The sequence below is a fragment of the Pseudomonas sp. SM4 genome, assembly GCF_051913165.1.
GTDB lineage: Bacteria > Pseudomonadota > Gammaproteobacteria > Pseudomonadales > Pseudomonadaceae > Aquipseudomonas.
This window is the reverse complement of the sequence record NZ_JBODOE010000004.1, coordinates 1-113,201: the sequence shown is the minus strand read 5'-3', so window position 1 is coordinate 113,201 and position 113,201 is coordinate 1. Positions and strand designations below refer to the sequence as shown.

Annotated in this window: 106 protein-coding genes, 2 tRNA genes and 4 pseudogenes (1 of these 112 running past the window's edge); 66 read left to right on the top strand and 46 right to left on the bottom strand. The window is 59.5% G+C overall.

Annotated features, from left to right (window positions below; all coding sequences use genetic code 11):
- On the top strand, positions 1-241 hold the 3' portion of the coding sequence (locus ACQ4MY_RS08915; protein ID WP_008080563.1) for a tRNA (cytidine(34)-2'-O)-methyltransferase. The gene continues 215 nt to the left of window position 1, outside the view; the window shows 241 of its 456 coding nt (coding positions 216-456); its start codon lies off the left edge, out of view; its stop codon occupies positions 239-241.
- Positions 242-422: 181 nt separating this feature from the next.
- Here ACQ4MY_RS08915 and secB read toward each other — a convergent pair whose 3' ends face one another.
- Genes secB through ACQ4MY_RS08900 form a run of 3 tightly spaced genes read right to left on the bottom strand, consistent with a single transcriptional unit; the run spans position 423 to position 1,635 of the window.
- Positions 423-908, bottom strand: coding sequence for a protein-export chaperone SecB (gene secB, locus ACQ4MY_RS08910; RefSeq protein WP_440094825.1), 486 nt, complete (start codon positions 906-908; stop codon positions 423-425).
- 57 nt (positions 909-965) lie between these two features.
- Positions 966-1,220 (bottom strand): glutaredoxin 3, encoded by a 255-nt coding sequence (gene grxC / locus ACQ4MY_RS08905; protein WP_440094824.1) that lies wholly within the window; start codon positions 1,218-1,220, stop codon positions 966-968.
- A gap of 1 nt (position 1,221) precedes the next feature.
- Entirely contained in the window at positions 1,222-1,635 is a 414-nt protein-coding gene (locus ACQ4MY_RS08900; protein ID WP_077570333.1) for a rhodanese-like domain-containing protein, read from the bottom strand.
- Positions 1,636-1,788: 153 nt separating this feature from the next.
- Between ACQ4MY_RS08900 and gpmI the strand changes: the two genes are divergently transcribed.
- The 4 genes from gpmI to ACQ4MY_RS08880 all read left to right on the top strand — a co-directional run bounded on the left by gpmI (position 1,789) and on the right by ACQ4MY_RS08880 (position 6,988).
- Positions 1,789-3,318 carry a 2,3-bisphosphoglycerate-independent phosphoglycerate mutase gene (gene gpmI / locus ACQ4MY_RS08895; protein WP_440094823.1) on the top strand — a complete coding sequence of 510 codons (1,530 nt, stop codon included), beginning with the start codon at positions 1,789-1,791 and terminating at the stop codon, positions 3,316-3,318.
- A gap of 253 nt (positions 3,319-3,571) precedes the next feature.
- Positions 3,572-4,858 carry a murein hydrolase activator EnvC family protein gene (locus ACQ4MY_RS08890; RefSeq protein WP_440094822.1) on the top strand — a complete coding sequence of 429 codons (1,287 nt, stop codon included), beginning with the start codon at positions 3,572-3,574 and terminating at the stop codon, positions 4,856-4,858.
- 31 nt (positions 4,859-4,889) lie between these two features.
- Complete coding sequence (locus ACQ4MY_RS08885; RefSeq protein ID WP_016986344.1) at positions 4,890-6,209, top strand: S41 family peptidase; 1,320 nt, start codon at positions 4,890-4,892, stop codon at positions 6,207-6,209.
- Between the two features lie 2 nt (positions 6,210-6,211).
- Positions 6,212-6,988 carry a divergent polysaccharide deacetylase family protein gene (locus tag ACQ4MY_RS08880; RefSeq protein WP_440094821.1) on the top strand — a complete coding sequence of 259 codons (777 nt, stop codon included), beginning with the start codon at positions 6,212-6,214 and terminating at the stop codon, positions 6,986-6,988.
- Between the two features lie 84 nt (positions 6,989-7,072).
- On the opposite strand, the gene ACQ4MY_RS08875 is transcribed toward ACQ4MY_RS08880, so the two are convergent.
- From ACQ4MY_RS08875 to ACQ4MY_RS08845, 7 genes are all read right to left on the bottom strand, one after another.
- Positions 7,073-7,828 carry a substrate-binding periplasmic protein gene (locus ACQ4MY_RS08875; protein ID WP_008080555.1) on the bottom strand — a complete coding sequence of 252 codons (756 nt, stop codon included), beginning with the start codon at positions 7,826-7,828 and terminating at the stop codon, positions 7,073-7,075.
- 82 nt (positions 7,829-7,910) lie between these two features.
- Entirely contained in the window at positions 7,911-8,681 is a 771-nt protein-coding gene (gene hisF / locus ACQ4MY_RS08870) for an imidazole glycerol phosphate synthase subunit HisF (protein ID WP_053116590.1), read from the bottom strand.
- A gap of 9 nt (positions 8,682-8,690) precedes the next feature.
- Complete coding sequence (hisA, locus tag ACQ4MY_RS08865) at positions 8,691-9,428, bottom strand: 1-(5-phosphoribosyl)-5-[(5-phosphoribosylamino)methylideneamino]imidazole-4-carboxamide isomerase (RefSeq protein WP_440094820.1); 738 nt, start codon at positions 9,426-9,428, stop codon at positions 8,691-8,693.
- Between the two features lie 42 nt (positions 9,429-9,470).
- Positions 9,471-9,731, bottom strand: a complete 261-nt coding sequence (locus ACQ4MY_RS08860) for a DUF2164 domain-containing protein (protein WP_064117035.1) — start codon at positions 9,729-9,731, stop codon at positions 9,471-9,473.
- Positions 9,732-10,370 carry an imidazole glycerol phosphate synthase subunit HisH gene (gene hisH, locus ACQ4MY_RS08855; protein ID WP_008080553.1) on the bottom strand — a complete coding sequence of 213 codons (639 nt, stop codon included), beginning with the start codon at positions 10,368-10,370 and terminating at the stop codon, positions 9,732-9,734.
- Complete coding sequence (gene hisB, locus ACQ4MY_RS08850) at positions 10,370-10,963, bottom strand: imidazoleglycerol-phosphate dehydratase HisB (RefSeq protein ID WP_007909204.1); 594 nt, start codon at positions 10,961-10,963, stop codon at positions 10,370-10,372. The genes hisH and hisB overlap by 1 nt, the downstream gene beginning before the upstream one ends.
- 270 nt (positions 10,964-11,233) lie before the next feature.
- Positions 11,234-12,898, bottom strand: a complete 1,665-nt coding sequence (locus tag ACQ4MY_RS08845; RefSeq protein ID WP_008080552.1) for an OFA family MFS transporter — start codon at positions 12,896-12,898, stop codon at positions 11,234-11,236.
- 306 nt (positions 12,899-13,204) lie between these two features.
- Here ACQ4MY_RS08845 and ACQ4MY_RS08840 point away from each other — a divergent pair.
- The 6 genes and pseudogenes from ACQ4MY_RS08840 to ACQ4MY_RS08815 form a co-directional block, all read left to right on the top strand.
- A pseudogene (locus tag ACQ4MY_RS08840) lies at positions 13,205-13,345 on the top strand (aspartate 1-decarboxylase autocleavage activator PanM); the annotation flags it as partial.
- A 78-nt stretch (positions 13,346-13,423) separates the two neighbouring features.
- Positions 13,424-15,649 (top strand): AsmA family protein, encoded by a 2,226-nt coding sequence (locus ACQ4MY_RS08835; RefSeq protein ID WP_440094819.1) that lies wholly within the window; start codon positions 13,424-13,426, stop codon positions 15,647-15,649.
- Positions 15,646-16,713: an A/G-specific adenine glycosylase gene (gene mutY / locus ACQ4MY_RS08830; RefSeq protein WP_008080550.1), complete on the top strand. Its 1,068-nt coding sequence runs from the start codon at positions 15,646-15,648 to the stop codon at positions 16,711-16,713. The genes ACQ4MY_RS08835 and mutY overlap by 4 nt, the downstream gene beginning before the upstream one ends.
- Complete coding sequence (locus ACQ4MY_RS08825; protein WP_008080549.1) at positions 16,710-16,982, top strand: oxidative damage protection protein; 273 nt, start codon at positions 16,710-16,712, stop codon at positions 16,980-16,982. The genes mutY and ACQ4MY_RS08825 overlap by 4 nt, the downstream gene beginning before the upstream one ends.
- 103 nt (positions 16,983-17,085) lie before the next feature.
- Positions 17,086-17,161: transfer RNA gene (locus ACQ4MY_RS08820), tRNA-Phe, on the top strand.
- A gap of 112 nt (positions 17,162-17,273) precedes the next feature.
- Positions 17,274-17,627, top strand: a complete 354-nt coding sequence (locus tag ACQ4MY_RS08815) for a hypothetical protein (protein WP_440094818.1) — start codon at positions 17,274-17,276, stop codon at positions 17,625-17,627.
- On the opposite strand, the gene ACQ4MY_RS08810 is transcribed toward ACQ4MY_RS08815, so the two are convergent.
- Both ACQ4MY_RS08810 and ACQ4MY_RS08805 read right to left on the bottom strand, forming a co-directional pair.
- A complete protein-coding gene (locus tag ACQ4MY_RS08810; protein ID WP_158830477.1) occupies positions 17,624-17,914 on the bottom strand; it encodes a YceK/YidQ family lipoprotein in 291 nt (96 codons plus the stop codon). The genes ACQ4MY_RS08815 and ACQ4MY_RS08810 overlap by 4 nt on opposite strands.
- A gap of 74 nt (positions 17,915-17,988) precedes the next feature.
- Positions 17,989-18,437 (bottom strand): annotated as a pseudogene (locus ACQ4MY_RS08805) (carboxypeptidase regulatory-like domain-containing protein).
- Between the two features lie 258 nt (positions 18,438-18,695).
- Here ACQ4MY_RS08805 and ACQ4MY_RS08800 point away from each other — a divergent pair.
- The 4 genes from ACQ4MY_RS08800 (at position 18,696) to ACQ4MY_RS08785 (ending at position 21,697) form a co-directional block, all read left to right on the top strand.
- The gene (locus ACQ4MY_RS08800) at positions 18,696-19,754 is read left to right on the top strand and encodes a PDDEXK nuclease domain-containing protein (protein ID WP_158830479.1); all 1,059 of its coding nucleotides are present in this window, start codon (positions 18,696-18,698) and stop codon (positions 19,752-19,754) included.
- 67 nt (positions 19,755-19,821) lie between these two features.
- The gene (locus ACQ4MY_RS08795) at positions 19,822-20,796 is read left to right on the top strand and encodes an alpha/beta hydrolase family protein (RefSeq protein WP_440094817.1); all 975 of its coding nucleotides are present in this window, start codon (positions 19,822-19,824) and stop codon (positions 20,794-20,796) included.
- 28 nt (positions 20,797-20,824) lie between these two features.
- Entirely contained in the window at positions 20,825-21,238 is a 414-nt protein-coding gene (locus ACQ4MY_RS08790) for a hypothetical protein (RefSeq protein ID WP_008080543.1), read from the top strand.
- 6 nt (positions 21,239-21,244) lie between these two features.
- Entirely contained in the window at positions 21,245-21,697 is a 453-nt protein-coding gene (locus ACQ4MY_RS08785; RefSeq protein WP_158830481.1) for a hypothetical protein, read from the top strand.
- Between the two features lie 70 nt (positions 21,698-21,767).
- Here ACQ4MY_RS08785 and gabP read toward each other — a convergent pair whose 3' ends face one another.
- Positions 21,768-23,159, bottom strand: coding sequence for a GABA permease (gene gabP, locus ACQ4MY_RS08780; protein WP_008080541.1), 1,392 nt, complete (start codon positions 23,157-23,159; stop codon positions 21,768-21,770).
- Between the two features lie 554 nt (positions 23,160-23,713).
- On the opposite strand from gabP, the gene ACQ4MY_RS08775 reads away from it, so the two are divergent.
- The 7 genes and pseudogenes from ACQ4MY_RS08775 to ACQ4MY_RS08745 all read left to right on the top strand — a co-directional run bounded on the left by ACQ4MY_RS08775 (position 23,714) and on the right by ACQ4MY_RS08745 (position 29,152).
- Complete coding sequence (locus ACQ4MY_RS08775) at positions 23,714-24,487, top strand: ABC transporter ATP-binding protein (RefSeq protein WP_201149401.1); 774 nt, start codon at positions 23,714-23,716, stop codon at positions 24,485-24,487.
- A gap of 13 nt (positions 24,488-24,500) precedes the next feature.
- On the top strand, positions 24,501-25,250 hold the full coding sequence (locus tag ACQ4MY_RS08770) for an ABC transporter substrate-binding protein (RefSeq protein ID WP_008080539.1): 750 nt from the start codon (positions 24,501-24,503) through the stop codon (positions 25,248-25,250).
- Between the two features lie 78 nt (positions 25,251-25,328).
- Positions 25,329-26,021: an ABC transporter permease gene (locus tag ACQ4MY_RS08765; protein ID WP_007909165.1), complete on the top strand. Its 693-nt coding sequence runs from the start codon at positions 25,329-25,331 to the stop codon at positions 26,019-26,021.
- Positions 26,022-26,711: an ABC transporter permease gene (locus ACQ4MY_RS08760; protein ID WP_440094816.1), complete on the top strand. Its 690-nt coding sequence runs from the start codon at positions 26,022-26,024 to the stop codon at positions 26,709-26,711.
- A complete protein-coding gene (locus ACQ4MY_RS08755) occupies positions 26,692-27,927 on the top strand; it encodes a methyltransferase (protein ID WP_440094815.1) in 1,236 nt (411 codons plus the stop codon). The genes ACQ4MY_RS08760 and ACQ4MY_RS08755 overlap by 20 nt, the downstream gene beginning before the upstream one ends.
- Before the next feature lie 254 nt (positions 27,928-28,181).
- Positions 28,182-29,001 (top strand): annotated as a pseudogene (locus ACQ4MY_RS08750) (FkbM family methyltransferase).
- 75 nt (positions 29,002-29,076) lie between these two features.
- Positions 29,077-29,152, top strand: a tRNA-Thr gene (locus ACQ4MY_RS08745).
- Positions 29,153-29,483: 331 nt separating this feature from the next.
- On the opposite strand, the pseudogene ACQ4MY_RS08740 reads toward ACQ4MY_RS08745, so the two are convergent.
- A pseudogene (locus ACQ4MY_RS08740) lies at positions 29,484-29,588 on the bottom strand (helix-turn-helix domain-containing protein); the annotation flags it as partial.
- 474 nt (positions 29,589-30,062) lie between these two features.
- On the opposite strand from ACQ4MY_RS08740, the gene ACQ4MY_RS08735 reads away from it, so the two are divergent.
- On the top strand, positions 30,063-30,344 hold the full coding sequence (locus tag ACQ4MY_RS08735; protein WP_053116564.1) for a DUF3077 domain-containing protein: 282 nt from the start codon (positions 30,063-30,065) through the stop codon (positions 30,342-30,344).
- Between the two features lie 42 nt (positions 30,345-30,386).
- On the opposite strand, the gene ACQ4MY_RS08730 is transcribed toward ACQ4MY_RS08735, so the two are convergent.
- Together ACQ4MY_RS08730 and ACQ4MY_RS08725 are read right to left on the bottom strand one after the other, a co-directional pair.
- Positions 30,387-31,052 (bottom strand): RES family NAD+ phosphorylase, encoded by a 666-nt coding sequence (locus ACQ4MY_RS08730; protein ID WP_008080522.1) that lies wholly within the window; start codon positions 31,050-31,052, stop codon positions 30,387-30,389.
- Positions 31,053-31,063: 11 nt separating this feature from the next.
- Positions 31,064-31,471 (bottom strand): MbcA/ParS/Xre antitoxin family protein, encoded by a 408-nt coding sequence (locus ACQ4MY_RS08725; RefSeq protein ID WP_440094814.1) that lies wholly within the window; start codon positions 31,469-31,471, stop codon positions 31,064-31,066.
- A 333-nt stretch (positions 31,472-31,804) separates the two neighbouring features.
- On the opposite strand from ACQ4MY_RS08725, the gene ACQ4MY_RS08720 reads away from it, so the two are divergent.
- On the top strand, positions 31,805-32,731 hold the full coding sequence (locus ACQ4MY_RS08720) for a LysR family transcriptional regulator (RefSeq protein WP_008080520.1): 927 nt from the start codon (positions 31,805-31,807) through the stop codon (positions 32,729-32,731).
- Here the strand turns inward: ACQ4MY_RS08720 and ACQ4MY_RS08715 are convergent.
- The 6 genes from ACQ4MY_RS08715 to ACQ4MY_RS08690 all read right to left on the bottom strand — a co-directional run bounded on the left by ACQ4MY_RS08715 (position 32,648) and on the right by ACQ4MY_RS08690 (position 37,360).
- Positions 32,648-32,965, bottom strand: coding sequence for an AzlD domain-containing protein (locus ACQ4MY_RS08715; RefSeq protein ID WP_007952614.1), 318 nt, complete (start codon positions 32,963-32,965; stop codon positions 32,648-32,650). The genes ACQ4MY_RS08720 and ACQ4MY_RS08715 overlap by 84 nt on opposite strands.
- Positions 32,944-33,660, bottom strand: coding sequence for an AzlC family ABC transporter permease (locus ACQ4MY_RS08710; RefSeq protein WP_053116559.1), 717 nt, complete (start codon positions 33,658-33,660; stop codon positions 32,944-32,946). The genes ACQ4MY_RS08715 and ACQ4MY_RS08710 overlap by 22 nt, the downstream gene beginning before the upstream one ends.
- On the bottom strand, positions 33,657-34,034 hold the full coding sequence (locus tag ACQ4MY_RS08705) for a GNAT family N-acetyltransferase (protein WP_008080517.1): 378 nt from the start codon (positions 34,032-34,034) through the stop codon (positions 33,657-33,659). The genes ACQ4MY_RS08710 and ACQ4MY_RS08705 overlap by 4 nt, the downstream gene beginning before the upstream one ends.
- 79 nt (positions 34,035-34,113) lie before the next feature.
- Entirely contained in the window at positions 34,114-34,860 is a 747-nt protein-coding gene (locus tag ACQ4MY_RS08700; RefSeq protein WP_008080516.1) for a 2OG-Fe dioxygenase family protein, read from the bottom strand.
- Between the two features lie 231 nt (positions 34,861-35,091).
- Complete coding sequence (locus ACQ4MY_RS08695; RefSeq protein WP_008080515.1) at positions 35,092-36,396, bottom strand: OprD family porin; 1,305 nt, start codon at positions 36,394-36,396, stop codon at positions 35,092-35,094.
- Between the two features lie 295 nt (positions 36,397-36,691).
- A complete protein-coding gene (locus tag ACQ4MY_RS08690) occupies positions 36,692-37,360 on the bottom strand; it encodes a DsbA family protein (RefSeq protein ID WP_440094813.1) in 669 nt (222 codons plus the stop codon).
- A 263-nt stretch (positions 37,361-37,623) separates the two neighbouring features.
- Here ACQ4MY_RS08690 and ACQ4MY_RS08685 point away from each other — a divergent pair, with 263 nt between their 5' ends.
- Positions 37,624-39,723, top strand: a complete 2,100-nt coding sequence (locus tag ACQ4MY_RS08685; protein ID WP_440094812.1) for a TonB-dependent receptor — start codon at positions 37,624-37,626, stop codon at positions 39,721-39,723.
- 151 nt (positions 39,724-39,874) lie between these two features.
- On the opposite strand, the gene ACQ4MY_RS08680 is transcribed toward ACQ4MY_RS08685, so the two are convergent.
- From ACQ4MY_RS08680 to ACQ4MY_RS08665, 4 genes are all read right to left on the bottom strand, one after another.
- Positions 39,875-40,087: a hypothetical protein gene (locus ACQ4MY_RS08680; protein ID WP_008080512.1), complete on the bottom strand. Its 213-nt coding sequence runs from the start codon at positions 40,085-40,087 to the stop codon at positions 39,875-39,877.
- Positions 40,088-40,333: 246 nt separating this feature from the next.
- Positions 40,334-41,440, bottom strand: coding sequence for an agmatine deiminase (gene aguA, locus ACQ4MY_RS08675; RefSeq protein WP_440094811.1), 1,107 nt, complete (start codon positions 41,438-41,440; stop codon positions 40,334-40,336).
- 5 nt (positions 41,441-41,445) lie between these two features.
- Positions 41,446-42,324: an N-carbamoylputrescine amidase gene (gene aguB, locus ACQ4MY_RS08670; protein WP_008080510.1), complete on the bottom strand. Its 879-nt coding sequence runs from the start codon at positions 42,322-42,324 to the stop codon at positions 41,446-41,448.
- A gap of 293 nt (positions 42,325-42,617) precedes the next feature.
- Positions 42,618-45,530 carry an aminotransferase gene (locus ACQ4MY_RS08665; RefSeq protein WP_440094810.1) on the bottom strand — a complete coding sequence of 971 codons (2,913 nt, stop codon included), beginning with the start codon at positions 45,528-45,530 and terminating at the stop codon, positions 42,618-42,620.
- 168 nt (positions 45,531-45,698) lie between these two features.
- Here ACQ4MY_RS08665 and rfbC point away from each other — a divergent pair, with 168 nt between their 5' ends.
- The 4 genes from rfbC to ACQ4MY_RS08645 are packed head-to-tail and all read left to right on the top strand — an operon-like array spanning position 45,699 to position 49,929.
- The gene (rfbC, locus tag ACQ4MY_RS08660; RefSeq protein ID WP_008080508.1) at positions 45,699-46,244 is read left to right on the top strand and encodes a dTDP-4-dehydrorhamnose 3,5-epimerase; all 546 of its coding nucleotides are present in this window, start codon (positions 45,699-45,701) and stop codon (positions 46,242-46,244) included.
- A gap of 42 nt (positions 46,245-46,286) precedes the next feature.
- Positions 46,287-48,095: a sensor histidine kinase gene (locus tag ACQ4MY_RS08655; RefSeq protein WP_008080507.1), complete on the top strand. Its 1,809-nt coding sequence runs from the start codon at positions 46,287-46,289 to the stop codon at positions 48,093-48,095.
- Entirely contained in the window at positions 48,092-49,477 is a 1,386-nt protein-coding gene (locus tag ACQ4MY_RS08650; protein WP_158830498.1) for a sigma-54-dependent transcriptional regulator, read from the top strand. Before ACQ4MY_RS08655 ends, ACQ4MY_RS08650 begins: the two co-directional genes overlap by 4 nt.
- Positions 49,474-49,929, top strand: coding sequence for a thioesterase domain-containing protein (locus ACQ4MY_RS08645; RefSeq protein WP_440094809.1), 456 nt, complete (start codon positions 49,474-49,476; stop codon positions 49,927-49,929). Before ACQ4MY_RS08650 ends, ACQ4MY_RS08645 begins: the two co-directional genes overlap by 4 nt.
- 63 nt (positions 49,930-49,992) lie before the next feature.
- Here the strand turns inward: ACQ4MY_RS08645 and cysQ are convergent, their stop codons facing one another.
- The gene (gene cysQ / locus ACQ4MY_RS08640) at positions 49,993-50,820 is read right to left on the bottom strand and encodes a 3'(2'),5'-bisphosphate nucleotidase CysQ (RefSeq protein ID WP_440094808.1); all 828 of its coding nucleotides are present in this window, start codon (positions 50,818-50,820) and stop codon (positions 49,993-49,995) included.
- An 11-nt stretch (positions 50,821-50,831) separates the two neighbouring features.
- Positions 50,832-51,398, bottom strand: coding sequence for an ADP compounds hydrolase NudE (gene nudE, locus ACQ4MY_RS08635; RefSeq protein WP_008080503.1), 567 nt, complete (start codon positions 51,396-51,398; stop codon positions 50,832-50,834).
- 88 nt (positions 51,399-51,486) lie between these two features.
- On the opposite strand from nudE, the gene yrfG reads away from it, so the two are divergent.
- The gene (yrfG, locus tag ACQ4MY_RS08630; RefSeq protein WP_440094807.1) at positions 51,487-52,149 is read left to right on the top strand and encodes a GMP/IMP nucleotidase; all 663 of its coding nucleotides are present in this window, start codon (positions 51,487-51,489) and stop codon (positions 52,147-52,149) included.
- Positions 52,150-52,245: 96 nt separating this feature from the next.
- Here yrfG and lysM read toward each other — a convergent pair whose 3' ends face one another.
- Positions 52,246-52,686, bottom strand: a complete 441-nt coding sequence (gene lysM / locus ACQ4MY_RS08625; protein WP_008080501.1) for a peptidoglycan-binding protein LysM — start codon at positions 52,684-52,686, stop codon at positions 52,246-52,248.
- Between the two features lie 137 nt (positions 52,687-52,823).
- Here lysM and ACQ4MY_RS08620 point away from each other — a divergent pair, with 137 nt between their 5' ends.
- The 4 genes from ACQ4MY_RS08620 (at position 52,824) to ACQ4MY_RS08605 (ending at position 57,761) form a co-directional block, all read left to right on the top strand.
- Positions 52,824-53,711, top strand: a complete 888-nt coding sequence (locus ACQ4MY_RS08620) for a LysR family transcriptional regulator (protein WP_158830015.1) — start codon at positions 52,824-52,826, stop codon at positions 53,709-53,711.
- A 92-nt stretch (positions 53,712-53,803) separates the two neighbouring features.
- Positions 53,804-54,643, top strand: coding sequence for a formate dehydrogenase accessory sulfurtransferase FdhD (fdhD, locus tag ACQ4MY_RS08615; RefSeq protein ID WP_440094806.1), 840 nt, complete (start codon positions 53,804-53,806; stop codon positions 54,641-54,643).
- The gene (locus ACQ4MY_RS08610; protein ID WP_440094805.1) at positions 54,640-56,988 is read left to right on the top strand and encodes an FdhF/YdeP family oxidoreductase; all 2,349 of its coding nucleotides are present in this window, start codon (positions 54,640-54,642) and stop codon (positions 56,986-56,988) included. The genes fdhD and ACQ4MY_RS08610 overlap by 4 nt, the downstream gene beginning before the upstream one ends.
- Positions 56,989-57,278: 290 nt before the next feature.
- A complete protein-coding gene (locus ACQ4MY_RS08605) occupies positions 57,279-57,761 on the top strand; it encodes a glycine zipper domain-containing protein (protein ID WP_008080497.1) in 483 nt (160 codons plus the stop codon).
- A gap of 96 nt (positions 57,762-57,857) precedes the next feature.
- Here the strand turns inward: ACQ4MY_RS08605 and ACQ4MY_RS08600 are convergent, their stop codons facing one another.
- The 4 genes from ACQ4MY_RS08600 to ACQ4MY_RS08585 all read right to left on the bottom strand — a co-directional run bounded on the left by ACQ4MY_RS08600 (position 57,858) and on the right by ACQ4MY_RS08585 (position 62,462).
- The gene (locus ACQ4MY_RS08600; RefSeq protein ID WP_440094804.1) at positions 57,858-58,292 is read right to left on the bottom strand and encodes an acyl-CoA thioesterase; all 435 of its coding nucleotides are present in this window, start codon (positions 58,290-58,292) and stop codon (positions 57,858-57,860) included.
- Positions 58,293-58,436: 144 nt separating this feature from the next.
- Entirely contained in the window at positions 58,437-59,663 is a 1,227-nt protein-coding gene (locus ACQ4MY_RS08595) for a 3-hydroxyacyl-CoA dehydrogenase NAD-binding domain-containing protein (RefSeq protein WP_440094803.1), read from the bottom strand.
- 210 nt (positions 59,664-59,873) lie between these two features.
- Positions 59,874-61,802, bottom strand: a complete 1,929-nt coding sequence (locus ACQ4MY_RS08590; protein ID WP_440094802.1) for a RecQ family ATP-dependent DNA helicase — start codon at positions 61,800-61,802, stop codon at positions 59,874-59,876.
- Between the two features lie 156 nt (positions 61,803-61,958).
- Positions 61,959-62,462: a polysaccharide deacetylase gene (locus ACQ4MY_RS08585; RefSeq protein WP_440094801.1), complete on the bottom strand. Its 504-nt coding sequence runs from the start codon at positions 62,460-62,462 to the stop codon at positions 61,959-61,961.
- Between the two features lie 303 nt (positions 62,463-62,765).
- On the opposite strand from ACQ4MY_RS08585, the gene ACQ4MY_RS08580 reads away from it, so the two are divergent.
- The 6 genes from ACQ4MY_RS08580 (at position 62,766) to ACQ4MY_RS08555 (ending at position 66,331) form a co-directional block, all read left to right on the top strand.
- On the top strand, positions 62,766-63,026 hold the full coding sequence (locus ACQ4MY_RS08580) for a hypothetical protein (RefSeq protein ID WP_440094800.1): 261 nt from the start codon (positions 62,766-62,768) through the stop codon (positions 63,024-63,026).
- A gap of 106 nt (positions 63,027-63,132) precedes the next feature.
- The gene (locus ACQ4MY_RS08575) at positions 63,133-64,275 is read left to right on the top strand and encodes a hypothetical protein (protein ID WP_440094799.1); all 1,143 of its coding nucleotides are present in this window, start codon (positions 63,133-63,135) and stop codon (positions 64,273-64,275) included.
- 340 nt (positions 64,276-64,615) lie between these two features.
- Complete coding sequence (locus ACQ4MY_RS08570; RefSeq protein ID WP_440094798.1) at positions 64,616-64,915, top strand: hypothetical protein; 300 nt, start codon at positions 64,616-64,618, stop codon at positions 64,913-64,915.
- 122 nt (positions 64,916-65,037) lie between these two features.
- The gene (locus tag ACQ4MY_RS08565) at positions 65,038-65,481 is read left to right on the top strand and encodes a hypothetical protein (protein ID WP_440094797.1); all 444 of its coding nucleotides are present in this window, start codon (positions 65,038-65,040) and stop codon (positions 65,479-65,481) included.
- Positions 65,481-65,753: a type II toxin-antitoxin system RelE/ParE family toxin gene (locus ACQ4MY_RS08560; protein WP_440094796.1), complete on the top strand. Its 273-nt coding sequence runs from the start codon at positions 65,481-65,483 to the stop codon at positions 65,751-65,753. The genes ACQ4MY_RS08565 and ACQ4MY_RS08560 overlap by 1 nt, the downstream gene beginning before the upstream one ends.
- 98 nt (positions 65,754-65,851) lie before the next feature.
- Positions 65,852-66,331, top strand: coding sequence for a helix-turn-helix domain-containing protein (locus ACQ4MY_RS08555; RefSeq protein ID WP_440094795.1), 480 nt, complete (start codon positions 65,852-65,854; stop codon positions 66,329-66,331).
- Positions 66,332-66,396: 65 nt separating this feature from the next.
- On the opposite strand, the gene ACQ4MY_RS08550 is transcribed toward ACQ4MY_RS08555, so the two are convergent.
- Both ACQ4MY_RS08550 and hslO read right to left on the bottom strand, forming a co-directional pair.
- Positions 66,397-67,938 (bottom strand): phosphoenolpyruvate carboxykinase, encoded by a 1,542-nt coding sequence (locus ACQ4MY_RS08550; RefSeq protein ID WP_008080486.1) that lies wholly within the window; start codon positions 67,936-67,938, stop codon positions 66,397-66,399.
- A gap of 182 nt (positions 67,939-68,120) precedes the next feature.
- A complete protein-coding gene (hslO, locus tag ACQ4MY_RS08545; protein ID WP_440094794.1) occupies positions 68,121-69,023 on the bottom strand; it encodes an Hsp33 family molecular chaperone HslO in 903 nt (300 codons plus the stop codon).
- A gap of 104 nt (positions 69,024-69,127) precedes the next feature.
- Between hslO and ACQ4MY_RS08540 the strand changes: the two genes are divergently transcribed.
- Positions 69,128-69,928, top strand: a complete 801-nt coding sequence (locus ACQ4MY_RS08540; RefSeq protein WP_440094793.1) for a phosphatase PAP2 family protein — start codon at positions 69,128-69,130, stop codon at positions 69,926-69,928.
- A 159-nt stretch (positions 69,929-70,087) separates the two neighbouring features.
- Here the strand turns inward: ACQ4MY_RS08540 and ACQ4MY_RS08535 are convergent, their stop codons facing one another.
- Complete coding sequence (locus ACQ4MY_RS08535; RefSeq protein ID WP_440094792.1) at positions 70,088-70,495, bottom strand: RNA-binding S4 domain-containing protein; 408 nt, start codon at positions 70,493-70,495, stop codon at positions 70,088-70,090.
- 116 nt (positions 70,496-70,611) lie between these two features.
- Here ACQ4MY_RS08535 and rimA point away from each other — a divergent pair, with 116 nt between their 5' ends.
- The 3 genes from rimA to rimK are packed head-to-tail and all read left to right on the top strand — an operon-like array spanning position 70,612 to position 72,789.
- Positions 70,612-71,391, top strand: a complete 780-nt coding sequence (rimA, locus tag ACQ4MY_RS08530; RefSeq protein WP_440094791.1) for a S6 modification regulatory phosphodiesterase RimA — start codon at positions 70,612-70,614, stop codon at positions 71,389-71,391.
- A gap of 16 nt (positions 71,392-71,407) precedes the next feature.
- Positions 71,408-71,887, top strand: coding sequence for a retropepsin-like aspartic endopeptidase RimB (gene rimB / locus ACQ4MY_RS08525; protein ID WP_045123093.1), 480 nt, complete (start codon positions 71,408-71,410; stop codon positions 71,885-71,887).
- Positions 71,884-72,789, top strand: a complete 906-nt coding sequence (rimK, locus tag ACQ4MY_RS08520; RefSeq protein WP_007952690.1) for a 30S ribosomal protein S6--L-glutamate ligase — start codon at positions 71,884-71,886, stop codon at positions 72,787-72,789. The genes rimB and rimK overlap by 4 nt, the downstream gene beginning before the upstream one ends.
- An 88-nt stretch (positions 72,790-72,877) precedes the next feature.
- On the opposite strand, the gene ACQ4MY_RS08515 is transcribed toward rimK, so the two are convergent.
- Both ACQ4MY_RS08515 and ompR read right to left on the bottom strand, forming a co-directional pair.
- Positions 72,878-74,191 carry an ATP-binding protein gene (locus ACQ4MY_RS08515; RefSeq protein WP_008080480.1) on the bottom strand — a complete coding sequence of 438 codons (1,314 nt, stop codon included), beginning with the start codon at positions 74,189-74,191 and terminating at the stop codon, positions 72,878-72,880.
- Between the two features lie 112 nt (positions 74,192-74,303).
- A complete protein-coding gene (gene ompR / locus ACQ4MY_RS08510; protein ID WP_008080479.1) occupies positions 74,304-75,044 on the bottom strand; it encodes an osmolarity response regulator transcription factor OmpR in 741 nt (246 codons plus the stop codon).
- Positions 75,045-75,404: 360 nt separating this feature from the next.
- On the opposite strand from ompR, the gene ACQ4MY_RS08505 reads away from it, so the two are divergent.
- The 7 genes from ACQ4MY_RS08505 to tauD all read left to right on the top strand — a co-directional run bounded on the left by ACQ4MY_RS08505 (position 75,405) and on the right by tauD (position 83,852).
- A complete protein-coding gene (locus ACQ4MY_RS08505; RefSeq protein WP_282358868.1) occupies positions 75,405-77,729 on the top strand; it encodes a Tex family protein in 2,325 nt (774 codons plus the stop codon).
- Positions 77,729-78,112: a PaaI family thioesterase gene (locus ACQ4MY_RS08500; protein ID WP_053116527.1), complete on the top strand. Its 384-nt coding sequence runs from the start codon at positions 77,729-77,731 to the stop codon at positions 78,110-78,112. The genes ACQ4MY_RS08505 and ACQ4MY_RS08500 overlap by 1 nt, the downstream gene beginning before the upstream one ends.
- 246 nt (positions 78,113-78,358) lie before the next feature.
- Positions 78,359-79,942 (top strand): glutamate--cysteine ligase, encoded by a 1,584-nt coding sequence (gshA, locus tag ACQ4MY_RS08495; protein ID WP_440094790.1) that lies wholly within the window; start codon positions 78,359-78,361, stop codon positions 79,940-79,942.
- Between the two features lie 302 nt (positions 79,943-80,244).
- Positions 80,245-81,222 carry a taurine ABC transporter substrate-binding protein gene (gene tauA, locus ACQ4MY_RS08490; RefSeq protein ID WP_008086822.1) on the top strand — a complete coding sequence of 326 codons (978 nt, stop codon included), beginning with the start codon at positions 80,245-80,247 and terminating at the stop codon, positions 81,220-81,222.
- Between the two features lie 16 nt (positions 81,223-81,238).
- A complete protein-coding gene (gene tauB / locus ACQ4MY_RS08485; RefSeq protein ID WP_007917917.1) occupies positions 81,239-82,033 on the top strand; it encodes a taurine ABC transporter ATP-binding subunit in 795 nt (264 codons plus the stop codon).
- Positions 82,030-82,869 (top strand): taurine ABC transporter permease TauC, encoded by an 840-nt coding sequence (tauC, locus tag ACQ4MY_RS08480; RefSeq protein WP_008086818.1) that lies wholly within the window; start codon positions 82,030-82,032, stop codon positions 82,867-82,869. The genes tauB and tauC overlap by 4 nt, the downstream gene beginning before the upstream one ends.
- A 143-nt stretch (positions 82,870-83,012) precedes the next feature.
- A complete protein-coding gene (tauD, locus tag ACQ4MY_RS08475) occupies positions 83,013-83,852 on the top strand; it encodes a taurine dioxygenase (protein WP_440094789.1) in 840 nt (279 codons plus the stop codon).
- 160 nt (positions 83,853-84,012) lie between these two features.
- On the opposite strand, the gene mgrA is transcribed toward tauD, so the two are convergent.
- The 3 genes from mgrA to ACQ4MY_RS08460 all read right to left on the bottom strand — a co-directional run bounded on the left by mgrA (position 84,013) and on the right by ACQ4MY_RS08460 (position 88,790).
- On the bottom strand, positions 84,013-85,050 hold the full coding sequence (gene mgrA / locus ACQ4MY_RS08470) for an L-glyceraldehyde 3-phosphate reductase (protein ID WP_440094788.1): 1,038 nt from the start codon (positions 85,048-85,050) through the stop codon (positions 84,013-84,015).
- Between the two features lie 193 nt (positions 85,051-85,243).
- Positions 85,244-86,563 carry an LLM class flavin-dependent oxidoreductase gene (locus ACQ4MY_RS08465; protein WP_440094787.1) on the bottom strand — a complete coding sequence of 440 codons (1,320 nt, stop codon included), beginning with the start codon at positions 86,561-86,563 and terminating at the stop codon, positions 85,244-85,246.
- Position 86,564: 1 nt separating this feature from the next.
- Entirely contained in the window at positions 86,565-88,790 is a 2,226-nt protein-coding gene (locus ACQ4MY_RS08460; protein ID WP_440095018.1) for a TonB-dependent receptor, read from the bottom strand.
- A 206-nt stretch (positions 88,791-88,996) separates the two neighbouring features.
- Between ACQ4MY_RS08460 and ACQ4MY_RS08455 the strand changes: the two genes are divergently transcribed.
- Entirely contained in the window at positions 88,997-90,034 is a 1,038-nt protein-coding gene (locus tag ACQ4MY_RS08455; protein ID WP_440094786.1) for a LacI family DNA-binding transcriptional regulator, read from the top strand.
- Between the two features lie 184 nt (positions 90,035-90,218).
- Positions 90,219-90,479 (top strand): hypothetical protein, encoded by a 261-nt coding sequence (locus ACQ4MY_RS08450; RefSeq protein WP_008083624.1) that lies wholly within the window; start codon positions 90,219-90,221, stop codon positions 90,477-90,479.
- Between the two features lie 24 nt (positions 90,480-90,503).
- Here ACQ4MY_RS08450 and betT read toward each other — a convergent pair whose 3' ends face one another.
- The gene (gene betT / locus ACQ4MY_RS08445) at positions 90,504-92,465 is read right to left on the bottom strand and encodes a choline transporter BetT (protein WP_172828122.1); all 1,962 of its coding nucleotides are present in this window, start codon (positions 92,463-92,465) and stop codon (positions 90,504-90,506) included.
- 370 nt (positions 92,466-92,835) lie between these two features.
- On the bottom strand, positions 92,836-93,762 hold the full coding sequence (epsC, locus tag ACQ4MY_RS08440) for a serine O-acetyltransferase EpsC (protein WP_016983653.1): 927 nt from the start codon (positions 93,760-93,762) through the stop codon (positions 92,836-92,838).
- A 190-nt stretch (positions 93,763-93,952) separates the two neighbouring features.
- Here epsC and ACQ4MY_RS08435 point away from each other — a divergent pair, with 190 nt between their 5' ends.
- The 12 genes from ACQ4MY_RS08435 (at position 93,953) to ACQ4MY_RS08380 (ending at position 106,420) form a co-directional block, all read left to right on the top strand.
- Entirely contained in the window at positions 93,953-94,945 is a 993-nt protein-coding gene (locus tag ACQ4MY_RS08435; protein ID WP_440094785.1) for a D-cysteine desulfhydrase, read from the top strand.
- A gap of 309 nt (positions 94,946-95,254) precedes the next feature.
- Positions 95,255-96,055, top strand: coding sequence for a cystine ABC transporter substrate-binding protein (tcyJ, locus tag ACQ4MY_RS08430; protein WP_008083615.1), 801 nt, complete (start codon positions 95,255-95,257; stop codon positions 96,053-96,055).
- On the top strand, positions 96,055-96,771 hold the full coding sequence (tcyL, locus tag ACQ4MY_RS08425) for a cystine ABC transporter permease (protein ID WP_008083614.1): 717 nt from the start codon (positions 96,055-96,057) through the stop codon (positions 96,769-96,771). The genes tcyJ and tcyL overlap by 1 nt, the downstream gene beginning before the upstream one ends.
- A gap of 2 nt (positions 96,772-96,773) precedes the next feature.
- Positions 96,774-97,523 (top strand): L-cystine ABC transporter ATP-binding protein TcyN, encoded by a 750-nt coding sequence (gene tcyN / locus ACQ4MY_RS08420; protein ID WP_008083612.1) that lies wholly within the window; start codon positions 96,774-96,776, stop codon positions 97,521-97,523.
- A gap of 469 nt (positions 97,524-97,992) precedes the next feature.
- Positions 97,993-98,757: a hypothetical protein gene (locus ACQ4MY_RS08415; protein ID WP_440094784.1), complete on the top strand. Its 765-nt coding sequence runs from the start codon at positions 97,993-97,995 to the stop codon at positions 98,755-98,757.
- A gap of 394 nt (positions 98,758-99,151) precedes the next feature.
- On the top strand, positions 99,152-100,393 hold the full coding sequence (locus ACQ4MY_RS08410) for an SfnB family sulfur acquisition oxidoreductase (protein WP_440094783.1): 1,242 nt from the start codon (positions 99,152-99,154) through the stop codon (positions 100,391-100,393).
- 25 nt (positions 100,394-100,418) lie between these two features.
- On the top strand, positions 100,419-101,612 hold the full coding sequence (locus tag ACQ4MY_RS08405) for an SfnB family sulfur acquisition oxidoreductase (RefSeq protein WP_440094782.1): 1,194 nt from the start codon (positions 100,419-100,421) through the stop codon (positions 101,610-101,612).
- Positions 101,612-102,970, top strand: coding sequence for an LLM class flavin-dependent oxidoreductase (locus ACQ4MY_RS08400; protein WP_440094781.1), 1,359 nt, complete (start codon positions 101,612-101,614; stop codon positions 102,968-102,970). The genes ACQ4MY_RS08405 and ACQ4MY_RS08400 overlap by 1 nt, the downstream gene beginning before the upstream one ends.
- 124 nt (positions 102,971-103,094) lie before the next feature.
- A complete protein-coding gene (locus tag ACQ4MY_RS08395) occupies positions 103,095-103,904 on the top strand; it encodes a MetQ/NlpA family ABC transporter substrate-binding protein (RefSeq protein WP_440094780.1) in 810 nt (269 codons plus the stop codon).
- 2 nt (positions 103,905-103,906) lie between these two features.
- The gene (locus ACQ4MY_RS08390) at positions 103,907-105,028 is read left to right on the top strand and encodes a methionine ABC transporter ATP-binding protein (protein ID WP_440094779.1); all 1,122 of its coding nucleotides are present in this window, start codon (positions 103,907-103,909) and stop codon (positions 105,026-105,028) included.
- Complete coding sequence (locus tag ACQ4MY_RS08385) at positions 105,018-105,662, top strand: methionine ABC transporter permease (protein WP_008083598.1); 645 nt, start codon at positions 105,018-105,020, stop codon at positions 105,660-105,662. The genes ACQ4MY_RS08390 and ACQ4MY_RS08385 overlap by 11 nt, the downstream gene beginning before the upstream one ends.
- Before the next feature lie 128 nt (positions 105,663-105,790).
- Positions 105,791-106,420, top strand: coding sequence for a class I SAM-dependent methyltransferase (locus tag ACQ4MY_RS08380; protein ID WP_440094778.1), 630 nt, complete (start codon positions 105,791-105,793; stop codon positions 106,418-106,420).
- Positions 106,421-106,504: 84 nt separating this feature from the next.
- On the opposite strand, the gene ACQ4MY_RS08375 is transcribed toward ACQ4MY_RS08380, so the two are convergent.
- From ACQ4MY_RS08375 to ACQ4MY_RS08365, 3 genes are read right to left on the bottom strand one after another with little or no spacing between them, the layout of a single operon-like run.
- Complete coding sequence (locus tag ACQ4MY_RS08375) at positions 106,505-109,558, bottom strand: efflux RND transporter permease subunit (RefSeq protein ID WP_440094777.1); 3,054 nt, start codon at positions 109,556-109,558, stop codon at positions 106,505-106,507.
- Positions 109,555-110,619, bottom strand: a complete 1,065-nt coding sequence (locus ACQ4MY_RS08370; protein ID WP_008083593.1) for an efflux RND transporter periplasmic adaptor subunit — start codon at positions 110,617-110,619, stop codon at positions 109,555-109,557. The genes ACQ4MY_RS08375 and ACQ4MY_RS08370 overlap by 4 nt, the downstream gene beginning before the upstream one ends.
- Positions 110,616-111,719 carry an efflux RND transporter periplasmic adaptor subunit gene (locus ACQ4MY_RS08365; RefSeq protein ID WP_008083590.1) on the bottom strand — a complete coding sequence of 368 codons (1,104 nt, stop codon included), beginning with the start codon at positions 111,717-111,719 and terminating at the stop codon, positions 110,616-110,618. Before ACQ4MY_RS08365 ends, ACQ4MY_RS08370 begins: the two co-directional genes overlap by 4 nt.
- A gap of 200 nt (positions 111,720-111,919) precedes the next feature.
- On the opposite strand from ACQ4MY_RS08365, the gene ACQ4MY_RS08360 reads away from it, so the two are divergent.
- Entirely contained in the window at positions 111,920-113,080 is a 1,161-nt protein-coding gene (locus ACQ4MY_RS08360) for an AAA family ATPase (protein ID WP_440094776.1), read from the top strand.
- Positions 113,081-113,201: the final 121 nt, after the last annotated feature.

Sequence of the window (113,201 nt, the reverse complement as noted above, 5' to 3'; positions counted from 1 at the left end):
CCCCCGGGTGTTTGCGTTCACCACCAAGGGCTCGCGACCGTTTCATGATGCGGCGTTTGTCCCGGGCGATGCGTTCATTTTCGGCCCGGAAAGCCGTGGCTTACCGCCGGAAGTACTCGACGCCCTGCCCGCTGAACAGCGCCTGCGCCTGCCCATGCGTGAAGGCTGCCGCAGCCTGAACTTGTCCAACACCGTGGCCGTCGCTGTATACGAAGCCTGGCGCCAGAACGACTTCAAGTAACACCGCAAATCCGCACTTCCCGACTCCCATGTAGGAGCTGCCGCAGGCTGCGATCTTTTGATCCTGCTATTAAAAACAGGATCAAAAGATCGCAGCCTTCGGCAGCTCCTACATGAGGCTTGTTTCAGCCCAAGAAAAAAGCGCCTGTTACGGCGCTTTTTTCTTTGTAGCCCAGACCGTCTTACTGAACGGTTGGCGTCTCGCCGCTTTCCTGCATGCGCTGCAATTCTTGCGCGTACAGAGCGTCGAAGTTCACCGGGGCCAGCATCAGCGCCGGGAACGAACCACGGGTCACCAGGCTGTCCAGAGTTTCGCGCGCGTACGGGAACAGGATGTTCGGGCAGAACGCACCCAGGGTGTGGCTCATCGAAGCCGCATCGAGGTTCTTGATCAGGAAGATACCGGCCTGTTGCACTTCAGCGATGAAGGCGACTTCTTCACCGTTTTTCACGGTAACCGACAGGGTCAGTACGACCTCGTAGAAATCACCTTCCAGCTCTTTCTGGCGAGTGTTCAGATCCAGCGCGACAGCCGGATCCCACTGCTGGCGGAAGATCGCCGGGCTTTTCGGGGCTTCAAAGGACAGGTCGCGTACGTAGATGCGCTGCAAGGAGAATTGCGGTGCGGTTTCTTCTTCGCTGGCTGCAGTGTTCTGTTGGTCAGTCATCTCAGATCCTTTCTGATCTTGGGTCTTTTAGGGAGTGCTGTACGTGGGTGCAGCCGTTCAGGCCTTGAGCAGCGCGTCGAGTGTGCCCGCGCGCTCCAAAGCATACAAATCGTCACAACCGCCAATGTGTTTGCTGCCGATCCAGATCTGCGGCACGGACGTGCGCCCCGCTTTCTGGGCCATTTCGGCGCGCACCTGCGGCTTGCCATCGACCTTGATCTCTTTGAAGGCCACGCCTTTGTTCTCGAGCAGGTACTTGGCTCGCGAGCAATAAGGGCAGTAATCGCTGGAGTAGACGATGACTTCGCTCATATCACTTCACCAGCGGCAGGTTGTCGCCTTTCCAGCTGGAGATCCCGCCGGACAGCTTGGCGGCGGTGAAGCCGGATTTCATCAGTTCGCGGGCGTGGGTGCCGGCGGTCTGGCCCAGGGCGTCGACCAGAATGATGGTCTTGGCCTTGTGTTTTTCCAGCTCGGCGACGCGCGCGGCCAGTTTGTCCTGGGGAATGTTGATCGCGCCAACGATGTGGCCGGCAGCGAAATCCTTGGCCGGACGGATGTCCACCACCACGCCTGCATCTTTATTGACCAGCGCGGTCAGTTCGCCGGTGCTCAGGCTTTTACCGCCGCCCTGCATCGTGTGCGCCAGCAGCAGAGCCAGCAGTACGACGAAGATACCGACAAGAATGTAGTGGTTAGTGGCAAATTCAATCAGGTGAGCAACCATCGAAGGAGGTTCCAGGGCGTTAAAATGTCGGCCAGTATACACAGCCACTATGGTCGGCCAAACCCCGTCCGGCGGTGACGCGGTCGGAACTTAGCTTTAAACTCCAACTCCCTTTTCCATCGCCCTCTTCTTTATTAGCCACGAGTGGATTCCATGACTACCACGCCTAAACCTTTGGTCCTGATGATTCTCGACGGCTTCGGTCACAGCGAAAGCCCCGAATCCAACGCCGTTTTTGCGGCGAAGAAGCCCGTCCTTGATCGCCTGTGGGCCACCGTGCCGAACGGCTTGATCTCGGGCAGCGGCATGGACGTCGGTCTGCCGGACGGCCAGATGGGCAACTCCGAAGTCGGCCACATGAACCTCGGCGCCGGCCGCGTGGTGTATCAGGACTTCACTCGCGTGACTAAGTCGATCCGCGACGGCGAATTCTTCGAGAACCCGACGATCTGCGCCGCTGTGGATAAAGCCGTGGCCGCCGGTAAAGCCGTGCACTTCATGGGTCTGCTCTCCGATGGCGGCGTGCACAGCCACCAGGATCACCTGATCGCCATGGCCGAACTGGCCTTCAAGCGCGGCGCTGAAAAAATCTACCTGCACGCTTTCCTTGATGGCCGCGATACGCCGCCGAAAAGCGCCGCCTCGTCGATCGAACTACTCGACACGACCTTCCAGGCACTCGGCAAGGGCCGTATCGCCAGCATTATCGGCCGTTACTTCGCCATGGACCGTGACAACCGTTGGGACCGCGTCGCTCAGGCCTACAACCTGATTGTCGACGGCAACAGCGAATTCAACGCCGCCACCGCGCAGGAAGGTCTGGAGGCTGCTTACGCTCGCGGCGAGAGCGACGAATTCGTTAAAGCCACGACCATCGGTGAACCGGTAAAAGTCGAAGATGGCGACGCCGTGGTGTTCATGAACTTCCGCGCCGACCGTGCCCGCGAGCTGACTCGCGTATTCGTCGAAGACGACTTCAAGGATTTCGAACGTGCACGTCAGCCGAAACTGGCTGGTTTCGTCATGCTGACCCAATACGCGGCAAGCATTCCGGCACCGTCGGCATTCGCCGCCGGCAGCCTGGAAAACGTGCTGGGCGACTATCTGGCGAAGAACGGCAAAACCCAACTGCGTATCGCTGAAACCGAGAAATACGCGCACGTGACCTTCTTCTTCTCCGGCGGTCGTGAAGAACCGTTCCCGGGCGAAGAACGCATCCTGATCCCGTCGCCGAAAGTCGCTACCTATGACTTGCAGCCGGAAATGAGCGCGCCGGAGGTCACCGACCGTATCGTCGAGGCCATCGAAAACCAGCGTTTCGACGTGATCGTGGTCAACTACGCCAACGGCGACATGGTCGGCCACAGCGGCGTATTCGACGCAGCAGTGAAAGCGGTTGAATGCCTCGACACTTGCGTCGGTCGCATCGTTGAAGCACTGGAAAAGGTTGGCGGTGAAGCACTGATCACGGCGGATCACGGCAACGTCGAAAAAATGGCCGATGAAGAAACCCACCAGGCACACACCGCGCACACCACCGAGCCGGTGCCGTTCATTTATGTCGGCAAGCGTGATCTGAAAGTGCGTGAAGGTGGCGTGCTGGCGGATGTGGCGCCGACCATGCTCAAGCTGTTGGGCCTGGAAAAACCTGCGGAAATGACCGGCACCTCTATTCTGGTCTGACCCCAATCGCCAAAACACCGCAAAACCCTGTGGGAGCTGGCTTGCCAGCGATAGCAATCTGACAGCCAACATCTATGTTGAATGTGCAGACGCCATCGCTGGCAAGCCAGCTCCCACAGTGGTTTATGGAGTTTTCGAAATGGAATTCGGTGTATTGCTTGGTCCAGTTATCACACAGCCCCAATTGGGCGTTTTTTTTGCAGCCTCGGGCGGGCATACTAGGCCGTCCCTTACCCTGGTGCCGCCCGCCTCTATGCTCCGCGTCCTGATCGCCCTCGCTCTGACCTGCCTGCTCCAACCGGCCTTCGCTGACGAGCGCGCGCAAACCCAACAGCAGTTGGACGCCACGCGTCAGGACATTGCCGAGCTGAAAAAGCTGCTGGGCAAAGTCCAGGAAGAAAAATCCGGCGTGCAGAAAGAGCTCAAGGGCACCGAAACCGAGCTGGGCAAGCTGCAGAAGCAGGTCGACGCACTGCAGAAAGAACTGCAGAAAAGCGAATCCGAGCTGCAGCGACTCGATGCAGAGAAAAAAAAACTCCAGAGCGCGCGCACTGAACAGCAACGACTGATCGCCATTCAGGCCCGAGCGGCCTATCAGAACGGTCGGCAGGAATACCTCAAGCTGCTGCTCAACCAGCAGAATCCCGAGAAATTCGCCCGCACCCTCACCTATTACGATTACCTGAGCCAGGCCCGCCTGGAGCAGTTGAAGAACTTCAACGAAACCCTGCGCCAACTGGCCAATGTCGAACAGGACATCGCCGCGCAACAGGCGCAATTGCTGGTGCAGAAAAGCAGCCTCGACACCCAGCGCGACGAACTGGAAAAAGTCCGCAAGGAACGTCAGCAGGTGCTCGCCAAGCTCAATGACGACGTAAAGGCCCGCGATCAGAAACTCGCCGCCCGCGAGCAGGATCAGGCAGACCTGTCTAAAGTCCTTAAAACCATTGAAGAAACCCTGGCCCGCCAGGCACGTGAGGCAGAAGAAGCGCGGCAGAAAGCGCTGATCGCCCAGCAGGAAGCGGAAAAAAAGCGTTTGCGTGAGGCGCAGGCTGAAAACAGCGACGCCCCACGAAAACCCGCCAGATCCACTCCCGGCGCGCTGGTCTCCAGCAGCGGCGAGACCTTCGGTGGTCCTTTTGCTGCAACCCGGGGAAAACTTCCATGGCCGGTTGATGGTCGACTGCTGGCACGCTTCGGCGAAAGCCGTGGCGACGACGCCCGGACCAAGTGGGACGGCGTGATGATCAGCGCCTCCGCCGGCAGCCAGGTGCATGCCGTGCACGGTGGTCGCGTGGTGTTCGCCGACTGGCTGCGCGGTGCCGGGCTGCTGGTGATCCTTGATCACGGCAACGGTTTTCTGAGTCTTTACGGTCACAACCAGACGCTGCTCAAGTCGGCCGGTGACGTGGTAAAAGCCGGTGAGTCCATCTCCACTGTCGGTAACAGTGGCGGCCAGGATACATCAGCGCTGTATTTCGCAATTCGTCAGCAGGGTCACCCGAGTGATCCGGCGCAATGGTGTCGTGCGCAAGGATAAGCGCACCATCTAATTCAGGAGTTCGTTCGACATGCTGCATTTGTCCCGCCTTACCTCGCTGGCCCTGACGATCGCCCTGGTGATCGGCGCGCCTCTGGCGTTCGCCGCGCAACCGGCCCCGGCCGTCGCTCCGGCAGGCACTGCCGCGACCTCCAAGGCGCCGTTGCCGCTGGAAGAGTTGCGCACCTTTGCCGAGGTCATGGACCGGATCAAAGCTGCCTACGTCGAGCCGGTGGACGACAAGACCCTGCTGGAAAACGCGATCAAAGGCATGCTCAGCAACCTTGATCCGCACTCGGCCTACCTTGGCCCTGAAGATTTCACCGAGCTGCAGGAAAGCACCAGCGGTGAATTCGGCGGTCTGGGTATCGAAGTCGGCGCCGAAGACGGCTTCATCAAAGTGGTCTCGCCAATCGATGACACCCCGGCGTCGAAGGCCGGTATTCAGGCCGGCGACTTCATCGTCAAGATCAACGGCGCGCCAACGCGCGGCCAGACCATGACCGAAGCCGTCGACAAGATGCGCGGCAAGATCGGCCAGAAAATCACCCTGACCCTGGTGCGCGACGGCGGAACGCCGTTTGACGTGACCCTGGCGCGTGCGGTGATTCAGGTGAAGAGCGTCAAGGCGCAGCTGCTGGAAACCGGCTACGCGTACATCCGCATCACCCAGTTCCAGGTCAAGACCGGCGAAGAGGTCTCCAAGGCCCTTGCCAAGCTGCGCAAGGACAACGGCAAGAAGCTCAACGGCATCATTCTCGACCTGCGCAACAACCCGGGCGGCGTATTGCAGGCAGCGGTGGAAGTGGTCGACCACTTCATCACCAAAGGCCTGATCGTCTACACCAAAGGCCGAATCGCCAACTCCGAACTGCGCTTCTCTGCCACCGGCAAAGACGAAAGCGAAGCGGTGCCGATGGTTGTGCTGATCAACGGTGGCAGCGCCTCGGCCTCGGAAATCGTTGCCGGCGCCCTGCAGGATCAGAAACGCGCCGTGGTCATGGGCACCACCAGTTTCGGTAAAGGCTCGGTGCAAACCGTGCTGCCGCTGAACAACGACCGCGCACTGAAAATCACCACAGCGCTGTACTTCACACCGAACGGCCGCTCGATCCAGGCACAGGGCATCGTTCCGGATATCGAAGTACGCAAGGCCAAGATCACCAACGAGGCCGATGGCGATTACTTCAAGGAAGCCGACTTGCAAGGTCACTTGGGCAACGGCAACGGCGGCGCGGACAAACCGACCGGCTCCGGTGCCAAGCCCAAAGCCATGCCGCAGGATGATGACTACCAACTGGCCCAGGCCCTGAGCCTGCTCAAAGGGCTGAGCATCACATCCGGCCGCTGAGGATGTCTTTGCGTTTCGTCTTCGTTCTGTTGTGCTGTCTGGCGGGTGCTGCTCATTCGCAGCCCGCCAGTTCAACATCGCACAAAGCCTACCTGACACTGATCATCGATGACCTGGGGCAGAGTCTGCCCCGGGATCGCCGCGTGCTGGCCCTGCCCGGCCCGGTGACCACGGCGATCATGCCTGATACCCCCCACGCCACCGAGTTCGCCCGCGAGGCCCATCGCGCCGGCAAGATTGTCATCCTGCACATGCCCATGGATCCGGCTACCGGGCCGTTCGCCTGGCACCCCGAACTGCCCATCGAAGAACTGGAAAAACGCCTCAACGCCGCGTTCAAAATGGTCCCCTACACTGCTGGCATCAATAACCACATGGGCAGTCGCATGACTGCGCAACCGGTGGCGATGGCGTGGCTGATGGCCGAGTTGCAGCGCCGGCACAAGTTCTTCGTCGACAGCCGCACCAGTGCGCAGACCGTTGCTGCGCAGCAGGCGCAGAAGATCGATCTGGCCAGTGTTTCGCGAGATGTGTTTCTTGATGATGAGCGAACTGAGGCGGCGATTTCCACGCAGTTGCAGACGGCGATCAGCCTGGCGCACAAACAGGGTTCGGCGGTGATGATCGGCCATCCGTATCCGCAGACGCTGGCGGTGCTGGAGCGCGAATTGCCGAAGCTGAAGGCTCAGGGGATTGAGTGGATTGATATTCGGCAGATGATCAGCGTGCGCAGTAACAAGGCCACGGCGGCTCACGGCAAGGATGGCGTTTACCGCTGAAAAGATCGCAGCCTTCGGCAGCTCCTACATCGGCAATGCATTCCCCTGTAGGAGCTGCCGAAGGCTGCGATCTTTTAACAAGCGCTACAAATACCGCCCCATAATCTCGTCCACCACGCCATCCTTGCGCATCTGATCCAGCGCAGCCTGAAGCTTCTTCACCGTCTCTTCCGGCACGTCCTTGTTCAGCGCCAGATACAGCTCGGCGCTGTTGAAGCGCAGCACCGTCTTCAACCCCGTCACCCCATCCTGCCGCGCCAGATAGCGCCCGGCCGGGTCGCCCGTGGCCCACAAATCAATCTGCCCGTTGACCAGCTTCTTGGCGTTGTCCTGATCGCGCAACACCACCACCGGCTTCAAGCCCTGCTTGGTCAGCGTCTCGGCAATTGCATCGCCCTTGTAGGCGCCAATCTTGTATTTGCGCGCGTCATTGAGGGTTTCGAGGGTGATCTTGCTGTCAGCCTTGGCCAACAGGATCCAGTCGTCCGGGCCGATCGGTCCGACCCATTTGAAGAGCTTTTCGCGATCCGGCAGGCGCGCCATCACAAAAGCACCGTAGCCAGGATTTTCCAGAGCGAGCTTGTACACGCGCTCCCAAGGGAAACGCAGGGTCAGGCTGTAAGTAACGCCGGCACGCTGGAACATTTCCCGAACGATGTCGGTGGCGATGCCGTTGATGTTTTCGCCTTGGGCGAAATTTTTGCCGTTCTTCGCCATGTTGTACGGCGGGAAGTTTTCGGTGAGGAGCACCAGATCGGTGTCGGGACTGGTTTCGGCGCGGGCCGTGTTGATGAGCAACATCGAGGCGCTGGCGAGAACTAGAAGCAGGCGTTTGATCATGTCGGGCTACCGAAATCCATGGCGTGCCCAAGAGTGCCTTGGGTGCGCCATGGTGTCCACTGGCCTGTATCGATTTTGACGCTTAACGCATGGTGATGCCGCGTTTGGCCATGTAGGCCTTGGCTTCCTGCACGGTGTATTCACCGAAGTGGAAAATACTCGCCGCCAATACAGCACTGGCGTGGCCTTCGAGAATGCCATCAGCCAAGTGCTGCAGATTGCCAACGCCGCCGGAAGCGATCACCGGAATACCCAGCGCATCGCTGATCGCGCGGGTCACGCCGAGGTCGAAGCCGTTTTTCATGCCGTCCTGATCCATGCTGGTCAGCAGGATCTCGCCGGCACCGAGGCCTTCCATTTTCTTCGCCCACTCGACCGCATCGAGGCCGGTTGGCTTGCGCCCGCCGTGGGTGAAGATTTCCCAACGCGGGGTTTCGCCCGGGCCGGAAACTTTCTTCGCGTCGATGGCGACGACAATGCACTGCGAGCCGAAATGCTGCGCCGCTTCACCGACGAATTCCGGATTGAACACGGCAGCGGTGTTGATCGATACCTTGTCCGCGCCGGCATTCAGCAGGTTGCGGATGTCCTGCACGGTACGCACGCCACCGCCGACGGTCAGCGGAATAAACACCTGGCTGGCCATGCGCTCGACGGTATGCAGCGTAGTGTCGCGGCCATCGACGCTGGCGGTGATGTCGAGAAAAGTAATCTCGTCGGCACCCTGCTCGTCATAGCGACGGGCGATTTCCACCGGGTCACCGGCGTCGCGGATGTTCTCGAACTTCACACCTTTAACGACCCGGCCGTTGTCCACGTCCAGGCAAGGGATGATGCGTTTGGCCAGCGCCATGGTCAGTCCTCAGCCTTGGTACGAATCGCAGAAAGCTTGCGCTTCGGCGACGTCGAGGGTGCCTTCGTAAATCGCCCGGCCAGTGATGGCGCCGATGATGCCCGGCGCCTTGGCGTCGAGCAGCGACTTGATGTCACCCAGATTGTGGATGCCACCAGAAGCGATCACGGGGATCTTGGTAGCGGCAGCCAGCGCAGCGGTGAACGGCACGTTGCAGCCCTGCATCATGCCGTCTTTGGCGATGTCGGTATAAACGATCGAAGAGACGCCGTCGGCTTCAAACTGCTTGGCCAGGTCGATGACCTGCACGGTGCTGATTTCCGCCCAGCCATCGGTGGCGACGAAGCCGTCTTTGGCGTCCAGACCAACAATGATCTTGCCCGGGAACGCGCGGCAGGCTTCAGCGACGAATGCAGGATCTTTCACGGCTTTGGTGCCGATGATCACGTAGCTGACGCCAGCCTTGACGTAATGCTCGATGGTTTCCAGCGAACGGATGCCGCCACCGATCTGGATCGGCAGGGACGGGTAGCGCTTGGCGATCGCGGTGACCACTTCGCCGTTGACTGGCTGGCCTTCGAACGCGCCGTTCAGATCGACCAGATGCAGACGGCGGCAACCGCCCTCCACCCACTTGGCAGCCATGCTCACCGGGTCATCGGAGAACACTGTGGAATCTTCCATGCGGCCCTGGCGCAGACGTACGCAGGCACCGTCTTTAAGATCGATAGCGGGAATAATCAGCATCTGGCAAACCTTCAAATTTGAATGTTCAGCTTGGCTCGGAAATCAGTTTTTCTCGAGCGCCCACAGGTCGCTTTCGATGCTTTCAAACCGCTCTTTGAGGTGGGTCTGCACATCGAAAATCGCCCTGTTGTAATAGTGCGGAGCAATTTCGCGGGTAAACAGCTCAAGAATTTCCGCCGCTTCGAACGACCCCAGGTCCAATTCGAAACGGTCTTCCATGAACCGCTGAATCTTGCGATTGGCGTCGCTCTCCTGCTCGGCAGTGAGGGTCAGGATCGGCGGTTTGGATTTCTTGGCAGCCATTTACCAGCGACCGTCCCACGCGGCGAAGTTCTGCAGCAACTGCAGGCCATGGGTATGACTTTTCTCCGGGTGGAATTGCACGGCGAAGCGCGAGCCATCGGCCAGCGCCGCAGCGAAATCGACACCGTAATGACCGCCACCGACCACTTGCCGCGCATTGGCGGCAGCGATGTAGTAGCTGTGCACGAAGTAGAAGCGCGCCATGTCCGGAATGTCATGCCACAGCGGGTGGCTGACCTTCTGCTTCACCTCGTTCCAGCCCATGTGCGGGACTTTCAGGTGCTCGCCGTCTTCATGCAGGTCTTTGCCGAAGAACTTCACCGCGCCCGGGAAAAGGCCGATGCAGTCGACGCCATCGTTCTCTTCGCTGGTGTCGAGCAAGGCTTGCATGCCGACACAGATACCGAGGAACGGACGATCCTGGCTGACTTCGCGCACCAGCGAGTCGAAACCGAGGCGACGGATTTCAGCCATGCAATCGCGAATCGCACCAACACCCGGGAACACCACGCGGTCAGCTTCGCGAATCACGTTGGCATCGCTGGTGATCAACACCTTGCCGGCGCCGACGTGCTCGAGGGCCTTGGCCACCGAGTGCAGGTTGCCCATGCCGTAATCGATTACTGCAACCGTCTGCATTACAGAACGCCTTTGGTCGATGGCATTTGCCCGGCCATGCGCTCATCCAGCTCGACGGCCATGCGCAATGCGCGGCCGAATGCCTTGAACACGGTTTCGATCTGGTGGTGGGTGTTGGTGCCGCGCAGGTTGTCGATGTGCAGGCTGACCAGCGCGTGGTTGACGAAGCCCTGGAAGAATTCCTGGAACAGGTCAACGTCGAAACCGCCCACGGTGGCGCGAGTGTACGGCACGTGCATCTGCAGGCCTGGACGACCGGAGAAGTCGATCACCACGCGTGACAGCGCTTCATCGAGCGGCACGTAGGCATGACCGTAGCGACGGATGCCTTTTTTATCGCCAATGGCTTTGGCAAATGCCTGGCCGAGGGTTATACCGACGTCTTCCACCGTATGGTGGTCGTCGATATGCAGATCGCCCTTGCATTCAATATCCAGGTCGATCAACCCGTGACGGGCGATCTGATCCAGCATGTGCTCAAGAAAAGGAACACCGATATCGAATCGGGCCTTTCCGGTGCCATCAAGGTTGATCGAGGCTTTGATCTGGGTTTCCAGAGTGTCGCGCTCGACAGAAGCCTTACGTTCGGCCATCACCAGCTCCGCAAAATCATTGGGCGAAAAAGGCAGCCATTATAGGCACGCGGGGCCGAAACAGAAACACGAGAGGTGAGATGGCTGACGGATAGAACCCCCGGCTGTCGCGGGTAGACATGTCCATACAAGCCATTACAGGTAGCGCAAAAACAACTGTAGGAGTGAGCCTGCTCGCGATGAGGGCCTCACAGTCAACATTTCTGTGACTGTCAGACCGCTATCGCGAGCAGGCTCACTCCTACAGGGGTACTGCGTTTTACCCATTACTTAGTGAAACAGTACCGCCGTTTTCTGCAGGGTCACCCACACACCCCACGCCAACGGAATACCCACCGCCAGCCACGCAGCAATCGCCAACGGCTTGCTGCCCGGCGCGGCTTTCCACTCCAGAACGGTGCTGGCGTCAGCACCTTTGTCGTGGCCCAGCGCCTGTTCGGCCGCCAGTTCAGCGTCGGTCATGAAGTATTTGTCGGCCACCGGACGTACCAGCAGGTTGCACAGGAAGCCCAGCACCAGCAGGCCGGCGAGGATGTACAAGGTGATGTCGTAAGCCGCCGCGCGTTCAACGCCGATGCTCAACTGATATTCACGCAGGTAGTTCACCAACACCGGACCGAGCACGCCCGCCGCTGCCCAGGCCGTCAGCAGACGACCATGAATCGCGCCAACCATCTGCGTACCGAACAGGTCGGCCAGATACGCCGGAACCGTGGCGAAACCGCCGCCGTACATCGACAGAATGATGCAGAACGCCGCCACGAACAGCGCAACGTTGCCCAAGTGACCGAGGTTCGGGATCAGCGCGTACAGGGCAAAACCCAGGGCGAAGAACACGAAGTAGGTGTTTTTGCGGCCCAGGTAGTCCGAGAACGAGGCCCAGAAGAATCGCCCACCGATGTTGAACAGGCTGAGCAGACCGGTGAAACCGGCAGCGATCGCCGCAATCGAAGCCAGCTGACCGGCATCAAGCTGACCAAACGGCACATCAACACCCAGCAGTTTGCCGCCGAACACTTCCTGCAGCAGTGGCGAAGCCATGCCGAGGATGCCGATACCGGCAGAAACGTTCAGGCACAGCACCAGCCAAACGAGACGGAATTGCGGGGTTTTCCACGCCACATTCACGTGCACGTGACGGTGCGTGATCATCGAGTTGGAGGCTTTTTTCGCCGGAGCGGTCCAGCCTTCAGGTTTCCAGCCGGTTGGCGGCACGCGGTAAGCGAGGGCGCCACCGATCATGAACACGAAGTAGATCGCCGCCATGGCCACGAAGCTCTGCCAGACGCCAACGCCTTCAGCCGAGCCGAAGTGGCTCATCAGCGCGGTCGCCAACGGTGCACCGACCATCGCGCCGCCACCGAAACCCATGATCGCCATGCCGGTCGCCATGCCGCGCTTGTCCGGGAACCACTTGATCAGGGTCGACACCGGCGAAATGTAGCCCAGACCGAGACCGATACCGCCGATCACGCCCGAGCCAATCCACATCAGCCAGATCTGGTGGGTATAAATACCCAGTGCCGAGATCAGCAGACCGCCGCACCAGCACAGTGCCGATACAACGCCAGCCTTGCGTGGCCCTGCGTGTTCCAGCCAGCCACCCCAGATCGCTGCCGAGCAGCCGAGGAAGATGAAGAACAGCGTGTAGATCCAGCCAAGCATGGAGATCGGCCAGTCGCATTGCGACGAAAACACTTGGGCGATGAAGCTCATGTCCGGCGCGCAAGCCACCGGAGCGGTTACGCCCAGCGCCTTGGACAGCGGCAACCAGAACACCGAGAAGCCATAGGCCATGCCGATGCAAAGGTGGATGGCCAGAGCGGCCGGTGGTACCAGCCAACGGTTGAAACCGGGCTTGGCGATGATGCGTTCCTTGGACAGGAACGCAGGCTGGGCGGCGCTGAGGCCGTCCGCCGTGATGCTCGTGCTCATTGTGTATCCCCCAATTATTAGTATGGTTCGCCAGCCACTGTTCACCCTCGGCCTTATGCACGCAGGCATGACCGTTTTTTAAGGTGAAGCTCCTTGAAGGCGCGACGTTAAGTCGCAGAAGGGCAGACGAACGGGCGAAGGTTACCATTTGCAGGTGACAGAAAAACCAAACTGATATCACCTTTTTCATGTCATCTGATCTCTACACCCGTGTAGGAGCTGCCGAAGGCTGCGATCTTTTGATCCTTTTTTTGAAAAACATCAAAAGATCGCAGCCTTCGGCAGCTCCTACACGGGGCGATTTTTGCTGAACGACGGGTGAACCAAGCGCAGAAAATGGCGTCGCAAGCGGGGGCCGAACTGCGCCTGTTGGCGCCTGCCGGGCCTCTCGAAGCTCAGGCCGTCGCGGCGAAGCCAAGCGTGCCGCTGGAGGTACTGGCAACATGACGCCACACCGAACCGGGCATTTGCAGCGCTATACTCCCTGGCTAAATTACGAATTCGACTAATTACAAGGACTCGCCCATGAAAGCGTTCGGCAAAATCCTGGGTCTGGTACTTCTCGGGCTGTTGCTGATCATTGTGGCGGCAGGTTTTGCCCTGACCCACCTCTTCGATCCCAACGATTACAAAGACGAGATCCGCCAGATAGCCCGCGACAAGGCCCACATCGAGCTGACGCTCAATGGCGATATCGGCTGGAGCCTGTTCCCGTGGCTCGGCCTGGAATTGCACGAGGCCAGCGTCGCGACGCTGGTCAAACCGACCGAACCGTTTGCCGATTTGCAGATGCTCGGCCTTTCCGTGCGCGTGCTGCCGCTGCTGCGCCGCGAAGTGCAGATGAGCGACGTGCGCGTCGAAGGCCTGAACCTGCGCCTGAACCGCGACAAGGACGGCCATGGCAACTGGGAAGACATCGGCAAGGTGCCCGCTCCGGCCGGCACGACGCCGCCCGCCGCTACTGCGGGCCAACCGGCGAGCGAAACCACCGCCGCCGTGGAAAAACCGCCACAGCCAATCCGCCTCGACATCGACAGCCTGACCGTCAACAACGCCCGCGTTGAATACAACGATGAGAAGACCGGCAAGCAGTTCAGCGCTGAGAGCATTCAGTTGAGTACCGGCCCGGTGCACGATTCGACCAATATCCCGGTGAAAGCCACGGCGTTCCTCGGCACCAATCAGCCGGTGCTGCGCGTGCGCACCGAGCTCACTGGCGAGCTGCGCATCGAGCGCGCCCTGCAACGCTACAAGTTCGAGGACATGAAACTGTCCGGCGAACTGGCTGGCGACCCGCTGCAAGGCAAGACTATGACCTTCGCAGCCCAAGGGCAGTTGTTGCTGGATAAAGCGGCGAACGTCGCCGAATGGACCGGCATCAAGATCTCCGCCAACCAGTTGCGCGCTTTGGGTGAACTGAAAGCCAACGACCTCGACAAAACCCCGCAGATCAGCGGCGGCCTCTCCATCGCCCAGTTCGATCTGGCGAAGTTCGTCGACAGCATCGGCCAGAAACTCCCGGCCATGGCCGAGGGCAGCCTGAGCAAAGTCGAACTGGTCAGCCGCGTGGCGGCCACGCCAACCAGCGTCGCTTTCGACAACATCAATCTGAAACTCGACGACAGTAGCTTCAGCGGCCGCATCGCCGTCGAAGACTTCGCCAAACAATCGCTGCGCGCCGTGCTCAAGGCTGACACGTTCAACGTCGACCGCTACCTGCCACCGAAATCGGAAAAAGCCACGAACGCTACGCAAGTACGCCAGGCCGAAGTGGCCAGCACCGAAGCCGATGCGATGGCCGGCGCCGGCTCCACACCGCTGCCGGACAAGCCGAGCAAAACCGCCTGGAGCACCGAGCGCCTGCTGCCGGTTGAACGCCTGGCCAAACTTGACGTCGATGCCGACCTGACCTTCGGCCAGTTGACCCTCGACAAACTGCCGATTCAGAACGCCGCACTGAAAGCCACCGGCCAAGGCGGCTTGCTGACCCTGACCAACCTGAGCGGTGAGCTGTACAACGGCGGTTTCGAGGCCAAAGGCACCCTCGACGTGCGCCCAAGCGCACCGGTGCTGAATTTGCAGACCAGGCTCAACCGCGTGCCTGCGGAAAAAATCCTCGAAAGCCAAGGCAAAAACCCGCCGGTCAAAGGCCTGGTGACCCTCACCAGCAACGTGACCAGCAGCGGCAATAGCCAGCAAGCGCTGATCGACACCCTCAACGGCAACGCCAGTTTTGTGATCAACAACGGCGTGCTGCTCAACGCCAACCTTGAACAGCAACTGTGCAAAGGCATCGCCACGCTCAACCGCAAAACCCTCAGCGGCGAGCCACGCGGCAAAGACACGCCATTCCAGGAGCTGAAAGGCAACCTGACCTTCCGCAACGGCATCGCCAGCAACCCGGACCTGAAAGTGCGCATCCCTGGCATGACCGTCAACGGTGACGGCGACATCGACCTGCGCGTGCTCGGCATGGACTATCGCGTCGGCATCATCGTCGAAGGCGACACCAGCGCCATGCCGGATCCGGCCTGCCAGGTCGGCGATAAGTTCGTCGGCATCGAGTGGCCACTGCGCTGCCGTGGCCCGCTGGAACTCGGCGCCAAGGCCTGCCGTATCGACAATGATCGCCTCGGCCAGGTCGCCACCAAAATGGCGGGCAACAAGCTCAGCGAGAAGATCGACGAGAAACTCGGCGACAAGGTCAGCCCGGAATTGAAAAACGCATTGAAGGGGCTGTTCAAGCGATGAGAGCGGAGCAGTTTTCCACGGCGGTGCTGGAGTGGTTCGACCGCCACGGCCGCCATGATCTGCCTTGGCAACAGGACATCAATCCGTATCGGGTATGGGTGTCGGAGATCATGTTGCAGCAGACCCAGGTCAGCACCGTGCTGAATTACTTCGACCGCTTCATGGCCGCGCTGCCGACGGTCGAAGCGCTGGCCGCAGCGCCAGAAGACGAAGTGCTGCACCTGTGGACGGGGCTGGGTTACTACACCCGCGCGCGCAATTTGCAGAAGACCGCGAAGATCGTCGTCAGTCAGTACGGTGGCGAGTTTCCGCGTGACGTTGAAAAGCTTACCGATCTGCCGGGCATCGGCCTGTCCACTGCTGGCGCCATTGCGAGCATCAGCATGGGTCTGCGCGCGCCGATCCTCGACGGCAACGTCAAACGCGTGCTGGCGCGCTTTACTGCGCAAGAGGGCTACCCCGGCGAGCCGAAGGTCGCCAAACAGCTCTGGGCCAACGCTGAGCGCTTTACGCCACACGATCGGGTCAACGCCTACACCCAGGCGATGATGGATCTCGGCGCCACACTCTGCACGCGCAGCAAGCCGAGTTGCCTGCTGTGTCCGCTGGAGCGCGGTTGCGAAGCGCACATGCTCGGCCTCGAAACCCGCTACCCGATCCCCAAGCCGCGTAAAGCCATCCCGCAGAAGCGCACGCTGATGCCGATGCTTGCCAACGGCGACGGCGCGATTCTGCTTTACCGTCGCCCCTCGAGCGGTTTGTGGGGCGGTTTGTGGAGCCTGCCGGAACTCGACGACCTCGACGACCTGCAGCACCTCGCCGATCAGCACGCGCTGACCATGGGCGAGCAGCAGGCACTGCCGAGCCTTGTCCATACATTCAGCCATTTCCAGCTGTCCATCGAACCCTGGCTGGTCCAGGTGCAGGAGGCCGCCCATCACGTGGCCGAGGCCGACTGGCTCTGGTATAACCTCGCCACCCCGCCGCGCCTGGGCCTCGCCGCCCCGGTCAAAACCTTGCTCGAACGCGCGGCCGCCGTCTTGAATGCAGGAGAGTCGCCATGACCCGCACCGTAATGTGCCGTAAATACAAAGAACAACTGCCCGCCCTGGAACGCGCCCCTTTCCCGGGCGCCAAAGGTCAGGATATTTTTGACCACGTCTCGGCCAAGGCCTGGGCCGACTGGCAGAAACACCAGACCCTGCTGATCAACGAAAAGCGTTTGAACATGATGAACGCCGAAGACCGCAAATATCTTCAGGGCGAAATGGACAAGTACTTCTCCGGCGAGGAATACGCTCAAGCCGAAGGCTACGTTCCACCTGCAGAGTAAACCCCGGAAATCGGGGGTCGGATCGTAAGCGACGGAATTAATTTAAGAAATTTTAAAAAAGTCGTTGACGTAAATCCGAAAAACCCTTTTAATGCGCCCCGTTGCCCAGATAGCTCAGTCGGTAGAGCAGGGGATTGAAAATCCCCGTGTCGGCGGTTCGATTCCGTCTCTGGGCACCAAATACCGAAAACCCTGAATCGCAAGATTCAGGGTTTTTTTATGCCTGCGATTTGATAAACACTGAATCCGCGCTACTTTGCCCGCCCCTTACGGAAGAGGGTCATCAAGCTGATGAACCAGAAACGAACCCGCGTGCCCCTGCCCCATCCGCCGCCGTATCGCCCGAGCCGCACGACTTACTGGCTGACGATCCTCGCTGCCCTGCTGATTGTTTTCGGCATCGGTGCATCAATCTGGATGCTGGTCGACAGCTGGCTCACAGGCTCCATCACCACCAACAATCGCGGCCCGCGCAGCACCTACACCTTGGCCCTGCAACCGCGGCGATTCTGGGTTGAGTTTGTGTCGCAAAGCATCGGCACGGTGTTTCTGCTGGCGTTTTCTGTGTTCGGCTTGTGGGTCTACCGCAAAGTGCAAGAGCCCGTGCACACACCGAAAAGCAAACGCCGCACAAAGAAAACCTAAAGTGTATTGATGTAGTCGACAGGCAGCAGAACCGTGTCCAGCGCGGCGTCTACTGGCAGGGATACAACGGTGATGATCGGACAGACAATCATCATGTAACAGATCACGGCCGCCGGCATGCCACTGCTGCCGCCTCCGCGCACACCCAGCAGGTGCAGGTTGCCATCAACCCCTCGGTAATACTGAGCATCGGACAAACCGTCATTCAAACGGCCGATGAACGTTCCGCAACCCACCAACTGCAACACCAGGCCTGCTACACAGCCAACACGCAAAATCCCTTTCAAACCGGCGCTTCCTTACATCACAAAACAAGAGGCGCGGGATTGTACCGGCGCCTCAACCTGACAAACACCCATCGCTATCCAGCATCATTCCAGTGAAACACCAGATTGCGCGCAGTGCCGCTGCCAACGTCTGTGACATCGTGCCGTGTTTCGCCGTTACGAGTGGCCACCACCGTGTACTTGCCGGGCGGCAATTTCACGTACAGCAGCGGCCCCGTCTGGCTGAGGGTCAGTACGGTTTGCCCCGGCGACTGTTCAATCGTCACATCGACATCTGCGGTGTACTCATCCTGCGGCCCCACTGCGAACGTCATGTGCAGGTTGTAACCGGTGGCTTGTTGAATGGCCCTCGCCTCATCCTCACCGACCCCTCCGGCCAAATAGCTGATGCCATTCTGTGTTGCTGCTGAACTTGCACCCCGGCACTGTCGATGGGCTCAAGACTGGCTGCCTGCAACATCACCGGAAACAACAATGCAATCACAGCGGCGACGGGCAGCATGAAGGTTAGAACGCGTTTCATGATGACGACTCCCGGGCTCTGGCAGAGCCCAACCGTTACTCCTTTTAGATTTTGCCGGCGAGAGTGGGTTTCAGATTGATTGGCACTTGGCGGGTGTACGAAATGGACTACAGACCTTTGCCCGTTAAAGCCGTTTGACTCGGCAATGTCCTGCAACACCCACCGCCTCTTCCTGCGGATTTCGTCGCCTCTCCCGACATACCGCAACGGCAACTCTTGGCATGCTTTTGCCTCTGTTCCCAATAACGCGGAAGACCGATGAGCCAGCTAAAACCTGCTGACACGCAAGACCCGAAAATCGATTCATTGCCGGGAGAGCTGGGCGAGTTGATTCGTCAGGCGCGGCAAAAAGTGCTGCGAGCGGTTGATACGATCCAAGTGCAGACCTGCTGGCAGATCGGCCGGCATATCGTCGAGTTTGAACAGCAAGGTGCCCAGCGTGCGGGCTATGGAAAGCAGTTGCTTGCCTTGCTGGCGAAGGATTTGACGGCGCAGTTTGGTAAAGGGTTTGATGATCGTAATCTGCGATACATGCGCAGCTTTTATCAGCTGTTTCCAATTTGGAACGCGGTGCGTTCCGAATTGAGCTGGACCCACTACCGTCGGCTGTTGGGAGTGAACAATGAAAAAGCGCGCCATTGGTACATGGACGAGTGCGCCAACCTGAACTGGTCAAGCCGCGCCCTCGATCGCCAGATCCTTACGCTGTACTACGAGCGACTCCTCATGAGTCGAGACAAAGCCGACGTGATCGAAGAAGCCACCACCAACATCGAGGCAATGAAGTGCAATCCGCGTGAATTCATTCGTGATCCGGTGATGCTCGAGTTTCTCGGGCTGCCGTCAGCGGGCAAGGTCAGGGAAAGCGGCCTGGAACAAGCCCTCATCGACCACCTGCAGGGCTTTCTGCTCGAACTGGGCAAAGGCTTTTCCTTCGTTGCTCGCCAGCAACGCATCAGCACCGACGGCGTCGATCTGTACATCGATCTGGTGTTCTACAACTACCTGCTCAAATGCTTTGTGATCATCGACCTTAAACGCGGCAAGCTCAGCGCCCGCGATGTCGGGCAGATGGACATGTATGTGCGCATGTACGACGAGCTCATGCGCAGCGAGGGCGACAAGCCGACAGTCGGGATCATCCTCTCTGCCGAGAGCAACGATTCGGTGGCGCGCTACTCAATGCTCAAGGGCAATGAGCAATTGTTCGCCAGCAGTTACAAGACGATCCTGCCGAGTGAAGAGGAGCTGCGCGCAGAACTCAATCGCGAACAGGCCTTGATCGAGGAACGCATGCTTACTGAATCCACTGAATAAACCTGCGGATTGTTACTGGGCGGCGCGCAGACTATCGTTGGCAGCTTACCCGCCCAGGTCGATTGTCATGAGCTGTCAGGACATGCCCGCAATGCAGGACACGCAGTCAAAGTCGCCGACTTTGGCTGCGACGCAAGGTGAGCCTTTCAAGGAAGCGGCTGCCGACGGCTTTGTTTTGGGTGGTTTCACTCGGTGCCATTCCCTGCCCGACGCCGAGCGCCCTGTCGTCATCATCAACGCGGCTACGTCTGTGCGCTGTCGTCATTACTCGCGCTTCGCGGCTTATCTGTTCGCCCATGGTTTCGACGTGATGACCTACGACTACCGTGGCATCGGCGAATCGCGACATGCTTCGATCAAAGGCTTGAACGCTTCATGGACAGATTGGGGCGCGCTGGATTTCGAAGCGATGCTCAAGCGTGCGCAACGCGAGTTTCCCGGCCAGCCCATTGATGTGGTCGGGCACAGTTTTGGCGGATGCGCGGCGGGTTTGTCCGAATCAGGGCGAGCTATCCGACGGTTGGTCACCGTCGGCGCACAGTTCGCCTACTGGCGAGATTACGCACCCGAGCAGCGCTGGCGCATGTTCGGCAAATGGCATGTCGTGATGCCGCTGATAACGCTGTTCTGCGGCTACTTCCCTGGCAAACGCCTCGGCTGGCTGGAAGACACGCCAACGGGCGTCGTGCGCGACTGGAGCACGCCTGCCGCGCGTTTCGAAGGACGCCCAAGCGGTCGCGCATTGATGGAAAAAAGCGGCGCCCTGCCCTTCGCCAATGTCCGCGCCCAAACTCTGGCCATCAGCATCAGCGACGATCCCTACGGCACAATTGCGGCCATCGAACGCCTGCTCGGCTACTTCAGCAACGCGGCAAAAACCCACCTGCGCATCGAGCCGCAGGACATCGGCGAGCAACAAGTCGGACATTTCGCCTTTTTTCGCAGCGCATACCAAGCCACACTATGGCCCATCGCTCTGACCTGGCTGCAAACCGGCGCACTGGCCCCCGACACACCCGGGCGGCAAGTCCCGCGCAGCTGAGCCCTCTCAACGCACGACGGAACACATCATGGCCTCCGCCAACAAGCAGCAAAAACGCGCCACCCGGGCCAAAGCCAAGGCCAAGCAGAACCGCACCAAACGCGCTGAAGCGCCGGTCGAGCTGGACCCGAACGACGATCGAATCGACTTCGAGTCGGTGGATCTGACCGAGCTGTTCAAGAAAATGATCGACGCCGAGAAGATCAGCCAGCAGGCCCTGTGCACCGCGTTCCTCGAAGACCCGCTGCTGGAGCTGGTTTACGAGCAGGAAGGCGAAGAAGGCGCGATGGATTTCATCCTCGCCGCACTGATCGAGTATCGCCAGTGGTCGCAGGAAACCGACGAGGCAGGCGCCTTGGCATGGATCGAATCCCCGGCCTTCCAGGCCGACTATGTGGCGGCGTCCGACGCGATCGCCGCGCAAACCCAACAGAAGAACTGAGTTCCCATGGCATCCCTGAACAAGCAACAGAAACGCGCCAAACGCGCCAAGGCCAAAGCCAAGCAAATCCGTATGGTCGGCCGCAAGCCGCTGGAGCAGGACGAAGACCTCGACCACCTCGCCGAGCCGGTGCCGGAATACGTCCTGGCGATGTTCAGCAAAATGCGCGACGCCGAAGCCATCAGCCGCAACGAAATGCTTCTGACGCTGCTGCGCGAACTGGCGTTCGTCATCGTTGACCATCCAGAGCTGCTGGACATGGAAAACGCCGATAACGAAGGCATGGCCGCCACCCACCTGGCCGCCGACATGCTGATCGACTACCGCATGTGGGCCGAAGGCGTAACGATCGAAGAAGCCCAGGCCTGGTTGAGCGAACCACAGTTCATCACCGATTTCGGGATTGCGCTGGATGCTTATGGCAAGTCGGTGGAAGCACAGGAAGACAAGAGCGAATAAACATCGCTCACAAATAAAAACGGCCGCTAGTCATCACTGACAGCGGCCGTTTTGCATTACGTGTTACGGATCAGTTCAACACCACCGCGCCACGTTTTTCCAGCTTGCGACGGCGTGCCACCAGCAGACCGGCGGCCACCACCATCAGACTCAGCAAACCAGTCGCGAGGATTTCCACGCGATGCGCTTCCTGGAACAACATGATGGTCAGGGCCGCGACGATGAAGATGATCACCGCGTAGGTCAGGCCCGGGAACAGCCACATGCTGAATTCGATTTTCTCGCCGCGCGCCACGCGTTGTTTGCGCATGCGCAATTGCGAGAAGGCGATTACCAGGTAAACCAGCAGGGCGATGGCGCCGGAGCTGGCCAGCAGGAATTCAAACACGGCGGCCGGGGCCACGTAGTTGGCGAATGTGCAGAGGAACGCTGCGCCAGTCGACAGCATCACCGCCCAGTAAGGCGTGCCGCTTTTGTTGGTGCGGGTCGACATGGCCGGGGCATCGCCACGCTTGCCGAGGGAGAAGAGCATGCGCGACGAGGTGTACAGCGCCGAGTTCAGGCAGCTGGTCACTGCGACCAGAACGACGATGTCGACGATCATTTTCGCGTTAGGAATGCCCATGCGCTCAAGCACGGTCTGGTAGGAACCGAGGTTGGCCAGCGTAGGATCGTTCCAAGGCACCAGCGCTACAACGATGAAGATCGATACAAGGTAGAACAAGCCGATCCGCCAGATCACCGAGTTGGTGGCCTTGGAGATTTGCTTGCCCGGGTTTTTCGATTCCGCGGCCGCGATGGTCACGATTTCGGTACCCATGAAGGAGAACATGGTGGTCAGGATTGCACCCAGTACCGCGCCCATGCCGTTTGGCAGGAAGCCGCCGCTGTCGAACAGGTGCGACACACCGCTGACCTGGCTGTTCGGCAGGTAGCCGAAGATCGCTGCAAGACCGAGGGCGATGAAGCCGATGATCGCCAGCACTTTGATCAGGGCAAACCAGAATTCGAACTCGCCGTAATTCTTCACGCTGAACAGGTTGGTGACGGTCAGCAACATGGTGATGATCAGCGCGAAAGCCCAGATGCCTACGCCCGGGAACCATGCGTGGAGGATGGTCGCGGCGGCGTTGGCTTCCAGCGGAATCACCAATACCCAGAACCACCAGTACAGCCAGCCGATGGTGAAACCGGCCCAGTGTCCGATGGCACGGTCGGCGTACGTCGAGAACGAACCGGTGTCCGGCGAGGCAACAGCCATTTCGCCGAGCATGCGCATCACCAACACCACCAGGGTACCGGCGGCGGCATAAGCCAGCAGCACAGCAGGGCCGGCAGCAGCGATGGCGTGGCCGGAGCCAACGAACAGACCGGCGCCGATCACACCGGCGATCGACAACATGGTCACATGACGCGGTTTGAGCCCCTGTTCGAGGCCATTGGAGCTTGGGGTACTGCTCATCGAAACTACCTTTGCGAGGAAAGCGATTCAGTCCGTCCTGTCTGGCGTGTTCTTTCTCGTAAAAAGAAACCAACAGGGCGTTCCGGATTCTGCACGCAATAAATGCGCCAAAATGTTTCAAAGTCTTCTGGATCGCGGCTTTGCGTGCGACCGGACATTCATCGCAACTCATTGAGATTAATGGCTATTCGCCAGAACGTTACCCTGCGACTCACTTTCAAGACGAATCAGCGCACCAGAAACACACTGAAAAAGTGTGGGATGCACAATAAAAGGGCGAATCAGGAACGTTCGGCCGGATAGCGCTTCCAACACCCCGCCAAAGCTGGCAACATCGCGCCTTTTTTTACGCGACACCCGCGGGTTTGCACGATCAAACACCCGTTCGGTTGTTGATGGGGCGACAGTCTGCTGTGCCGATGCGACAACCTGCCACACGCCACCCGTTAACCGCTCGCAGCGCTGTTGGCTGCCATTGAAACGCTATGCTAGCTTGGCCGCCTCGCCAGGAAGGCCATCCAACAGCTGGAGCGCAACATATATGAGGAACGCACATGGCTGAGGCCACGCCCGCGCTTGAAATCCGCAACTTGCACAAACGCTACGGAAAGCTTGAGGTGCTCAAAGGCATCTCGCTGACCGCCCGCGACGGCGATGTGATCTCGATCCTCGGTTCTTCCGGTTCCGGCAAGTCCACGTTCCTGCGGTGCATTAACCTGCTGGAGAACCCGCACCAGGGCCAGATTCTGGTGGCCGGTGAAGAACTCAAGCTGAAACCGGCGAAGAATGGCGAACTGGTTGCCGCTGACGGCAAGCAGATCAATCGCATGCGCTCCGAGATTGGTTTTGTGTTTCAAAACTTTAATCTGTGGCCGCACATGAGCATCCTCGACAACATCATCGAGGCGCCGCGTCGCGTGCTCGGCCAGAGCAAGGCCGAGGCGATCGAAGTCGCCGAAGCGCTGCTGGCCAAGGTCGGCATCGCCGACAAGCGCCACGCCTACCCGGCGCAATTGTCCGGTGGTCAGCAGCAACGTGCAGCGATTGCCCGCACGCTGGCGATGCAACCGAAGGTGATCCTGTTCGACGAACCCACCTCGGCGCTTGACCCGGAAATGGTTCAGGAAGTACTTAGTGTTATCCGCGCATTGGCCGAAGAAGGCCGCACCATGCTGCTCGTGACCCACGAAATGGGCTTCGCCCGTCAGGTCTCCAGCGAAGTGGTGTTCCTTCACCAAGGTCTAATAGAAGAGCAAGGATCGCCTCAGCAGGTGTTCGAAAACCCGCTTTCGGCGCGCTGCAAACAATTCATGTCCAGCAACCGCTAACGGAGCAACATGCATGCAGAATTTCAAGAAGGTCTTCCTGGCCGCCGCTGTCACCCTCGCGTTCAGCGCCGGTGCCATGGCTGAAACCCTGAAGATGGGCATCGAAGCGGCTTACCCGCCATTCAACAACAAAGACGCCAGCGGCAACGTGGTCGGCTTCGACAAAGACATCGGCGACGCCCTGTGCGCGAAGATGAAAGTCGAGTGCACCGTAGTCACTTCCGATTGGGACGGCATCATCCCGGCACTGAACGCGAAGAAGTTCGACTTCCTGATCTCCTCGCTGTCGATCACCGACGAGCGCAAAGGCGCGGTCGACTTCACCGACCCGTACTACTCGAACAAGCTGCAGTTCATCGCCCCGAAAAACGTCGACTTCAAAACCGACAAGGACTCGCTGAAAGGCAAGACCATCGGTACTCAGCGCGCCACTCTGGCCGGTACCTGGCTGGAAGACACCTACGCCGATGACATCAAAGTCAGCCTCTACGACACCCAGGAAAACGCCTACCTCGACCTGACCTCCGGTCGTGTCGACGCGATCCTCGCCGACAAGTACGCCAACTATGACTGGCTGAAAAGCGACGCTGGCAAGAACTACGAGTTCAAAGGTGACCCGGTTGTAGAAAGCGACAAGATCGGCATCGCTGTGCGCAAAGGCGATCCACTGCGTGAGAAGTTGAACGCTGCCCTGAAGGAAATCGTCGCCGACGGTACCTACAAGAAGATCAACGACAAGTACTTCCCGTTCAGCATCTACTGATCCTGACCTGTGGGACTGGCGCCGTGATTGCACGGCGCCGGCTCCCGACTTTGCCTGCCGCAATTTGAACAGAACTCCATGATTATCGACCTCTACGGATTCGGCCCGGCCCTCGCTGCCGGCGCGCTGATGACCGTCCAACTGGCCCTTACGGCCCTGTGCCTGGGATTGGTGCTCGGTCTGCTCGGCGCCTTGGCCAAGACTTCCCCGTACAAGCCGCTGCAATGGCTTGGCGGCACTTATTCGACCCTCGTGCGTGGCGTCCCGGAATTGCTCTGGGTGCTGTTGATCTACTTCGGTACGGTCAACCTGATGCGCGCCCTCGGTGAGTTCTTCGGCAACCCCGACCTGCAACTCAACGCCTTTGCCGCCGGTGTGATCGCTCTGGGCCTGTGCTTTGGCGCCTACGCCACGGAAGTGTTCCGTGGTGCGATCCTCGCCATTCCCAAAGGCCACCGTGAGGCCGGCCAGGCCCTGGGCCTGTCGAAATGGCGGATTTTCACCCGGCTGATCATGCCGCAAATGTGGCGTATCGCCCTGCCCGGCCTGGGCAATCTGTTCATGATCCTGATGAAAGACACCGCGCTGGTCTCGGTGATTGGCCTGGAAGAAATCATGCGTCACGCGCAAATCGGCGTGACCGTGTCGAAACAACCGTTCACCTTCTATATGGTCGCCGCGATCATGTACCTGGGCCTGACCGTGCTGGCGATGACCGGCATGCACTTCCTGGAAAAACGCGCCGCTCGCGGCTTTGCGAGGAGCGCTTAAATGAACTGGGAAGTCATCATCAAGTGGCTGCCGAAACTGGCGCAGGGCGCGACCCTGACCCTGGAGCTGGTAGCCATCGCGGTAATCGCTGGCCTGCTGCTGGCAATTCCGCTGGGCATCGCCCGCTCTTCGAAGCTGTGGTTCGTGCGCTCGCTGCCTTACGCCTACATCTTCTTTTTCCGTGGCACGCCATTGCTGGTTCAGCTGTTCCTGGTTTATTACGGCCTGGCGCAGTTCGACGCGGTACGTGAAAGCGCGTTGTGGCCGTACCTGCGCGATCCGTTCTGGTGTGCGACCGTGACCATGACCCTGCACACCGCGGCGTATATCGCCGAGATTCTGCGCGGGGCGATTCAGGCGATTCCGCCGGGCGAGATCGAAGCGGCGCGGGCCTTGGGCATGTCCAAGCCGAAAGCGATGTTCTACATCATCCTCCCGCGTGCCGCGCGTATCGGCCTGCCGGCCTACAGCAACGAAGTGATCCTGATGCTCAAGGCCAGTGCGCTGGCCAGTACCGTGACCTTGCTGGAACTGACCGGCATGGCGCGCACGATCATTGCCCGCACCTATCTGCCGGTGGAGATCTTTTTCGCGGCGGGCGTGTTCTATCTGCTGATGGCTTACGTGCTGGTCCGCGGCTTCAAGCTGCTGGAGCGCTGGCTGCGCGTCGATGCCTGCCAAGGGCGTTGATTCTTCCTACGTGCTGACGGGCGAGGACTTACTCGCCCGCTTCACGGCGCTGGATGCTTTTTTGATTGAACATCAGGCGCTGTGGAAACCTCGACCGTTCACTCACCTTTCGCTTGATTGGGAAGCGTCCTACCCGGAGTTGTCCTCGTGGCTACGCGGACGGTCGCTGGAAGACGCGGAAAACGCTCACAACCAACCTGCTGATCTTGTTGATGCGCCGGAGCCGTTTGCTTCACTGGCCGCGTTGTCGGCTGAGTTGAGCGCGGTGGGTGAGCTGCCGGGGCATACGCTGGACGCTGCGGGGCATCGGTTGAATGTCGATGTGCCGGGGCGCAAGTGGCAGCAGATCGAGGCGTTTGCCAGTCGTTTGTCCTTCGCTTCGCAGCCGACGCACTGGCTGGATTGGTGTTCGGGCAAGGGGCATTTGGGGCGGCGCTTGTTGGGCTCGGAGCAGCAACTGACTTGCGTTGAATACGATCCTCAATTGGTCGCGAGCGGACAGGCGTTGAGTCAGCGCCATCATCTGCACGCTTTGCATGTGCAGCAGGACGTACTGGCGGCGGACGCCTCTGCCGTATTGAGCGCGACTCAAACGCCCGTCGCACTCCACGCCTGCGGCGATCTGCACGTGCGCTTGATGCAACTGGCCAGCGCTGCCGGTTGCCGGCAAATGGCGATCGCGCCCTGCTGCTACAACCGCATCAGTCGCAGCGAGTATCAGCCATTGTCCCACGTCGGACTGGCATCGCTCCTACAGCTCTCACTGGAAGATCTGGCACTGCCGATGAGCGAAACCGTCACCGCTGGTGCACGCGTCCGACGTCAGCGCGACACCTCGATGGCCCGTCGCCTCGCTTTCGACCTGCTGCAACGGCAAGTGCGCGGCGTCGACGAGTATTTGCCCACGCCATCGTTGCCCAGCGCATGGCTGGATAAATCCTTTGACGATTACTGCCACGATCTGGCCGATCTCAAAGAGTTATCCACAGTTGGCACGCCAGATTGGGCAGCATTGGAATCAGCCGGTTGGCAACGATTGGCCGAAGTGCGCAATCTGGAATTGCTGCGCGGATTATTCCGACGACCGCTAGAGCTTTGGCTGAGCCTCGATCGGGCACTTTTCCTCGCCGAACAGGGATACGTCGTACGCCTCGGCACTTTCTGCGAATCAGCGCTGACGCCGCGCAATTTTCTATTGTTGGCCGAACGCGAATAAACCACCGCCAGCCTGTGGATAACTCTGTTGATGGATTTTGCTCGGATCCAATATCCACGCCTGTTTCGGCGCTGAAACAGCTCTGGTCATTTTTTGTTCACATAAAGAAAAAACCAATAAAACAGGCATTTGCGAACAAAATGAGAACGCGCCCACAAAGACTGGCCTAAGCGCGTATTCGGGCTACTCAGTTGTGCATAAGCCGCCAATCAAAACGACATAACCGCCGAAAATCAGCTTCGCCGAGCGAATAATTGCAGCGCCTTGTAACCCTCGCTATACGGTGGCGCGCACTCAAGCAGTTCGAACACGGTTTCTACATCGATGTCGGCGCCAATGACCCGAGCCACGACTCAGTCACCAAAGCCTTCTACGATCACGGCTGGCACGGCGTCAACGTCGAGCCGATGCAGGATTACTACGACGCGCTGTGCCAGCAACGCCCGCGCGATGCCACCGTGCAATGCGTCGCGCGACCAGCCTGGCGAAATGACCTTCTACGGCATCCCCGGCACCGGCCTCTCCACCGCAGACCCAGCCGTCGCCCAGCAACGCAAGGACCTAGGCATGAACGTGCGCAGCCTCACCGTCGAAGCCCGTACACTGACCTCCATCTGCGAACAATATGCTGCCGATCGGCCGATCCATTTCCTCAGAATCGACGTTGAAGGCCACGAAGAAACCGTCCTGCGCGGCATGGACTTCAGCCGCTTCCGCCCATGGATCATCGTCATCGAAACCCCATGGCTGCGCGATCACACTTGGGAACACCTGGCCACCAACGCCGGCTACCAATCGGTCCTGTTCGATGGCCTCAACACGTGGTTCCTGGCCGAAGAACACCTGAGCATCAAACCGGCCTTCGACCTCCCGCCGTGCAATCTCGACAATTTCCGGCTGTGCCAAGGCCACGCCCTCGCCCACCCACTGAGCCCCGGCGAACTCGACACCGCCCAACAACTCGCCACCGCCCTGCACCGCGCCGAACAGGCCGAAGCGCAGCTGTTCGCCCTACAAAACAGCCGGACTGTGAAGGCAGTGCAAACCCTGCGAAATGTACTAAGAAAGGCTTGATTTACAGAGATGCAAAAATAGTCTGAATTCAGGGGTTTACAGAAATTATCCAGTCGCTATAATCGTCGCCCACACGCCGGTATAGCTCAGTTGGTAGAGCAACTGACTTGTAATCAGTAGGTCCCGGGTTCGACTCCTGGTGCCGGCACCATACAAAACGAAGCCCCTGCAGAAATGCAGGGGCTTTGTTGTTTCTGGGGTGTTTATATTTTTGGCAGCGTTTCTGCTTCAGTAGAAATAGCGCCTCTCCTCCGCACACGTCGATCTAATCGCCAGACGCCCTTCTCCCACAAAACACGGCTTTTGCCCAAAACGCCCGAATTTCCGCTTTTATGCCAAATTATGAACTGGCAATAATTTTGGTGCGCCCATAAAAAAGCGTAATTGCATGAGCAGTGTTTCTCAGCTCACTGAACCGGCGGAGTCAATGGCAACGCGGTTTCCCAGTCCAGAGTGCTTGATGCCTCGACGCTTTGTTTCTCCGCCGCAGAGGGCAGCATCTGCGTTACGCGCGCGGCCTCACCGGCCTTCATCTGACGTACAGACTCCAGTAAGTCCTGCTGGAATTGCTCCAATTCAACGACCATCGCTGATCTCCTCGTTTTGTTGCTTAGAAAAGGTTAAGGACAAGTCGTCACCGACAAAACACATGCCGCGAAATCCTGAGAAATCTGCTGTAACGAGAAGCCAGGCAAAGCCATTACTGGCCACGATTGCGCGCCTGCTAATCCCCAAGCTACCGTCAAACCCGTCGCTGCCAATTCAGCGACCGGGCCTGATAACCCGCGTAAGATACAGGCGCACCAGCGCCCCAACTCACGTTTGCCGGCGCATTTTTTGTGTCTGCATTACCGTGCAATGGCGGCTGTGCGTGGGAGACCTTCGGGTCTGCCGGGTTCCTGTATCTCCGGTTTATCAGCCCGCGCATAGCTGCCACCCATTCGTCTGATAACGAATTGGCAGCTCTCATTTGATACAGGGAGTTCACAAATGAAAGCCATTGATCCGTCAGTAACCCCGGTCACTTCACGCCGCCCTTCTCGAACTGCAGGTGAAGCGAAATGACCCATTCTCAAGATCTGAAAACACTCGGCCTCACCCACTTTTCCTTTCAATCCAATCAAGCGATGTTCCGCACCAACCGTGGTGTGCCGGTAATCGCCGCCCTTTCCCACGCATCCCACTTGCTTCACATTTCACGACTGCTCACTGCGGACACTTCAATCTCGCGAGACCCTGATCTTCACGCTTATGCCTCGCAGTATCTGCAGGAGTTAAGCAAAGCGCTGATCGATGATGTGGTGAAAGTGATGGATGCGCCGTCGGACAAGCCGTTGATGTAAACACCGGTGTAAGGCCCTCGCTGATGCGAGGGCTTTTGCGTTTCAAACCTGACTGATTTCAAGCACAAACGAAATCTTCTGCTGAGTCGCACTCCACACATAGCGCAAATGCTTGCCCTGCTTTGGAATCGACACCGCAGGCGGCCGGAACGCGGCGATGCATTCATGGCCCGGCAGGCGAACGCTGTTGTAAAGCAGTCCCCACGACTCTGTTTCGCGTAGCTGCCGGGCGAATAGTTGAGACGGCCCATAAGCGTCCGGATCCGGATTGTGCAGCTCGGGGTGATCGTGACGAATATCGTGCAACGGTTTAACCACCCGATTGACGTAAGTCCGCATGGTCAACTCAAGATCAGCTTCTTGAGTCGCCGCAAGAAATCGCTCCTGGTGATAACAGGTCTCGGCGATCGCAGCAGCCTGACTGCTCGCGGCGTAGTAAACACCGAAGGTGCCGTCGCAGAAACGACTGCGTTTGCCGATGTGGGTGAACGCAGCCATCACCGGAGTAGAGCCGGGGCCAGAGAGTCGATCTTCGGGCCGCACTCGGGCGAGAACCCCGGCCTGCTCTATCAACCGATCATTGGTCAGCGCTTCAATTGCGTAGGCAACTTCCAGATCTTCGGGATCGAGCACGTCTTCGAACAACGCGATCGGCGGGAAGCTGCTGTTGACGATCCGATAGGCTCTCGGCCACGCCACATCAACCATCTCTGGCGCCTTCAACCGCGCACCCCATCGAGGTAACGACGCACATCGGCGATATCGACCACGCGTCCGGCGAGCATGTAATCCAGAGCCGTTCGCCCATTGAACGGTGCCGCCGTGTTCGGACTGCTGACCCACGTGTAGGCGCGTTCACGACTGTTGCTGAAAATGATGCTCAACGCCTTGTGAATGCCCATCAGATAAGAGATGCGCTCAAGGGTATCGTTAGGCAGACGTATGTTCGGCAGGTGTTTGTATTTATAGAACGTGGTGTTACCTACACCGCCCAGCAATGTGCGTTGCTGCTCAGCGCTGCAGCCCCAGCGCTCCATGAGGTTGAAGAAGAACTTCAGCGCAACGCGACCGGCTTCGGGGGAGTCGAGTTGTTCGCGTGGGGTGAGGGCTGGGGATGAGGTAGGCATGCTCGCCTCCCTTAATGAAAGGACATGTTTCAGCCTAGTACAGATACGGATACTTGTGATCTTTTAATCCAGATATGAAGCAAATTGTTCCGAGCGAAAAAATCCGAAAATCATCAGGAATTGTTATTCGAAGGCAGTATTTTTTGACCCCCATCACCCCCATCCCCCCAAAAACCCCGATCCTGTGTCAGCCTCCAGCCATCGGCAGGGACATCAATTCGCTACTAAACCCGCGACAACTATGCTCAGGTGCAGGAATATACCCAGCATATGGCCGCCGGACCGGCGGTCTCGTAAACAACAATACCCAGCCCACTTTAGAGGGCATTACCCATGGATAGCAGAACCTTACGCAACCTCATGCGCATCGTGCAGACCGGCTCGTTGTCGGCCGCAGCCGAGCATTCGTGCCTGACTGTGCAGGCGCTGGCCGCGCAGTTGAACAAGGTCGAAGAGCAGTTCGGTTTCCGCTTGTTTCGTCGTTCCAACAAAGGGCTGACGCTGACGCCGCAAGGCACTGAGCTGACGCCTTATATGGACAAAGTGCTGATTGCCACGCGACAGATGGAAGAAAAGGTCGAGGCGCTGAAGGTGCCGGGCCAACGTACGTTGAAGGTGGCGTTGAACAACACGTTGTCGCCTGATTTCAATCGGCGAATGATCGGGCGCCTGATCGAGGTGTTTCCCGATTACCAGATGGAATTCAGTTATGCCGAGTCGATGGAAAACCTCAGTAAGCTGAAGAACGAAGACTTTGACCTTGCGGTGCTGATCGGCCCGCAGCGGCCGGGGTTGCCGAGCATTGTCTTGCCGGATGTTCAGGTGCAGGTGGTCGGCGCGCATTGCGGCCAGGAAAACGATCCACTGACGTTGCTGGGCAACAAGTTTCAGGTGCGTCCTGCGGAAGATTGTCCTTATTCCCACAGCTTTTTGCGCTTTCTCGACGCCGGTCTGGGCAATCACGAGAACGGCCAGCGCATGGTTTATTCGTGCAGCGAAACGCTGACGCTGTCGTTGATCACGCAAATGGACGCGGTCGGCATGGTTTCGCGTGAGGCCGCGCAGAAGAACGGCCTGACGATTTTCCCCGGTTTCGAGGATTTCCTCGAGGTACGCCTGGCGGTGAACAATCCGGAGTTGTCGAGCCAGGCGTTGAGTGACGTCGTCGATCTGCCACTACATGAACGAGCCGAGCGCAATGTACGCAGCCGTCCCAACCGCCACACTGAGAAAGAGGTTTTTGCTGAAATACGCACATAGCAACGTCGGAATCGCGGCATAGAATTCCGGGCGATCGAGCTGTATGTGCTGATCCTTGATCAACAAGGGAGTCAGGCTGATCGCAGCGACGATCGCCACCGGCAAGTATTCCAGCGCCCGCGCAACAAACGGCGGCCAGTGCTCGGTATTCACTTGCAATGGCAAGGCGCGTGGCAGGAAGGTCACGGCCATCATCAGCGCGACCACCAGAATCAGGAACGTTTGGTCAGGCATACACCCACTCCGCAGCCCACAAACGTGGCGATAAACACATTAAACGGCGAACTGCCGACCAGGCTCAGGGCGCCCATGCAGATCACCGCAGCCGCAGCGGCGATCAGTTTATTGCGCGTGTTGCACAGCGACACCAGCACGTAGAGCATCATCGCCGTCAGTGCGTAGTCGAGCTGATATTTGATCAGGTGCGCCGCGTACTGCGCGCAGACCGCGCCGAGCAATCCGCCGAGCACCCACGAGGTGTGGCAGAACAGGTTGAAGCCGATCAGATAGCGCACGTTGACTGGTGCGCCCGTGCCGAGCTTGACGCTGTGGAAGGCGAAGGATTCATCAGTCAGGCCACCGGCGTATGCCCAACGTTCCATGCGACTCAAACCGAGTGCACGCAGGGCCTTGGCCATGTACACCGACATCAGCATGTGCCGCGCGTTGATCAGAAACGTGGTCAGCACAATGGTGGTCAGCGATGCACCGCTGGAGATCAGCGCCAGCGCAGCGAATTGTGATGCGCCGGCATACACGAACAAGCACATCGCTACCGGCAGCCACATCGGCAACCCGGCGTTGACGGCCATCAGCCCGAACACGAATGACACCGTGAAATACCCGGCGACCACCGGGCTGGCTTCGGCAAACGTGCGCGACGGCTGATGGGTGACCATCAGCGGCGCACTGCCGGACCTTTCATTCATAGATCCCTCTCAAAAGTCCGTTCACCGTGGGGCTCGCAAAAACCCTGGGCAGTCCAAAAACGCTTGCCCGCGAGGTTAGCATCGTCGACAAACAGAAACATCCGCAACACACCGACACGCTTCATGTCGGACGACGCCGCTTCAACCAGACGTTGACCGACGCCCTGGCTGCGATAGCGCGGGCTGACGGCCAGATGATTGATGGTGCCGCGACTGCCGAGCATGCCACCGAGCACCGCGCCGACAATTTCGCCGGCGACGTCGAAGGCGAGATAGGCCGTCGTGGTTTTCTGGATCAGCACGCCGCGCAGGCACTTGGCGTCCTGCCATTCGCAGAAGGACACTTCGTCGAACTGGCGGAAGAAGCGCTCCATGCGCTGCGCATCCTTGGCCGTGGCGCGTCGCAGCACCACAGGCGTCGAGCACTCGACGCCATCGATTGGGGTGATCTGATTAGCGAACAATGTCGAAAGCGGTCCCGGGCCGCGAGAAGGAAATCGCCAGAATCTGCCGATACGCCATGGCATGGGTGTGGCTGTTGCGCGCCGGGGTCACGTAGTGGCGCATGTCGCGGTCGAGGAAGTAGGTGGTGTCGAGAATTTCCTCGTAAGTGGTCGACGCCAGTTGATGCTCGTGGATGTCGTACAGACGACTCTCCGCACCCTCGACATTGTTGCGCCCCCAGAAATGCACGCCGCTGAACGGGTAACCGTCGCAGTGAATGCCTTCAGGGGTGATTTCCAGTTGTTTGCCGGGTTTGATCTCGATGCGGATCTGATGGATCTGGCACTGCCAGATTTCATCGTGCAGCTCTTCCGGCAACACGCTTTTGTACACTTCGAAATCGGTGTCGATCAGGCTGCGCATTACCGGCGAAGAAATCACTTCATCGGAGAAGTCCTGGAAGTGCCGCACCAGGCCGCCAACGTAGGCGTTGTTCTCTTTCGATTGCACGTACGCGCGATGCTCGAGTTGCGTCAGCTCGCGGGTTTTCGGGTTGTATTCGAAGTCGCTGTAACGACGGTAACGCATGCCGGCTTCGGCCTGACCGTAGTAGCTGTCAGGCTCCATGTTTTCCCAACTTTTGGTCAGTCTGACGAAGTCGGCAAAATGACCGTAGAGATTGAAGTCACCACCCTGGACGTTGACATATTTGTCGCGCCGTAGCGATTCGCCCACTTCTCTGTTCAAAACGATCATTACCAAATTCTCCGCTGCGTTGAGCGGCCTAATCTATTAGGTGGAGAATTTGCGTCCATGAGAAAGAATTTCAGGCATTTAAAGCCCTGTTTGAAACGGTGATTGAAGCGACTTAAAAACAACTTTTACATGACAAAAACTCGGGTTTTTTCCGGTTTTCATCGAAAAACCGTCGAAAAAAAACTCCGAACCAGTCGGAGTTTTTTCACGGTTCTTACACCGGATCGGGCATCAGAAGATGTTGATCGGGTAATCCACGAATACACGCACTTCGTTGCCGCCCACGTTGTACTCGCTGGATTTCTGCGACACGCGCAGGATCGAGCTGCGCAGTTTCACGCTGAGGTCTTTGGCCGGGCCACTTTGCACGACGTACTTGAACTGGTTGAAGATCTCGCGCTCGGTGCCACCGGTGCTGGTGGAGGTGGTGATGTTGTCGCCACGCACGTAAGCGAAGTTGTAGCTCAGGCCCGGAACGCCGAACGCGCCGAAGTCGAGGCCGTAGCCCAACTGCCAGCTGCGTTCGTCTTCAGCGTTGAAGTCCGACCAGTAGGAGTTGGCCAGGTAGATGGTGTTGCCGCCATCGCCGACACGGTTTTGATCTTTCTGGTAGCCGCCGTAGGCGTAGCCCAGGTTGCTGTCGCCGGTGGAGCGCTGGTGCGCCACGGTGAACGAGTGCGGGCCAGTGGCGAAAGTGGCTGCCAGGCTCCAGATCTTGTTGTCGTCGCCGGTCACACCGTTTTCGCGGACATAGGAGTTGTCCAGTTTGGTGCGGTAGCCGTTGAAGTCCAGGGTCAGCGATTGATCCTTGTTGAACGGCAACACGTAGTTGGCGTTCACGTATTGTTTCTTCAATACGTCTTCAACGTCGGAAGCGTACAACGCACCTTTGAAGTGTTCAGTGAACTGGTAACTACCGCCCAACACGTTGATCGACTTCAGACCACCGCTGTCACGGCCTTCATCGCTCTTGCGCGATTCGGCAGTAAATCGGCCGGCATTCAGTTCCAGGCCCTTGATTTCACGGGAAGTGATCAAAGTACCGGTGTAGCTTTCCGGCAACAGACGCGAGTTGTCGTAGTTCAGCACCGGCAGTGCCGGCATCTGGTCGCCGTACGTCAGCACGGTGTTGGAGAAGCGGAATTTGACCGCTGCGCCAGCCTTGGCCAGATCGTTGGCGGCATCGCCGTGCTGGCCGGCAACGTTGCCGTTGTCTTGCTTGAAGAAGTCGATACCACCGGCGCCGCTGCGGCCTTTGCCGCCATCCAGACGCAGTGCGTACAGACCGAAGGCATCCACGCCGACACCGATAGTGCCTTGGGTGAAGCCGGACGAGAACGTGCCGATGGCCGCTTGGCCCCACTCGGCTTTGTCGTCGTTACCGTCTTTGTAATCACGGTTGATGTAGGCGTTGCGCAACAGCACTTTGAGGCTGCTGTCTTCTTGAAAACCCTTGGACTCGGCCTGGTCGTTAGCCATGGCCTGTGTGGCGCTCAACATCCCCAGAGCGATCAGGCTGATTCGCTTGTTCAACATTTTGTTTTCCTTATTACGGGTTGAAACGCGCTGTGTCGAACGGCTGAAACGGCGCTATTGCACTCTTTTTTCATCCCGAAACAAAAAGACCCGCCCACGACAATGCCGTGGCGGGCCTTCTTATTATTTTGAGTCATGGCGGTTGGCCACAGGCGTTGGGCCGAATCGTAGCCGCGCCCTGAACTATGTGTCAATTTCAAGAATCGTCTTTAAATAGGCGAAAATCGTCTAAGAAACGTAAATTTTGCGCTGACTCCTTGCACGGAAATGCCTGCAACCAGTGAATACAGTGACCTCAAGCGCATCCTTCGAGCCCGCAAAGCGCAGCGGTCGCACCGGCCTCATCGACGCTGATCGATTGTTTCAGCCAGTCCGCGAAAGGTTGCGGCTTCCCCAGCCAGGGACTGATGTCGACTAGTTTGAATTGCCCGTCTTGCTCCAGGGCGAACGTAGGAAAACCCTGGCCGCCCAGTTGTGCCAGCAACTGGCGACTGGCTTTTATGTGCGCCTCGGTGTCGACCGATTCTAAGGCAATGTGGAAGTCCTCCTGTGCATAACCCCTCTCGACCGCCAATTCCAGCAGCACTGTTGAATCGGCAATTCGCCGCCCTTCCACATAGTGCGCAATCTGCAATCGACCAAGCATCTGCACACCGCCACCGTCGATGGATTCGGCTGCCATGACCGCAGCAATCGGCGGCGTCGAATCGAAGACGGCTGAATGATCTCGCAGCAAACCTTCGAAATACGCCTCGCCAAATGGCTGCCCGGTGAATTCGGCGATACGCCGGTCGTGGGGAATTACGTAATTGCGCAGCTGCGGCGAAACACGCTGGCGATTGGCGCCGCTCATCATCCCGCCGGCATGCGCAACCACTGGCAGCACGTTTTGCGCAGCCTGCACCAACGGTTTGGCGCCGTAACACCAGCCGCACAACGGGTCGTAAATGTAGTGAAGGATCATCAGTCATCTCCGGCAGCCAACAGGCAAAAATTGATGCCGGAAGACTATGCCTCCAGCCGAAACGGAAAAACCTCGAAACGGCTTTCAGTCTGTTTCGTGAATCGGGCGAATGGCCTGCTCGATGAATTTGTATCAACATCGACACAAATTGAAACAATCACGCAGGGGAACTTCTCAGGAATAATTAACGGAAGTAAATAGCAAGCATTATCATCCGCATCCCTACACGCTACAGCCTAAAAATCCTACGGATGTTTTCTTCAATGCCTGCCCCCTTTCGCCTTACGTCCTACAGCGTTGGCCTTTCTGCCCTGCTGTCTGCCGGTTTTTCCTACGCTGCTCCTACAACATTGCCCGAGACATCGATCAGCGCTGCCGAAGCCGAAACCGATGATCCACGGGTAAAAGTCAGCAACACCGCGACCCGCACTTCGACGCCGGTGCGTTATGTGCCGCAGGCCATTGATTCGATCAAGACGTCGAACGTCGCCGACTACGGCACCAACGATATCGGCGATGCCTTGAGCGGCATGCCCAACGTCAGCAGCAGCGCCGATACCCGCTTCGACAGCCTGCGCATCCGTGGCTTCGACGCCAGCAACGACTTCTATCTGGACGGCATCCGCGACGACAGCCAATACAAGCGCGACCTGCACAATATCGAGCGCGTCGAAGTGCTCAAGGGACCGGCCGCCGTGTTGTACGGCCGTGGCAGTCAGGGCGGGATCGTCAACCGCGTCAGCAAGACGCCGGAAGCCGGCCGTCGCTCGACCCTCGAAGCCCAGGGCGGCAGCGAAGATTTGCGCAGCCTTTACGCAGACCTCAGCACCGACCCGAGCGACAACATCAGCCTGCGCCTGAACATGGGCAACATGGATGAAAACAGCTTCCGCGACGGCGTCAGCGGCAATCGCCAACTGTTCGCGCCCTCGATGAGCTGGCAATTGACGCCGGATCTGAACTGGCTGGTGCAGTACGAATACAGCCGTTACAACCGCACCCCGGATCGCGGCATTCCCGGCGTCAACGGGCGCCCGGCGGATGTCGGTCGCGACACGACCTATGGCAACGATCACGACTTTATCGACGACAAGTCGCAGTCGCTGCGCTCCAAACTCACTTACGAAATCAACGATAACTGGCAGCTGCGCCAGACCCTCGGCGTGTTCAAGCTCGACAGCGATTTCGACAACACTTACCTGACCGGTTTCACCCCGGCCACCCGCCAGGTTACGCGCCAGCACTGGCAGCAGGATCTGACCACTCGCAACATCTACAACAACCTCGAACTGGAAGGTGGTTTCGATACGTTCGGCCTTGAGCATCGCCTGCTCACCGGCGTTGAAACCGGCAGTCAGCGCCGCGACCCGACGCTGTACAACGCCGCCACCGGCAGAACCCCGGGCGCACGCCCGGTGCCGTCGCTCGACCTTTACAGCCCCAATCGCGACCGGCGCCACACCGGCAGCATGCAGGTTTCCAGCAGCAGCCATACCGAAGTCGAAAGTCGCGCGGTGTACGTGCAGGACCAGCTGCGCCTGAACGATCAATGGCAACTGCTCGGCGGTCTGCGTTACGACACCTTCGCCATCGAGTCGACCAACAAGCTGCGCAACATCTCCGAAGACCGCGACAGCCACAGCACCAGCCCGCGCGTGGGCCTGGTCTGGACGCCGCTGCAGAATCACTCGTTCTACGCCTCTTGGTCGAAGACCTTCTCGCCCGTCGGCGGTGGCCTGATCGGCATCACCCCGGGCGCGGCCGGCAACAGCCACGACCTCAGTCCCGAGCTGACCAAGCAAAAAGAAATCGGCGTGAAGAGCGACTGGCTCGATGACCGTCTCAGCACCACGCTGGCGATCTATGACCTGGAACTCTACAACCGTCGTACCACCGATCCCAACGACCCGACCCTGACCGTATTGTCGGGCCTGCAACGTTCTCGCGGGATCGAGTTGACCGCGACCGGCAACATCGTCGGCAACTGGTACATGCGCGGTGGCGTCGGCATGCAGGATGCGACCATCGAGAAGGACAACAATGGCCTGGAAGGCAAACGCATCAACAACGTCGCCAAGCATAACGGCAGCCTGTTCCTGACCTGGAAACCGGAGATGGGTTGGTACGGCGAAACCGGTCTGACCCTGGTTGGCCAGCGTTATGCCGACAACGCCAACACCACCGTATTGCCGGGATATGGCCGCTGGGATGCGTTGGTGGGTTACCGGATGAAGGATTGGGATTTGCGGGCGGCACTGAACAACATCACCGACCGTGATTACTACGCGTCGGCGACCAGCCAGTATCAGATTCAGCCGGGGGCGCCGCGTAGCGTCGTGATGACCGGGACTTATAGCTTTTAAGAAACAAGATCAAAAGATCGCAGCCTGCGGCAGCTCCTACAGGGAAATGTACATCTCAATGCAGGAGCTGCCGCAGGCTGCGATCTTTTCTTTCGTGCATAAAAAAGCGCCGCCATCCCGGCAGCGCTTTTACCAATCCCTGTTGTTGTTCTTATCCTTCCATCACAGCCCATAACGCTTCCAGTTCGGCCTCGCTGAACAGGCCAGCGGGGTAACGCTCGATCATCATCCGGCGCGGATCAGGTTCCCTGATCTGACGCGTTCCATTGGACTTCAACCAGTGCGCGACAATCTGCAGCGATTCGCCATTTACGGCCATGGGATGCAACGTCCGCTCGCTGACTACGTTCACTTCGGCGTTCATTTCAGCGCTCTCTCCCCGTTCATGAGCGGCTACGTTATCCAAGGTTTATGACAGAACTGTTGAAGTTCTTCCCCCTCCCTAGTGCACGGGTGATGAATACAAGAGCTATGCCAATGTTTCTCTGTTGTCGACAAGTGGATACAAAGAAGCCCGCCATCCTGTCGGAGTGCGGGCCTCGGTTGATATATAGCGAGCTAATCATTGCCCGGCTGATTTATTAATCAACTCAAGCTGTTACGACTCAACTCACTCTTTGTGCGGCGCGGGCTGCTGCTGGGTAAGGCAGTGGATATTGCCGCCACCCAGTAACAGTTCGCGGCCCGGCACCATCACCACTTCGTGCTGCGGGAACAGCTTCTGCAGGATTTCTTTCGCCCCAGCGTCCATCGGATCGTCGAAGCTCGGCGCGATGATGCCGCCGTTGACGATCAGGAAGTTCACGTAGGAACCGGCCAGGCGCACGGACGGATTGCGCTCTTGCGTGCCGTCCACCGGATCGACCCCGGCGCACTCTTCTTCGGTCGCGTACAGCGGCCCCGGAATCGGCATTTTGTGCACCGTGAATGGGCGCCCCTTGGCGTCGGTGCTGCTTTGCAGGACTTTCATCGCGGCCTGGCAGCGCGGGTAGTTCGGATCCTGCGGATCGTCGGTCCACGCCAGCAGCACTTCACCCGGACGCACGTAGCAGCAGAAGTTATCCACATGACCGTCGGTTTCGTCGTTGAACAAACCGTCCGGCAGCCAGATGATTTTATCCACAGTCAGATTGGCGCTCAGTACCGCTTCGATCTCTTCGCGGCCCAGGTGCGGGTTGCGATTGCGGTTCAGCAGGCACTCTTCGGTGGTGATCAGCGTGCCTTCACCGTCGACGTGAATCGAACCACCTTCGAGCACAAAACCCTCAGTGCGATAACGTGGGCTGCGCTCGATCTCGAGGATCTTGCCGCCGACCTGCGAATCACGATTCCACGGCGAATACAGGCCGCCGTCGAAACCGCCCCAGGCGTTGAAATCCCAGTTCACACCGCGCACTTCACCGTTGTTGTTGATGACGAAGGTCGGGCCGCTGTCGCGTACCCAGGCGTCATCGCTGGACATCTCGACCACGCGGATATTCGGCACGTCGAGGCGTGCACGGGCGTTTTCGTATTGGCCGGCGGACACGGCCACGGTCACTGGTTCAAAGCGCGCAATGGCCTTGGCCACCGCTGCGTGTGCGGCTTGCGCCGGTTTGCCACCCAGACGCCAGTTGTCCGGGCGCTCGGGCCAGATCATCCAGGTCTGCGTTTGCGGCGCCCACTCGGCCGGCATGTGAAAGCCGTCGGCGCGCGGGGTACTTTTCAATGTGGTCATCGGGATCAGGACTCCAAGGAACCGTCGAGGGTTTTCAACGCACCGTACAGGTTCGGACGGCGGTCACGGAATGAACCCCACGCGCTGCGAATATGTTCGAGCTCGTCGAGGTTGAAAGTGTGCACAAGAATACCTTCTTCGGTTTTATTCAGCTCCTGCACTTTTTCGCCGAACTGGTTGGCGATGAACGACGAGCCGTAGAACGTGATGTCGTAGCCGTCCTGTTCTTCGTTGCCGATGCGGTTGCTGGCAATCAGCGGCATCAGGTTGGCGCCGGCATGGCCCTGTTGCACACGCTGCCAGTGATCGCGCGACGAAATAGTCTTGTCGTGCGGCTCGCTACCAATTGCCGTTGGATAGAAGAGGATTTCCGCGCCTTGCAGGGCCATGCTCCGCGCGGCTTCCGGGAACCACTGATCCCAGCAGATGCCCACGCCGATTTTCGCGTAACGGGTGTTCCACACTTTGAAACCGGTGTCGCCCGGGTTGAAGTAATACTTCTCGTGGTAGCCCGGGCCGTCCGGGATGTGGCTTTTACGATAAATCCCGAGGTTGCTGCCGTCAGCATCGATGATCGCGATGCTGTTGAAACGAGCGCGGCCGGCCAACTCGTAAAAGCTGATCGGCAACACCACTTGCAGCTCTTTGGCGATTTTCTGGAAATGTCTGATCGCGACGTTGTCTTCCACCGTCGTCGCCAGTTGCAGATAGTCCGGGTTCGGCTTCTGGCAGAAGTACGGCGCCTCGAACAGTTCCTGAATCAGGATGATCTGCGCGCCTTTGGCGGCGGCTTCGCGCACCAGCCTTTCAGCGATTTCGAGGTTGGCTTCCAGATCCCACGAACAGGCCATCTGAGTGGCAGCAACGGTAACGATACGGCTCATCAATCATCTCCGGGCAAGTACTTTGGCGGTCGACCATTCGACCGAAAAGAAAAACGCGCGCACCGGACAAGCGATCGCCAAGCCGGAGCAATGGCGACTTTATAGCCGATAAATATCGGCTTTAGAAGCTACGAAAATGCATTTCGTCTAATTTAGCGCACAGAAAGCCGATACAAATCGAATTAAAACCGTACCCATGTCGGAGCTGCCGAAGGCTGCGATCTCTTGATTTTGCTATTGAAAGACAAGATCAAAAGATCGCAGCCTTCGGCAGCTCCTACATGGGGTGAGTGTCAGAGGCCCTCGGTGAGCACCCGATCCAGCATGTCGACGAAGAAGTCGATACTGCGGCGCGACGTCACCATCGGCGGCTTGATCTTGAGAATGTTCAGATCATCGCCGGTCGGCTGCATGAAGATCCCCAGCTCGCGCAGGCGATCGCAGAGCACGGCGGTCTCCTCGCTCGCCGCCTCCAATGTCTCGCGATTACGGATCAGCTCAAGCCCCAGATAAAACCCGGAACCGTGCACCGCGCCCACCAGCGGATGTTTATCGATCAACGCTTCGAGCCGCGCCTTGAAGTGGCCACCGACCACCTGCGCGTTCTCCCAGAGTTTTTCTTCTTCCATGACATCGAGCACCGCCATGCCGATCTGGCAACTGACCGGACTGCCACCCGCCGACGAGAAGAAATAACCCTCGGCCTCCAGCGCCTCGGCGATCTCCCGGCGGGTAATCACCGCACCGAGTGGCTGGCCGTTGCCCATGCCTTTGGCCATGGTGATGATGTCCGGCACCACGCCCTGATCTTCAAAGCCCCAGAAGAAGTTGCCCATACGCCCATAACCGACCTGTACTTCGTCGGCGATGCACACCCCGCCCTGCGCGCGCACCAAGGCGTACACCTGTTGCAGATAACCCGGCGGCAGCGAGATGCCACCGGCATTGCCGTACACCGGCTCGCAGATAAACCCGGCCAATTGGCGTTTTTGCTCAGCGAGCTGTTGCAACTGATGCTCAACGCTGCGCACGTAATCCGGCGCCGAATCGAGGCCACGGAATTCACCGCGATAGGTGTTCGGCGCCGTCACGGGGTGTACCCAGTCCGGGCGGCTTTCCAGGGCTTTCGGGTTGTCGGCAATCGACGTCGAGACCGCATCGGCACCGACCGTCCAGCCGTGATAGGCCTCAAGCACGCTGAGCATGTCGCGACCGCCGCTGTACGCCCACGCCAGACGAATCGCCAGGTCATTGGCCTCGCTGCCGCTGTTTACCAGAAACACCCGGTCCATGCCTTCCGGCGCCAGTTTCAGCAGGCGTTCGGAAAACTCGGCGACCGCCGCATAGTTGAACCGCGAGTTGGTGTTGAGCAACGACCACTGCCGTGCCGCGACCGCCGCCATGCGCGGGTGGCCGTGACCGAGCACCGCGACGTTGTTGAGCATGTCCAGATAGGAGCGGCCCTGCATGTCGATCAGGTGATTGCGCCAGCCGCGTTCGATGCGCGGCGGATCGACGTAATAGTGTTTTTGCGTGCGGGCAAAACTGGCGTCGCGCCGTTGCAGCAGGGTTTTACCATCCAGCTCCGGCTCGGCATCACAGGCCAGCCCCAGCAACGCAGCAGGCGATGGACACAGTGCCTGCCATGCCGGCGCATGAGATGGCGTGCAAAACAGCGGCGCATTGAGTTGCGCGCCTCGGCACAACTGCACACGCAAAGGCCCGCTGACCGCGCCCAGCACTTGGCCTTTGACCAGCGCCGCGCCACTGTGCAGCGAAGGTGTCACGCCCCACAGGCGAACGCTGAGCTGCGGGCCGTCGAGTTGCAGCGCGCCATCAGGCGCCTGATGCACCACGCCCGCGAACGGCGACTCCACAGCAGTGCCATTCGGCACACGCAATTCGACGTGCAGCGGGAATGTGTCCGGTTCATCGGCGCTGTCGGGCCGCGTGCGCGACAAACGGTACTGACCATAACGGCTCGCCGCCAAACCATGGGCGGCCGCCGCCTCGTTCAACAGCCGCTGATCGATGCCCTCCTGCTCCCAATTACCGGCCTCGAAATGCGGGCTCAGAACACCAAGATCAATCAGCGCAAATTCACGCCCGACCAGACCCGGCAACAATGGCGCAAAACCTTCGCTGTCGATCGCCGGCAAGGCGTGGCCGACAGCGGTAAGAATCGCCGCTTCCATCAGCGCCAGTGGCACCGACGTGGCCACGCGGAAAATTTCCCACTCATGGCTGAGGTTGTCGCGGCTGTAGGTATTCGAGGGATCGATGCTGACCTGCTGCTCGCCACTGAGCACCAGCACCGCCGCACGCGCGACGATCAATGGCCAGAGCGCCTGCAATTCTTCGTGTTGCAGCGGGTTGACCGCGTGATACGCCTGCACGGCCGGCAGGATGACAAATGGATCGCCGCCCGCGTGATGCAGCAACGCGGCGCAGGTCACCGACAAATCGGTGATGCGCCAGGTGCGCACCAGATCGCCGAAATCGATCACCCCCTGCAACTGCCAGTGCCGCCCGGCATCGCGCGCCCACACCGCATTGTCATCGGTGATGTCCATGTGGATCGCCTGCACCGGCAACGTGTCGAGCAACGGCTGCAAACGTCGCTCGGCCTGTTCGGCCGCCGCGGCGATCAATGCCCGCTGACGTTCATCCTTGATGACCGGCAGCAAATGACTGATCAGCGCACTGGCGTGGCGCGCATCCCATTGCAGCGTGCGCTCCAGCCCCGGATGGTCGAAGCCGGCCAGCGCCAGGTCCATCTCACCGCAGAGTCGACCAAACCCGGCCACCACCGCCTGGCCCAGATGATCGAGATGGGTCAACGACTGGCCCTCGATGTAATCGAGCAGGCGCACATGCACCGCTTCACCGCCGACGTGCAGCGACAGCAGATCGGCGCCGCTATTGGCCGCGATCACCCGTGGCACCTTCACCGCCGAATGCTCGGCCAGAAACTTCAGGCCCGCATGCTGGGCCTGCAACTCGACAAGCGCGTAATCGCCACGGCAGATTTTCAGCACGAACCGGCCACGCGGGCTGTCGACGCGATAATTCAGATCCTGCTGACTGCCGAGCGCCTGCAACGTACCGCTGAGCCCGTAATGTTCTGCCAGCCATTGCTGGGCCTGCTCTGCAGAAACCTGCGGACTGGGCAAACTGGCGCGATGAATCAACGTGGCGAGCGGCATGAAACGACCCCTGAAATTTTATTAGGCGCTTATATCGCCATTGCTGCTGACGAGACGCAACCCCTAACGGTTGTTACAGCACAGACGGATATTTGTATCTGAACACTCGCGCCCTCCGGCACTTTGCGCAAGAATGTCGGCCATTCACACCTGCCTATGGAAATCCTCATGAATGTAATCACCACCGATCTGCCCGGTGTTCTGATCATCGAACCCAAGGTTTTTGGTGACGAGCGCGGTTTCTTCTACGAGAGTTTCAACGCCAAGGCGTTCCAGGACGCCACGGGTCTGGACACGCAGTTCGTCCAGGACAACCACTCGCGCTCGCAAAAAGGCGTATTGCGTGGCCTGCATTACCAGTTGCAAAACACTCAGGGCAAACTGGTCCGCGTCACCGTCGGTGAAGTGCTCGATGTGGCCGTGGACATTCGTCGCAGTTCGCCGCATTTCGGCAAGTCTGTGGCCGTGCGCCTGTCGGCTGAAAACCATCGCCAACTGTGGGTACCGGAAGGTTTCGCCCATGGTTTCGTGGTGCTGAGCGAGTTCGCCGAATTCCTCTACAAGACCACCAATTACTATGACCCAGCGTCCGAGCGCAGCATTCGCTGGGATGACCCTGCGCTGGGCATCGATTGGCAGCTGGACGAAGCGCCGAAGCTGTCGGCCAAGGATCAGGCTGCCGCGTTGTTCAAGGACGCTGACGTCTTCGCCTGAGCCTAGGCATAATGCGCCTGTCACCCCAGGCGCATCCGGCTCATGAAACCAACCCTTCCCCGCAGACCTCGCTGGCGCAGCCTCGCCCTGCTGGCGCTGTGTCTGGCGCCGCTGCTGTGGCCGCTGGAACACCTCGCCGAACGGTATTACCGCAGTGAACTGGCCGGCCAGAACCGCCAGACCCTCGACCTGTACGTCGCCAACCTGCTGGGCACCCTGCATCGCTATGAAGTGTTGCCGCAAATCCTCGGCGACCTGCCGGCCCTGCGCGCCGTGCTCGGGGCGCCGGACGATGGCGTCACGCAGGGCAATGCCAACCGTCTGCTGAAAAACATCTCGGCACAGACCGGCGCCGAAGTCATGTACCTGATGGACACCAGCGGCCAGACGCTGGCGGCGTCGAATTGGGACAAACATGACAGCTTTGTCGGGCGCAATTTCTCCTTCCGGCCGTATTTCAGCGAAGCCATGGCCGGGCGCCTGGGGCGCTTCTTCGGTCTCGGTACAACCTCTGCCAAGCGCGGTTATTTCTTTGCCGCCGCCGTGCGCAATGGCGAAAAAATCGTCGGCGTGCTGGTGATCAAGGTCGACCTCGACCACACCGAAAGCCTCTGGGGCAAAACCCCGGAACAATTGCTGGTCACGGATCACAACGGCGTGGTCATCCTCACGTCACGCCCGGAATGGCGCTTTCGCTCGACCCGCATCCTGAGCGAGGCCGAACGCTCCGCAATCACTGCGATCCAGCCCTACCCGACCCGCGAACCACGGCCGCTGAACCTCAGCCCCAGCGCATGGCTGACGCAGACCCACGACATTGCCGAAACCGGCTGGAGCGTGAGCATCCTCGCCCCGCGTACGCTGATCGACCGCCCGGTGCGCACGGTGGTGGCCATCGGCGGCGCCACGCTGCTGGTGGTGATGTTGCTGCTCGGTTTGATGATGCAACGCCGCCGCCACTACCTGGAACGCATCGCGTTCGAGGCCAAGGCGCGCCGTGAGCTGGAAGGCCGCGTCGCCGAGCGCACCAGCGATCTCGAAGGCCTCAACCGGCGCTTGAAACAGGAAGTGCTCGAGCGCGAAACGGCGCAGCAGGAGTTGGTCCGCGCCCAGGATGATTTGGTGCAGGCGGGCAAACTGTCGGCACTGGGGACGATGTCGGCGAGCATCAGCCACGAACTCAATCAGCCGCTGGCAGCGATCCGCAGCTACGCGGAGAATGCCGAGGTGCTGCTCGATCATCAGCGCACCGACGACGCACGCGGCAACCTCAAGTTGATCAGCGAACTGACCGGGCGCATGGCCTCGATCATCGCCCACTTGCGCGCCTTCGCCCGCCGCGATCGCCACGCCCCGGAAAGCGTCGCCCTGCAACCGGCGCTGGACGATGCGCTGGCACTGTTGGCCAAACGACGCCGCAGCATGGAAGTCGAACTGATCCGCGATCTGCCGGCCGCCACCCTGTGGGTCGAGGCCGGGGAAACCCGACTGCGCCAAGTCCTCGGCAACCTGCTCGCCAACGCCCTCGACGCCCTCACCGAAAAAGGCCCGCCGCGCAAATTGTGGCTGAGTGCCGAATCCACCGCCGAGGGCGTCAATCTGTACATTCGCGACAACGGCCCGGGGTTCTGCATGGAAGCCCTCGGCCGCGCCAGCGAGCCTTTCTACACCACCAAGACGCGCACGCAGGGCCTCGGTTTGGGCCTGGCCATCTGTGAAACGCTGATGCGCGCCTTCGGCGGTGAATTGTCATTCGCCAACCACAAGCAAGGCGGCGCCTTGATTACCCTGCGGCTGCGCGCCGGTGCGCCCGGGGTCAGCCTGCAACCGTCCGAGGATCGAAGTGCATGACCATCGACAATCGCATTCAGGTGGTGTTGATCGACGACGATCCGCACCTGCGTCAGGCCCTCGGGCAAACCCTGGATCTGGCTGGCCTGAAAATTCTGCCGCTGTCCGAAGCCAAAGGTCTGGCCGGGCAACTGGAGCGTGACTGGCCGGGCGTGGTGGTCAGCGATATCCGCATGCCGGGCATGGACGGCCTGGAACTGCTCAGCCAATTGCACGCCCAGGATCCGGAGTTGCCGGTGTTGCTGATCACCGGCCACGGCGACGTGCCGCTGGCGGTGCAAGCGATGCGCGCCGGTGCTTATGACTTCCTCGAAAAGCCCTTTGCCAGCGACGCGTTGCTCGACAGCGTGCGCCGCGCGCTGGCCCTGCGCCGGCTGGTGCTGGACAACCGCAGCCTGCGTCTGGCCTTGAGCGATCGTAATGAGTTGAGCGCGCGGCTGGTCGGTCATTCAACGCCGATGCTGCGCCTGCGCGAGCAGATCGGCGCGCTGGCCGCGACCAAGGCTGACGTGCTGATCCTCGGTGAAACCGGTGCCGGCAAAGAAGTCGTCGCCCGTGCACTGCACGATTTATCCAGCCGCCGTAACGGCCCGTTCGTGGCGATCAACGCCGGTGCGCTGGCCGAATCCGTGGTGGAAAGCGAGTTGTTCGGCCACGAGCCCGGCGCATTCACTGGCGCGCAAAAACGCCGGATCGGCAAGTTCGAATTCGCCAATGGCGGCACGCTGTTCCTCGATGAAATCGAGAGCATGAGCATGGACGTGCAGGTAAAACTGCTGCGCATGTTGCAGGAGCGCGTCGTCGAACGGCTGGGCGGCAATCAACTGATCCCGCTGGACATCCGCGTCATCGCCGCGACCAAGGAAGACCTGCGCCAGGCTGCCGACCAGGGGCGCTTCCGCGCCGACTTGTATTACCGCCTCAACGTCGCGCCGCTGCGCATTCCGCCGCTGCGCGAACGCGGCGAAGACGCGCTGGTGTTGTTTCAGCATTACGCCGACGAAGCCAGCGCTCGCCACGGCCTGCCGCCCCACGAGCTGCAACCGGCACAACGCGCCCTGCTGTTGCGTCACACCTGGCCTGGCAACGTGCGTGAACTGCAAAATGCTGCCGAACGTTTCGCCCTCGGCCTGGAACTGGCGCTGGACAACAGTGACGCCGATGGCCATGGCGCCAGCACCGTGCAGGTCATCAATGGGGGCCTCAGCGAGCAAGTGGAAAACTTCGAAAAGTCGTTGATAGCGGCCGAACTGGCGCGCTCCCACAGCTCGGTGCGCAGCCTCGCCGAGGCGCTGGGGATTCCGCGCAAGACCCTGCACGACAAACTGCGCAAGCACGGCCTGAACTTCGGCGACAGCAGCCATGGGGAGGAGAACGAATGAGCACCAGCAGCGACGCTCTGGAAGCCATTCTGCACCATGACATCCCGCTGACCCGGGACATGGGCCTCAAGGTGCTCGACTGGCGTGATCAGCAGTTGAGCCTGCATTTGCCGCTGGACCGCAACGTCAATCACAAGAGCACCATGTTTGGCGGCAGCCTCTACTGCGGCGCGGTGCTGGCCGGCTGGGGCTGGCTGCATTTGCGCTTGAAGGAAGCGGGGATCGAGGACGGGCACATCGTGATTCAGGAGGGGCAGATCAGTTATCCGTTGCCGGTGACGGGCGATGCCACGGCGATTTGCCCGGCGCCCGATGCGGTGATGTGGAAACGGTTTTTGGCAATGTATCAGCGGTATGGGCGGGCGCGGTTGGTGCTACAGACGCGGATCGTCAATGCCGGGAGTGATATCGATGCGGTGACGTTTACGGGGCAGTACGTGTTGCACCGTTAAAGCAAAAGATCGCAGCCTGCGGCAGCTCCTACAGGAACGTGCCGAAGGCTGCGATCTTTGATCTTAACCGCGCGCGAGTTCCAGCAACTTCGCACGCCACGCAGCCTTCGCCGGCAACGCCAGGAACGACGTATTCAGCAGCGATTCCCGCGGCGGATAGCAGAACGCTGCACCGCTCAGATCCAGCACCTCACCGCCCGCGCCTTCGAGCACACCCTGCGCCGCCGCCGTGTCCCACTGTGAAGTCGGCGCCAGTCGCGGATAGCAATCGGCCGCCCCTTCCGCCAACAGGCAAAACTTCAGCGAGCTACCAATGCTCGTCAACTGCAATTCACCCAGGCTGGCGCTCAGGCCGGCGAGCAAACGCTCCTGCTCAGGGCTGGAATGCCGGCGGCTGGCGACGACCGTAAACGCCTCACCCGGCCCAGGCACGTCACGCACCTGAATCGAAACCGGCGTGCCGTCCTTGTCGCAACGCCATGCGCCGAGACCCGCACCACCGACATAGAAACGACCGTTGGTGGGCATCGACACCACGCCAAATACCACCTGACCGTTTTCGATCAGCGCGATGTTGACGGTAAATTCTTCACTGCCGCTGATGAATTCCTTGGTGCCGTCCAGCGGATCCACCAGCCACCAGCGCTGCCACCCGGCGCGCACGCTCTGCGCGATGTTGGCGTCTTCTTCCGACAGCACCGGAATGCTTGGGTCCAGCGCCGTCAGGCCCGCCACGATCACATGGTGTGCCGCCAGGTCGGCAGCGGTCACCGGCGAGTCATCGGACTTGGCCGTGACTTCGACGCCTGCGCGCCAGAACGGCAGAATCGCGTCGCCTGCCTGCAATGCCAGCGCAACCACCGGCGCCATCAACGGATGGGGAAAGTTCATCGACATCTCACTCATAACTGAAAGAACCCGCGCTGGGTCAGCAGGTCACGGGTCAAATAAAGCGCCGCCAGTGCGCGGCCTTCGGAGAATTGCGGGTTCTGCGCCAACATCGACAAGTCGCGCAGGTTGACCTTGTCGACCCGCATCGGCTCCGGCTCATCCCCTTCCAGGCGCTCTTCATACAAATCGGTGGCCAGCACCACTTGGATCTTCTGGCTCATGTAACCGGGCGACAAGGACAGCTCGGTCAGATGTTCCAGTTGTCGCGCGCCAAAACCGGCTTCTTCCTTGAGCTCGCGCTCGGCCGCCGCCAGTACATCTTCGCCCGGCTCGATCAATCCTTTAGGCAATGACAGCTCATACTCGTCAGTCCCACCGCAGTATTCCTCGACCAGCACCGCGTGTTCGGCATCGAGCATCGCTACGATCATCACCGCGCCATAGCCGGCGCCCTTGCCGACCAATCGTTCGTAGGTGCGCTCCACGCCATTGGAAAAACGCAGTTTCAGCTCTTCAACGCAAAACAGACGACTGGTGGCGACGATCTCGCGGGCGAGTACGGTAGGTTTCTGGCGCATGCAAAGCTCCTTGGCGTGAACGCGCTACTATAACGCGGCTTTCCCGATTGTTTACGTCGGATATCTTTCTACCGCTCGAGACGTTGCCATGCCTTCTTTACCCTGGTCCGACATCGATACCGTCCTGCTGGACATGGACGGCACGCTGCTGGATCTGCGCTTCGACAACCATTTCTGGCTGGAACACCTGCCCCAGCGCTACGCCGAACTGCACGGGGTCAGCCGGGCGATGGCCGACATGGAATTACAGCCGCTGTTCCAGCGTCATGCCGGCCAGTTGCAGTGGTACTGCCTGGATTTCTGGAGCACTGAACTGAAGCTGTCAGTGCGCGAGTTGAAGCAGGAGACCGCACACCTGATCGCCTTGCGGCCGGATGCCGACACCTTTCTCGAGGCGATCAAACGGGCCGGCAAGCGGGTGATCATGATCACCAACGCGCACCGCGATTCGTTGTCGCTGAAACTGGAGCGGATAGAACTGGCGCCGTACTTCGAGCGGCTGATCAGCTCGCATGATTACGGTTTCCCCAAGGAAAATCCGCAGTTCTGGGATGCCTTGCAAGCGGACATCGGTTTCGATCCGGCCCGCAGCCTGTTTATCGACGACACCTTGCCGATCTTGCGCAGCGCGCGGGATTTTGGTGTGGCGCATTTGCTGGCAGTCAGACAGCCCGACAGCCGCAAAGGACCGAGGGACACCGCCGAGTTTGCCGCCGTCGAGGATTACCGCGACCTGATCGCCAACCTCTGATCCCGTGTAGGAGCTGCCGCAGGCTGCGATCTGTTGATCTTTCAACCGCAAGATCAAAAGATCGCAGCCTGCGGCAGCTCCTACAGGGTTTGCGGGTTATTCAGGGATACGCAGTGTCTGGCCTGGGTAGATTTTGTTTACATCCTTGAGCAGCGGTTTGTTGGCCTCAAAGATCTTGTTGTATTGATTGGCGTTGCCATAGACCGCCAGCGAAATTGCGCTGAGCGTATCGCCTTTTTTCACCACGACAAAACGTGCAGCTGCGACCACTGGCCCGGTCACCGTAATCTGATCATCAACGCTGCCCACGCCTTCAATATTGCCCACGGCCAGCAGAATCTTCTCTTTCTCTTCCTGGCTCGCCACCTCACCGGTCACGGTGACCTTGTCGCCGTCGACAGTCGCCTGCACATTCGGATTGCCCAGCCCGACCTTGCTGATGTGCTCCTTCAATTGCTCACTGGCATTGGCGTTGCCTGGGGTCAGCAGATCGATCAGCTTTTCACCGGCTTCTTTCACAAAGCTCAAAAGACTCATAGCGCACACTCCTTGATTTGGGTTCCAGACGTCCAAGCCTAGACCACGCCGGACAAACCCGGTTCCTGGCCGACCAATGACCCTGCCCAGCGCCAGGCGGTAGAATCGCCTACCCCTGCCAGCCCCCCGGAGCGAAGATGGACATCAAGCAGCTGAAATTCCTCATCGCCCTCGACGAAACCCGCCACTTCGGCCAGGCCGCCGCGCGTTGCCACATCACCCAGCCGACCCTGTCGATGCGCCTGCGTAACCTCGAAGAAGAACTCGATCTGCCACTGGTCAACCGTGGCCAGCGCTTCGAAGGTTTCACCGCGCCCGGCGAGCGCGTGCTGGCGTGGGCGCGTTCGGTAATGGCCGCTTACGACGGCTTGCACGCAGAAGCCGCGGCCTGTCGCGGCAACCTCATCGGCACCCTGCGCCTCGGGGTGGTGCCGCTGTCGAGCTTCGATCCGCTGCCATTGCTGCAACGCCTGCACGCCGCGCACCCGAACCTGCGCTTTGAAATGTCGGCATTGAGTTCCGAGCAGATCCTCGAGCAGCTGGCCAACAATCGCATCGACATTGGCGTGTCCTATCTGGATCGGCTGGATAACGAACGCTTCGAATCGCACGCGTTCAGCGAAACCCGCATGGGCCTGCTCTACGACCAGCGCACCTTCACGTTCGGCGAGGCGCCGTTGAGTTGGCAAGCGCTGATCGAATTGCCGTTAGGCATGCTCACCAGCGGCATGCATTTTCGTCAGTCCATCGACCACAACTTCCACAGCCGTGGCTTGACCCCACAACCGTTGCTGCAAACCGACGCGGTGCATCAATTGTTACAAGCCGTGCACGGCGGATTCTGCTGCGCAATCATGCCGCTGGACGGCGGTCTGGAAAAACTCACCGACCATCTGCGTCTACAACCGATCGAAAACGCGCAGACCCTCGCCCCGCTGGGCCTGATCATGCGGCGTGGCGCCCCGCGTTCAGCGCTGGCCGAGGCCTGTTTTGCGCTTTATCAACAATCGCCAAGCGGCGCTTGATCGACGGCATCTATCGATAGATCGACAGTAGCAATTAGACGCGACAACTTGCCGCGCCTAGTCTTAACGTTGATCAATCCGTCGGTGATGCCATGAACGCCAAGCGCCCAACTTGCGCGGCGCCTGAACTCGAAACGCCCGCGCCTGCCGCCAGCCAGACCTACAGCTACAGCGATCTTCCCCGTGAGGAATCGGCCAGCACCGCGCTGGCCGAGGAAGTTGCGTTGGCAATTGCCTACAACGGCATCAGTCAGGCCGTGATGCTGGTGACGCCGACCGACCTTGAAGATTTCATCGTCGGCTTCAGCCTCGGCAGCGGCATCATCGAGGACGCGACCGACATTTATGACCTGCAATTGACCGGCGCCGACTCCGCGCAATACGCGCAAGTGACCATCGCCAACCGAGCCTTCTGGAACCTCAAGCAACAACGTCGGCAAATGGCCGGCACCAGCGGTTGCGGATTGTGTGGCGTCGAGGCCGTGGAACAGGCATTGCCTGAGCTGAAAGTCCTGCCCGGTGCGCCGTTGCCACCGATCGCCTGGCTCGACGGCCTGCGCCAGCGCATCAGCGCGTTTCAACCTTTAGGCCAGTACTGCGGCGCGGTACACGCCGCCGTATTCATGAATGCCAGCGGCGAGTTGCTGCTCGGTCGCGAAGACATTGGCCGGCACAACGCCCTCGACAAACTGATCGGCGGGCTGATCCGGCAAAAGATATCCACAAACGGCGGCCTGGCGATTGTCACCAGTCGTTGCAGCCTCGAATTGATCCAGAAAGTCTTGCGCGCCGGCATCCAGACCCTGGTCAGCCTGTCCGCGCCCACGGGCCTTGCCGTGCAATGGGCCCGTCGACACAACCTCAATCTCATCCACCTGCCGCAGAAAAGTGCGCCGCGGGTGTATAGCCCCGCGATGGAGAATCAAGCGTGAGCCAACATCATCAAGCCGACCAGAAACCTGTCCCGCGCTACAAGCCATACAAAGGCGCCGCCGGTGGTTGGGGTGCCCTGATCAGTGTGGCCCAGGCCTGGTTGACCAGCGACAACGCCCTGAAAAACCTGCGCATGATGCTCAAGACCAACCAGAATGGCGGCTTCGACTGCCCGGGTTGCGCGTGGGGCGACTCGCCGGAAAGCGGCATGGTCAAGTTCTGCGAGAACGGCGCGAAAGCGGTGAACTGGGAAGCGACCAAGCGCCGTGTGGACGCCAAGTTCTTCGCCAGGCACAGCGTGACCTCGCTGCTTGAGCAGAGCGACTACTGGCTGGAGTATCAGGGTCGTCTGACCGAGCCGATGGTCTACGATGCCGAGACTGATCGCTACAAACCGATCAGCTGGGACGACGCCTACGCGCTGATCGCCAAACACCTGCAGAGTCTGCCGAGCCCGGACCTGGCCGAGTTCTACACCTCGGGTCGCGCCAGCAATGAAGCGGCGTATCTGTATCAGCTGTTCGTGCGCGCCTACGGCACCAACAACTTCCCGGATTGCTCGAACATGTGCCACGAGGCCAGCGGTGTCGCGTTGGCACAAAGCGTTGGCGTCGGCAAAGGCACCGTGACCTTCGACGATTTCGAGCACGCCGATGCAATTTTTGTCTGGGGCCAGAACCCCGGCACCAATCACCCGCGCATGCTCGAACCCCTGCGTGAAGCGGTGAAACGCGGCGCTCAGGTGGTGTGCATCAACCCGTTGAAGGAACGCGGTCTGGAACGTTTCCAGCACCCGCAACACCCGATCGAAATGCTCACCAACGGCGACAAGCCGACCAACACCGCGTATTTCCGTCCGGCACTCGGCGGTGACATGGCGGTGCTGCGCGGCATGGCCAAGTTCCTCCTGCAATGGGAACGCGACGCACAAAAGGCTGGCGAACCTGCCGTGTTCGATCACGACTTCCTCAATGAACACAGCGCCAACGTGCTGGAGTATCTCGGTGTCGTCGACGACACATCGTGGGAGCAGATCGTCGAGCAATCCGGCCTGAAGCTGGTCGAGATCGAGCAAGCCGCGCGCATGTACGCCAAAGGCAAAAACGTGATCATGTGCTGGGCGATGGGCATCACCCAGCATCGCCATTCGGTGCCGACCATCCAGGAAATATCCAACCTGATGCTGCTGCGCGGCAACATCGGCAGACCGGGTGCTGGTCTGTGCCCGGTGCGCGGTCACAGTAACGTACAGGGCGACCGGACGATGGGCATCAACGAGCGTCCGCCGGTGGCGTTCCTCGACTCGCTGGAGCGTCGCTTCCAGTTCAAGGTGCCGCGTCATAACGGCCATAACGTGGTCGAGGCGATCCATGCGATGGCCGAAGGCCGCGCCAAAGTCTTCATCGGTCTGGGCGGTAACTTCGCGCAAGCGACGCCGGACAGCCCGCGTACATTCGCAGCGCTTAGCAATTGCGACCTGACCGTGCAGATCAGCACCAAACTCAACCGCAGCCACCTGGCGCACGGTAAAGACGCGCTGATCCTGCCGTGCCTCGGTCGTACCGACATCGACATCCAGACCGAAGGCCCGCAAGCCGTCACAGTGGAAGATTCGTTCAGCATGGTTCACGCCTCCAACGGTCAGCTGCAGCCGCTGTCGAACCAGATGCGCTCGGAGCCGTCGATCATCGCCGGCATCGCTGCCGCCACTTTGGGCAGCAAGCCGGTGGACTGGAATTGGCTGGTAGCCGATTACGGACGCATTCGCGAACTGATCGCCGACACCATTCCGAATTTCAAAGAGTTCAACGAGAAGATCAAAAACCCGGGCGGTTTCTACCTCGGCAACAGCGCCGGCGCGCGCAAGTGGAACACGCCGTCGGGCCGCGCCAATTTCCGTGCGAACATGCTGCCCAAGGATCTGGTGCACGAACGCACCCGCGCCACCGGGCAACTGCCGGATTTGATCCTGCAATCGATGCGCTCCCACGATCAGTACAACACGACGATTTATGGCCTCGACGATCGTTATCGCGGGGTGAAGGGTCAGCGTGATGTGTTGTTCGCGAATGAGGCGGACATCATTCGTCTGGGCTTCCGACCGGGGCAGAAGGCTGACATCGTTTCGCTGTGGGACGATGGTCGCGAGCGTCGGGTGAAGGGCTTCACCTTGTTGGCGTTTGATATTCCAGCGGGGCAAGCAGCGGCTTATTACCCGGAAGTGAACCCGCTGGTGCCGCTGGAGAGCACCGGGGATGGCAGCCATACGCCGACGTCGAAGTTCATTGCGATCCGGTTGGAAGCGGCGAGCGAGACTGGGTTGATCATGGCCAAGTCGGCTTAACACAAGATCAAAAGATCGCAGCCTTCGGCAGCTCCTACAGGGATCAGTGTAGGAGCTGCCGAAGGCTGCGATCTCTTGGTTTTTGCATTTCAATCGCCCACAAAAAAGGCCGCTTTTTCACAAAAGCGGCCTGTCCGAAGTAGTTAAAGACCGGCGAAAATCGGTTAAGTTCCGCATACAAAACAGTAACTTGCGAAATTGTATACAAGTCGTGTTATTCGTCGGATTTCGATTGTCACGCTTGTTACACAGCCTCAGGATCGGCGCCGTCATCCCTTTGAGGCTCCTCTATGAAGTTCTCCCAGATTCTCTTGTTGTCCCTTGGCCTGGTCAGTGGTTTTGCGTCGGCAGGCGGCACCACCGAAGCAGGTGTCGGCGGCGCATTGGGCGGGGTTCTTGGCTCGGTCGTCGGTCAGTCTTTAGGCGGCAATACAGGTTCCACTATCGGCGCAGCCCTGGGCGGCGCGGGTGGTAGCGCAGTCGGTGCCGACAAACGCAGCCGTGGCGAAGCCGCCATCGGTGGTGCATTGGGCGCGGCCGGCGGTAACGTGGTTGGCCGCAGCATGGGCGGCACCACCGGCAGCCTGATCGGCTCCGCAGCAGGTGGCGGCGCCGGTGGCGCGCTGGGCAACTACATGGGCAACAAAAGCGATGACGATGATCGTCGCTACGACCGTCGCCATGACGATCGCCGCTACTATCGTGACGACCACCGTGGTCGCGGCCATGCCTACGGCCATCGCAAGCATCACAAGTATTATCGCCACCGCTGATTGCTGATTGGCGGCACGTAGATCAAAAGATCGCAGCCTGCGGCCGCTCCTACACAGATCAATGTAGGAGCTGCCGCAGGCTGCGATCTTTTTGCTTTACCCCACCACCAGACGCTCCAGCGCCTGCCGCAATTGACCTGGAATCGGCACCGGCTGATTGCTCGCCCGATCCACGAACACATGCACGAATCGCCCGGCCGCACACGCCTCACTTTCGCCGACCTTGAACACCGCCAGTTCGTATTGCACCGAGCTGTTGCCCAACTTGCCGACCCGCAGGCCGATCTCGATCAGATCCGGAAAGGCGATCGACGCAAAGTAATCACACGCCGAACTGACCACAAACCCCACCACTTCACCGTCATGGATATCCAGACCACCGACCTGGATCAGGTAAGTGTTCACCGCCGTGTCGAAGAAACTGTAATAAGTAACGTTGTTGATGTGGCCGTAGGCGTCGTTGTCATGCCAGCGCGTGGTGATCGGCTGGAAGTGTGAATAGTCGCTGCGTTGAGGAATCGGGGTGGCCATCGGTAATGATCCATTTAGTTTGGTCAGCAGTTTAAAGCGAACTACGCGTTACCCCTATCGCGAGCAGGCTCACTCCTGCCTTGGAATGCGTTCTCTGTAGGAGTGAGCCTGCTCGCGATAGCGGCGGCTGATGCAGAGTATCTCTCACTGGTCAGCAAAGCCCTTGCCCTGCGCCGCCAACTCACCAATCAACCGCGCCGGATTCCACTGATCGCCCTGCCGCGTCTCCAGCGCCAGCAAGCGCTGATGAATATCCGCCAGCCCCTGTTGATCCGCCCAGGCCATTGGCCCGCCCTTGTCCGCCGGGAAGCCATAGCCATTCAGATACACCAGGTCAATGTCATGGGCCGACTCGGCAATGCCTTCCTGCAGAATCTTTGCACCCTCGTTGACCAACGCCAGCAGGCAACGCTCAAGAATCTCCTCCGGGCCGATCTCTCGACGCTGGAAGCCCAAGCTCTCGCTGACCTGCAACACCAACGCATCGATCTCAGGATCGTGCTCGGCCTGACGACTGCCCGGCTCGTAATGGTAATAACCGTTACCCGACTTCTGGCCAAAGCGGCCCAGTTCGCACAAACGGTTATCGACTTGAACCTCCGGCGCGTCCTGGCCTTTGCCGGCCAACTCGCGGGCACGCCATTCCAGGTCAATACCGACCACGTCGTACATGCGAAACGGGCCCATGGCAAAACCGAAACTCTGCAAAGCCGCGTCGACCTGCTGTGGATAAGCGCCCTCAAGCAACATCTTGCGCGCCTCCAGCACATACGGGTGCAGCATGCGGTTGCCGATAAAACCGTGGCAGTTGCCCGATACCACGCTGACCTTGCCCATACGTTTGCCCAAGGCCAGTGCGGCATCCAGCGCCGCCGGCGAAGTCCGCGCGCCACGAACGATTTCCAGCAGTTTCATGATGTGCGCCGGGCTGAAAAAGTGCAGGCCCAGCACCTGCTCCGGACGCCGGGTTACGGCAGCAATCGCATCGATATCCAGCGCCGACGTATTGCTCGCCAGTAACGCTTCAGGTTTCAACAAGCCGTCCAGCTCACGAAAGATCTGCTGCTTGAGCTCAAGATTCTCGTACACCGCTTCAATCACCAGATCGACATTGCGGATCGCCGCGTAATCCGCCGCTGCAGTGACGCGAGCCATACGCGCATCAGCCTCGGCCTGATCAACACGGCCCTGACGCACATTGTGGGCATAAGTCTCGGCCACGCTGGCGAGGGCTTGCTCAAGCATCTGTGGATTGTTATCGACCCACTGCACACTGACGCCGGCATTCGCCAGGCACATGACGATGCCCCGGCCCATGGTGCCGGCGCCGATCACGGCCGCTTGCTGAATATCGAAGGATGTCTGGCTCATGTTGTTCTCTTGTTGGCGATCCAAAGACTGGTCTCACCATAGTCAGCGAACGACGCTTTTTGAAGTTTATTACCGTGATGATCGACATTCAGCGAATGGATAAACCACTCAAAGTAGGAGCTGCCGCAGGCTGCGATCTTTTGATCTTGTTTTTTGATCTGAACATGGAAGATCAAAGGATCGCAGCCTTCGGCAGCTCCTACATAGAGTTTAGAGGTGTGTTTGGCTCCAGTGGCGGACTTCGGCGTAGGGGTATTCTTCGAGGGCTGCATAGCCGGCAATCGTCCGCGCCTTGAGCTTGGTAAACAACGGCACGCTGATCCCGCACAAAAACCGCGTCAACCGTTCCGCCGTCGGTGCGACGCCGGTGAGTTGCTCATGCCTGTGGATAAAATCTCCACACAGTGCCGCGAAGTTTTTATCCACAAGCGCTGGTAATTCCGGCGGCGCCGGCAACCGCGCAACTTGCCCGTGGCATACCGAACAATGCCCACAGTGCTCAGGCGCATCGTGATCGCCAAAATACTCCGCCAGTCGATAACCCAGGCAGCGTTCGGTCGCGAATACCTCAAGCATCGCGTGAATTCGTGCGACCTCGGTCTGTTCATGGCGGGTGAAATAATCGTGCAATTCGCCACCCAGAACATCACTATCGAAGTCACTGCGCAGCACGCTGTAGACCTCGGTCATCTGCTTGCTCTCAAGCTCGACCCAGCCCTTCTCCTGGAAATAATCCAGCGCCTTGACCACGCGATTGCGTTCTGCCGAATACTGTTCGTACATCGACTCGAAACTCACCGTCGCCCAAGTACGCGCGCGGCTTGAAGTCTGGATAATCGCCGCGACAAAATCCCTGCGCTCACCTTCAAAACGCTCAAGCAATGCCTCAGGTTCCAGCAGGTATTTAAAACGGTATTCGGCGTAATAGGCGTAGCGCGGCGCGATCAGCCCACGCAACTCCAGTTGCACCAGCAAGGTCTTCAGCGGCAACGCACGAATGTTGCTTTGATCCGCCAGGGGCCCGAGCAAAAACTCCCACTGCCCTTCCGGCACCGAAGCTTTCAATTCGTCGAGCACATAACGAATGCCTTCGCGCTCGGGCGTGTCGCCGTAGACGAAACTCTCCAGCACATTGAGGCTGTCGCGGTTGGCCAGCACCAGACAGTCCGATGGCTGCCCGTCACGCCCGGCGCGGCCGATTTCCTGGCTGTAGTTTTCGATGGATTTGGGCAGGTCGAAGTGCACCACATTACGGATGTCACTCTTGTCGATGCCCATGCCGAAGGCGATGGTGGCGACGATGCAATTGGACTGTCCGGCCATGAAACGTTTCTGGATCGCTTCACGTTTATCGTGGGGCAAACCCGCGTGATAGGCCTCGGCCTGAATGCCGTTGCGTTCCAGATGTTCAGCGATGTGCTCAGCGGTTTTCTGCAGGGTCACGTAAACGATGCTGGGCTGGCCGGGGCGCTCGCTCATCCACTCCACCAGACGCCGACGCTTGTCCTGACCGCGCACCGGTTCCACCAACAGATTGAGATTGGGCCGGTAGAAACCGGTGGTGACCACATCCTCAGCGGCAATGGCGAATTTGGCCTGCATGTCGGCGATGACCTGGGGGGTCGCCGTAGCCGTCAGCAGCAGGGTCTGCGGGATGTTGAACTGGCGCTGATAGTCCGGCAGTTTGAGGTAGTCGGGGCGGAAGTTGTGGCCCCATTCCGAGATGCAATGCGCCTCGTCCACCACCAGCAACGAGATCGGCACCTGCTGCAAAAAGTTACGGAAACGCTCGTTTTTCAGGCGCTCTACCGAGATCATCAAGATCTTCAGCTCACCCGATCGGGCACGCGCCATTACGTCATTGGCGTCCTCGCGACTCTGTGCCGAATCGATGCTGCCCGCCGAGATGCCATGGCGTTGCAGGAACGCCAATTGATCCTGCATCAGCGCCAGCAACGGCGAGACCACCAGCGTCAGATGCGGCAGCAGCAACGCCGAAATCTGGTAGCAAAGGGACTTGCCGGAACCGGTGGGGAAAATCGCCGCCGCCGAGCGCCCGGCCAGCACCGCGCTGATCGCGGCCTCTTGCCCGGGCCTGAACTGTGGATAACCAAAAACCTGTTCCAGTGTGTTGTGCATTCGCTGTCACTCCTTTGACCGCTGCCATGCCAACAGCCTAGCGGGCGATCGCAGCGAGTCGAGAAAAGGTCGGGGCCAAATCGATTCGGAATGATACAGCGGATCACGCAGACCCTGTGGGAGCGAGCTAGCTCGCGAAGGGGTCAACCCAGAAACTCAAGGGCGCAGCACCGCCACCCGCAGTTGTTCATTCAACACCTGCTCATGCACGCCCTGGCTCTTGCTCGCCCACAACGCATGGGCCGGGCTGATATCACCGGTGAACGCCGCCGCCAACTGGCGCAGATCCGCGACGCTGCGCACACGCGGGCAGAAGGGCTGCTCGTCACAGTTCTGACTGGCGTTGCGATAGGTGCTCAGCAAACGCTCCCACAAACCGTCACGTACTTGTCGGATCGATTTGAGTTGCACGTGCGGCACGCCGAGTCGCTGCTCCAGCCCTTTCTCATCCAGTGCTTCACTGGCCAAAAGGGCTTTGGCGAACGTCAGGACCTCACCACGCGAAGCGGTGTCCATGTCGGCCTGGCTGGTCAGCGCATCCGGCCAGCCAGTGCGGTGCAGATTGTTGAACATCGGTGCGTTGTTTGCGTCAGACGCCATTGTCAGACGGCAACCGCTGGCCCACAGCAATAAAATCGAGGCCATTCGTAGCCATTGCATACCTAATTCCCTTTAAGCGCGTGTCAGACGTTTAGAAACGTCCTACAGATTCTGGCGCGCACCATACAGAGGTTTACCGCGAATAGCCTGACAAACCTGTGGGATTTTTTACGCCTAAGGGTTTTGCCTTGAATAAGCCATGAAATGCCGTAGGGAATATCCGTAAACCCGGGAAAAACCCCTACGAATGCTGTCCATTGCAGCTGTCTTGTCCCACCGCGCAACGCCCTTCTATAGTGGCCGGCGCGGCTGAAAATACTCTGTCGGCCGGCCCGAGCGTCTTCGAACAGGACAAGCCTCACCATGATCAACCGCTATCGCCCACTCAAGACCTGCTACAGCGAAAACCCCGTCATAGTGATCGACACCGACGCCAGCCACCGCGAACTGCTCGACGCCGCCGATCAACGCCTGCGCGCCGCAAGCGATCTGTTGGAAACACTTTACTGTGTGTGTTTCAAACAAGCCGACGCCAAAGACATCCCCAACATCGTCAATGCGCTTTATCTATTGGTTCAAGATGGTTGCGACTTGCTTGAAGTTGCAAAGTTACAAACTCCGTAATGCAAAGATTGCAGAAAACTCACAAACCTCGAAACAACCCAGCACTTTCTTTATCAACTCATTCAACATTAAGTTGTTTGCTCTTATATTCAACAAGAGCAAGACCATGACAACAGTCACTATATTTTTCTGCGGCACCGGCTCCAACAAGTTCGACGTTACACACGAAAACTTCTGGGATGGCGAGCTTGTATCGACGCTGGCATCTCATCACGCCGGACGCGAATTCGCTGAATGGATTGTGGTCGACGGACCAGGCAGCGGCAACCTGCAGGCTGACGACCTCTTCACCCAAACCAAGGATTACGGCCTCAGCGGCACGCTGTTCGGCAAGGGCTGGGAAGAAAACGTACAACACGCCATGAACATCCTCAAAGGCCAATGCGACTGGCAGCGCCAACAATTGACCGAGGCCGAATACAACCGTCTGAAAGCCGCCGGCATTCCCATCGAAGATGTAAAGGCAGAGGGTTCCTGGTTTTGGCGCAAATACAACTACGGCGACCGAAGTGTCAGTCAACAGAAGTTGCAGGAACAGATTATCAAGACGTTCCGCAAAGACGCAGTCATCCCCACTCAAGTTAACCTGGTCGGCTGGAGCCGCGGCGGCATTAGTTGCCATATGCTGGCCAATGCGATGTTCAAGGACAGTGCATTGAAAAACATTCCGGTTAATATTTTCGCCCTTGATCCCGTACCGGGCATTGGCAACTTTCAGGATGAACGCGTCAAACTCGCGGCCAACGTCAAAGAGTATGTCGGGTTCTACGCTCGCGACGAGCGCTCCAAAGGCTTCAGCTGCGTCATTCCACAAACCGCCACGGGCACCAAAACCTACATCTACCCGATGGCCGGCCGCCACGCCACCATGGCCGGTAACGCCACCGCCAGCGGCGGCGTTCCGACCAGCGTCAACGACCGCAAAGCGCTGATCGGGCCCGGCCGCATCGTCCGCCACCTCGCCGAGGTCTGCCTCAAGCGCTGGGGCGTGCAACTGAACAAAACCCTGAACCTGACCCAGGCCGACCTGCAAAATTTCACCAATGCCATCGCCCGCGACGAGGCGAAATACAAATTGATGCACAACCTTTCCTACACCTACTTCACCGAGCTGGACAAAGGCGAACGCTATGTTTCGCTGGGCAGTAAAGGCGTGGCGTTCTCGACGGTAAAAGGCCCGATCTACAAACCGGCGACAGGGTTGGCGACGAGCTTGCTGGATATTTCGGCGTATGCGCATTTGCGTTGAAAAGTGTTGAATGCTCGGTAGGAACGTCCGATGAAATCTTCGTCCCGTTCCTACAGCGACAGACGCTTTGTCGACTATCGGGATTTGAGGGTGCGAATCTATAGTCGTGCCTGTCGCTAACCACATAGCGATTCAGGTTTGGTCACCTGAAATACAGAGATAACTGATGCATGCGCTTGTATGCTGCTGACACTTTTTTGTCGGCATGCTTTATGGCGGCTGTGTTTGGGACGCTTCGGCGTACCGGGTTATCTCTGCCGGTTTGACCAACTTGAACACAGTCCGCCTCCACCGCTTGGTCACGGTAGCAGCGGTTTTGATGCCCTCAGAGATATCCAAAATGAAAACATGGAATCAATTCACCACCGATCGCTACCGCTCACTCGAGTCCAGTCTCACTGATACCAACCCACTGATCATCGACACAAAAGCCAACCCGCAAGACATCCTCGAATGCGCCGTCCAGCGCTTGCGCGCATCAAGCGACCTGCTGCGCACCCTCTATTGCCTCAACTTCAAACAAGCCGACGTCGAAGACATTCCCCACATCACCCACGCCCTTTATCTGCTGACGCAGGATGGCTGTGACCTGCTGCAAGTTGCGCAGCAGCAAATGCTCAACTGGAAAGCGCCGACGTAAAAATCTGCCACACCTAAAAGCATGAATGCTCGACAGCCAACGTCCAAAACAGGAGTTGAAATTTGCAAACTACTATTGACTGCGTACGATGGGAGCCACTGTTCAATCAAGGGCTCAACTTCATGACCACTGAAACTATCGATCACAGCACCCTCGCTCGCTTGATTGAAAAAGGCTCCGTCAGCAGCACAAATATCGTCGCTCAACCGGGTGGCTGGTCGATTCAAATTTCGCAGGGAGGAAAAGAATGCTCGCTGGCAGCGCAGCGTAGTGGTCAGGTACGTCTGTTCAAGCGGCTTGAAACGTTGGTGACCTATTTGCAAGGATTGGGTATCAGCCACTTCAATGTAGACGCCTCCAGTTACGACCCCCAGCAATTGAAAACCTACGCTCGGCCTGATCGTGCCGAAGCAATGAAACACGCCCATGAGGCGGCCGCTTATGAGGAATGGTTCAAGCGACAGGTGCAACTCAGCATTGATGACCCAAGGCCGAGCATCAGCGATGAAGACAGTCGCCGAATATTTGCTGCCAAACGCGATGCTCTCCGTAAACGAGCGCGCTGATGAAGTTGGTCTGGCGCCCTGAGGCGCATGACGACCGAGACCGAATAATGGATCGAATTAGTCAGGACAACCCTGTTGCAGCTGCCGATCTCGACGAGATATTCGAATCAAAAGGGGAAGTCGCCCGACAGCGCCCGACCTTGTACAGAAGAGGCAAAGTTGAGGGCACACGAGAAATCGTCGCAGCCTCCAATTACATCATCGTCTACATGATTAAAGATGAATGCGTGCAAGTTCTGCGAATAATGCATGCCCGGCAACAGTGGCCCTGAGCAATCAAAAGAGCCAATAGGACCCCAACTGCCAGATCAACCAACCACCTGCAATTATTCTGGCGTTTTGACCCACCAAGCGAAGGAATACTAGCGTTATGGCCAGAAAAACCGCACCGCTGCTTCCAAGGATCGCACGCCTACTGGTCGATCTTGGTGAGCGCTTGGAACTCGCCCGGCTGCGACGCAGACTCACAGCGAAGCAAGTCGCCGAGCGTGCAGGAATATCTGTAATGACTTTGCGGTCGCTGGAGTCGGGCAGTTCGGGCGTAACAATGGGAGCTTACTTGGCAGTGATGCAAGTTTTGGGGTTAGAGCAAGATCTGACGCTACTGGGAGCCACGGATGAACTCGGGAATCGAATGCAGGATGCGAAGCTTCTCTCCTCCAAGAACTCCTCAAGTAACAAATCAGCGAGAGAACTCAAACGCGAGATCCAAAAAGTAAAAAAAATTCCGAGGTCAAAGACCAGTGTTCTCGATGCGGCACTCGTTAGCGAGGACCGTCTGAAAAGCTTCCCGCTGAATACTCATTCATTATCTGCACTGCTGACGAAAAATCGACAGCGGATTCCATGATGAAAAATCGCTCACAAAAAAAAGCCGCCCCGAAGGGCGGCTTTTTCATTCACAACAACCCAATCTTACAACTTCGGCCCAGCAGCCTTGATCGCGTCGCTCACTTCGAACTTCTTGAAGTTCTCGATGAACAGACCGGCCAGTGCTTTCGCAGCCTCGTCGTACGCAGCCTTGTCAGCCCAGGTGTTGCGTGGGTTGAGCAGGTTGGTTTCAACGCCCGGTACGGCCAGTGGCACGTCGAGGTTGATGGTGTCGAGGTGTTCGGTGGCAGCACCGATCAGCGCGCCGCTCTGGATTGCTGCGATCACCGCGCGGGTGGTCGGGATGTTGAAGCGTTTGCCGACGCCGTAGCCGCCGCCGGTCCAGCCGGTGTTGACCAGGTAAACCTTCGAACCGAAACCGCGGATGCGCTTGATCAGCAGCTCTGCGTATTCGCCAGCCGGGCGCGGGAAGAACGGTGCGCCGAAACAGGTTGAGAAGGTCGACTTGATGCCGCTGCCGGAACCCATTTCAGTCGAGCCCACCAGCGCGGTGTAGCCAGACAGGAAGTGGTAGGCCGCTTGTTCTTCGTTGAGGATCGACACTGGCGGCAGGACGCCGGTCAGGTCGCAGGTCAGGAAGATCACCGCGTTTGGCTCGCCACCGAGGTTCTGCTCGGAACGCTTGGCTACGTGCTCCAGCGGGTAAGCCGCGCGGCTGTTCTGGGTCAGGCTGACATCGGCGTAGTCGGCGTGCTTGGCGTCGTCGATGACGACGTTTTCCAGCACTGCGCCGTGCTTGATGGCTTTCCAGATAACCGGCTCGTTCTTCTCGGAGAGGTCGATGCACTTGGCATAGCAACCGCCTTCGATGTTGAACACCACGCCTTCACCCCAGCCGTGTTCGTCGTCACCGATCAGGTAACGGCTTTCGTCGGCCGACAGGGTGGTTTTACCGGTGCCCGACAGACCGAAGAACAGGGTCACATCGCCTTCTTCGCCGATGTTGGCAGCGCAGTGCATTGGCAGCACGTCAGCGGCCGGCAGCAGGAAGTTCTGCACGGAGAACATGGCTTTCTTCATCTCACCGGCGTAACGCATGCCGGCGATCAGCACTTTCTTCTGGGCGAAGTTGAGGATCACGCAACCGTCGGAGTTGGTGCCGTCACGCTCAGGCACGCACTCGAAGTTGGCGACGTTGAGCACTTGCCATTCTTCACGGCCAGCCGGGTTGTACTGGGCCGGGTTGATGAACAGGCAACGACCGAACAGATTCTGCCAGGCAGTCTGGGTGGTCATTTTCACGGCCAGGTAGTGATCTTCAGCCGCGCCTACATGCACGTGGGAAACAAAGTGCTCTTGCGCGTTGTTGAACGCCTCGACGCGAGCCCACAGGGCATCGAACTTGTCGGCCGGGAACTTGCGGTTGATCGGGCCCCAGGCGATAGCGGCCTGGGTGGAAGGCTCTTCAACGATGAAACGGTCAACAGGCGAACGACCGGTGCGGTGACCGGTGCGAACAACCAGAGCGCCGGTATCGGCAAGCTCGCCCTCACCGCGATTCAAGGCTTCTTTTACCAGATCATCGACACTCAGATCGGTGTACACGGCGTTATTGGCTTGCGTCATGAGATTCCCCGTCGGCCAGTGGCCGAGTGTGCTCCAAACGTTTTGTAGTAGAAAGTCGTGCACTACTACCGCGACAAAAAGTGGGCCGGATTATGCCAGAAACGCCCAAAAAGAGTAGGGTCCTCCCGTCGTAACGGCGATATTCCGTCGTTACGCAGTGAATTTACCTGCGCTGAACCGTTTTAGTGCCGGGTATCTGACGGCGTGTCGACACCTGCGCCAGCGAACAATTGAGCAATATCGGCTGCGTCGAACAGATAACGCTCGTTGCAAAACTGGCAATCGATCTCGACGGTGCCACCCTGTTCGGCGACCAATGCTTGCGCGTCTTCCAGACCCAGACTGACCAGCGCATTGCCCGAACGATCCCGCGAGCAGCTGCAACGGAAGCGCAGATTCTGCACATCGAACAGACGCACCTGCTCTTCGTGGTAGAGGCGATGCAGCACGGTTTCGTTGTCCAGGCTGAGCAATTCATCGGCGGTCAGGGTGGTGGCCAGCGCGGTGATGTGCTGCCAGCTGGCGGCGCGATCTTCTTCGTCTTTCAGACGGTCCGCCGGCAATTGTTGCAGGAGCAAACCACGGGCACGACGACCGTCAGCGAACAGCTTGAAGCGGGTGCCAACCTGTTGCGACATGACGAAGTAGTTGGTGAAGCAATCGGACAGGGTTTCGCCGTCGAGGTCGACGATGCCCTGATAGCGCTGGCCGACAGTCGGGTCGACGGTCAGGGCCAGAACGCCGTTCGGCATCAGGTCGGCGAGGGTCGCATCCGGCGCGATCTGCTCGGCGTGATAACGCGCCAGACCACGGATGTCGCGGTCGCTGGAGCACTCGATCATCAGCATCGGGATCGGTCCTTCGGAACGCGCCTGCAGAATCAGCAAACCGTCGAACTTTAGGGTGCCCACCAGCAACGAGGCGGCGGCCATCAGTTCGCCCAGCAATTGCGCGACCGGCTCCGGGTACGGGTGCTTGGCAAGGACTTCGGCGTAGCTGCGCTCAAGCGCGACCAGTTCGCCGCGGGTGTCGCTGTCATCGAAGATGAAGCGTTGGGTGAAATCGGTATCCGGTAGGTCGGTCATAGGTCTGGGTATCTGAATGTGGTGACAAAATGGTTACAAGACGTGAAAATTTGCGTTTCTGGCACCCTTTTTGGTGCCGACTGCTCTGCCATGGGAGGCATTTTATGAACAATCCGGGTTTGTTCCAATCAAGGTGGAACCTCGGCCGGCTGGTTCTGTGCAACGTAGTGCCATTAGCGCTACTGGCTTTCTGGTTATGGCCTACGGGCAACGCGCTGTGTGTGATTTTCGACGAGTGGCTGTTCCGCTCGCTCAATGCTCCACTGGCCAGCAACCCGATATGGCTCCACATATGGGCAATTGCAAGTATGCGGCCGTTCGACGTCGTCGTCGGGCTGATTTTGCTGACGCTGTTGATCAAGGGCGACTGGGTGTTCAGGGCGATTGACGTACGTCGGGCTTTTTTCGGTTTTCTGTCGATCCTGTTGTTGATGGTGGTGATTCGCGCACTGTTTTCCAAGTTCGCCGACTACATGGATTGGCAGCACAGCAGTCCGTCGATGGTGCTGGAAGGCGCTGTGCATATCAGTGACTACTTCCCGGATCTGGAAAAAACCTGGGAAATTAAAGATCGCTCGAGCCAGAGTTTCCCCGGTGATCACGCCTCGGTGTTGTTGATCTGGGCGCTGTTCATGGGCGTGTTCAGCCGCACGGTCGGGCAGTTTTTGACGGTGTGGGGTTTGGCGGTGTTGTTCATGTTGCCGCGTCTGGTGGCCGGTGCGCATTGGGGCCAGGACGATTACATCGGTGGGGTTTTGCTGGCGGTGTGGGCGCTGGGCTGGGGTTATTACACGCCGTTTGCCTATCACGCGGCGAACTTCTGGCTGAAGGTGACGGCACCGGTTTTCGCGTTGCTGGGCAAATTGCCGGTGGTTTCGCGGATGAGTGTGGTGCGTAGCGCCTGATACCGCGTCGTCCATGGCGAGTGCTGCGCACTCGATCGCGGGCAAGCCTTGCTCCCACAATGATTTTCAGCGAACACAAATCATGTGAACACCTGAGAAACCTGTGGGAGCGGGCTTGCCCGCGATGGCATCAGCACCAGCAACACAAAAATACCGTCTTTACTCGTCGTTGCTGCTGCCGCGAAACTTGAACAAATCCCGCCGCTGTTTCTTGCTCGGCTTGCCGTCGGTGCTGACCCCCAACGCCCCGGCCTTGCGCATTGCCGCCGCCGCTTCACGTTTGGCGACACTCTCGTCAGTCTCCACGTACAACGTCTGCGCTTCGGGTGCGCCACGTCGCACGATCGACAGCGCCTCAACTCTCACCGTGCGCACTTCAAAGCCGGTACGAATCTCGAACTCATCGCCAATGCGTGGCTCTTTGCCAGGCTTGCAGCGATCACCTCGACAATGCACCTTGCCACTCTCGATCGCCGTTTTGGCCAAGGCGCGGGTTTTGTAAAAGCGCGCGGCCCACAGCCATTTGTCGAGACGGACCTTGTCGTCCTCTTCGCTTTTTTGAGCCATATGAATTCCTCGTTCAGCCAGTAGTCGGAACTCTACTACCGTTTCTGTCGGGCGCAACAACTCCGCCCTCCAGATAAACTGTGATCTGGGCCGGTTCATCGGCATGGAGTGATCGAGTGACTAAATTTCCGTCTTCATTAACCTCACCCAAGGCCGGTTGCCAAGGGTGTCAGCAAAGCGAACCCTTGGGCTTCGATTTTTCCTTCGCTTATCAACCGATCGTGGATCTGCGCGATCAGTCGATTTTCGCCCATGAAGCGCTGGTCCGTGGCGCTGCCGGTGAAGGCGCATTGACGGTGTTGGATCAAGTAACAGAAGAAAACCGCTACCGCTTCGACCAGCTCTGCCGGACCCGTGCCATCGAAGGCGCGGCCAATCTAAATATGCAGACACACTTGTCGATCAACTTCATGCCCAACGCCGTCTATCGTCCAGAGTTATGCATTCGCAGCACTCTTGAGGCGGCAAAAAAACACGATTTCCCGATCAACCGATTGATTTTCGAAACCCTGGAAAGCGAGCACGTAGATAACTATCGCCATTTGACCAATATTCTGCGTGAATACCGCGAATTCGGCTTCAAGACCGCCATCGATGATTTCGGTGCAGGTTATTCGGGGCTCAATCTGCTGGCTGATTTCCAACCGGACCTGATCAAACTCGACATGGCGCTGATCCGCGATGTCGATCAAGACCGTGTTCGTCAGGCGATCGTTCGGGGGATTGTCACAATCTGTGCGGAGTTGGACGTTACAGTCATTGCCGAAGGCATTGAGAGCGCCGGTGAACGGGACTTCCTGGCGGACTGTGGAATATTTCTGATGCAGGGCTACTGGTTCGCCAGACCTGCATTCAAAGCGTTGGCCCAGGTCACACCTGAGGCCTGGAAGCGTTAATCGTTGGTTGCTCCTATTGAAGACATTTGACCATTTGACCGTTGTCGGTCTGCGCGAGTGGGTGGCGCTCCCGGATTTGGGAGTCGCGGGCCTGCGGGCGAAAATCGACACCGGTGCCAGCACCTCCAGCCTGCACGCCACCGACATCGAGCCGTTCGAACGCAACGGCGAGAAGTGGGTGCGCTTTACCGCGCACCTGGGCACGGTGGTGCAGTTGCGTCATCGGCGTTGTGAAGCACCGCTGGTCACGCGCAAAACCATTAAAAGCTCCAATGGCCATGCGCAGGTGCGTTATGTGATCAGCACCACCCTGGCCCTCGGTGATCGGGTCTGGCCGGTCGAGTTCACCCTCGCCTGCCGCAAGTCCATGCGTTATCGCCTGCTGCTCGGTTCCAAAGCCCTGATCGATGGCCAGTTGGTGGTCAATCCGGGCATCAAATATGTACAAGACAAGCCGGTGTTCCCGGTATCTACCTCCTCCACAGGTGTTGCATGAAGATCGCTGTGCTGTCGCGGAACCCGCGTCTGTATTCCACCCGCCGTCTGGTCGAAGCCGGAACCGAGCGCGGGCATGAAATGGTAGTGATCGACACCTTGCGCGCCTACATGAACATCGCCAGCCACAAGCCGCAGATCCACTATCGCGGCAAACCGCTGGAAGGCTTCGACGCGGTGATCCCGCGCATCGGCGCGTCGGTGACGTTCTATGGCTGCGCTGTGTTGCGTCAGTTTGAAATGATGGGGGTGTTCCCGCTGAACGAATCGGTGGCGATTGCCCGTTCGCGGGACAAATTGCGTTCGCTGCAATTGCTCTCGCGTCGCGGCATCGGTTTGCCAGTGACCGGGTTTGCGCACTCGCCGGATGACATTCCCGACCTGATCGACATGGTCAACGGCGCGCCGCTGGTGATCAAAGTACTGGAAGGCACCCAGGGCATCGGTGTGGTGTTGTGTGAAACCGCGACCGCGGCCGAATCGGTGATCGAGGCGTTCATGGGCCTGAAGCAGAACATCATGGTTCAGGAATACATCAAGGAAGCCGGCGGCGCGGATATTCGTTGCTTTGTGGTGGGTGACAAAGTCATCGCGGCGATGAAGCGGCAGGCGAAACCGGGCGAGTTCCGCTCCAACCTGCACCGTGGCGGCAGCGCCAGCCTGATCAAGATTACGCCGGAAGAACGCATGACGGCGTTGCGTGCAGCGAAGGTCATGGGGTTGTCGGTGGCGGGGGTGGATATCCTGCGCTCCAATCACGGGCCGCTGGTGATGGAAGTGAACTCGTCGCCGGGGCTGGAAGGGATCGAAACCACCACAGGGAAGAATGTGGCGGGGATCATCATTGAGCATCTGGAAAAGAATGGCGGGCCGAATATGACGCGCACCAAAGGCAAAGGCTAAAAGCAAAAGATCGCAGCCTGCGGCAGCTCCTACATGGGAATGTGTTTCCTGTAGGAGTTGCCGCAGGCTGCGATCTTTTTTTCAGCCGTTAAACGGCATCCCGAGGCAGCATCAACCCAAGCGGCAACCTTACCCGCGCCTCCAGCCCACCGCCGGAACGATTACGCAGCTCAACATTGCCGCCGTGCATCGAAGCAATCCGCTTCACGATCGCCAAGCCCAACCCTGTGCCCTTCCCGCCTCGCGCACGATCACCACGAGTAAACGGGTTGAAGATCGCCTCAAGCTCCGAAGGATCAATCCCAGCCCCCCGGTCCATCACGCTCAACACCACGTACGGCGCGCTGACGTCGCCGGACACATACGCAGCAACTTCAACGCTACCGCCCGCATGGTTCAAGGCGTTGCCGATCAGATTGTTCAGCAAACGTTTCATCGATACGCGACGCAACGGAAACGGCTGGATCGGCTCCAGACGTAAATGCACCTTCTCTTCATTCTGGTTGTACGGCGCAGCCACTTCGCGCACCAGATCCGTAAGATCGACCTCTTCCACCGACTCGTCACGACCATCGCGAATGAATGCGAGGAACTGGTCGAGAATCGCGTCCATGTCCTCGATGTCACGCACCATGTCGTCAGTCAGGTCGTTGCGATCGCCCATCAGTTCCAGCGACAGCCGCAAGCGGGTCAACGGCGTGCGCAAGTCGTGGGAAACCCCCGCCAGCATCAACTCGCGCTCGCGGCCGGCCTGCTCGACGTCTTCGGCCATCTGGTTGAACGCGCGATACACCTCGGTCATTTCGCTCGGCGTATCGCTGATCGGCAGACGCACACTGCGGCCCTGACCGAGTTGCCGGGCGGCAAACACCAGACGCTTCAACGGCTGGTTGAGCTGGCTGACGAAAATCCATGCCGACGCCGTCGACAGCAAGCCGATGGCGAGGAACCAGCCGAGCACGTTCCAGATTTTCTGGCCGCGCAATGGATGCGGATACAACGGCACTTTCAGCCAGCCATCACCGAGGCTCGGCGCGCGGACCCACAGCGCTGGCGGCGAATGCATGCGCAAACGCACTTCGGTGTCGGCACCCAGCTCCGCCTGCATCTGCCGCTGGTAGATTTCGCTGTACGGCCAATGCTGTTCGCCTTCCGGCACACCGGCACCGACCACGCGGATCAGGGTCGCGGCATCGGCAATCTTCGCGCGGTTTTCTTCGTCGGCGGCCCAATAGGCGCGCAGCGTCAGGGCGACGCCGTGGCTGTATTGGCGATCCACCAGCACGTCTTCGTTCATCAACAGATAAACCAGAGTCAGCGCCTTGGAAAACAGCACGACGATGAGCACCAGCCAGAGGGTGCGGGAGAAAAAGCTTTGGGGGAACCAGACGGGGGTTTTCATGAATAACCGCTACACACTTGCAGGAGCGAGCAATGCTCGCATATTGCGGATTGCGAGTCTGCGGGGCAGGTCATTCAACCCGGCCCACAGACCCGCTCCTACAAATCGCCGATCACTTGGTGGCGGCGCCATCCGGTACGAACACGTAGCCCACGCCCCAGACAGTCTGGATGTAGCGCGGCTTGGATGGATCGGGTTCGATCATCCGGCGCAGACGCGAGATCTGCACGTCGATGGAACGCTCGAGGGCATCCCATTCGCGGCCACGGGCCAGGTTCATCAGCTTGTCGCGGGTCAGCGGCTGACGCGCGTTCATCACCAGGGCCTTGAGTACCGCAAACTCACCAGTGGTGAGCATGTGCACTTCGTCGCCGCGCTTCAGTTCCCGGGTGGCCAGCGACAACACGTAATCACCGAAGGTGACGTTTTCGTCTTCACTGCCCGGCGCGCCCGGCACCGGTGCGGCCTGACGACGCAGAACGGCTTTGACCCGGGCCATCAGCTCGTCCGGGTTGAACGGCTTGGCCAGATAGTCATCGGCGCCCAGTTCCAGGCCCTTGATGCGGCTGATCTCATCGCCTTTGGCGGTGAGCATGATGATCGGGATCTGATTGTTCGCGGCGCGCAGACGGCGGCAAGCGGTCAGGCCGTCTTCGCCCGGCAGCATCAGGTCGAGTACGACCAGATTGAACACCTCACGCGACAACAGACGATCCATCTGCTCGGTGTTCGGAACGGTACGGGCGCGGTAGCCCTTGCTGACGAAGAAACGTTCCAGCAGGCTGCTCAGCCCCGGATCGTCATCAACGATAAGAATTTTTTCGCCTTCAGCAGTTTGTGCAGTGCTGCTCATTGGATGCTCCTTTTAGCTCGGCGCGCATTATGGCGTAGCTGCCGTTATACGCACCGTGTGCATTGTTAGCAGATTTTTCCTTCACTGCCAGAAAACCGGGGTTTATGCCTACAGACTGCAACGCCCCCGAATGACAGAACGCTGGTTATAATGCGCGGCGTTTTGTGCCAGGCAACGTCTGAATCGTTACCGCAGGTGGCAGCCGGTTTTTTTCATGGCAACCGCAGTAATTGTTCGATTTCACGGGTCAATGGGGTGCCTTTTGACCCAGGCAGCGGCCATCTTCATGCCGCTCAACCAGACTCCGGGCCTTTATTTCCGTGCCTGCGAGCCTGCTTTCACAATATGTCAGGTGGTTTTATGGACAGCATCAACAGCCGCATCGCCGAGGAACTCGGCGTACGCCCACAACAGGTCGAAGCGGCCGTCGCGCTACTCGATGAAGGCTCAACCGTTCCCTTCATCGCCCGTTACCGAAAAGAAGTCACCGGCAGCCTCGATGACACCCAGTTGCGTCATCTGGAAGAGCGTCTGCGCTACCTGCGAGAACTCGACGAACGGCGCATCAGCATCCTCGCCAGCATCGAGGAGCAAGGCAAACTCACCCCGCAACTTGAGCGCGACATCAAGCTTGCCGACACCAAGACCCGCCTCGAAGACTTGTACCTGCCGTACAAGCAGAAGCGCCGCACCAAGGGCCAGATCGCCCTGGAAGCCGGCCTCGGCGATCTCGCGGACGGCCTGTTCAACGACCCGAACCTGGCCCCGGAAACCGAAGCCGCACGCTTCGTCGATGCCGAAAAAGGCGTGGCCGATGTCAAGGCAGCCCTCGAAGGCGCCAAATACATCCTCATGGAACGTTTCGCCGAAGACGCCAGCCTGCTGGAAAAACTGCGTAACTACCTGAAACAGGAAGCCACCCTCAGTGCCCGCGTTATCGCCGGCAAAGAAGAGGAAGGCGCCAAGTTCCGCGACTACTTCGAACACGACGAACCACTGAAAAGCATGCCGTCGCACCGCGCGCTGGCGATTTTCCGTGGCCGCAACGAAGGCATCCTCAGTTCTGCGCTGAAAGTCGGCGACGAGCTGCCGGGCACCATGCACCCGTGCGAAGGCATGATCGGCCAGCAATTCAACATCCAGAACCAGAACCGCCCGGCCGACAAATGGCTCGGCGAAGTGGTGCGCTGGACGTGGAAGGTCAAGCTCTACACGCACCTGGAAACCGACCTGCTCGGCGAACTGCGTGACGGCGCCGAAACCGAGGCGATCAACGTGTTCGCCCACAACCTGCACGACCTGCTGCTGGCCGCCCCGGCCGGCCCGCGCGCTACTCTGGGCCTCGATCCGGGCCTGCGTACCGGTTGCAAGGTGGCCGTGGTCGACTCCACCGGCAAGCTGCTTGATCACGCCACGGTTTACCCGCACGTGCCGCACAACAAGTGGGATCAGACCATCGCCATCCTGGCCGCCCTGTGCGCCAAGCACTCGGTTGACCTGATCGCCATCGGCAACGGCACCGCCAGCCGCGAGACCGACAAACTGGCGATCGAACTAATCAAAAAATACCCGGCGATGAAGATGACCAAGGTCATGGTTTCCGAGGCCGGCGCGTCGGTGTACTCGGCATCGGAACTGGCGGCCAAGGAGTTCCCGGATCTCGACGTGTCGATCCGTGGCGCCGTGTCCATCGCCCGCCGTCTGCAGGATCCACTGGCAGAACTGGTGAAAATCGATCCGAAATCCATCGGTGTCGGCCAGTACCAGCACGACGTTTCGCAACTGAAACTGGCGCGCGGTCTGGATGCGGTAGTTGAAGACTGCGTAAACGCCGTCGGCGTTGATGTAAACACCGCTTCGGTGGCGCTGCTGGCCCGTATTTCCGGCCTCAACTCGACGCTGGCGCAGAACATCGTGACTCACCGCGATGAGCACGGCGCGTTCAAAACCCGTGCAGCCCTGAAGAAAGTCGCGCGTCTGGGCGAAAAAACCTTCGAACAGGCGGCCGGTTTCTTGCGCGTGATGAACGGCGACAACCCGCTGGATTCCTCGGCCGTTCACCCGGAAGCCTATCCGCTGGTGCAGCGTATTGCCGCTGAAACCGACCGCGACATCCGCTCGTTGATCGGCGACGCAAGCTTCCTCAAGCGTCTGGATCCGAAGAAATTCACCGACGAGACCTTTGGTCTGCCCACCGTCACCGACATTCTGCAAGAGCTGGAAAAACCGGGCCGCGACCCGCGTCCGGAGTTCAAGACAGCCGAGTTCCAGGAAGGCGTTGAAGACCTGAAAGACCTGCAACTGGGGATGATCCTTGAAGGCGTGGTCACTAACGTGACCGCGTTCGGTGCCTTCGTCGACATCGGCGTGCATCAGGACGGTCTGGTGCACATCTCGGCGCTCTCGGAGAAGTTCATCAAGGATCCACGCGAAGCGGTGAAGGCCGGTGACGTGGTGAAAGTGAAGGTCATGGAAGTCGACATACCACGCAAACGCGTCGGCCTGTCGATGCGCATGGGCGACACTCCGGGCGAGAAGATCGACGGTGCCCGTGGCTCGCGTCCGGGCTCGGCGCAACGCCAGCCGTCGAACAACGCGCCACGCAAGGAAACCGCCACCGCCGCCCCGGTGAACAACGCGATGGCTTCGCTGTTCGCCAACGCCAAGCAATTGAAGAAACGCTGATGGAAATTCCGGCCGGGCTCGTCGAGAGCGCGTTTTTCAAGCTGTTGGGCTGCCGCCTGCACAGCCTGGAAACCGGGGTGGCGCAAGTCGCCCTGGTGCTGGAACCGGAACTGCGCAATCGCGGCGGCAAATTGCACGGTGGCGCGCTGTTCAGTCTGGTCGACATCGCCATGGGGCTGGCCTGTTCCAGCACTCACGGCTTCGATCAGCAGAGCGCGACCATCGAGTGCAAGATCAACTACATCCGCGCCGTTTCCGACGGCGAGGTCATGTGCACGGCGCGGGTCATCCACCCGGGCCGCCGCACGTTGGTGGTTGAAGCCGACGTGATGCAGGGCGACAAACTGGTCGCAAAAGCACAAGGCACGTTCGCTGTCCTGTAGCTACCGGTCATCATTTTGAGTTAATTTCGGCGCAACGAATCCTGTAGGAGCTGCCGCAGGCTGCGATCTTTAGATTTTGTTTTCCAAGAGCAAGATCAAAAGATCGCAGCCTGCGGCAGCTCCTACAGGTATGTGTGCGGCTGACCGGTTAGAAAAACCAGGCGAAAACGCCAGTTTTAACTTCACCCTTGTAGACCGTCCTGCCCACCCCCATATTGGGGCGACTGACGCGTGAAGGAATCCAAATTGAGCGAACTTCTCAACCGCCGCCTGGCTCTGCTCGGCGAGCGCGCTAACCTCTCTCTGCTCGAGCAGTGCCTGCACGGTATCGAACGTGAATGCCTGCGCGTGACCAGCGAAGGTCGCCTGGCGCAAACGCCGCACCCCGAAGCCTTGGGTTCCGCGCTGACCAACGAACAGATCACCACCGACTACTCCGAGTCGCTGCTGGAATTCATCACGCCCGCCCTGCCCGACCCGGCTGATACGCTGGCGAGCCTGGACAAGATTCACCGTTTTGCCTACAGCAAACTCGGCAACGAGTACCTGTGGAGTCCATCGATGCCGTGCCCGTTGCCGGCCGAGGAAGACATCCCGATCGCCTATTACGGCACCTCCAACATCGGTCAGCTCAAGTACGTCTACCGCAAGGGCCTGGCCCTGCGCTACGGCAAGACCATGCAGTGCATTGCCGGGATTCACTACAACTTTTCCCTGCCGGAAAAGCTCTGGCCGCTGCTGCGTGAAACCGAAGGGTTTGTCGGCACGGATCGCGATTTCCAGTCGGTTTCCTACATCGCGCTGATCCGTAATTTCCGCCGCTACAGCTGGCTGCTGATGTACCTGTTCGGTGCCTCGCCTGCGCTGGACGCCGGTTTCCTGCGTGGTCGTTCGCATCAGTTGGAACAGCTCGATCCGGACACCTTGTACTTACCGTACGCGACCAGCCTGCGCATGAGCGACCTCGGTTACCAGAGCAACGCTCAGGCCGGTCTGACGCCGTGCTACAACGATCTGGCGAGTTACACCGACAGCCTGCGCAAAGCCGTCGCCACGCCGTACGCGCCGTACGTTGAAGTCGGCACGCACAAGGATGGCGAGTGGGTGCAACTCAACACCAACATCCTGCAGATCGAAAACGAGTACTACTCCAACATCCGCCCGAAACGCGTGACCTACACCGGCGAGCGGCCGATTCAGGCGCTGGTGGCCCGTGGCATTCAGTACGTCGAAGTGCGCTGCCTGGACATCAACCCGTTCCTGCCGATGGGCATCGACCTCACCGAATCGCGCTTCCTCGACGCGTTCCTGCTGTTCTGCGCGCTGAACGATAGCCCGCTGCTGACCAACACTTCATGTGGCAATGCGACGTCGAACTTCCTCAGCGTGGTCAAGGAAGGTCGTCGTCCGGGTCTGGAGTTGCAGCGTGACGGTGAGTCGGTCGAGATGAAGACCTGGGCTGCCGAACTGCTGGAACAAATCGCCCCGCTGGCGGCGTTGCTGGATCAGAGCCATGGCGGCGATGCGCACAGCAAGGCACTGGATGCGCAACTGGCCAAAGTCAGCGATCCGTCCCTGACGCCGTCCGCGCAGGTTTTGGCGGCGATGGCTGAGCATAAGGAAAGCTTTGCGCAGTTCTCGTTGCGTCAGAGCCAGGCGCATGCGGAGTTTTTCCGTAGCGAGCCTTTGGCGGCGGATGAGCAGGCGAAGTTTGAGGAGCTGGCGCGTACTTCGCTGGCTGCGCAGGCTGAGCTGGAGCAGAACGAGGTGGGCGATTTTGATGTGTTTGTCGGGTCGTATCAGGCGAGCATTCTGGCGATCAGTAACTGATCTGTCAGAACACAAATTGTGTGCTGACTGGTTCCTGTGGCGAGGGGATTTATCCCCGTTGGGCTGCGCAGCAGCCCCAAAAGCCAGATACGCGATTTATCCGATACACCGTATAGGAAGGTCTTACGGCTGCTGCGCAGCCGAACGGGGATAAATCCCCTCGCCACAAAAGCGCCAGTTCCCCCTAAGGCTTAGATTTTTCCGCTCATAAGCTCATTCGAAAAAGTTATTTATTTACTGATTCTTAGATCATTTAGTCTCCTTTCACGCCGACGCTCGGTCGCCTGATATGGAGCTTTTCAATGAAACTGAATTTTCCGCTTCGCCTGCTCGCCGCAGCCTCCCTGGCCGCCGCGAGTTTTCTGGCTCAGGCCGCCGACCTCACCGTCGCCTACCAAACTACCGTTGACCCGGCGAAAGTCGCTCAGGCCGACGGCGCTTACGAAAAGGCCACCAAAGCCGACATTGCCTGGCGCAAGTTCGATAACGGCGCCGACATCATCGCTGCCATCGCCTCTGGTGACGTGCAGATCGGCTACCTCGGTTCGAGCCCGCTGACCGCCGCGATCACCCGCAAAGTCCCGGTCGAAACCTTCCTCATCGCCACTCAGATCGGCGCTGCCGAAGCGCTGGTCGCCCGCGACGGTTCCGGCATCAAGACCCCGCAAGATCTGGTCGGCAAGAAAATCGCCGTGCCGTTCGTGTCCACCGGTCACTACAGCCTGCTCGCGGCGCTGAAGCACTGGAACATCGATCCTTCGAAAGTCACTGTGCTCAACCTCGCCCCTCCAGCGATCATCGCCGCGTGGAAACGCGGTGATATCGACGCCACCTACGTGTGGGATCCGGCACTCGGTGTGGCCAAGGAAAACGGCAAAGTGCTGATCACTTCCGGCGAGCTGGCCAAGTTTGGCGCGCCAACCTTCGATGCGTGGATCGTGCGCAAAGACTTCGCCGAGAAGCACCCGGAAATCGTCACCGCGTTCGCCAAGGTCACCCTCGACGCCTACGCCGACTACCGCAAAGACCCGAAAGCCTGGCTCGCCGATCAATCCAACGTCGACAAATTGGTGAAACTCTCTGGCGCCAAGGCCAGCGACATCCCATTGCTGCTGCAAGGCAACGTCTACCCGCTCGCCGCTGACCAGGTCGTCACCCTCGGCGCGCCGACCACCAAAGCCATCACCGACACCGCTGCGTTCCTCAAGGAGCAAGGCAAGGTCGAAGCCGTTCTGCCGGACTACGCGCCGTACGTCAGCGCCAAATTCATCACCAACTGATCGGGAGTTAACCGCGATGGCCTTGCTACAGCTGGAGCGCATCAGCGCACAGTACCCGGGCAGCCCGACACCGGTGCTGGCGGATATTTCTCTGACCCTGGGGCCTCAGCAATTGCTGGTCGCCCTCGGCCCGTCCGGCAGTGGCAAGACTTCGCTGTTGAACCTGATTGCCGGTTTCGTCGAACCGAGTGCCGGGCGCATCACCCTCGACGGCGTGCCGGTCAAAGGCCCGAGCGCCGAACGTGGCGTGGTGTTCCAGGACGACGCGTTGCTGCCTTGGCAGGACGTGTTGGCCAACGTCGCATTCGGTCTGGAGCTGGCCGGCGTCGCTAAGGACAAGCGCGAAAAGATCGCCCGCGAAATGCTCGCGTTGGTCGATCTTTCCGGTTTCGAAAGCCGCCGCATCTGGCAACTCTCCGGTGGCCAGAAACAACGCGTCGGCCTCGCCCGCGCCCTCGCTGCTGACCCGCGCGTATTGCTGATGGACGAACCCTTCGGCGCGCTCGACGCGTTCACCCGCGAACAGATGCAGGAGCTGTTGCTGCAAGTCTGGCAGCGCACCGCCAAGCCGGTTTTCCTGATTACCCACGACATTGAAGAAGCGGTGTTCCTCGCCACTGACCTGATTCTGCTCGCGCCGAATCCGGGGCAGATCGTTGAGCGTCTGCACTTGGATTTCGGTCAGCGTTACGCCGCTGGCGAGTCCGCCCGCGCGATCAAATCCGATCCGCGCTTTATCGAAACCCGCGAACACGTGCTGAGCAAAGTGTTCTCGCAACGCAGCGCCGGGCAACGGCAGGAGCGCGCATGAGCAGTTACGACGTTTCCTCGGCTGCGGTAAAACCGGTCAGCGCATCGGTGGTGACTCCGCTGCGCCGCAGCCTCAGCACGCGCTGGATCAGCTTGCTGACCTTGTTTGCATTGTTAGCGATCTGGTGGGCGGTGACTGCCACTGGATTGATCGAGCCGCTGTTCCTGCCGCCACCGTCCGCCGTGCTGCAAAAGGGTTGGTTGCTGGCGACTACCGGTTACATGGATTCGACGTTGTGGCAGCACCTTGGTGCGAGCCTGAGCCGCATCGGTCTGGGCCTTGGTTTCGCGATTTTGACCGCTGTGCCGGTGGGCATTGCTATCGGTGCCAACCGCATCGCCCGCGGTGTGCTTGATCCGCTGATCGAGTTCTACCGGCCGATTCCGCCGTTGGCTTATCTGCCGCTGATCGTGATCTGGTGCGGCATCGGCGAGTTGTCGAAAGTGCTGTTGATTTATCTGGCGATTTTCGCGCCGATTGCCATCGCTACCGCCACCGGCGTGCGCACGGTTGACCCGGCTAAATTGCGCGCGGCGCAGTCGTTGGGTGCGACGCGTTTGCAGCTGATTCGTCATGTGATATTGCCGAGCGCGTTGCCGGACATTCTCACTGGCGTGCGCATTGGTCTGGGTGTTGGCTGGTCGACGCTGGTCGCCGCCGAACTGATCGCTGCCACCAGCGGTTTAGGCTTTATGGTGCAATCGGCCGCGCAATTTCTGGTCACCGACGTTGTGGTGCTGGGGATTCTGGTCATCGCCCTGATCGCCTTCGCCATGGAAATGGGCCTGCGCGCCCTGCAGCGCAAACTGGTGCCGTGGCACGGCCAGGCCCACTAAAACATCTTTTGAATCACCCCCCTGTAGGAGCTGCCGCAGGCTGCGATCTTTTGATCTTGCTTTTAAAAAGATCAAGATCAAAAGATCGCAGCCTGCGGCAGCTCCTACAGGGAGGTGGTTATCCGCAATTGAAGAGAAAGACCATGAGCAGCCTCGACATCACCCCATTAAGCTCGGCCCTCGGCGCACAGATCAGCGGCGTCGACATCAGCCAGCCACTGAGCCTGGAACACCGCGACGCGATCGAGCAGGCGCTGCTCAAATACCAGGTTTTGTTCTTCCGCAACCAACCAATCGAACCGCCACAACAGGCGCGCTTTGCGGCGTACTTCGGTGACCTGCACATTCACCCGATCTACCCGAACGTGCCGGAACAGCCGGAAGTGTTGATCCTCGACACCGCCGTCACCGACGTGCGCGACAACGCGATCTGGCACACCGACGTGACCTTCCTGCCGACGCCGGCGATGGGCGCGGTGCTCAGCGCCAAGTTGCTGCCGGAGTTTGGCGGCGACACGTTGTGGGCCAGCGGGATTGCTGCGTATGAAGCGCTGTCAGCGCCGCTGAAAGGTTTGCTTGAAGGCCTGACTGCGACTCACGACTTCACGCGCTCGTTTCCGCTGGAACGTTACGGCAACACGCCAGAAGCATTGGCGCAGTGGGAAGAAGCACGGCGCAAGAATCCACCGCTGTCACACCCGGTGATTCGCACGCATCCGGTCAGTGGGCGGCGCTCGCTGTTCGTCAACGAAGGCTTCACGTCGAAGATCAATGAGCTGTCGGAAACCGAGAGCGAGGCGATTCTGAAGTTCCTGTTCGCCCATGCAACACGGCCGGAATTCACCATTCGCTGGCGCTGGCAGCAGGACGATATTGCTTTCTGGGACAACCGCGTGACGCAGCATTACGCGGTGGATGACTACCGCCCGGCGCGGCGGGTGATGCAGCGGGCGACAGTGCTGGGGGATGTGCCTTTTTTTTAGGATCAAAAGATCGCAGCCTGCGGCAGCTCCTACCTTGATCGTTCCCACGCTCTGCGTGGGAACGCCGCCCGGGACGCTCTGCGTCCCGTCTAAAGCCGAACGCGGAGCGTCCGTGGATGCATTCCCACGCGGAGCGTGGGAACGATCAGCTTCGAGAGGCTCACTCCGCCGTCGAAGGCTTCTCCCACAGATTGATCCCGCCCTCCTGGGCAAACCGGTCAATCTCCGCCAGCTCTTCCGCGCTAAAACTCAGATTCTTCAACGCCCCAACGTTCTCGATAATCTGCTCCGGCCGGCTAGCGCCGATCAGTGCCGAGGTCACCCGAGGATCGCGCAGCGTCCACGCCAGCGCCAGTTGCGCCAGACTCTGACCACGACGCTTGGCGATCTCGTTCAGTGCGCGCACGTGAGCGATGTTGGCCTCGGACAAGTGCGAAGCCTGCAACGAACCACCGCCCGGACGATTGACCCGCGCATCCGCCGGCACGCCGTTGAGGTATTTGTCGGTGAGCAGACCCTGCGCCAACGGAGTGAACGCGATCACGCCAGTACCGAGTTCATCGGTGGTATCGAGCAGATCCTTTTCCACCCAGCGATTGAGCAGGTTGTACGCCGGTTGGTGAATCAGCAGCGGCACTTTCCACTCTTTCAACAACGCCGCCATTTCACGGGTTTTCACGCCGGAATACGACGAGATCCCGATGTACAACGCCTTGCCCTGCTGCACGGCAGTGGCGAGGGCGCTGGCGGTTTCTTCCAGTGGGGTGTCCGGGTCGAAGCGGTGCGAATAGAAGATATCCACATAGTCCAGACCCAGGCGTTGCAGGCTCTGGTCGAGGCTGGCCAGCACGTATTTGCGCGAGCCGCCGCCCTGACCGTAAGGGCCGGGCCACATGTCCCAACCGGCCTTGCTGGAGATGATCAGTTCGTCGCGGTATTGCTTGAAGTCTTCACGCAGCAGACGACCGAAATTGATCTCGGCGCTGCCGTACGGCGGGCCGTAGTTGTTGGCCAGGTCGAAGTGGTTGATACCCAGGTCGAACGCGGTGCGCAGCAGGGAGCGCTGGGTGTCGATCGGCGTGCTGTCACCGAAGTTGTGCCACAGGCCCAGCGACAGCGCCGGCAGCACCAGACCGCTGCGGCCGACGCGGCGGTAAGGGATGGAGTCATAGCGATTTTCGGCAGCGGTGTAAGTCATCGAATCCTCTCTTGTCTGTCTTTTAGTCATCAGAAACCGAACACCTTTGTGGCGAGGGGATTTATCCCCGATCGGCTGCGAAGCAGTCGTAAAACCAGCGCACTCGGTACATCAGGTTGACCGAGGTTTCAGGTCTTGGGGCGGCTCCGCCACCCGTCGGGGATAAATCCCCTCACCACAAAAGCCCTACCAATCATGCGAAACGGTTTACAGGTCGGGCCAGGCCAAGGTTCTGGCGTAACGTCCGGCCCTCGTATTCCGTTCTGAACAACCCACGCCGTTGCAGTTCCGGCACCACGCCGTTGGCGAAGTCTTCGAGCCCGCCCGGCAGGTGCGGCACCAGCAAGTTGAAGCCGTCCGCAGCGCGCTGTTCAAACCATTCCTGCAAACGATCAGCAATCTGCTCAGGCGTACCGACCAGGCTATAATGCCCGCGCCCGCCAGCAATCTTGCGGCCCAACTCGGCGAGGCTGAGGTTCTCCCGCCCCGCCAGCTCAGTGAGCAATTTCTGCCGACTCTGCTGGCCGCTTTCGGTCAGTGGCAATTCGGGCAACGGCCCGTCCAGCGGGTACTTCGACAAATCGAAGTTGCCCAGCATACGCCCAAGCAACGCGACGCCAACCTCGGGTTCGACTAATTGCTGAAACGTTTCACATTTTTCCTGCGCTTCGGCTTCGGTGCGGCCAACCACGACAAAAACCCCGGGCATGATTTTCAGCGAATCGGCGCTGCGACCGTACTTGGGCAGACGTCCCTTGAGGTCGGCGTAAAACGCCTGAGCGTTGGCCAGCGAGGTCTGCGCGGTAAACACCACTTCTGCCGTCTGCGCCGCCAATTCACGCCCAGTCTCGGAAGATCCGGCCTGCACGATCACCGGTTGCCCCTGCGGCGAGCGCGCAACGTTCAGTGGGCCTTTGACCCGGAAGTGCTCGCCGACATGATCCAGCACATGCAACTTCGCAGGCTCGTAATACGCCCCGCTCGCCTTGTCGCGCACAAACGCATCGTCCTCCCAACTGTCCCAGAGCCCGGTGACCACCTGATGAAACTCGCGCGCACGGCTGTAGCGCTCGGCATGGCCAATATGTTCTTCGCGGCCGAAATTCAGCGCCTCGGCAGCATTGTCCGAAGTCACCAGATTCCACCCCGCTCGCCCACCTGATAGATGATCGAGCGAAGCGAATTTGCGCGCCACGTGATACGGCTCGTTGTAACTGGTAGTCGCCGTCGCAATCAGACCGATGTGCTCGGTCACCGCACTCAGCGCCGAGAGCAACGTCAACGGCTCAAAGTGATCAGAGCGCGCCATGCGACTGGCGATGTCCTGGGTCGGCGCGGCAACGCTGTCAGCAACAAACAACGCATCAAACTTCGCCGCTTCGGCAATTTGCGCCAGCCGTTTGTAATGGGCGAAATCCAGTCCCGCATTCGCCGGCACATCCGGATGACGCCACGCCGCCACGTGGTGCCCGGTGGCCATGAGAAATGCGCCGAGTTTCAACTGTCTGCTCATCTTAAAAATCCTTGCGCAATTGCACGCCGAAGTAGCGCTCGTCATCGCGTGGCACGGCGCGGTAGATGTAGTTGCCACCGCTGGCGAGCACCGGCGAGTAAGACTTGTCAGCGAGGTTTTTGCCGAGCAAGGCGACACGCCAGCCATTGCTGTAATCGGCGAGTGCGACACTGGCGTTCCAGATACCGTAAGCGCCCTGTTTGGTGTCGACGTTCTGGCTGATGTCGTACTGCACTTCGCTCTGCCAGCTGTAGTCGGTGCCGAGTTCGATATCCAGACCGTTATCCAGCGGGATCGTGTAGTCGGCGCGTACGTAGCTTTTCCAGTCCGGGCTGAATGGCAGCGGTTTGCCGTTGACGTTGCACGACGCCGCCGCGCCCGCCGGGCAGGCGAATTCGTCGATTCGTGCGCGGGTGTAGGCCAGTGCGCCGGACAGTTTCAGTTGCTGGGTCGCTTGCAGGGCGTAATCGAGTTCGACGCCTTCGGTGCTGACGCTGCCGGCGTTGATCAGACGCGTCACCACCTGCCCGGCGACGGTATCGAAGAAGTTCGCCTGGTAGTTGTCGTACTCGCTGTGGAACACCGCGAGGTTGGTAGTCAGGCGATTGTTCCAGGACGTGGCTTTGATGCCCGCCTCCCAGGTATTCGAAGTCTCCGGTTTGAGGGCTTCGGTGTCGCGCGGCTGCATGTTGAAAAACACGTTGTAGGCCGGGCCTTTGTAGCCGCGCGAATAGGTCAGGTAAGTGGTGACTGCATCGCTCAAGTCGTACTGCACACCGAGGCGGCCGGACCAGCCATCTTCATCGACAGAACCTGAGCTGCTGGTCGCCGGTTGGATACCGCTGACGGTGGTGGCCGACGTCGACACGCGGCGGTGATCGTATTCAAGATCATCGTGGGTGTAGCGCAGGCCGGCGATGCCGCGAAAGTCCGAAGTGAAGTTCAGCGTGCTCTCGCCGAACACCGCGTAACTGTCGCTAGTGGTGCTGTAATCGGCGACGCCACGGTCGGTGCGCGAGGTGGTGGTCAGCGTGCGCTGATAGGTCTCTTCGTCCTTGCCGTGCATGTAGAACAGGCCGCCGACGTATTCAAGAAATTCGCCTTTCGGTGAAGCCAGACGCAGCTCTTGCGAGTATTGATCGAAGGCCAGATCGCCCTTGTCAGCCGTGCCGGGAAACGCTGCGGTCACCGTGCCGAGTCGGTCGCCGTCCTGATACTGCGTGTTGTCCCAACCACGCCAAGCGGTGATCGACGTCAGGGTGTAATCGCCCAGTTGCCAGTCAAGCTGGCCGGACAAACCTTTGTTGATGTCTTCAACGTGAGAGCGAGTGTCGGTGTTGATGTCGCGGTTGTGGCTGGAGGCATACGCCGGGCTCAGCGCGTTGGCGAAGGCCGGGGTCAGCGACTTGCTGACCACGCCATTGGGGCCGTCGTCGTGGGACTGCATGTAGTCGGCGATCAGGGTGAAAGTGACGTCGTCATTCGGGGTGAATTCGAGTTTGCCACGCACACCGCGATGGTTGTAGCCGTTGACCTCCTGACCGTTGTGTTGGTTGTCGACGTTGCCGTCGTAGGTGCCGAACAGCGTGCTGATCGAGCCTTTCAACGTGTCCGGAATCAGGCTGCCGCCGAGGCCGAATCGGGTGCGGCTTTCGTTGCCGCTGTAGTACGACTGATCGATGTAGCCGTGGGTCTCGGCGGTGGGTGCCTTGCTGGTGATGTTGAGCACGCCAGCCGAGGCGTTCTTGCCGAACAGTGTGCCTTGCGGGCCACGTAAAACCTCGACGCGCTCAAGATCGAGCAGATCCATGGTTGCCTGTCCCGGACGCGCATACACCACGCCATCAATCACCGTCGCCACGGTTGGCTCAACGCCCGGCGAGGTGGAAATCGTGCCGACGCCACGCACAAACAACGAGGTGTCTTTGTTCGACGCGCCGGTGCGGAAATTCAGCGACGGCACTTGCTGAACGATGCTTGCCACGCCGTTGCGGTTATCGCGTTCGAGCTGCTCGCCGTCGATCACCGAAACCGCGACCGGCACTTTTTGCAGCGACTCTTCGCGGCGGGTCGCGGTGACGGTGACCGACTTCAGCGTCGGCTCCTGATCGCTGCTGTCAGCAGCGAATGCATTGGGCAACGGCAGCGCCGCCAGCCCCGTCAGTAACCAGCCAGCGGCGCGAATCGACTGCGCCAGTTTGTGTGTCGCCCCAGGAATGTTGTGCATGTTCTGCCCGCTCGAAATTGGCCCTGATCCGCTGCCGTTCTGCGACGACAGCGCCTGAATCGGTGTCTTGGGCATTCGCTCGAGCGAGTAGCAGACAACGCGCTTTGTTAGCGCTAACATCACCAATATTGGCCATCCGCACATAGACCGTCCAATACTGAAAAATTAGTTTTATATGCGATTTGGTTTTTAACAAGGATCGAACCATGAGCGAAGAAAAACCGCGCAAACGCCGTGGCGCCGGACGCGTGACCCTGAATGTGGTGGCGCGCGAGGCCGGGGTTTCCGCGATCACCGTGTCGCGGTATTTCAATCAGCCCGAACAGGTTTCGCCCGAGCGTCGCGAGCGGATTGCGGCGGTGGTAGCAGAGTTGGGTTATGTACCGAATCTGGTAGCTGGCGGGCTGGCCTCGGCGCGGGGGAAAATCGTCGGCATGGTGATTCCGAACATTTCCGGGCCGATCTTCGCCAACACCATTCAAGGCTTCAGCGACACGCTCAGTCGTTATGGTTATCAGCTGTTGCTGGCGTCGAGTTACTTCAGCACCGAGCAGGAAGAAAATGCCGTGCGCGCGTTTCTCGGCTGGGCGCCGGCGGCGCTGGTATTGACCAGCCATTTTCACAGCGCGGGCACGGAAAAAATGATCGCCGAGGCGGATATTCCGGTGATTGAAACCTGGGATTACCAACCGGATCGCGAGCCGATGCAGATCGGTTTTTCGCATTTCCAGGTGGGCGTGACGGCGGCGAAGTATCTGCTGGGAAAAGGCTATCGACGCATTGCGTTCGTGCAGAACAGCGCAACGGGAGACTTCAGCGCCCTGGAGCGCCGCGACGGTTACGCGGCGACCTTGCGAGAGTCCGGCCTGGAGCCGTGGGTGTTCGCCCCTGACGCTGACCGCGCACCATTCGAGGCCGGCAAGCAGGCGATGGACGCCTTGATGAACACCTCACCGCGCCCGGACGCAATCATCTTCGCCAACGACAACCTCGCCGCCGGCGGCCTGCTCGCCGGGCAACGCGCCGGTATGAAAATCCCCGAAGACTGCGCCGTTCTCGGCTTTGGCGACTACCCGTTCGCCGAGATGCTGCTGCCCAGCCTGAGCACCATCAAACCACCGGCGCTGGAGATTGGCGTACTGGCCGCAACGCGCGTTTTGGAAAGTCTCGGTGTATTACCAAGCGACGAGGTGCAGCGGCTGAATCTGCTGCAGTGCCAAGTCATCGAACGCGAAAGCACCTGATGAATATGGCGGGGACTGGATTGGCTATGCTTTATATGACACCGAGGTAGCCCCATCGCGGGCAAGCCCGCTCCCACAGGGTTCTGCGTCGTTCACAAATTTTGTGTCCAACCCCGAAACCTGTGGGAGCGGGCTTGCCCGCGATGGCGGCCGATCAGGCACCGCACATCCCGCAGGCACCACAATGCACACCGCCATCATCATTTTCTTCGGCCTGGTCCTGCTCGCCCTCATGCTGTACATCGGCGAGCACATCGGTTTCAGCCGGCAGACCATGGCCTACAGCTTCGCCGCCCTGTGGCTGGCGTTGACGGTGATTAATGGCGCGGTGGGTGTGGTGCATGCGAAGCAACCGCTGGGTTCGGAAATAGCGATTGGCAGTGCGGTGTTCGGCGTGCCGCTGGCGGCGATGGTGTTGTTCATGGTGCTGAGCGCCGAGTCCTGAAAAGACCCGGCGCTCAGGTGCCAATTAACGCACCAGATGCAGGAACTGCATGTGGCGTTCGTACTGGTCGAGGATGTCGTTGATGATCTGCTCTTTGGTGTAGCCGACCAGATCGTAGTCCTGACTGCCCTCGCTCAAATGCACTTCGGCGCGGTAGTAGCGGCGATTGTTGAGCTGCTTCGAGCCCATCCCGCCACGCGCGAACGACGGCGTGAAGTAGCCGCGCATTTGCACCTGATAGATGAACGGATGCGCATCACCGTGGCCGATTTCCAGGCTGACGCTGTCATTCGCCGGATCCGGCTGGGTGACCACGTTCAGGCCTTTCTCGACGAACACCGCCGTCACTTCTTCAATCGCCGGACGCACCGTGGTGTCCATGAAACGGTACACCTCGTCGCGCGACGGGAAGTGCACAGCCTGACTCAAGCGCTGACGCCAGCCGCCCGTGCCACGCCGCGATCCCGAAACCGGCGCCAGCGAATGCAACTGCGCGATCTGCTTCTGCGACTCGAGATAGAACGCCTTGTGCAGGCCCCACATCATCAACAACAGAATCAGCGAGAACGGCAACGACGTCAGCACCACCGCTGACTTCAGTGCATCGATGCTGCCGGAGAACAGCAGCGCACTGGTGATCAGCGCGGTCATCGCACCCCAAAACACCCGCAGCCATTTCGGCCCGTCTTCGTCCGGGTTGCCACCCTTGGCCGACAGGGTCGAGAGCACCACGGTGCCGGAATCGGCAGAGGTGACGAAGAACACAAAGCTGATAAACACCGTCACGGCGATGACGGTTTTGCTCCATGGATAAGTTTCCAGCAGCAGGTAAATACTCATCGACGGATTGTCGAGGGCCGACATGCCCAGCGCGCTCATGCCGTGGTTGAGCACCTGATCGATGGCGCTGTTGCCGAAGATCGACATCCACGCGAGGGTGAAACCGAGCGGAATCAACAGCACACCGAAGACGAATTCACGGATGGTGCGGCCACGGGAAATCCGTGCGATGAACAGGCCCACAAACGGCGACCATGCAATCCACCAGGCCCAGTAGAACACCGTCCAGCCGCCGAGCCAGTCGCTCGGTTTGTCGTAGGCGTAGAGGTCGAAACTCTTCATCGGCAAGGCGCCGAGGTAGTCGCCGATGTTCTGGATCAAAGTGTTGAGCAAGTGCTGGGTAGGCCCGGCAAACAACACGAACAGCAGCAGTGCACAGGCCAGCAGCATGTTGATGTCGGACATCACCCGCACACCTTTATCGACGCCGGAGACCGCCACGATGATCGCCGCGCCCATCATCAGCGTGATCAGGCCGACCTGAATCCATTGGGTGTGAGCGATGCCGAACAGGTAGTCGAGACCGGAGTTGAGGTGCAGCACGCCGAAGCCCATGTCGGCACCGAGGCCGAACACCGTGGCGATGATGCCGAAGCCGTCGACCGCGTAACCGATCGGGCCGTTGATGCGTTTGCCGATCAGCGGATACAGCGCCGAGCGCAGCGCCAGCGGCAGGTTGTGGCGGTAAGCGAAGTAGGCCAGCGCCATGCCGACGAAGGCGAACACGCCCCAGCCATGCAGGCCCCAGTGCAGAAACAGAACCTGCATTGCCTGACGCGCCGCATCCGCCGTGCCGGCCTCGCCTTGCGGCGGTTGCAACATGTGGGTCAGCGGTTCCGAGACGCAAAAGAAGAACAGCGTGATGCTGATCCCGGCGGCGAACAGCATGCCGGCCCAGGACAGGTAACTGAATTCGGGTTCGTCGTGGTCGGCACCGAGTTTTATCTTGCCGTAGCCGGATAAGGCGGTGACCACCACGAAGACCAGATACAGGGTCATCGCGAGCATGTAGTACCAGCCGACCGTGTTGGCCGCCCAGTTTTGCGCTTCCAGCAGCCAGGCGCCGGCCTGTTCAGGCATGGCGATAACGACGAGACCAAACAGCAGAATGACCGTCGCGGCGAAGTAGAACACCGGCGGATTCATGCGCACCAGACCGCTGGCGGGGGTAGACGATGCACTCATGAAACGTGCACCTCGAGGGGTTGAAACGTGGCTGAAATGATCGGACTCAGCAAAGGCAAGCCTCCTGTTGTGAGCGGGCAGCGAACCACCGGTTTAACTTGAATGAACGTTCAAGTTAAACATGGATAGGGTGGTAAGGACTAATCGCAGGGCTGGGCGGTAGTTTTCCTACAGTAGCCCAAGGAGGTGTATGACGCGGGTTTGGAGGAATTCGTTCAACAGCAACATGGCCTTATGCCCATACCTGTAGGAGCTGCCGAAGGCTGCGATCTTTTGCTGTGGTTTTTGTAGATCAAAAGATCGCAGCCTGCGGCAGCTCCTACATGGGATCTTACTTTTGCGTGCCGTCATCGTGCTGCAGGTTGGCCTGGGTCAGATTGCATCCGGCCGGCACGCTGCGCGTCAGCCACACGTTGCCGCCAATGGTCGAACCCTTACCGATGGTGATGCGTCCGAGAATCGTCGCCCCGGCGTAAATCACCACATCATCTTCCACGATCGGATGACGCGGATGGCCCTTCTGCAACTGACCGTCTTCATCTGCCGGGAAGCGTTTGGCACCCAACGTCACCGCCTGATAAATCCGCACGCGCTCGCCAATGATCGCGGTTTCACCAATCACCACACCGGTACCGTGATCGATAAAGAAGCTACGGCCGATCTGCGCCCCCGGGTGAATATCAATCCCGGTCGCCGAATGGGCGATTTCCGCACTGATCCGTGCCAGCAACGGCAGCCCGGCGCGATACAAATGGTGCGCCAGACGATGGTGAATCACCGCCAGAATCCCCGGATAGCACAGCAACACCTCATCAACGCTGCGCGCCGCCGGATCACCGTGGTAGGCCGCGAGCACATCGGTATCGAGCAGCGTGCGCAAGCCCGGCAAGGCCAGGGCAAAATCCTGGACGATTTGAATCGCGCGGGCCTCGACCTCAGTGTCGGCCTGCGCGCTGTGGCGGGCGACGTAGCGCAGCTCCAGACGGGTTTGTGCCAACAAGGCATTCAGGGCGACATCGAGGGTGTGGCCGACGTAGAAATCTTCACTTTCTTCACGCAGATCCACCGGGCCCAACCGCATCGGGAATAGCGCACCACACAGCGCTTCAAGAATCTCCGCCATCGCCGCCCGCGACGGCAACTCGCGACCACCCTGCTCGCCGGACGCCCGGCCGTTCTGTGCCCGCCACTGATCCCGCGCGCTGCGCAGTTGACTGACGATGGTCTGCAATTGCCAATGGCTGGAACGCTCGCTCACGGTAAAGACTCCTCACGGGCGGCCGGACTGTCTGGCCGCGTCAACGGCGACTACTTTACGGCATGCTCATGAGGGCGAATTAAGAACCGATAGTGCTGGGCTCAGTTCATTTGGCTATAAGCGATTCGCGGTTGCCCCTGCAAAAGCGCGTGCCTATAGTCCTTTCATCTTTCTCCGCCAGTACGGACTCATGATCAAGAATCAGCTGGAACGCTTTAACCGTCTCGACCTGCTCGGCCATCCGACGCCGCTGGAAAAACTCGAACGCCTGTCCACATGGCTAGGCCGCGAGGTGTACATCAAACGCGATGACCTGACGCCGCTGGCGATGGGTGGCAACAAGTTGCGCAAACTCGAATACCTCGCCGCCGATGCCTTGGCACAAGGCGCCGATACGCTGATCACCGCCGGCGCGCTGCAATCGAACCACGTTCGCCAAACGGCTGCGCTGGCCGCCAAACTCGGGCTCGGTTGTGTGGCGTTGCTGGAAAATCCGCTGGGCACCGACGACAGCAACTACACCGGCAACGGCAACCGCCTGCTGCTGGATCTGTTCGACACCAAGGTCGAGCTGGTCGACAACCTCGACAACGCTGATGAACAACTGGCCGCCCTCGCCGTGCGTTTGCGCAGCAATGGCAAGAAACCGTATCTGGTGCCAATTGGCGGCTCAAATGCGCTCGGTGCGCTGGGTTATGTGCGCGCAGGCCTGGAACTGGCCGAGCAGATCAAAGACACCGGCCTGAATTTCGCCGCCGTGGTGTTGGCCTCGGGCAGTGCCGGGACGCACAGCGGTCTGGCCCTGGCGTTGAGCGAAGTGCTGCCGCAATTGCCGGTGATCGGCGTGACGGTTTCGCGCAGTGAAGAAGATCAACGGCCGAAGGTGCAGGGCCTGGCGGAACGCACCGCGGAGCTGCTCGGCGTCGAACTGCCGACCAGTTTCAAGGTCGAGTTGTGGGACGAATATTTTGGTCCGCGTTATGGCGAGCCGAATGCCGGGACGTTGGCAGCGGTGAAGTTGCTGGCGAGTCAGGAGGCGGTGTTGCTTGATCCGGTTTATACCGGCAAGGCGATGGCGGGGTTGCTGGATGGGATTGGTCGTCAGCGTTTTGATGAAGGGCCGATCATCTTTTTGCACACCGGTGGCGCGCCGGCGTTGTTTGCCTACACGGAGTTTCTGTAACGAGATCGTTCCCCACGCTCTGCGTGGGAATGCAGCCTGGGACGCTCCGCGTCCCTTTTAGAGCTGGAACGCGGAGCGTCCCCAGAGGCATTCCCACGCAGAGCGTGGGTACGATCAATATTCAAATAAGATCTAACAAATTAAATATTAAGTATTTTCAAGTCTAACGCAGACATCTTATAGTCTCGCCGCAGGCGAATTTCGCGCAAGACGCATAAGCTGCTTTAGGGCACGATAACGCAGGCGCACGAATCACCCATTCGCCAACTTTCCTTTAGCGTCTTCCATAAGAAAACACAGGGGCTCGTCATGAATTTTTCCGCACTACGTCGCAATCTGCTGGTGGGTTCACTGGGCCTGGCGCTGAGCGCCGGCCTGATCGGCCAGGCAGTCGCCGGTGAGCAGCTGCAACAGATCAAGGACAAAGGCGTTATCAACGTCGGCCTGGAAGGCACTTACCCTCCATTCAGCTTCGTCGATGCCGACGGCAAACTGTCCGGTTTCGAAGTCGAGCTCTCCGAAGCAATCGCGCAAAAACTCGGCGTCAAAGCCAAGATTCAGCCGACCAAGTGGGACGGCATTCTCGCCGCGCTGGAATCCAAGCGTCTGGACGTCGTAGTCAACCAGGTGACCATCTCCGACGAGCGCAAAAAGAAGTATGACTTCTCCGAGCCGTACACCGTTTCCGGGATTCAGGCACTGGTGCTGAAGAGCAAAGAGTCCGCACTGAACATCAAGACCGCCAATGACCTGTCCGGCAAGAAAGTCGGTGTCGGCCTGGGCACCAACTACGAACAATGGGTCCGCGCCAACGTGCCAGGCGCTGACGTGCGCACCTACGATGATGATCCGACCAAGTTCGCCGACCTCAACAACGGTCGCACCGACGCCATCCTGATCGACCGTCTGGCCGCGCTGGAATACGCCAAGAAAGCCCCGAAAACCGTAGCCGCCGGTGAAGCCTTCTCCCGTCAAGAAGCCGGTGTTGCCCTGCGTAAAGGTGAGCCGGAACTGCTGGCTGCCGTGAACAAGGCCATCGACGAACTGCGTGCAGACGGCACGTTGAAGAAGCTGTCCGAGAAGTACTTCAACGCAGACGTCACTAAATAATGGAAGTTGGATTTCAATTCGAAGCGCACTTCCCGCAGTTGAGCCAGCAACTCGCCGAAACATCGGCGCTGTTGCTGGACTCCGCGCCCTTTCTGCTCAAGGGCGCGTACTACACGGTAGTCCTCAGCCTCGGCGGGATGTTCTTCGGCTTGCTGCTGGGCTTCGGCCTGGCGTTGATGCGCCTGTCGCGCTTCAAATCAGTGAGCTGGCTGGCGCGCGTCTACGTGTCGTTCTTTCGCGGGACGCCGTTGCTGGTGCAGTTGTTCGTGATCTATTACGGCTTCCCGCAACTGGGAATCGAACTGGATCCGTTACCAGCAGCGCTGATCGGCTTCTCGCTGAACATGGCTGCTTATGCCTGTGAAATTCTGCGCGCTGCGATCGGTTCGATCGAACGTGGCCAGTGGGAAGCCGCTGCGAGCATCGGCATGACCCGTGCGCAAACCCTGCGCCGGGCCATCCTGCCGCAAGCGATGCGCACGGCGTTGCCGCCGTTGGGCAACAGCTTCATTTCGCTGGTCAAGGACACGGCACTCGCCGCCACCATTCAGGTGCCGGAGCTGTTCCGTCAGGCCCAGTTGATTACCGCCCGGACTTTCGAAGTCTTCACCATGTATCTTGCCGCCGCGCTGATCTACTGGATTCTGGCCACGGTGCTTTCGCACTTCCAGAACAAGTTGGAAGAGCGGGTCAATCGGCACGACCAGGAGTCCTGACGATGATTGTCGTGGAAAAACTGACCAAGCAATTCAAGGGTCAGGTCGTGCTCAACGGCATCGACCTGGAAGTCAAGGAAGGCGAAGTCGTCGCGATCATCGGCCCCAGCGGTTCGGGGAAAACGACGTTCCTGCGCTGCCTGAATTTCCTTGAACAACCCACCAGCGGCCGGATCAAGGTCGGCGATATCGAGATCGATACCAGTCGCCCGTTGAACCAGCAGCAAGCGCTGGTACGCAACCTGCGCCAACACGTCGGTTTCGTGTTCCAGAACTTCAACCTGTTCCCCCATCGCACCGCGCTTGAGAACGTCATCGAAGGCCCGATCGTGGTCAAGAAGATGGCGCGCGAAAAAGCCATTGCCCTGGGTAAAGCGCTGATGGCCAAGGTCGGGCTGGCGGGCAAAGAAGACGCCTATCCGCGTCGTCTCTCCGGCGGTCAGCAACAGCGTGTGGCGATTGCCCGGGCGTTGGCGATGGAACCGGAAGTGATCCTGTTTGACGAGCCGACTTCGGCCCTCGACCCGGAATTGGTCGGCGAAGTGCTGGCGACCATTCGTGGTCTCGCCGAAGAAAAACGCACCATGGTCATCGTCACTCACGAAATGGGTTTTGCCCGCGACGTGGCCAACCGTGTGGTGTTTTTCGACAAAGGCGTGATCGTCGAACAAGGTGAGGCCAAAGCGTTGTTTGCCAACCCGAAAGAAGAGCGTACACAACAGTTTCTCAGCAAGTTCCTGAATCACGCCTGAGAACTTTTATCTGTACCCGCCACCAACTTCCACGGATGGAAGTTAGGCGATTTATAAAGTCCCCGCCCCTCACAAACACCATCCCAGCCAATAACGCGCGGCACATACATATGTTCTGCAACAGATATAACTCACTTTAATTTAGTGACGCACTATCGAACGGTGTGCAAATGGCTGTGCATTGCACGTGATAAAAAATCGCTAAAACTGTAGCCTGTTTCGCCAGCACACCTAGGCAGACTGCCTCATCACTGTAGGAAGCTTCTGATTAAACTGTAATTCCCGGATTAACTAACTCCCTCTATTGACTCCCCTCTCCGCTTCTTCTTATCTAGTCGCCAACCGGCGCACTTAATTAACTCAACAGTCTTTTGATAACAGCAAAACGCATTGTTTTATTGCCTGTTAATTCACGCCTTTTGTTTTTTCAGAAACGGACTTCGTTGCAACGCTTCAAGGAGAGAAACCGATGACTCGCACTTCGCATACCCTCGAGCTGGCAGCGCCGACCCTGGCGCCCGCACAACAAACCGGCATCAACCTGGCAGCGGCGGCGCACCTGCTGGTCGATGTGCCGCCCTATCCCGGTATGGACACGGGGGATCTGATCGAGCTGTTCTGGAACAACTGCTACGTCGCCTCGCAAGTATTGACCGCCGAGGACGTCGACCTGGCGGTGAGCCTGCGCGTCCCGGAAAGCTTCGTCATCAGCGGCTCGGCACGCGTTCACTATCGAGTGATGCAGGTCGGCCACGGTCCGGCACTCTCGGCAGCGACGCGCGTACAGATCAAACTCGACTGCCCCGGCGGGCAGCCCTCGGCGCTGTGCGAAGACGAAAACCAACAACTGGCACCTGTGACTTTGCCCGAGACCATTCGCCGTCAGGGCGTGAATCCGAACCAGATCAAACGCGGCGTACCGCTGACCATCGAGCCATACCTGAACATGGCCGAAGACGACGCCATCACCTTGCGCTGGGGCGATGTGCGCATGGATCTGGCGCCGCTGACGGCAACAGATGTCGGCTTGCCGATTCAGGTCTGGGTGCCGCCAGCGGTGATTGTCGAAGCGGGCGAAGACCTGCGGCTGGACGTGACCTATTGCGTGATTGATCGGGTCGGCAATAACTCACGCTGGGCGCCGCCACGGGCATTGAAGATTGGATGCGCGAATCCTTATCTGAAAGTGCCGCTGAGGCCGGAGTTCAAGGCCGCCGAATCCCGCAAATATTGACTTCACTCCCCTGTGGCGAGGGGATTTATCCCCGCTCGGCTGCGAAGCAGTCGTAAACCCATAACACGCGGTGTATTTGATGCACCGCGTTGTCTGATTTTGGGGCCGCTTCGCAGCCCAACGGGGATAAATCCCCTCGCCACAGGGATCGCATTGGCGCTTACAAATATTGTTAACCAACCCGACCATCACCCCTTCTATGCATATTCCTAAAAGTTAGTTTATTTAATATTTATACACGCTTAGGGTATATGAACCGGACCACCGGACATTCTTTCGTTCGTCGCACTTTTGCGGCGTTTTTCATGAGATGTGAGGTAGGTAGTATGGTCCGGAACACAATCACCCCAGTGCAGATCGCCAGGGCATTGCGTGCAGCCAAGGAGCGGCACTGATGTCCAGTCTGGCAGACGCAAACGTCCAGTCGGATCTGGACATCGCCCCGTTATTGTTGCCCGCGCAGGTTTTGCGCAACGACGCCCAAGCCATCAAGGCTGCACATGAACTGGCGCAAGTCGCCCGCCTGCAGGCCGCCAAACGCGACCGTCAGCGCAAGCTGCCGTGGTCGGAAATCGAGCAGTTCACCCGCAGTGGTTTAGGCAGCATCGCCATCCCGCGTGAATACGGCGGCCCGCAGGTTTCGTTCGTGACGCTGGCCGAAGTGTTCGCGATCATTTCCGCCGCCGACCCGGCGCTGGGGCAGATCCCGCAGAACCAGTTCGGCATCATCAATCTGGTGCTCGGCAGCGCCACCGAAGAGCAGAAAAAGCAGCTGTTCCAGAGCGTTCTGGAAGGCTGGCGCATCGGCAATGCCGGCCCGGAACGCGGCACCAAAAACACTCTGGAATTGAAAGCGCGGATCACCGCTGACGGCGATGATTACGTGATCAATGGCCAGAAGTTTTACTCCACTGGCGCACTGTTCGCGCACTGGGTCGCAGTCAAAGCGCTCAACGATGACGGCAAGCAAGTGCTGGCCTTCGTCCGTCGCGGCACCCCGGGTTTGCGCATCGTCGATGACTGGTCGGGTTTCGGCCAGCGCACCACCGCCAGCGGCACGATTTTGCTGAACAACGTTCGGGTCGAATCGAGCCTGGTCGTCGACAACTGGAAGATCAACGAAATCCCGAACACCCAAGGCGCGGTGTCGCAGCTGATTCAGGCAGCGATCGACGCCGGCATCGCCCGTGGCGCCATCGATGACGCCATCGAGTTCGTCAAAACTCGCGCCCGGCCATGGATCGATGCCAAGGTCGAGCGGGCCAGCGATGACCTCTACGTGATCGCCGACATCGGCAAACTGAAAATCGAACTGCACGCCGCCGAAGCGCTGCTGCGCACGGCCGGCAAAGTCCTTGATCAGGTGCACGCAGCGCCGCTCACCGCCGAATCCGCCGCGCGCGCTTCGATTGCCGTGGCCGAAGCGAAAGTGCTGACCACCGAGATTTCCTTACTCGCCAGCGAAAAACTGTTCGAACTGGCCGGCAGCCGCGCGACCCTCGCCGAATTCAACCTCGACCGTCACTGGCGCAACGCCCGCGTGCACACGCTGCACGACCCGGTGCGCTGGAAATATCACGCGGTCGGCGCCTATCGCCTCAACGGTACTTTGCCGGCTCGCCATTCCTGGATCTGACGACCAGACATCTGGAGAAAAAAGCATGACTCTTTCCCATCACGTCGCGGTCATCACCAGCGATGAGCAAGCCCTGATTGTCGCCAGCGACCTGGCCGAAGATTTCAAACGCGACAGCGCCGTGCGCGACCGCGAACGACGCCTGCCACTGCCGGAACTCGACGTGTTTTCCCGCTCGGGCCTATGGGGCATCAGCGTGCCGAAGGAATACGGCGGCGCTGGCGTGTCCAACGTCACCCTGGCCAAAGTCATCGCCCTGATCGCTCAGGCTGATGGTTCGCTCGGGCAGATTCCACAGAACCATTTTTATGCGCTGGAAGTGCTGCGCGTGAACGGCAGCCACGCGCAAAAACAACGGCTGTACGCCGAAGTACTCGCCGGCCAGCGCTTCGGTAATGCGCTGGCGGAACTGGGCACCAAAACCGCTCACGACCGCGTCACCAGCCTCAAGCGCGACGGCGACGGTTATCGCATCAACGGTCGCAAGTTCTATGCGACCGGCGCGATTTACGCGCAGCGCATTCCGACCTCGGTTGTTGATGAAAACGGCGTGCAGCAACTGGCCTTCGTCCCGCGCGACAGCCAAGGCCTGACCGTGATCGACGATTGGAGCGGCTTCGGCCAGCGCACCACCGGCAGCGGTTCGGTGGTGTTCGAAGACGTCTACGTTGCGGCTGAAGACGTGTTGCCATTCCAAAGCGCGTTCGAACGCCCGACCACGGTTGGCCCGTTGGCGCAGATCCTTCACGCCGCCATCGACACCGGCATCGCCCGCGCTGCTTACGAAGACGCCCTGCATTTTGTGCGCAGCAAAACCCGGCCATGGATCGACTCCGGCAACGACAAAGCCACAGAAGATCCTCTGACACTGAAAAGCTTCGGCCAATTGAGCATTCGTCTGCACGCCACCGAAGCCTTACTCGAACGCGCTGGCGAATTTCTCGACGCTGCACAAGCCGAGAGCAATGCCGAAACTGTCGCTGCGGCATCGATTGCCGTCGCCGAAACCCGCGCGATCAGCACTGAAACTTCCCTAGCCGCCGGCAGCACATTATTCGAACTGGCCGGCAGCCAAGCCACACTGATCGAGCACGGTCTCGACCGTCACTGGCGCAACGCCCGCGTGCACACCTTGCACGATCCGGTGCGCTGGAAATATCACGCGGTGGGCAATTATTACCTCAACGATGAAAACCCTCCGCTGCGAGGGACGATCTGATGAGCGCGGCGAAAAAGAAGATCCTGCTCAACGCGTTCAACATGAACTGCATTGGCCATATCAATCACGGTTTGTGGACGCATCCGCGCGACACCTCAACGCGCTACAACACCATTGAATATTGGACTGAACTGGCGCAATTGCTGGAGCGCGGGTTGTTCGACGGGTTGTTCATCGCCGACATCGTCGGCGTGTACGACGTCTATCAGAACTCGGTCGATGTGCCGCTGAAAGAGTCGATCCAGTTGCCGGTCAACGACCCGCTGCTGCTGGTTTCAGCCATGGCCGCCGTGACCAAAAACCTCGGCTTCGGCCTCACCGCCAACCTCACCTACGAGCCGCCGTATCTGTTCGCCCGGCGCATGTCGACGCTCGATCATCTGAGTCGCGGACGCGTGGGCTGGAACATCGTCACCGGTTATCTGGACAGCGCCGCGAAAGCCATGGGCCTCAGCGAACAAGTCGAGCATGACCGTCGTTACGATCAGGCCGATGAGTACCTGGAAGTGCTCTACAAACTCTGGGAAGGCAGCTGGGAAAACGGCGCGGTGCTCAACGATCGCGAACAGCGGATCTACGCGCAGCCGGAGAAAGTGCACAAAGTCGAGCACAAGGGCGAGTTCTATCAGGTCGAGGGTTATCACCTCTGCGAGCCGTCGCCGCAGCGCACGCCGGTGCTGTTTCAGGCCGGCAGTTCCGATCGCGGTTTGCTCTTCGCCGGGCGTCATGCCGAGTGCGTGTTCATCAGCGGCCAGAACAAACCGTCGACCAAGGTTCAGGTCGACAAGGTGCGCGCCAGCGCGGTTGAAGCGGGGCGCAATCCTGAGGACATCAAGGTGTTCATGGGCCTCAACGTCATCGTCGGCGCGACTGAAGAAGCGGCGTGGGCCAAGCACGCCGAGTACCTGAGTTACGCCAGTGCCGAGTCCGGTGTGGCGCATTTTTCCGCGTCGACCGGCATCGACTTTTCTCAGTACGAAATCGACGAACCGATCCAGTACGTGAAGAGCAACGCCATTCAATCGGCGACGAAAAATCTGCAGAACAACGACTGGACCCGGCGCAAGTTGCTCGACCAGCACGCCCTCGGTGGCCGCTACATCACCGTGGTCGGTTCGCCTGAGCAAGTGGCGGATGAGCTGGAGTCGTGGATCACCGAAACCGGTCTCGATGGTTTCAACCTGACGCGAATTGTCACGCCGGAAAGCTATGTCGATTTCATTGAGCTGGTGATTCCGGAGCTGCAGCGACGTGGCTCGTATAAGACCGCGTATGACAGCGGCAGCTTGCGCGAGAAGCTGTTTCACGGGGAGGCGCAGCTACCTGAGCAACACACCGGATCTTCGTACCGACGCTAAGAGCATCGCTGGCAAGCCAGCTCCCACAAGGTTCTGTGGCGTTCACAAAACCTGTGGGAGCTGGCTTGCCAGCGATGAAGCCGCAACAGACACCAAAAATTCATGCACTGACTGGAAAACCATCATGACCAAGAAAACCCTGTCCCACCCAGTCAAAGCACTGGCCCTGGCCCTCGGCCTGTTCAGCTCGGCGATTTTCGCCGCCGACGCGCCGCTGAAAATCGGCACCACCGCCGCCTTCGCCATCCCCCTGGAAGCCGCCGTCGAAGAGGCCTCCAAACAAGGCTTGAAAGTCGAGCTGGTGGAGTTCACCGACTGGATTGCACCGAACGTCAGCCTCGCCGCCGGCGACATCGATGTGAACTACTTTCAGCACATCCCGTTCCTCGAAAACGCCAAGGCTGCGTCAGGTTTCGACCTGGTGCCGTTCGCGCCGGGGATCATCAATAACGTCGGCCTCTACTCGAAAAAATACAAAAGCTTTGATGAGCTGCCAGAAGGCGCCAGCGTCGCCATCGCCAACGACCCGATCAACAGCGGCCGTGGTCTGCAATTGCTGGCCAAGGCCGGTTTGATCACGCTGAAACCGGGCGTCGGCTACAAGGCCACCGAAGACGACATCATCGCCAACCCGAAGAAAATCAAGATTCTGCAAGTCGAAGCCGTGCAACTGGTACGTGCCTATGACGACGCCGATCTGGTCCAGGGTTATCCGGCCTACATTCGCTTGGCGAAGACCTTCGACGCCGGTTCCGCGCTGCTCTTCGACGGCCTCGACCACAAGGAATACGTGATCCAGTTCGTCATCCAGCCGAAGAGCAAAACCGACCCGCGCCTGATCAAATTCGTCGATATCTACCAGCATTCGCCGGCCGTTCGTGCAGCGCTGGATAAGGCCCACGGCAAGCTGTATCAAGCCGGTTGGGAAAGCTGAGCATGACGGCCGCGATCCAACGGCGACTGGATATTCCAGAGCCACACAATGCTGAAAAAACCGAACTGCATCCAGAACTGAATCGCGCTCATGTGCGCTTCATCGGGCTGGGCAAAACCTACAACGGTCGACAAGGCCCGGTCGCCGCGTTGCAAGGCATTGATCTGGCGATTTCGCGCGGTGAAGTGTTCGGCATCATCGGCCGCAGTGGCGCCGGCAAGTCGTCGCTGATCCGCACGATCAATCGCCTGGAACAACCGACTTCGGGGCGGGTGCTGATTGATCAGATCGACATCGGCGAGTTCGATGAAGACCGCCTCGTGGCGCTGCGTCGACGCATCGGCATGATCTTCCAGCACTTCAATCTGATGTCGGCCAAGACCGTTTGGCAGAACGTCGAACTGCCGCTGAAAGTCGCGGGCGTGCCGAAAGAGCAGCGCGAGAAAAAAGTTCGCGAATTGCTCGAACTGGTCGGCCTGCAAGAAAAGCACAAAGCCTATCCGGCGCAGCTTTCCGGTGGGCAGAAACAGCGCGTCGGCATCGCCCGCGCATTGGTGCATGACCCGGATATCTTGCTCTGCGACGAGGCCACTTCGGCGCTCGACCCGGAGACCACCCAGTCGATCCTCAGCCTGCTGCGCGAGATCAACCAACGCCTGGGCCTGACCATCGTGCTGATCACTCACGAAATGGCGGTGATCCGCGAAATCTGTGACCGCGTCGTCGTGCTTGAGCATGGCCGCGTCGTCGAGCAAGGCCCGGTGTGGGAAGTGTTCGGCAATCCGCAGCACGAGGTCAGCCAGACCTTGCTCGCGCCGTTGCAGCACGCCTTGCCGGAAGAATTGCAGAGCCGTTTGCACCCGCAGCCGCCCTCCTCCGACGCAGCCGTGGTGCTGCGTTTGCAGTTCACCGGCAGCGCCAGCGACGAACCGGATCTGGCCGCGCTGTTCACCGCTCTCGGCGGCCGGGTGAAGTTGCTGCAGGGCGGCGTCGAACGGATTCAGGGGCACGCGCTGGGACAACTGCTGTTAGCCGTCAGCGGCTCAGCGTTAAGCGCCGAGCAATTGCGCGAGCGTGCCACGCCATGGGCGCAACGAGTGGAGGTATTGGGTTATGTGGCTTGATCGCTTGTGGCAGGGGTTTATCGACACGTTTCTGATGGTCGGTGTGTCGTCGCTGATCGCCCTGCTGGTGGGCATTCCGATGGCGGTGATTCTGGTCACCAGCGACAAGGGCGGGATCTACGAAGCGCCGGTGTTGAACCGCGCGCTGGGCGCGTTCGTGAACCTGTTTCGCTCGATCCCGTTTCTGATTCTGATGGTCGCGCTGATTCCGTTTACCCGGTTGATTGTCGGGACAACGTATGGCGTCTGGGCGGCCGTGGTGCCGCTGACGATCGCGGCGACGCCGTTCTTTGCGCGGATTGCCGAAGTGAGTCTGCGTGAGGTCGATCATGGTTTGATCGAGGCGGCGCAGGCGATGGGGTGCCGGCGTTGGCACATTGTCTGGCATGTGCTGTTGCCTGAGGCGCTGCCGGGGATTGTGGGCGGGTTCACCATCACGCTGGTGACGATGATCAACTCTTCGGCGATGGCCGGGGCGATCGGGGCTGGCGGGTTGGGGGATATCGCTTACCGCTACGGCTATCAGCGCTTTGACAGCCAGATCATGTTGACGGTGATCGTGTTGCTGGTGGCGTTGGTGGCGCTGATTCAGTTGGGTGGGGATCGCTTGGCGCGGGGGTTGAACAAGCGCTGAGGCAAGATCAAAAGATCGCAGCCTGCGGCAGCTCCTACATAGGCAACACATTCCAATGTAGGAGCTGCCGCAGGCTGCGATCTTTTCGCTTATAGTCGGCACATCTCTACCTGAACGTGCAGCCGACCATGAAGCAAACCCCCACCGACCTCGAGCAGATCACCGCCACCACCCTCGGCCATTACAACTCGGTGGCCGCAGACTTCCGTGAAGGCACCCGCGATCACGATGTCAGCCAGAACATCGATGCATTGTTGCGACATATTCAGGGCACGGCGCCGTTCACGATCCTGGATTTCGGTTGCGGCCCGGGCCGGGATTTGCAGACGTTCACGCGCATGGGTCACGTTGCGGTCGGGCTGGACGGTTCGCAGGAATTTGCGCGGATGGCGCGCGAGGACAGTGGCTGTGAGGTGTTGCAGCAGGATTTTCTTAAGCTGGATCTGCCGGCTGAACGCTTTGACGGGATTTTTGCCAATGCGGTGCTGTTTCATGTGCCGTTGCAGGAATTGCCGAGGGTGCTCAAGCAATTGCATGGCGCGTTGAAGACGGGTGGGGTGTTGTTCAGTTCGAATCCGCGTGGGGACAACCGTGAGGGCTGGAACGGGCCACGGTATGGCTCGTATCACGATCTGGAGGCGTGGCGCGGGTTGTTGACGGCGGCGGGGTTTGTCGAGCTGGAGCATTACTTCCGGCCGGCGGGGCTGCCGCGCGAGCAGCAGCCTTGGTTGGCCAGTGTCTGGCGGCGTGTGGGTTGAAGAGCAAAAGATCGCAGCCTGCGGCAGCTCCTACATGGGGTGATATGTAGGAACTGCCGCAGGCTGCGATCTTTTGCTTTTGCCTCAGGCCGCGTCTTTTTTCGGTTCGCGAATTTTGTACCAGGCCACATACAGCGCCGGCAGGAACAGCAGCGTCAGTAACGTCGCAATCACGATCCCGCCAATCATCGCGTAGGCCATCGGCCCCCAGAACACTTCCCGGGCAATCGGGATCATGCCCATGCTCGCCGCCGCAGCGGTCAGCAGAATCGGCCGGCGGCGGTGCTCGGTGGCTTCCACCACCGCGTCCCACGGTTCATAACCCTTCTTCTCGTACTCATCGATCTGCGTCACCAGAATCACCGAGTTACGGATGATGATGCCGATCAGCGCCAGAATCCCCAGAATCGCCACGAAGCCCATCGGCGTGCCCGTCGGCACCAGCGCCAGCACCACGCCGATCAGCCCTAGCGGCGCGACACTCGCGACGAGGAACATCTTCTGCACGCTGTGCAACTGGATCATCAGGAAGGTCGCCATCAGAAACAGCATCAACGGCAGCACCTTGGCAATCGGCCCCTGGGCCTTGCCGCTTTCCTCGACCGTACCGCCGGTGGCGACTTTGTAACCGACCGGCAGCTTGGCGGCGAAGGCGTCAATCGACGGCTTGAGGACTTTCACCAGGTCGGTCGGCTGGATTTCGTCACGCACCGAGGCCTTGATGGTGATGGTCGGCAACCGGTCGCGACGCCACACCAGCGGCTGCTCCAGTTCATAGCGCACGGTGGCGAATGCCAATAGCGGAATCGACGTGCCGCTCGGCGTGACGATCTGCAGATTCTGCAGGGTTTCCGGTGTACCGCGTTCGGAATCCACCGCGCGCCCGACCACATTGATCAGGTAGATGTCGTCATCGACCTGAGTCAACGGCGAGCCACTGACGATGCTGTTCATCAGGTTGGCGACGTCTTCGGACGACAACCCGAGCTGGCGCGCCTTGTCCTGTGCAATATCGATGCGCAGGACTTTGCCCGGCTCGTTCCAGTCGTAAATGATCTCGCCGATGTGCGAGTTCTTGTCCAGTTCGGTGGCGAGGTCGATGGCGTGCTTGCGCACTTGATCGATGTCCTTGCCGCTGACCCGGTACTGGATCGGACGCCCCACCGGTGGGCCCATTTCCAGCGCCTGAACGTAACTGCCGATGCCGACAAACTCCTTGTGCAGGCGCTCGCGCAGGCGTTGGCTCAAGGCCTCTCGGGCTTCGAAGTCCTTACTGACGATGACCAGTTGCGCGTAGTAAGGGTTTTGCAATTGCTGGTCGAGGGGCAGGTAGAAACGGATCGCGCCCTGACCGATGTAAGTGCTCCAGCGCACGATGTCCGGGTCACCCTTGAGGGTTTCTTCAAGCTTGTCGACAGCCTTGCGGGTCTCATCGATCGAGGCGTTTTGTGGCAGGTTCAGGTCGACCAGGATTTCCGGGCGGTCGGAAGATGGAAAGAACTGATTCTGTACAAAACGCATGCAGAAAATCGACAGCGCAAACAGCAGCACGGTAAAGCCGATTGCCCACCAGCGGTTGCGCATGGCCCACAGCAAACCGCCATTGAACGCACGCCCGACACGCCCCGGCTCGGCGGAATGGGGTTTCACGTTGGCACTGAGGATGTGCACACCAATCACCGGCGCAAAGAACACCGCCACCACCCACGACACGAGCATCGCCACAGCGATCACCGCAAACAGCGTGTAGGTGTACTCGCCGGCCGAGCTGGCGTTGAGGCCGATCGGCACAAAACCGGCGACGGTCACCAGCGTACCGGTGAGCATCGGGAACGCCGTCGAGGTGTAGGCGAACGTTGCCGCCTGCTCTTTGGTCTCGCCCATTTCCAGGCGCGTGACCATCATCTCCACGGTGATCATCGCGTCGTCCACCAGCAGGCCGAGGGCGATGATCAACGCGCCGAGGGAAATCCGCTGCATGGTGATGCCGCTGTATTCCATGTACACAAATACCATGGCCAGCACCAACGGGATCGAGCACGCCACCACCAGTCCGGCGCGCACGCCGAGGCTGATAAAGCTCACCACCAGTACGATGATTACTGCTTCGAACAGCGCGCTGGTGAAGCCGCCAACGGCTTCTTCGACCACCACGGCCTGATCGGAAACGGTGTGCACGCCAACACCGACCGGTAAATCGGCAGTGAGTTGGTCGATGCGTTCGTGCAACGCTTTACCGAACGCCTGCACGTTGCCGCCCTTCTGCATGGCAATGGCCAGGCCGATCGCCGGCTTGCCGTCGAAGCGAAACTCCGGTGTTGCCGGGTCGACGTAACCACGACTGATCTCAGCAATGTCGGCCAGACGATAAAAACGATCATTGAGCTTGAGATTGACCTCGGCGAGGTCCTTTTCCGAGGCGAACTGCCCCGAGGTGCGCACGGAAATCCGCTCGGGACCGGCCTCGATCACCCCGGCCGGGGTCACGGCGTTCTGCGATTGCAGGCTCTGCACCACCTGACGCTGATCGATGCCCAGCGCGGCGAGTTTGCGCGTGGAGAAGTTCAGGTAGATCACTTCGTCCTGCTGGCCGACCATTTCGATCTTGCCCAGCCCCGGCACGTTGCGGATCTCGGCTCGCGCCTGCTCCACATAGTCGCGCAGCTGGCGCATGGTCAGTCCGTCGGCGGTAAACGCATACACGGAACCGAAGACATCGCCGAACTCGTCGTTGAACCCCGGCCCCTGAATACCCTGAGGAAACTGCCCGCGAATGTCGTCAATCTTCTTGCGCACCTGGTACCAGATTTCCGGAATGTCCTTGGCGCTGGTGGTGTCGCGCAGGTACACGTACACCGTCGATTCGCCGGGGCGCGTGTAGCTTTTCACGTAGTCGAGGGAGTCGAGTTCTTCGAGTTTTTTCTCGATGCGATCGGTGACCTGCTTGAGGGTTTCTTCCTGGGTCGCGCCCGGCCATTTGGTCTGGATGACCATGGTCTTGATGGTGAACGAGGGGTCTTCTTCGCGTCCGAGGTTGAAGTACGAGAACACTCCCATGAGCAATCCGACGAACATCAGATACCAGACGAAAGACTGATGCTTGAGGGCCCATTCGGAGAGGTTGAAAGAGCCTTTCATTGACTGTCCTCGTCAAGTTTCACGGATTGTCCGGGTTTGAGACTGTTGACGCCGGCGCTGACCACACGCTCGCCGTTCTTCACCCCGCCGGCCAGCACCACGGTGCTGTCGGTGCGGCTGATGACGCTGACGTCGCGAGGGCTGACGGTTTTGTTTTGTGTGTCGATCACCCAGATGCGCGGCTTGCCGTCGACCTCCTGCAGCGCCGTGGCGGGCAATTCGATACGCGGTTTGATCGCCGAACTGAGGGTCACGCTGATCGCCGTGCCGAGACGGAAACCGTCCGGCGTATCCGCCAGGGTCAGCCGCGCGCGACGGGTGCGCGTGGCGCTCTGGGCCTGCGGTTCGATCTCGCGAATGACGGCGGTGGTGTTGATGCTCGGATCAAGTTGCGCCGCCACCGAAAACACCACGTCGCTGGGGATCTGATCGACCAGGGTGTCGGGCAGATCGATCACCGCCTCCTTGATGTCCGGTTGCGCCAGCGTCACCACTTGCTGGCCGGCGGTGACCACCTGCCCGGCTTCGGCATTCCATGCAGTGACCACGGCTTTATGGTCGGAACGCAGTTCGGTGTAGCCGAGTTGATCCTTGCTCTGATTGACCGCAGCGCGAGCCTGATCAAGTGAAGCCTGAGTGGTTTTCAGATCGGTATTGGCGACGTCCAGTTGCGCCTGCGCGCCAACACCGCGATCGAACAGCGCTTGCTGGCGACGAGCGTTTGCCTGAGCGTTGATCAATTGCGCCTGGATTTTCGCCAGGTCGCCCTGAGCCGAGCGCAACTGGTTCTGCTGATCCGACGGGTCGAGGGTGGCGAGCAACGTGCCCTTCTCGACCTCGGCACCGACATCGACATTACGGCTGGCGATACGGCCACCGACGCGGAATCCGGTGTTGCTTTCGTATCGGGCCTGAATGCTGCCGGCAAAGCGCCCGAGGCTTTCTTCGCTCAACGCTTCGACCGTCACCGACAACACCGGGCGAACCGGCTCGGGCGGCGGTTCTTTCTTCGAGCAAGCCGCCAGCAACACCGCCATGGGCAATAGCCAAAGACGCTTCATGGCTGGGCTCCCGGTTGCAGATCCTTGTAGGTGTTTTCGGCGATCTCGACTTTCATCCCCGGGTGCAACAATTGCCCGCCGGCGACGATGACTTTCTCGCCGCCCTTGAGGCCTTCGCTGATGATGACTTTGCCGGTCAGGTAGCGGCCGACCGTGACCGTGTGCAATTGCGCTTCGCCGTTGTCGTCGACCATCCACACTGCGGGGTCGCTGATGTTTTTGGTCAGTGCCGACCACGGCAACTCGACGGCTGATTTGCCGGTGCCCTTGGCGGTGGCGCTGACCACCGAACCGAGCTGCATGCCCGGCGGCAGTTTGTCGAGGGTGACTTTGACTTGCACGGTGCCCGATTGCGCGGATACCGCCGGGGTGACTTCACGCACGGTGCCAGTCGTTTTGATCTCGGGATTGTCGAGCAGGCTGACGGTGATCTTGTTATCCGTGGGACGCTCGGCAAGCAGCGACTCATAGACGTTGAACACCGCGTCGCGGTCGCCATCGCGGGCCAGACTGAAAATCGGCGCGGTGGCCTGCACCACTTGGCCAACTTCGGCCTGGCGCTCGGTGATCACGCCCGGCGCATCGGCGATCAGCGCGGTGTAGCTGAGTTGATCCTTGGCATTGGCCAGTTGCGCCTGCGCCGCGCTCAAGGCGCTCTGGCTGCTGCGCAAGGCGGCTTGCGCGGAATCGTATTCGCTCTGGCTGGTGTAGCCCTTGGGCAAAAGTTTTTGCTGACGGACGAACGCCGCTGCGCTCTGCTTCACCCGCGCCTGTTCGGCGACCACTTGGGCTTGAGCGGAATCGACGTTGGTCTGCAAGTCCTTGGGGTCGAGCTTGGCGAGTACCTGTTTGGCCGTGACCCGGTCGCCGACGTCGACCATGCGCTGGATGATCTTGCCGCCGACACGGAAGGACAATTCAGTTTGCACGCGTGCCTGCACATCACCGGTCAAGGTCACCGAAGCCGCGTAATCCGTAGGTTTGACTTCCTGTACGAAGACCCTCGGCAAGTATTCCTCAGGGGCTTTTTTCTCGCCGCAGGCGGTCAGCAGGGTGAACAGACTCAGCATGACCGCTGTTTTCAATCCGGGACTCACCATGCAGACTCCTTCCTGTGTACGAACGTGCAAGTGACGATACGACTGTGAGCTTAGAACAGGGTTCCGCCTTCGCCTGCGCGATCACAACATTTCCCTGTAGGAGCTGCCGCAGGCTGCAATCTTTATGATGTTGTTTGCAAAGATCAGAAGATCGCAGCCTGCGGCAGCTCCTACAATGGGCGTCCAGGAGAAGGATATTCATGCTCAAGACTCTGGCGGTGGCCAATTACCGCTCGATCAATAAATTGGTGATTGCGCTCGGCCGGTTGAACCTGATCACCGGCCCCAACGGCAGCGGCAAGTCCAACCTGTACCGGGCGTTGCGCCTGTTGGCGGAAACCGCGCAGGGCGGTGTGGTCAATGCGCTGGCCCGTGAGGGTGGCCTGGATTCGACGTTCTGGGCCGGGCCGCAAACCCTCAGCCGGCGCATGCGCAACGGTGAAGTGGCGATCGAGCCGACCGTGCGTCAAGGCGTGAAGCGCCTGCGCCTGGGCTTTGCCGGCGAGGACTTCAGTTACTCGATCGCCCTGGGTTTGCCCGAACCGAGCCGCTCGTTTTTTTCCCTCGACCCGGAAATCAAACGCGAATGCATCTGGGCCGGGCCTGTGTATCGCCCGGCCAGCCTGCTGGTGGATCGCAATGGCCCGATGATCCGGGCCCGTGAAGACCGCAGCTGGGACGTGCTGGCGCAGCACACGCCGAACTTCGACAGCCTGTTCGACCAGGTCGGCAGCCTGCGCAGCTCGCCGGAGGTGTTCCAGATGCGCGAATTCATCCGCCGCTGGCGCTTTTATGATCACTTTCGCAGCGATGCCGACGCACCGGTGCGCCAACCGCAACTGGGTACGCGCACGCCGGTGCTGCATCACGATGGCCGCGATCTGGCAGCGGCATTGCAGACCATCATCGAGATCGGCGATCCCGAGGCTTTGCAGAGCGCCATCGGCGACGCGTTCCCCGGCGCACGGCTGCGGATCGAGCCGTTGGCGGGAGGACGCTTTGCCATCGAGTTTTATCAGGAAGGATTGTTGCGGCCATTGTCGGCGGCGGAGTTGTCGGACGGGACGTTGCGCTATTTGCTGTTGGTCGCGGCATTGCTGACGCCACGACCGCCATCGCTGATGGTGTTGAACGAACCGGAAACCAGTCTGCACCCGGATCTGCTGCCGGCACTGGCGCGATTGATTATCCGTGCCTCGGAGCAGTGTCAGGTGTGGGTAGTGTCGCATGCACGGCGGTTGATATCGGCGTTGCAGGAAGATCCCGAGTGCAACTGCATCGTGCTGGAGAAAACCCTGGGCCAGACCGACATGGTTGGGCAGCGGGTGCTGGATGAGCCGGCGTGGCATTGGCCGGATTGATTGAACAGCCAAAAAGATCGCAGCCTGCTTTGGAATGCGTTCCTATGTAATTGTATGGACTCGCCCAAGCCGAGGCGTCTGTGCGCCACGGTGGCATTCTTATAGAAGCCAACGACAGCGA

Bases quoted from the DNA above. Each gene is read 5' to 3' on its own strand.
- secB (WP_440094825.1), bottom strand. From the start codon at position 908: ATGACTGACCAACAGAACACTGCAGCCAGCGAAGAAGAAACCGCACCG.
- grxC (WP_440094824.1), bottom strand. From the start codon at position 1,220: ATGAGCGAAGTCATCGTCTACTCCAGCGATTACTGCCCTTATTGCTCG.
- ACQ4MY_RS08900 (WP_077570333.1), bottom strand. From the start codon at position 1,635: ATGGTTGCTCACCTGATTGAATTTGCCACTAACCACTACATTCTTGTC.
- gpmI (WP_440094823.1), top strand. From the start codon at position 1,789: ATGACTACCACGCCTAAACCTTTGGTCCTGATGATTCTCGACGGCTTC.
- ACQ4MY_RS08890 (WP_440094822.1), top strand. From the start codon at position 3,572: ATGCTCCGCGTCCTGATCGCCCTCGCTCTGACCTGCCTGCTCCAACCG.
- ACQ4MY_RS08885 (WP_016986344.1), top strand. From the start codon at position 4,890: ATGCTGCATTTGTCCCGCCTTACCTCGCTGGCCCTGACGATCGCCCTG.
- ACQ4MY_RS08880 (WP_440094821.1), top strand. From the start codon at position 6,212: ATGTCTTTGCGTTTCGTCTTCGTTCTGTTGTGCTGTCTGGCGGGTGCT.
- ACQ4MY_RS08875 (WP_008080555.1), bottom strand. From the start codon at position 7,828: ATGATCAAACGCCTGCTTCTAGTTCTCGCCAGCGCCTCGATGTTGCTC.
- hisF (WP_053116590.1), bottom strand. From the start codon at position 8,681: ATGGCGCTGGCCAAACGCATCATCCCTTGCCTGGACGTGGACAACGGC.
- hisA (WP_440094820.1), bottom strand. From the start codon at position 9,428: ATGCTGATTATTCCCGCTATCGATCTTAAAGACGGTGCCTGCGTACGT.
- ACQ4MY_RS08860 (WP_064117035.1), bottom strand. From the start codon at position 9,731: ATGGCTGCCAAGAAATCCAAACCGCCGATCCTGACCCTCACTGCCGAG.
- hisH (WP_008080553.1), bottom strand. From the start codon at position 10,370: ATGCAGACGGTTGCAGTAATCGATTACGGCATGGGCAACCTGCACTCG.
- hisB (WP_007909204.1), bottom strand. From the start codon at position 10,963: ATGGCCGAACGTAAGGCTTCTGTCGAGCGCGACACTCTGGAAACCCAG.
- ACQ4MY_RS08845 (WP_008080552.1), bottom strand. From the start codon at position 12,898: ATGAGCACGAGCATCACGGCGGACGGCCTCAGCGCCGCCCAGCCTGCG.
- ACQ4MY_RS08835 (WP_440094819.1), top strand. From the start codon at position 13,424: ATGAAAGCGTTCGGCAAAATCCTGGGTCTGGTACTTCTCGGGCTGTTG.
- mutY (WP_008080550.1), top strand. From the start codon at position 15,646: ATGAGAGCGGAGCAGTTTTCCACGGCGGTGCTGGAGTGGTTCGACCGC.
- ACQ4MY_RS08825 (WP_008080549.1), top strand. From the start codon at position 16,710: ATGACCCGCACCGTAATGTGCCGTAAATACAAAGAACAACTGCCCGCC.
- ACQ4MY_RS08815 (WP_440094818.1), top strand. From the start codon at position 17,274: ATGAACCAGAAACGAACCCGCGTGCCCCTGCCCCATCCGCCGCCGTAT.
- ACQ4MY_RS08800 (WP_158830479.1), top strand. From the start codon at position 18,696: ATGAGCCAGCTAAAACCTGCTGACACGCAAGACCCGAAAATCGATTCA.
- ACQ4MY_RS08795 (WP_440094817.1), top strand. From the start codon at position 19,822: ATGAGCTGTCAGGACATGCCCGCAATGCAGGACACGCAGTCAAAGTCG.
- ACQ4MY_RS08790 (WP_008080543.1), top strand. From the start codon at position 20,825: ATGGCCTCCGCCAACAAGCAGCAAAAACGCGCCACCCGGGCCAAAGCC.
- ACQ4MY_RS08785 (WP_158830481.1), top strand. From the start codon at position 21,245: ATGGCATCCCTGAACAAGCAACAGAAACGCGCCAAACGCGCCAAGGCC.
- gabP (WP_008080541.1), bottom strand. From the start codon at position 23,159: ATGAGCAGTACCCCAAGCTCCAATGGCCTCGAACAGGGGCTCAAACCG.
- ACQ4MY_RS08775 (WP_201149401.1), top strand. From the start codon at position 23,714: ATGGCTGAGGCCACGCCCGCGCTTGAAATCCGCAACTTGCACAAACGC.
- ACQ4MY_RS08770 (WP_008080539.1), top strand. From the start codon at position 24,501: ATGCAGAATTTCAAGAAGGTCTTCCTGGCCGCCGCTGTCACCCTCGCG.
- ACQ4MY_RS08765 (WP_007909165.1), top strand. From the start codon at position 25,329: ATGATTATCGACCTCTACGGATTCGGCCCGGCCCTCGCTGCCGGCGCG.
- ACQ4MY_RS08760 (WP_440094816.1), top strand. From the start codon at position 26,022: ATGAACTGGGAAGTCATCATCAAGTGGCTGCCGAAACTGGCGCAGGGC.
- ACQ4MY_RS08755 (WP_440094815.1), top strand. From the start codon at position 26,692: ATGCCTGCCAAGGGCGTTGATTCTTCCTACGTGCTGACGGGCGAGGAC.
- ACQ4MY_RS08735 (WP_053116564.1), top strand. From the start codon at position 30,063: ATGACCCATTCTCAAGATCTGAAAACACTCGGCCTCACCCACTTTTCC.
- ACQ4MY_RS08730 (WP_008080522.1), bottom strand. From the start codon at position 31,052: ATGGTTGATGTGGCGTGGCCGAGAGCCTATCGGATCGTCAACAGCAGC.
- ACQ4MY_RS08725 (WP_440094814.1), bottom strand. From the start codon at position 31,471: ATGCCTACCTCATCCCCAGCCCTCACCCCACGCGAACAACTCGACTCC.
- ACQ4MY_RS08720 (WP_008080520.1), top strand. From the start codon at position 31,805: ATGGATAGCAGAACCTTACGCAACCTCATGCGCATCGTGCAGACCGGC.
- ACQ4MY_RS08715 (WP_007952614.1), bottom strand. From the start codon at position 32,965: ATGCCTGACCAAACGTTCCTGATTCTGGTGGTCGCGCTGATGATGGCC.
- ACQ4MY_RS08710 (WP_053116559.1), bottom strand. From the start codon at position 33,660: ATGAATGAAAGGTCCGGCAGTGCGCCGCTGATGGTCACCCATCAGCCG.
- ACQ4MY_RS08705 (WP_008080517.1), bottom strand. From the start codon at position 34,034: ATGGAGCGCTTCTTCCGCCAGTTCGACGAAGTGTCCTTCTGCGAATGG.
- ACQ4MY_RS08700 (WP_008080516.1), bottom strand. From the start codon at position 34,860: ATGATCGTTTTGAACAGAGAAGTGGGCGAATCGCTACGGCGCGACAAA.
- ACQ4MY_RS08695 (WP_008080515.1), bottom strand. From the start codon at position 36,396: ATGTTGAACAAGCGAATCAGCCTGATCGCTCTGGGGATGTTGAGCGCC.
- ACQ4MY_RS08690 (WP_440094813.1), bottom strand. From the start codon at position 37,360: ATGATCCTTCACTACATTTACGACCCGTTGTGCGGCTGGTGTTACGGC.
- ACQ4MY_RS08685 (WP_440094812.1), top strand. From the start codon at position 37,624: ATGCCTGCCCCCTTTCGCCTTACGTCCTACAGCGTTGGCCTTTCTGCC.
- ACQ4MY_RS08680 (WP_008080512.1), bottom strand. From the start codon at position 40,087: ATGAACGCCGAAGTGAACGTAGTCAGCGAGCGGACGTTGCATCCCATG.
- aguA (WP_440094811.1), bottom strand. From the start codon at position 41,440: ATGACCACATTGAAAAGTACCCCGCGCGCCGACGGCTTTCACATGCCG.
- aguB (WP_008080510.1), bottom strand. From the start codon at position 42,324: ATGAGCCGTATCGTTACCGTTGCTGCCACTCAGATGGCCTGTTCGTGG.
- ACQ4MY_RS08665 (WP_440094810.1), bottom strand. From the start codon at position 45,530: ATGCCGCTCGCCACGTTGATTCATCGCGCCAGTTTGCCCAGTCCGCAG.
- rfbC (WP_008080508.1), top strand. From the start codon at position 45,699: ATGAATGTAATCACCACCGATCTGCCCGGTGTTCTGATCATCGAACCC.
- ACQ4MY_RS08655 (WP_008080507.1), top strand. From the start codon at position 46,287: ATGAAACCAACCCTTCCCCGCAGACCTCGCTGGCGCAGCCTCGCCCTG.
- ACQ4MY_RS08650 (WP_158830498.1), top strand. From the start codon at position 48,092: ATGACCATCGACAATCGCATTCAGGTGGTGTTGATCGACGACGATCCG.
- ACQ4MY_RS08645 (WP_440094809.1), top strand. From the start codon at position 49,474: ATGAGCACCAGCAGCGACGCTCTGGAAGCCATTCTGCACCATGACATC.
- cysQ (WP_440094808.1), bottom strand. From the start codon at position 50,820: ATGAACTTTCCCCATCCGTTGATGGCGCCGGTGGTTGCGCTGGCATTG.
- nudE (WP_008080503.1), bottom strand. From the start codon at position 51,398: ATGCGCCAGAAACCTACCGTACTCGCCCGCGAGATCGTCGCCACCAGT.
- yrfG (WP_440094807.1), top strand. From the start codon at position 51,487: ATGCCTTCTTTACCCTGGTCCGACATCGATACCGTCCTGCTGGACATG.
- lysM (WP_008080501.1), bottom strand. From the start codon at position 52,686: ATGAGTCTTTTGAGCTTTGTGAAAGAAGCCGGTGAAAAGCTGATCGAT.
- ACQ4MY_RS08620 (WP_158830015.1), top strand. From the start codon at position 52,824: ATGGACATCAAGCAGCTGAAATTCCTCATCGCCCTCGACGAAACCCGC.
- fdhD (WP_440094806.1), top strand. From the start codon at position 53,804: ATGAACGCCAAGCGCCCAACTTGCGCGGCGCCTGAACTCGAAACGCCC.
- ACQ4MY_RS08605 (WP_008080497.1), top strand. From the start codon at position 57,279: ATGAAGTTCTCCCAGATTCTCTTGTTGTCCCTTGGCCTGGTCAGTGGT.
- ACQ4MY_RS08600 (WP_440094804.1), bottom strand. From the start codon at position 58,292: ATGGCCACCCCGATTCCTCAACGCAGCGACTATTCACACTTCCAGCCG.
- ACQ4MY_RS08595 (WP_440094803.1), bottom strand. From the start codon at position 59,663: ATGAGCCAGACATCCTTCGATATTCAGCAAGCGGCCGTGATCGGCGCC.
- ACQ4MY_RS08590 (WP_440094802.1), bottom strand. From the start codon at position 61,802: ATGCACAACACACTGGAACAGGTTTTTGGTTATCCACAGTTCAGGCCC.
- ACQ4MY_RS08585 (WP_440094801.1), bottom strand. From the start codon at position 62,462: ATGCAATGGCTACGAATGGCCTCGATTTTATTGCTGTGGGCCAGCGGT.
- ACQ4MY_RS08580 (WP_440094800.1), top strand. From the start codon at position 62,766: ATGATCAACCGCTATCGCCCACTCAAGACCTGCTACAGCGAAAACCCC.
- ACQ4MY_RS08575 (WP_440094799.1), top strand. From the start codon at position 63,133: ATGACAACAGTCACTATATTTTTCTGCGGCACCGGCTCCAACAAGTTC.
- ACQ4MY_RS08570 (WP_440094798.1), top strand. From the start codon at position 64,616: ATGAAAACATGGAATCAATTCACCACCGATCGCTACCGCTCACTCGAG.
- ACQ4MY_RS08565 (WP_440094797.1), top strand. From the start codon at position 65,038: ATGACCACTGAAACTATCGATCACAGCACCCTCGCTCGCTTGATTGAA.
- ACQ4MY_RS08560 (WP_440094796.1), top strand. From the start codon at position 65,481: ATGAAGTTGGTCTGGCGCCCTGAGGCGCATGACGACCGAGACCGAATA.
- ACQ4MY_RS08555 (WP_440094795.1), top strand. From the start codon at position 65,852: ATGGCCAGAAAAACCGCACCGCTGCTTCCAAGGATCGCACGCCTACTG.
- ACQ4MY_RS08550 (WP_008080486.1), bottom strand. From the start codon at position 67,938: ATGACGCAAGCCAATAACGCCGTGTACACCGATCTGAGTGTCGATGAT.
- hslO (WP_440094794.1), bottom strand. From the start codon at position 69,023: ATGACCGACCTACCGGATACCGATTTCACCCAACGCTTCATCTTCGAT.
- ACQ4MY_RS08540 (WP_440094793.1), top strand. From the start codon at position 69,128: ATGAACAATCCGGGTTTGTTCCAATCAAGGTGGAACCTCGGCCGGCTG.
- ACQ4MY_RS08535 (WP_440094792.1), bottom strand. From the start codon at position 70,495: ATGGCTCAAAAAAGCGAAGAGGACGACAAGGTCCGTCTCGACAAATGG.
- rimK (WP_007952690.1), top strand. From the start codon at position 71,884: ATGAAGATCGCTGTGCTGTCGCGGAACCCGCGTCTGTATTCCACCCGC.
- ACQ4MY_RS08515 (WP_008080480.1), bottom strand. From the start codon at position 74,191: ATGAAAACCCCCGTCTGGTTCCCCCAAAGCTTTTTCTCCCGCACCCTC.
- ompR (WP_008080479.1), bottom strand. From the start codon at position 75,044: ATGAGCAGCACTGCACAAACTGCTGAAGGCGAAAAAATTCTTATCGTT.
- ACQ4MY_RS08505 (WP_282358868.1), top strand. From the start codon at position 75,405: ATGGACAGCATCAACAGCCGCATCGCCGAGGAACTCGGCGTACGCCCA.
- ACQ4MY_RS08500 (WP_053116527.1), top strand. From the start codon at position 77,729: ATGGAAATTCCGGCCGGGCTCGTCGAGAGCGCGTTTTTCAAGCTGTTG.
- tauA (WP_008086822.1), top strand. From the start codon at position 80,245: ATGAAACTGAATTTTCCGCTTCGCCTGCTCGCCGCAGCCTCCCTGGCC.
- tauB (WP_007917917.1), top strand. From the start codon at position 81,239: ATGGCCTTGCTACAGCTGGAGCGCATCAGCGCACAGTACCCGGGCAGC.
- tauC (WP_008086818.1), top strand. From the start codon at position 82,030: ATGAGCAGTTACGACGTTTCCTCGGCTGCGGTAAAACCGGTCAGCGCA.
- tauD (WP_440094789.1), top strand. From the start codon at position 83,013: ATGAGCAGCCTCGACATCACCCCATTAAGCTCGGCCCTCGGCGCACAG.
- mgrA (WP_440094788.1), bottom strand. From the start codon at position 85,050: ATGACTTACACCGCTGCCGAAAATCGCTATGACTCCATCCCTTACCGC.
- ACQ4MY_RS08465 (WP_440094787.1), bottom strand. From the start codon at position 86,563: ATGAGCAGACAGTTGAAACTCGGCGCATTTCTCATGGCCACCGGGCAC.
- ACQ4MY_RS08460 (WP_440095018.1), bottom strand. From the start codon at position 88,790: ATGCACAACATTCCTGGGGCGACACACAAACTGGCGCAGTCGATTCGC.
- ACQ4MY_RS08455 (WP_440094786.1), top strand. From the start codon at position 88,997: ATGAGCGAAGAAAAACCGCGCAAACGCCGTGGCGCCGGACGCGTGACC.
- ACQ4MY_RS08450 (WP_008083624.1), top strand. From the start codon at position 90,219: ATGCACACCGCCATCATCATTTTCTTCGGCCTGGTCCTGCTCGCCCTC.
- betT (WP_172828122.1), bottom strand. From the start codon at position 92,465: ATGAATCCGCCGGTGTTCTACTTCGCCGCGACGGTCATTCTGCTGTTT.
- ACQ4MY_RS08435 (WP_440094785.1), top strand. From the start codon at position 93,953: ATGATCAAGAATCAGCTGGAACGCTTTAACCGTCTCGACCTGCTCGGC.
- tcyJ (WP_008083615.1), top strand. From the start codon at position 95,255: ATGAATTTTTCCGCACTACGTCGCAATCTGCTGGTGGGTTCACTGGGC.
- tcyL (WP_008083614.1), top strand. From the start codon at position 96,055: ATGGAAGTTGGATTTCAATTCGAAGCGCACTTCCCGCAGTTGAGCCAG.
- tcyN (WP_008083612.1), top strand. From the start codon at position 96,774: ATGATTGTCGTGGAAAAACTGACCAAGCAATTCAAGGGTCAGGTCGTG.
- ACQ4MY_RS08415 (WP_440094784.1), top strand. From the start codon at position 97,993: ATGACTCGCACTTCGCATACCCTCGAGCTGGCAGCGCCGACCCTGGCG.
- ACQ4MY_RS08410 (WP_440094783.1), top strand. From the start codon at position 99,152: ATGTCCAGTCTGGCAGACGCAAACGTCCAGTCGGATCTGGACATCGCC.
- ACQ4MY_RS08405 (WP_440094782.1), top strand. From the start codon at position 100,419: ATGACTCTTTCCCATCACGTCGCGGTCATCACCAGCGATGAGCAAGCC.
- ACQ4MY_RS08400 (WP_440094781.1), top strand. From the start codon at position 101,612: ATGAGCGCGGCGAAAAAGAAGATCCTGCTCAACGCGTTCAACATGAAC.
- ACQ4MY_RS08395 (WP_440094780.1), top strand. From the start codon at position 103,095: ATGACCAAGAAAACCCTGTCCCACCCAGTCAAAGCACTGGCCCTGGCC.
- ACQ4MY_RS08390 (WP_440094779.1), top strand. From the start codon at position 103,907: ATGACGGCCGCGATCCAACGGCGACTGGATATTCCAGAGCCACACAAT.
- ACQ4MY_RS08385 (WP_008083598.1), top strand. From the start codon at position 105,018: ATGTGGCTTGATCGCTTGTGGCAGGGGTTTATCGACACGTTTCTGATG.
- ACQ4MY_RS08380 (WP_440094778.1), top strand. From the start codon at position 105,791: ATGAAGCAAACCCCCACCGACCTCGAGCAGATCACCGCCACCACCCTC.
- ACQ4MY_RS08375 (WP_440094777.1), bottom strand. From the start codon at position 109,558: ATGAAAGGCTCTTTCAACCTCTCCGAATGGGCCCTCAAGCATCAGTCT.
- ACQ4MY_RS08370 (WP_008083593.1), bottom strand. From the start codon at position 110,619: ATGAAGCGTCTTTGGCTATTGCCCATGGCGGTGTTGCTGGCGGCTTGC.
- ACQ4MY_RS08365 (WP_008083590.1), bottom strand. From the start codon at position 111,719: ATGGTGAGTCCCGGATTGAAAACAGCGGTCATGCTGAGTCTGTTCACC.
- ACQ4MY_RS08360 (WP_440094776.1), top strand. From the start codon at position 111,920: ATGCTCAAGACTCTGGCGGTGGCCAATTACCGCTCGATCAATAAATTG.